Here is a 114,856-nt window from a genome sequence, read left to right on the forward strand (position 1 = left end):
TGCCACCTAAGCGATGTACCATACGGCCAAAGGCTTTAAACAGTGCTTCCGATTTGATGGTCTTGGCATTACCGATAATCACTGACTTGCCGCCACCCAGGGGTAAACCGGCCATGGCGTTTTTATACGTCATACCGCGTGATAAACGCAGTACGTCCACCAGTGCATCTTCGTCTGATGCATAATCCCACAACCGGCAGCCACCGACAGCTGGCCCTAAACGGGTGCTATGAACGGCGATAATGGCTTTTAAACCGGTTTCCTGATCACTGCAGAACACGACTTGCTCGTGCTGATCAAACTCTGGGTGATTAAATACGGCCACAACGGACTCCCTTGCAAGAATAGCTATTACAGCTGGATAGTTTACGTTTACGTTAACTGCGACTTTCGTCGTAATGGCGCGGAATGTACCATTTTGGCTAACTGAAAGCCAGCCCTGCATACAACTTGAACCTGGTCTGGCCAGTGGCGGCGTTTTGCTAGTCAGTAAAGCTTGATTGTCGGGAACAGCTCACATAAAGTAGCGGCATTGATAACACAGGAAGTCATTTTATGAGTGAGCAGTTAACTCAGCAAACAAACGAATTAACCGACGAGCAGCGTGCTGCCTGGGTAAGAACACAGTTTCAAAAAGCCAACGAATATCTGGCGACCAAAGGCATTATTCCAGACAATGTCGCCGTAAGTGAGAGCCGTTACCTCCCGCCACTCGTAGCGATTTGGAAATTAAATACCCGTGATGCTAAGTCATTCTGGGTGATTAGCGGTGATTTGCCCACTGATCATATGCCGCTCAGTGCCGCTCCGAATGCCCGTGAAGCGATGCGATCTTTTGCCTTACACTGGCAATTAAAAGCCGAGCAAATTGCCCAGGCCGGCTTTAGTGACCAAACGCAGGTCGACTTTGCTAACTTATTGGTTAAGCGTGCGGAAGGCTTGTATGACTTGTTCGATAACGAACAGTTATGGCAGGGGCAGTAACTTAACTGTCAAGTTTTGTTGCCATAAAAAAAGCCGCTACTGCGGCTTTTTTTATGGCTGGCGTCAGGCCTTATTCTTCAAAATACCACAGACCCTGATTAATCAGATCGGTGATTAACAGCAGTCGCTCTTCGCGCGCGGTAAAATGTAAACATTGTTGCTGGTCAATACGTTTACTGTCGCACAATAACTGCGTGGTCGTCAGCTCTTCTGCCGGCAGTACAATGTTATTGCCGTTAATAAACAGTTGGATATCGCTGTTGTCCGTGGCCTGATAATAACAGCAGCGCAGGCCGCCAAGGCGCGCCAGTACAGAGCCTTCTTCCAGATATTCCGCAATTTCTTCTGCCTGATAATGCGGGTCTGGCTCTTGCTGATCCAGCTCATGTTTGGCCTGGGTAATATACTGGCCAAACCATAGCGGTAGTGTGTCGCGGTCACTGACCAGTTGCACCAAAAGCTGCTGCACCTGATCCAGATCCTGCTCACTAATCGCACCGATATTAGCAGTCAGGTTGCGATCAGGATCGCTAAAGCGTTTCCCGCTGATATCATTATCCAATAGATAATCGGCTAAACCGGTCAGTAAGTCTTTTTGTGCCGGCGCCCGGAAACCGACTGAGTAGTTCAGACTGTTCTCCAGTGAAATCCCTTCGTGCGGGCAGCCAGGCGGAATATATAGAATATCACCCGGCTCCATAATCACATCAATACAGGCGGTAAAGGGCGTGACTTGAAGCAGGCGCGGGTGCGGGCAGAATTGCTTTAGCGACGCATCTGGCATGCCAACCCGCCAGTGTCTTTTACCTTCGCCCTGGATAATAAACACATCATATTGATCCAGATGCGGACCAACACCGCCACCCGGCGTGGAAAAGCTGACCATCAGATCATCAATCCGCCAGTTTGGAATAAAGCGAAATGGCTCAATCAACTCCGCCGCAGGTGGATGCCAGTGGTCAACCGCCTGCACCAGGATAGTCCAGTCCTTGTCGCCATAGCGGTTAAAGTCTTCAAAGGGGCCGGTTTCCAGCTGCCAGTTACCGTCGCGACATTCGACCAACCGTGATTCGACGTCGTCTTCCAACGCCAGACCTGCCAGCTCATCCGCTGACAGCGGATCCTGAAAGTTCTTAAAGCCTTGTTTAATCAACAGCGGCTGCTTTTGCCAGTACTGCTGCATAAAATCGGCCAGGCTTAATTCACCCAGATTTAACTGATACATTTTAGGATCCCAAGTAAAGCAGCTGAATTTACGATTACAGAGCAAGAACCAGATTGCTTACGCCAAGACGCCGTAAATACATCCCTGTAGGCTTCATTCAGGCATCCATGCCTTCAAGACTTGGCTTAAAGCAATCCGGTTCCCTGCTAATAAAGTTACTGGATTAGTCCAGTAACTCTACCAGGCGAATGGCATCACCGATATAGCCGGCAGGTGACAGCTGCTTCATCTCGGCTTTTACCGCATCCGGCAGTGCCAGACCATCAATAAAGACGGCCAGATCGGCGGCGCTGATCCGCTTACCACGGGTCAGTTCTTTTAACTTCTCGTACGGCTTTTCAATGCCATATTTACGCATTACCGTCTGCACCGGCTCGGCCAGTAATTCCCAGTTGGCGTCCAGCTCGGCCAGCAGGTTGGCTTCGTTCACTTCCAGCTTGCTAATCCCTTTTAACGTGGCTTGATAGGCAATCAGCGTATAGCCAAAGCCGACACCGAGATTACGCAGCACGGTAGAGTCGGTCAGATCACGCTGCCAGCGTGATACCGGTAACTTGGCGGATAAGTGGTTAAACAGCGCATTGGCGATGCCGAGGTTACCTTCTGAGTTTTCAAAGTCGATCGGGTTAACCTTATGCGGCATGGTTGAAGAGCCGATTTCGCCGGCCACGGTTTTTTGCTTAAAGTGACCCAGTGCAATATAGCCCCAGACATCGCGGTCAAAATCCAGCAGAATGGTATTAAAACGGGCGATGGCATCAAACAGCTCGGCAATATAATCATGCGGCTCAATTTGCGTGGTGTAGGGGTTCCAGCTGATACCCAGCGAGCTGACAAAACGCTCGGCAAAGGCATGCCAGTCCAACGTCGGGTAGGCTGATAAGTGCGCGTTGTAGTTACCGACCGCGCCGTTGATTTTACCCAGCAGGCTGACCGCAGCAATTTGCTCACGCTGGCGCTTTAAACGCACATAGACGTTTGCCAGCTCTTTGCCCATCGTCGTTGGGGACGCCGGTTGGCCGTGAGTACGTGCCATCATCGGCACCGCTTTTAACTCCAGTGCCAGCTTTTTAATTGCTGTTAGCAATGCATCACACTCAGGCAGTAACACGCTGTCACGCGCTTCGCGCAGCATCAGCGCATGCGACAGGTTATTGATATCTTCGGAGGTACAGGCAAAGTGGATAAATTCACTGATGGCCGCAAGTTCGCTGTTGCCGGCGACTTTTTCTTTTAACAGGTATTCAACGGCTTTCACGTCGTGGTTAGTGGTGCGCTCGATATCTTTCACCCGCTGCGCATCGGCCAGACTAAAGTTATCGACGATTTGATTTAACAGCGCATTGGCCTCTGCGGATAACGCTGGCACTTCGCAGATTGCTGGCTCAGCGGCTAATTGCTGTAACCAACGCACTTCGACCAAAACCCGGTACTTGATTAAACCAAACTCACTGAAAATCGGGCGCAGCGCGGCAGCTTTGCTACCGTAGCGGCCGTCGACCGGCGAAATGGCAGTAAGGGCATTAAGTTCCATGAAAACTCCTGATCTTATAGTGCGGGGAGGCTGGCGAGTGCGGCTTTCGCTGCGGCCAGTATTTTCCGTCGTTTAAAAATAAAGTTTAGCCGGCTACCGCCAGCCTGACGCCAGAGTACGGCAGAGCGGATCGCCGCCAGCAGCAGGGCGCGCACTTTTTGCTGCACACTGCTTTGACTGAGTAACTCGGGTTGGCCGTAAATTTGAATGCGGGCACCCAGGCTGCTAATGCAGTCGGTATAGATATCGGCCAGTTTGCCAATAATAGTGTCGTCGGTGACACTAAAATGCTGTAATTGCCGCTCAAGTTGTGACAGCTGTTTACCCAGCTCTGCCATATTGTCACGGTTTTTATTCAGCCGCCGCTCCAGCGCCAATACGCCAACCAGATAGCGCGTCAGTTCGACGTCTTTCTTCGGGGTATCACCCAGTTGCTCGATGATCAACTGCAGACCTTCACGTAAATTCGTCAGGTCGCCACCATAGATATCCAGCGGTGTAGCGGGGTTCAGATTAATAACACTATTGAGGATTATTTCCAGCTGCGCCTGCTGCGAGTCAGTGCTACGTGCCACTTTTTGTACCAGCTTAGCGGCCTGACACAGACCCGCCAGCGCATAAATTTGCGTTTCTAACGATGCTTGCATATTAGTTTAGTGCCTCATCAATAATGCCACCGCCGAGGCAAACCTCATCCAGATAGAATACTGCCGACTGACCCGGGGTCACGGCTTTTTGTCGGCTATCAAAAGTCACTTGCAGCCGGCCATCAGAGCGCGGTGTGACTGTGCAGGGGATATCGTGTTGCCGGTAGCGGGTTTTAACTGTTAAGCGGCAAATTTGCTGTGGCCCATGGCGATCCACCCAGTGCAATTGGCTGGCGATAAGGCCGCTGGATAGCAGCGCCGGGTGATCATGGCCCTGCGCCACCAGTAACCGGTTAAGCGTGAGATCTTTGCCGACCACATACCAGGGATCGTCGCCGCCATCACGTAAACCGCCAATGCCTAAGCCTTTGCGCTGGCCCAGGGTATGATACATCAGACCCTCGTGACGGCCGATAACTTTGCCATCATCAATACTGACAATCTCGCCCGGCTGCGCCGGTAAATACTGCTGCAGAAAATCTTTAAATTTGCGCTCGCCGATAAAGCAGATGCCGGTGGAATCTTTTTTATCATGGGTGACCAGGCCTTGCTGCTCAGCAATGGCGCGTACGGCCGGCTTTTCCAAATCACCGACCGGAAACAGGGTTTGTGCAATATGTTGCTCAGCCAGGGTATAGAGGAAGTAGCTTTGGTCTTTATTATGATCCAGACCACGCAACATTTGCCAGTGACCATCCTGATAACGGCGGCGTACATAGTGGCCGGTAGCAATATAGTCGGCGCCCAGCGCTTCGGCAGCAAATTCCAGAAAGGCTTTAAACTTGATTTCTTTATTGCACATAATGTCCGGGTTAGGGGTGCGCCCGGCTTTATATTCGGCTAAGAAATACTCAAACACATTGTCCCAGTACTCAGCAGCAAAATTGACTCTGTGCAGTTTAATACCCAGTTTATCGCAGACTGCCTGGGCATCGGCCATATCTTCTGCGGCAGCACAGTATTCGTCGTTGTCGTCTTCTTCCCAGTTTTTCATAAACAAGCCTTCCACCTGATAACCCTGTTGTAATAACAGGTAAGCGGAAACGGATGAATCGACGCCGCCGGACATCCCGACGATTACTTTTTTACTGCTGTTCTCTGACATGACACCGCGCTTTAAGAGAGCCCAAAACAAAGGCGCGGATTATAACACCAAAATAGCCGGGCAAAAATGTTCGCCGAGGGAAAAATGCAGAGCAACCTGCGAGTTGCTACTAGCAAAGCGGTTGGATCAACGAAAGTGGCAGTCGGGTGCCAGCTAAACAGAGATCAATGGCATCCAACACCAACTGACTGCGGGGTGGCAGCTTTTGCGCCAGTAACTCGTTTCTACTTAGCCAATGCAGTGCCAGGATATCCGGATCCTGGGGGCGAAACGCTGGCGGCAGGCTGTCGGGTTCAAACAGAAAGTTTACCCGGACATAGGTATGACCATTGCTGGCTTTGAGTTGTGACAAGCCCAGCCAGGCGGTCGGCAGTAAGGTCAGACCGGTCTCCTCGTAAACTTCGCGGCAGACGGCGCTAAGCAAATCCTCATCTTCTTCCATATGGCCGGCCGGTTGGTTGAGGACTTCCCGACCACTGAGTTTGTCGCGCTCCTGTACCAGCAAAAACCGGCCCTGATAATAAACCACCGCTGCTACTGTCAGATGGAGTCTGTTCCTGCTCATGCTATTCCTTGTTGTCGTCGCTGCCGCGTCAGTGCGGATTACAAATTGATACTACGATACTGCCCCGGCGCCAGAACGTCCAGTTGCCAGTCGCCAATCCTAACCCGCACTAAACGCAGGGTAGGGAAGCCAACTGCGGCTGTCATTCGCCGCACCTGACGGTTACGACCTTCGTGAATAGTCAGGGCCAGCCAACTGGTCGGAATATTGGCCCGATAGCGAACCGGCGGCTGCCGCGGCCAGAGTTCGGGTTCCGCCAAAAGCTCAGCCTGGGCCGGTAGCGTCATGCCGTCGTTAAGTTGTACACCCTGACGCAGCTGTGCCAGAGCCTGTTCGGTAATTTGCCCCTCGACCTGCACCCAGTAGGTTTTCGGTGCTTTAAATGCCGGGTCAGCAATGCTTTGCTGGGTTTTACCGCAGTTGGTTAACAGCAGCAGGCCTTCACTGTCCCGATCCAGCCGGCCGGCAGCATAGATATCCGGAATGGCTAAAAAATCAGCCAGTGTCTGGCGCGGCGGTGTGCTGTTGTCGGTAAACTGACTTAACACATCATAGGGCTTATTAAAGAGTACCAATAGTGGATTTTCTACCTTAGTCCTATTGTTTTTTGCCGAAAAAGCCTTATGTTTTGGCCGGGACGGCCGTTTTTGATTATTCACGCCTGGTCTCTGCATCTGCTAGTAATAGTAGTATTGACACAGCGCCGCCCGCTGGTGCTGTTTAACCGGTAGTGTGCCGCTGGATGCGCGCTGCCTGTTTTATTCGCCTTGATGCTGATATACTCAGCCGGCTTTGTTTGGCTGCGTTTTAAACAATTTCCATACACGGGTGGCGATGGCCTTGTCATGGCGATCCGGCGCTAACAATACAGGAACTAACATGTCGAAAGAAAGTGCAAAAATTATATACACCATCACTGATGAAGCGCCAGCGCTGGCGACCCAGTCGTTATTGCCGATTATTGAGGCCTTTTCTGCCGCGGCCGGTGTAGCCGTTGAAACCCGTGATATTTCTTTGTCGGGCCGTATTATTGCGAGCTTTCCGGAATTTTTAACTGCTGAACAGCGCATCAACGACGATCTGGCTGAGCTGGGTGAACTGGCGAAACAGCCGGATGCCAACATTATCAAGCTGCCAAATATCAGTGCCTCTATTCCACAAATGAAAGCAGCGATCAAAGAATTGCAAGCCCAGGGCTATGCGCTGCCAGATTATCCGGAAGAGCCGAAAACCGAGCAGGAGCGTGATGCTAAAGCACGCTACGACAAAATCAAAGGCTCGGCGGTTAACCCGGTATTACGGGAAGGTAACTCTGATCGTCGTGCGCCGGCTTCAGTTAAGCAATATGCCCGTAAAAATCCGCACAGCATGGGTGCCTGGAGCAGCAGCTCGAAATCTCATGTTGCCCATATGACGGCTGGCGATTTTTATGGCTCTGAGCAATCCGCTACCATGACTGCTGATGATGTGCTGAAAATCAGCCTGCAGCAGGCCGATGGCAGCGTTAAAGTATTAAAAGAAAAAGTGGCAGTACTAGCCGGTGAAGTGGTTGATGCCACCTTTATGAGCGTAAAAGCGCTGCGTGACTTCTATGCCGCTGAAGTAGAAAGTGCGAAAGCGCAGGGTGTACTGTTCTCGTTGCACTTAAAAGCCACCATGATGAAGGTATCAGACCCCATTATGTTCGGTCATGCGGTAAAGGTGTTCTACAAAGAGATCTTCGCTAAATATGCCGCCACCTTTGACAAGCTGGGCGTGGATGTGAATAACGGTATTGGCGATCTGTATGCCAAGCTGCCACAGCTGCCGCAAGCCGAGCAGGACGCCATAGTGGCCGATATCAAGGCGCTGTATGCCAGCAAGCCGGCGATGGCGATGGTGAACTCCGATAAAGGCATTACCAACCTGCATGTACCAAGCGATGTGATTATCGATGCCTCGATGCCAGCGATGATCCGCAGCTCTGGTCAGATGTGGGGCCCGGATGGTCAGTTACATGATACCAAAGCCGTGATCCCGGATCGTTGCTATGCCGGTGTTTATCAGGAAACGATTGAATTCTGTAAGAAGAACGGTGCTTTTGACCCGCGTACCATGGGTTCAGTACCGAACGTCGGCTTAATGGCGCAAAAAGCGGAAGAGTACGGTTCACACGATAAAACCTTCGAAATCCCGGCCGCCGGTACCGTAGTGGTAACCAACAGCCAAGGCGAAGTAGTATTTAGCCATCAGGTCGAAGCTGGCGATATCTGGCGCATGTGTCAGGTAAAAGATGCCCCTATCCGTGACTGGGTAAAACTGGCCGTTAACCGCGCCCGTTTAAGCAACACGCCAGCAGTATTCTGGCTGGATAGCGCCCGCGCTCATGATGCTGAGTTGATTAAGAAAGTACAAAGCTACTTAAAAGAGCACGATACTACTGGTCTGGATCTGCAGATTATGTCGCCGGTTGATGCTACCCGTCATACTCTGGCGCGGATGAAGCAAGGCTTGGATACGATTTCGGTAACCGGTAACGTGCTGCGTGACTATCTGACTGACCTGTTCCCAATCCTCGAATTGGGTACCAGCGCCAAGATGCTGTCTATCGTGCCACTGATGAACGGCGGCGGCTTGTTCGAAACTGGCGCCGGTGGTTCAGCACCTAAACACGTCGAGCAGTTTGTTGATGAAAACCATCTGCGCTGGGATTCACTCGGTGAGTTCCTGGCGCTAGCAGCATCACTGGAGCATCTGTCTCAGGTTGCCGGTAACAAGGTGGCACAGATCCTGGCCGATACCCTGGATCAGGCGACAGCCTTATTCCTGGACAACGACAAATCACCACGTCGTAAAGCCGGCGAGCTGGACAACCGTGGTAGTCACTTCTATCTAGCGATGTACTGGGCCCGCGCTATGGCAAAACAACAGGCTGACAGCGCACTGGCAGCACGCTTTGCTAAACTGGCGGACACCCTGGAAGCCAGCGAGCAGCAAATTCTGGCGGAGTTAAACGGCGTGCAGGGTAAGGCAGTGGATATCGGCGGTTACTACCGTCCGGATCAGGCCAAGGTGGCTGCAGCGATGCGGCCAAGCGCAACCTTAAACGCGGCGCTGGCAGCACTGTAATAGCGGTGAGCGGCCCGCTATCCGGTCATAACCGGGTCTCGGGCCGGGATAATGTCTTGTTTGTTGTGTTACTAGCGCAGTAATCTTAAGACAACAAAAAAGCAGGCGCCGCCTGCTTTTTTGTTTTCAGGTCCGCTGTGCTATTCATCGACACCGGGCAGTTTGATATTGACAGCGTGTAAGCCTTTGGGGCCCTCAGACAAGTCGAATACCACGTCCTGGCCCGCTTTCAGCGTGCGGTAGCCATCCATGTTAATGGTTGAATAATGTGCGAAGATGTCCTCGTCACGTCCGTCTTCCCGGATAAATCCAAATCCTTTGGCATTATTGAACCATTTCACTTTACCGGTAGCCATACTACTTACTTCCTTCTCTAAGTTAGCTATATTCTGTATGCTAGTGAGGCACATAGCAGGAGCCGCAACAGGCCCCGTTATTTAATGTAGATAATTTGAGCAAACAGTCAAGGTATTTGCAAAAATAAGCTAAAACCTTTACGCAATTTTAATAACACGCGCCTTTGCTGGATGGCGCTCGCATGGCTATAGTTAATTTATGAGCGGTAAGCAGAATCCCAACGTACATTTTGATGATATTGCAGAACTCACCCGGCAGCGGCTGGCACCGCCACCGATGTATAAGGTGATTTTGCATAACGATGACTATACCCCGATGGACTTTGTCATCGATGTACTGAGCCGGTTCTTCAATATGCAGTATGAAAGAGCCACCGAAATTATGCTGAAAGTACATTACGAAGGCAGTGCGGTTTGTGGGGTCTTTACTGCCGAAATTGCCGAAACCAAGGTGCAGCAAGTGATGACCTATGCCAAGGAGCATCAGCATCCGTTGCTTTGTACCATGGAACGCGCTTAAAACCGTTGGCATCCCGGGGCTGTGGCCAAGGATGTCTCTAACTCAGGTGGATTAGGAGTGATGTATGTTAAATAAAGATCTTGAGTTAACGCTGAATATGGCATTCAGGTTTGCGCGCGAACGCCGGCATGAGTTTATGACGGTTGAGCATTTGTTATTAGCTTTGTTGGATAACCCTTCGGCCGGTGCGGCCTTAAAGTCTTGCGGCGCCAATCTGGATAAATTACGTCAGGAGCTGGCCAGCTTTATCGATTCTACCACCCCGGTGCTGCCGGAGGGGGAGCTGGAGCGGGATACGCAGCCGACACTCGGCTTTCAACGCGTATTACAGCGCGCGGTCTTTCATGTGCAATCTTCGGGTAAATCAGAGGTTAACGGCGCTAACGTACTGGTCGCAATCTTCTCTGAGCAGGAATCGCAGGCGGTTTACTTACTGAAGAAAATTGATATCACCCGGCTGGATGTGGTGAATTATATTTCGCACGGCATTACCAAAACTGAAAAGCTGGAACAACATGAAGACAGCCCTCAGGACGAGATTGGCGAGCAGGGCGCCGAAGAGCATCGCTATCTGGAAAACTTTACTGCTAACCTGAATGTGCAGGCAAAAAATGGCCTGATTGATCCGCTGATTGGCCGTGATGCAGAGGTAGAGCGGGCAGTACAAATCCTTTGTCGACGCAAGAAAAATAACCCCTTGCTGGTCGGTGAAGCGGGTGTCGGTAAAACCGCCATTGCCGAAGGTCTGGCCTGGCGTATCATCAAGCAGCAAGTGCCGGATGTGATTGCTGATGCCACCATCTACTCGCTGGATATGGGCGCTTTGCTGGCTGGTACCAAATACCGCGGTGATTTTGAAAAACGCTTAAAATCGCTATTAAAAGAAATTGAGCGCGAGAAAAATGCCATCTTGTTTATTGATGAAATTCATACCGTGATTGGTGCCGGTGCGGCCTCAGGCGGTGTGATGGACGCCTCGAATCTGATTAAGCCCTTGCTGTCGAGCGGCCGCTTACGCTGTATGGGGTCGACCACCTATCAGGAATTTAAAAATATCTTCGAGAAAGATACCGCACTGGTACGGCGCTTTCAAAAAATCGATGTGGTAGAGCCCAGTGTCGAAGATACCACCCGCATACTGCTGGGCTTAAAAGAACGTTACGAGCAACACCATAATGTCAAATACACCCAGAAAGCACTGCGCGCTGCTGCTGAATTGTCGGCAAAATATATCAGCGAGCGGCATTTACCGGATAAAGCTATTGATGTGATTGATGAGGCCGGTGCCTCACAACGGCTGTTACCGGCATCGAAGCGCAAAAAAGTGATTAACGTCGCGGAAATTGAGCAGGTGATTGCTAAGATTGCCCGTATTCCGGAGAAGTCCGTATCGGCCTCGGATAAAGAAGTGTTGGCCAATCTGGATCGCAATCTGAAATTGGTGGTGTTTGGCCAAAACGAACCGATTGAAGCCTTAACCGCAGCAATCCGCTTATCACGTTCCGGCTTGGGTAATGAGGAAAAACCTATTGGTAGCTTCCTGTTCGCCGGGCCTACCGGGGTCGGGAAAACCGAAGTCACCAAACAGTTGGCTAAGGTGATGGGCGTAGAGCTGTTGCGCTTTGATATGTCGGAATATATGGAGCGCCATGCGGTGAGCCGTTTAATTGGTGCGCCACCGGGCTATGTTGGTTTTGAGCAGGGCGGCTTGCTGACTGATGCAGTATCGAAACACCCGTACTCGGTGGTATTGCTGGATGAAATCGAAAAGGCACATTCGGATATCTACAATATTCTGCTGCAGGTTATGGATCACGGCACCCTGACCGATAATAACGGTCGCAAGATTGATTTTCGCAATGTGATCCTGGTGATGACGACCAATGCCGGGGTACAGGAAACGGTGCGTAAGTCGATTGGTTTTAAACAGCAGGATCATAGTCATGATGCGCTCAGTGAAATCAATAAAACCTTTAGTCCGGAGTTCCGTAACCGGCTCGATGGCATTATCTGGTTTCAACATTTGGATCAGGAGATTATTCTGCAAATTGTTGATAAGTTTATTTGTGACTTGCAGGTACAACTGGATAAGAAACAGGTGTCACTGGAGCTCAGTAGCGAAGCGCGGCAGTGGCTGGCGGCTAAGGGCTATGATCATGCGATGGGTGCCCGGCCGATGGCGCGGGTGATCCAGGAGCAACTGAAAAAGCCGTTGGCTAATGAGATCCTGTTTGGGGTGCTAACGGAAGGCGGTGATGTGCGGGTTGAACTGGTGGCGGATAAACTGGAATTTCACTACCAGACGGCTAAAGCCATTGCCACCGAAGCACAGCCGGGCTGATCACCCGGCGACTGCAACAAAAGCCATAATGCGATTACAGTGACAGTATTGGCAGCTAAAACGCAAAAACCCGGCTAAGCCGGGTTTGCCTGGTGCGCTGCCAACATCCTGATATTTGGCGGCGGCTAAGGCTGCTTAACGCTGGCGGAATACGATCCGGCCTTTGGTCAGATCATAAGGCGTCAGTTCTACGGTAACCTTGTCACCGGTTAAAATGCGGATATAGTTTTTGCGCATTTTGCCGGAAATATGTGCGATCACTACGTGACCATTTTCCAGCTCAACTTTGAACATGGTGTTTGGCAGGGTATCCAAAATGGTACCTTGCATTTCAATTACATCTTCTTTCGCCATTCAGCGTACTCGCCTCTAATAAAATTTGGTGCCTTTGGAAAAACAGCGCAGATTGTGCCGAAAAGCAGCCGATAAGTAAAGCAGCAAGCGCTTTTTTAAGCAAATGAGTGCCAGCTACCGTTAAAATAACGCTGATGCGGTAAGAATTGCTGTTTATACGCCATTTTACGACAACCATCGACCTGATAGCCAAGGTAAACATAGTCGGCATCCTGGCTTGTTGCCAGTTGTAGCAGATATAAGATCGCCAGTTTACCGGGCGAGAAGGGCTCACTTTGCTGGCTAAAAAAGGTATACACTGCTGAAAAAGCGCCGGCGAGTTCATCCACCACCATTACAGCCTGTAACACCCCGGCCTGATACAGCTGCAGTAATCTGATCGGCTGCCATGTACTGTCCAGCAGGGAGTCCAGTTGCTCCTGAGTTGCTGGGTGCATTACGCCATCCGAATGTTTAAAGGCAATATAATCGGCAAATAAATGAAATAACGGTTGCCGCTCCGCGGGCGAGGCGGGAACTTTAGTCAGTTGATAATGCCAGCCGCTGCGCGCCGCTTTATTTAACAGGCGGCGCTGACTGGCACTGGCTTTAAAATCGGTTACCGGGATCCGCAATGACTGGCAGGCGTGACAATTGGGACAATGTGGCCGGTACAGTTGATTGCCGCTGCGCCGGAAATTATGTTTGATCAGTAATTGGTATAAACTGGCATCCAGCGGTTCTGGTGTTAACAGCACGGCTAGTTGTTCCTGTTCCGTTGCCAGGTAACTGCACGCTGCGGGCGGTGTTAAACCAAATTGCAGGCTTTGCTCAGTCACTGCGTTACTCCAACACCAAAGGTTGCGGTCGCCAGTGCCCCGGAGGGGCCGCTTGTGAACTTAAGCTAGTCAATAACGGCAGATAATCGTGGCGCGGCAACACGGTCGCCCCCAAGCGCATTAAGAACGAGTTGGGTAACTGGCAGTCAATCCAGCCGGGGGCATAGCGCTGCAAATGCTGTTGCAGCGCTATCAACGCAAATTTGGCACCATTATCGATGCGATTAAACATCGATTCGCCACAAAAAATTTGCCCCAGCTGCACGCCATATAAGCCACCGACCAGTTGCTTGTCGTGCCAGACTTCGACACTGTGCGCCAGTCCCTGTTGGTGCAGCGCCAGATAGGCTTGCTGCATCGGTGGCAGGATCCAGGTTTGTGCCTGACTGGGCCGGGGTTCGGCACACTTGCTGATCACTTCGGCAAACGCCTGATTTAGCGTGACGGTTAACTGCTCACGGCGTAATTGCTTGCGCAAGGTACGGTTTAAGCTGAGCGTATCGGGTGCAAAGACAGCGCGGGTAGCAGGGCTCCACCAGAGTAGAGGGTCGCCTTCAGAAAACCATGGAAAGATGCCGCTTTGATAGGCCAGCTGCAGGCGTGCGACCGAGAGATCACCGCCCATCGCCAGCAAGCCATCGGGCTCCCGCAGCGCCTGTTGCACGGGCGGGAACCAGAGTTCATCTGCTAATAGCTCCGGCAGATAGATAGGCATCAGGCAGGGCGCGGGCAAGCTGAAGCCGCATGTTGCGGCTTCATACGCGGTTATTTACCCAGGGCGTCCAGATAGCGCTCGGCATCCAGCGCTGCCATACAACCGGAGCCGGCTGAGGTAATGGCCTGACGGTAGATATGGTCTGCCACATCACCGGCAGCGAACACCCCGGCAATGCTGGTTTGTGTCGCGTTACCTTCGGTGCCGCTTTGCACTTTCAAATAACCACCATTCATTTCCAGTTGACCGGCAAAAATATCGGTATTGGGTTTGTGGCCGATGGCGATAAAAACGCCTTGCAGTGCCAGCTCTTTTGCCGCTTCGCCTTGAGTCGATTTTAACCGCACACCGGTCACGCCCATCTCATCACCCAGCACTTCATCCAGTTCGCGGTGGGTATGCAGGATAATATTGCCGCTGGCAACTTTAGCCATTAAGCGGTCAATCAGTATTTTTTCCGCTTTAAAGCTGTCACGACGGTGCACCAGATGCACTTCGGCCGCGATATTGGATAAATACAGCGCTTCTTCCACCGCAGTATTACCACCACCGACTACCGCGACTTTCTGATTGCGGTAGAAGAAACCGTCACAGGTGGCACAAGCTGACACACCGCGGCCGCTATACGCCTGCTCCGACGGTAAGCCCAGATATTTGGCGGAAGCGCCGGTGGCGATAATCAGCGCATCACAGCTGTACTGGCCGTTGTCGCCGGTCAGGATAAAGGGCCGCTGTTGCAGGTTAACGGTATGAATATGGTCAAACACGATCTCGGTATTAAAGATTTCCGCATGCTCACGCATCCGATCCATCAGCGCCGGGCCAGTTAAACCGTGCGCATCACCGGGCCAGTTCTCGACTTCGGTGGTGGTGGTCAGCTGACCGCCTTGCTGCATCCCGGTTACCAGTACCGGTTGTAAGTTGGCGCGAGCCGCGTAAACGGCGGCAGTGTAACCGGCAGGGCCAGAGCCCAGAATAAGCAGTTTGCTGTGTTTAACCTCTGACATCAGAGCACTCCATTGGAAAATAATGCAAAAAAGATAGCGGGATTCTACGGAAAGCCAGCACAAAGCGAAACCCCGTTGTCGGGAAATGGCGACGGTATAACTGTAAATAAAGGCGCACGCAGCATTAAAAAATAAGTTGTTGCAGATGAGGATTATCGACGGTTACCTTTAGCTGGCGGATCTGAGACAGTGGTAGCAGCTGTTGCGTGCTCTGCTGCTGCAGCACCAAACATTCCTGTCGCGTCGCGTTATAGCGGGTGTCTATGGCGGTGCCACTTAGCATATCGCCATTGTGCAGTGTCAGCAGCAGCGGATAACGATAGAGGCAGACAATCTCGATATAATCATGTTTGTCACAATCCAGCATAGTCGTGTCATCCCAGGCTCGTTCAGTTCAGCAAGGTATAGCCAAACTCAAGCGGAACTGCAACCTATCAGTCTGTTGTATCTAGCCGCCTGGTCTGCTTGCTATACCCTGCGGCTTTGAACCGCTACAATACGCTCTTTTGTAAGGAGGCCTTATGCCATTACTGGTGGTTATCGGCTATGTCTGGCCTGAGCCGGCGTCTTCCGCGGCGGGCAGCCGGATGCTGAGTTTAGTTCAGCTCTTTCAGGCGCAAGGCTGGCGAGTGTGCTTTGCCAGCGCGGCTGAGCCCGGACCGCATCGGGTGGATTTACCGGCCATTGGTGTCAGCGAGCAGCGCATTGCCCTAAATTGCGATAGCTTTGACCAGTGGCTGAAAGACGTGAACCCGCAGGCGGTGTTATTTGACCGTTTTATGCTGGAAGAACAGTTTGGCTGGCGGGTCGCGGCAAGTTGTCCGGATGCCCTGCGCCTACTGGATATGGAAGATTTACATGCGCTGCGTCAGGCAAGGCACGACGCCGTTAAAGCTGGGGACGCGCTGGTGGCGAAAGAGGTGGCGGTGGAGCGGTTAAATAACGAGCTGGCGCTGCGGGAAATTGCCGCCATCTATCGCTGTGACCTGACACTGGTGATTTCCGATTATGAGATGCAGTTGCTACAGCAGCATTACCGGGTGCCATCTGAGCTGCTCTGTTACTGTCCGTTCTGGCATGCTGCCGTGGTGCCAGCAGTGCCGGCTTTTGCTGAGCGCACACACTTTATCAGTATCGGTAATTTTCGCCATGCCCCGAACTGGCAGGCAGTACTCTGGCTGAAACAACAACTCTGGCCCCAGATCCGTAAGGCCTTACCGCAGGCCGAGTTACATATTTACGGCGCCTATCCGCCGCCTAAAGCCACGGCATTGCATAATGCCCGCGACGGATTTTTGGTGAAAGGCTGGGCTGCGGACGCGGTAGCGGTGATGCAACAGGCGCGGCTTTGCCTGGCGCCGCTGCAGTTTGGCGCCGGGTTAAAAGGTAAATTGCTGGAAGCGATGCAATGCGGCACACCCAGTGTTACCACCTCAATTGGCGCCGAGGGTATGCAGGCTGGCACAGGCTGGGGCGGCGCTATTGCCGATACTGCAGAGGCGTTTTGTCAGGCCGCCGTGGCTTTATATCAGGATGAAACACCCTGGCTGGCAGCACAGCAGCAGGGCTATCAGATCCTGCAGCAGCGCTTTGGCGCTGAGCAGGCAAGCCGGGTTTGGCAACAATTGGCGCCTTTGCTCAATGCCAGTGCCGAGCAAACCAGCGCGCGGCGGCAACGCAATTTTACCGGCCTGATGTTACAATCACACGCTTATCGCAGCAGCCATTATATGGGACTGTGGATCACCGCAAAAAACAAGGTTCTAACATGATTACACGGCAGCAATTCGTCGCTTTTATTGATGAAAAACTCGGCAGTGCCCGCATTAAAGATTATTGCCCGAATGGCTTACAGGTAGAAGGGCGCGACACGATCCGTACCGTAGTAACCGGCGTGACCGCCAGTCAGGCCCTGCTGGAGCAAGCGGTGGCGCTCAACGCCGATGCAGTGCTGGTACACCATGGCTATTTCTGGAAAAACGAAGCAATGCAGGTGGTGGGGATGAAGAAGCAGCGTCTGGCCACCTTACTGAGACACGATATCAATTTACTGGCCTATCATTTGCCACTGGATGTGCATCCACAGCTGGGTAATAACGCTCAGCTTGGTGCACTGCTGGGGATCTCGGCGCCGCAGCCTGTGTTAACCGCTGAACCTGCCGGCGTGCTGCAAATGGGGCAGTTGGCTGCGCCAGCAAAGCTCACACAGCTTGCGGCAACGCTTAGCCAGCAGCTAGAGCGTGAGGTTTTACTCGAAGATGCCGGTATTGGTGAGATCCGCACTGTCGCCTGGTGTACCGGTGGCGGCCAGGGCTATATTGAACAAGCGGCGGCGGCCGGGGCGCAATTATTTGTTACCGGCGAAGTGTCGGAGCAAACCATTCATGTGGCGCGCGAGCTGGGGATCCATTTTATTGCCGCCGGCCATCATGCCACCGAGCGCTATGGTATTAAAGCGCTGGGCGAATACCTGGCGGCTGAACTTGGCCTCAGCGTCCACTTTATCGATATTCCTAATCCGGCCTAGAGCCGGCCTAACCAGATGCTTTAGCAAACGCCACTATGAGCCAATCTAAGCCATTAAAAGATCGTAATTTTGATAACCTGGCCAGCCGCTTTGCCAGCAATATTTACCAGACTACCAAGGGTAAAATTCGCCAGGCGGTATTGCTGCGTGATTTGCTGGAATTACCCGAGCTCGCTACGCCAACCGCCATTCTCGATGTTGGCGGCGGCCAGGGCCAGCTGGCGCTAAAGCTGGCTGCGCTGGGGCATCACGTCCATTTGACTGATATTTCGGCTGAGATGCTGCAACTGGCGGCAGAGGAGGCAAAGCTTCAGGGGCTGAGCGCGCAGTTACAGATCAGTCAGAGTTCACTGCAAGACTTACCGCAGCGGCTTGGCGGGCAAGCTTACCCGCTGGTGCTCTGTCATGCAGTGCTGGAATGGTTAGCCGAGCCAGAAGCCGCAATTGGCCAGCTACGGCAGTTGGTAAAGCCAGGCGGCATAGTATCGCTGATGTTTTATAACCAGGATGCGCATCGTTTAAGTAATATCATTTACGGTAACTTTGCCTATGTGCAGGCCGGGTTAAAAGCGAAAAAACCGGTTCGGTTAAATCCGCAGCAGCCGTTATCGCCCCAGCAGGTATTGCAGTGGTGTCAGCAGTCGGGCTTCGCGCTGCTGGGGAAAACCGGGGTGCGTTGTTTTCATGATTATTTACGCGATCGGAGTCAGCAGCAAAGTCATTATGCTGAGTTAGAAGCGCTGGAGCTGCAGTATAACCGGCAGGAGCCTTATGCGTCGCTTGGCCGTTATATCCATTTGCTGTTACGGGCCTAATCAAACTCAAACTTGTACAACAAGTCGACCGCATTATCCAGACCCGATACCGCTTCCAGATACAAATTACGCAGCAGCCGGTATCGCAGCGTAAATTGACCAATTGGCTGAAAGATGCCAATGCCGTATTTTAGCTGCAGATCCCGGGTTAAATAGCCACTTACCGTTACCTGCGAATTATCACCGGCACCTTCGGTATCCAACATTAAATCACTAACGCCAAAGGCTTCACCGATTTCGCCAACCAGCTTGCCGCTGGAGGAGATACTCATACCAATCAGGCTGGTGGTAACACTGTTAGCATTAAAGCCCGATTCGCTGTCCAGATCCTTGCCCATAATCAGATAGGACAGGGCATTGGCCTGGGGTTTGGCTGGTTCAGAGAAGATGGCGACCACTGGCTCATCGGCCGGGCCTGTGACCCGGATACCGGCAATAACGTCGTCTTCCATATTGGCCGGATTGCGGATTGCTTCGACGTTTAAAAAGGGTTGATCGGCCGGGCCGTTAAAGGTTAGTTTGCCTTGACGAATTAATAAGTCCTGACCATAAGCGCGGAAAGTGCCGTCGACTAATGACACTTCGCCGCGCACTGTTGGATTAAATTGTTGTTGCTGTACCCTGAGTTCACCGGCTAAGCGGCTTTTTAAACCGAAGGCTTCCAGGCGCACCCGCGGTCCCAATTGCACCCGGATATCGGTTTCAATGGCAAACTGTGCGGCCTGAGGATCGCTAACCGGTTGCAGCCGGCGATCCAGCAGAATATGGTCATCGGATAATCCCACCGCATTCTGCGGCAGGCTGTCGACACTGATTGCCGCCCGTGGAATTTGTACTACACCACTCAAACGAGCGCGACCGGGACCCGCATCTAAACGTAAATCGGGCTTGAGATAGAGTTCAGCTTGCGGGATTTGTAGCTTTAACTGATCACCGCTGACTGCCAGGCTGGCATCCCAGGCCGCCAAATCCTGCCAGTTTGCCAGACCCACTAATTCGATCTGACCCTCTGGCGTCTTTACCAAACCCTCCAGCTCGGCACGTTCACCACGGAAACTCAACACCAGATCGGCTTGTTCAATATCGGTAGGAGCCAGTTTACCTTTAACCCGCAAATCAGCCAGCCGGAACTCGCCCTGTACCTGAGGTTCGGCGAGGGAGCCATCGACGCTTAGCCGGCTGGAGACTTGGCCACTGAGTTCACTATACTCGTCTAATAGCGGCTTTAAAAACTCTAAGGTCAGATCTGACAGTGTCAGTTCTGCGCGCAGTGGTCTAGTGCTTTGATCCAAATCGCTGACTAACGCCTGCGCCTGTAATTGACCACTATTACTGAGCTGTACGCTGAGGTGACTGCGCAGCTGATGCGCTGCCAACTCTGCGTTAAATTCCAGTTGTTGCCAGGGCAGGGTAACAGGGACATCCAGTTGTTGCACAAACCGGCCCTGCGGTGCCTGCACCGACAGCACGGCAGTAGGTGCCTGATTGACTTGCCAGCTCAGATCCAGCTTAGCTTGCAGCACGCCGTCAATAGTGCTTTGTAACGGCAATAAGCTGTTGAGTTTCTGGAGGGGATAATCACTCAGTTGCAATGCTGCGTTAACCTGCCCGGCCGAGATATTGGCGGCGTCGATTAAACAGAGACTGGCCGATTCCTGCTGCCAGCAATGCCGGTCCAGGGTCAGCCTTTGTTCGGGTAGCATGGCTACTATCGCCAGTGGTGCAGTCAGGCGCCATTCACCGAGTAAGCTGGTGATGCTGGCCTGATCGAGGCTACCTTGCCATTGCTGTCCGGGTTCCAGGCTACCCGTTGCCGTCAGGGCAGTGTTTAGCTCATCGGCTTGCAATGCCAGCTTTAGCTGATGCTGTTGCTGGTTACCGCTAAGGTTCAGATCCAGCTGCTGTAACCGTTGCTGCTGCCAACGGCCTTGACGCAGCATTAGCGATAACTCAGTTTGCCACTGCCGGGCCAAATCTACACTGGCAGTTAGCTCTGCCGCCCGCAGCCTGGCATCAGCAAAAACCAAACGCTCGGCACTAAGTTGCAGCTCCAGCTTGGGTGTTGCTGCGGCGCCACGCAGACTGGCAGTGCCGTGTAGCTTACCGGCAAGGCCGGGATGACTTTGCGCCAGATCCGGAAAGTTTAAGTTTGAGTCAAGCTGCCAGTCTTCAGCCAACTGACCGCGCAGTGACAGTTGGTTGCTACCATGTTGTAACTGCAACCCCGGAGAGCTGAACTGCCAGCGTGTCAGCGCCTGTTCGCCACTTAATTCAAGTGCCCCCTGTAAACGTAACGGCAGCTGCCGGAGTTCGCCCTGCAGCGCCAACTGCGGCACACTAAGTTGTAGGCCTTGTTCCGGCTGATATTGACCTGCCAGCTCCAGTTCGCCATTTAAGCGCCCGGGAAACTCTGGCCAGTACTGTTCGGGCGCAATCTCACTGAGCGCGAGTTTTAACTGCCAGCTCAGCATAGGGCTCAGCGCCAGCTCACCCTGAGCTTGCACCTCACCTTGCAGGGTTTGCAGGCTGAGGTTTGTAATCAAGGCTTGTTGTTGCCAGTGCCGCCAGTTCGCGGTAAGTGACAGCTTAGCTTCGGGTAGCGCAGTCGCGTTGACGGTAGAGTCAAGTTGCAGCTGCAGATCGCTCAATGAACCGGTGAGCTGTAATGAGGTGTCGCTGAGTTGGTATTGCGGCTCGGTCAGGGGCCAGGACAGTGTCGTGGCACCAACGTTCAGCTGCAGGGGCAGATCCGCGCTTAACAACGCGGCTTCCGCCTGGGCCGTTAGTGTAACCGGGCCACTGCTGTTTAGCGTCAAAAGTAGCCTGGCAAGATCGCCGGACAGCTCGCCTTGTACGCGCTGACCGCTCAGCAGGTTATCGGCCAGCTGCAAATCAAAGCGGGCGTTCAGCGGGAAATGCTGGCTCAACTGCACATTGGCTGCGGCTTGGGCTTGAAATGCACTATGCTCCAGCTGTAAGTCGAGGATACGGATCTGTTGCGGCGTTAGCTGGGCGCTGATATTGGCCCTTTGCAGTTGTTGCTGCACCTCGCCCTGCATAAACTGCAGCTCAGTAAGTTGAAAATCATCCAGATATATTGAAAAAGGCAGTCGGATCTCAGGTAATACTGGCGGGATATAAGCATTAGCCGGTTCACTGGCGCTGGCTTCCGGCAGGATTAGCTTCAGGCCGTGCCAGCGGCCCTGGCTGAGCTGCAAGCGGTTACCCCAGGCATTAACGCCAATACTAAAATGTTGCCAGGCAAGGTGCTGCTCAGCTAAGGCAATCTCAATCTGGTCCAGTATCAGGCGGTCAATCCGCACCGGAACCGGAAAGGCAATACCCAAGCCTGCAGCAGATGCCGGCTCACTGACCAGTTCAGTGCTGTCATTTGGCGCTGCTGGCGGCACGTCATGACGCTGATTTAGCTGTAACCCGACCACTTTTATCTCGGGTATACAAACCCGAAACTGCACCAGACAGCGCTTTTGTAAGCGCAAACTCAGTTCTTGCGCACTCAGCTGAAACTGCGGGTCCTGATAGGTGAGCTGGCGGAAGCTCGCACCGCTTAGCCAGGCACCTTCAACCTCCGCCACTTGTAATGCCGGCAAGGCTTTTTCGGCCACATAGATACTTAGCCGCAAACCCGGTTGGGTAAACAGCAACCCTAGCAGCAACAAAATCAGCGCCAGCAGTGGCAGCAGCAAACCGCGATTAAGCCAGGTTAGCACACGCCTCATAGTTCAGGCCCCAATGAAAAGTGCAGTTGAAACGGCGAGCCTTCAGCATCAAGACCCCAGGCAAAATCGATTCGTACCGCGCCAATCGGCGAGCCCCAGCGTACACCAAAGCCGACACCACGTTTCCAGTCCGGGCTGTCGGTCCAGGCGCTACCGTAGTCGGCAAAGGTTGCCAGCCACCAATTACCCGTTACCCGGTATTGATACTCCAAAGACGCGGTTGCCATATAGCGGCCACCGATTAACTCACCCTGTTGATTCAGCGGGGATACCGACTCATAGGCATAACCACGCAGGTTATTATCACCGCCGGCAAAAAACCGCAGTGAAGGGGGCAGATTCTCGACCGTTTCCATAAGGATGGCGCCGGCGTCCAGCCGGCTGACCATGCGATGGCGATCACCGAAGCTGTCAATATAGCCGGCACGGCCACGCAGTCTTACAAAGCTGGCATCCGAACCCCAGGACGGATCTGACACCTCAATACCGAGTAACAGTCGATCGGCCTGACGCGGCATACCACTGCCACTTTGTCTGGATCGTGAAAAGCTGATGCCGGGCATCAGCAGGCTGCTGCTATCCTCCTGGTCGGCCTGAGTATAGTCTTCATACAACCAGCGGATACTGGCAGTACGATACCAGTCGTTAGCCAGTAGCCAATGGCGCTCCAGTGCCAGGTTTGATTCGATAGCGCGGGTATCCTGATAGTCACGGTTGCGTAAACCGTATTGCAACTGCCAAAAATCGGTGGCGACTGATTGCAACGGCAGCTTATAGGCGGCTTCAACACTCTGCTCTGCGCCGGAAATTGCCAGTTTGGTGTTCAGGCTATGGCCACGCTCGTTGAGCCAGGGCTTTAACCAATTCAGCTTTAAGCGGGCGCCAACATCGTCCGAGTAACCGATACCGGTCTCAATGCTATTACGCTTGCGTGGCGCCAATTCAATATTGATCGGCAACGTATGCTCAGTAATCTCTTCGGTATCAGCGGTAACCAGAATAGAAGAGAACCAATTGGTGTTGGCCAGCGCCTGATTCAATTCACCTAATTGACTGGCCAGATAAGGTGCGCCGGCTTGAAAGGGCACCAGTGATTGTAAGCGGTCGCTGGCAATTTGCTGGCCGCTAAAGCTCACCTGGCCAAAACGGTAGCGGATGCCACTGTCAAAATGTAAGCGGACAAAGGCTTCGCGGCGCGACGGTGCGACCTCCAGCCGCTGTATGCTAAAGCGGGCATCAAAGTAGCCTTTACGCTGTGCCAGACTATTTAGCGAGGCTTTAAAGCTGTCATAGCGACCATGATGCACAATGTCGCCAACTTTCGGTGCTTGCGCCAGTATGGCGAGAAAATCCGCATCGTTTTGCGCATCGCCAAGAATTTGCAGATCAGTTTCTTTGATTCTGGTAGGCTCACCCGGCGTGACACGAATCAGCAGGCGGCTGCCATTGCGGCCATTGCGCTGCAAGCTGATATCAATTTCGCTGTGATAATAACCCAGCGCCTGTAGTGCGGTGCCAATATCCTGCTCTAACCGGGATTGAAAACGCAGCGAGGTTGAGATTTCTGTTGCGGCATAGCGGTCCAGATAACGTTGCACATTGGCTTCAAGCTCACCCGTCAAGCCGCTGAGTCGCAGCGTAGTTTGTGCCTGCGCAGGCACAGTAAACAGCAGCAATGTCAGCAACAAATAACGCATCGGATTCCTGTGCCGTGACTAAACCGGCGGAGCGGCCGGCCGGGTGCAGGCCGCCGTACTCATTCTGTTTTCTGATTACAAAGAGTTTACCTTAAGCTGGGGGAGAGTTCAGTAAAACTGCGGCTAACTGAGGGAATTTTAGGCAGTTATGCCTGGAACATCCGCTTGAAAGCATCACCTCTGACCAGCATTTCAGTTATACTGATTAGCAAAACAGACAAAGGTTCAGTTTCCGATACTGAATTCAGCATAGAACAGGTGGCAGCATGCAGCAGGTGGTGATTAGCGGCTCAGGATTATTTACGCCGCAACATCGCATCAGTAATGAAGAACTGGTGCAAAGTTATAATCAATATGTCGATCAGTTTAACGAAGAACACGCCGCGGCCATTGCCGCCGGTGAGATCGAAGCGCTGGAATACTCCAGTACCGAGTTTATTGAAAAAGCCTCCGGCATTAAGGCCCGTCATGTGTTGTATAAAGACGGTATTTTAGATCCAAAGATTATGCATCCGGTATTTCGCAAGCGCGGTGAGGATGAGTTACCAGAGATGGTTGAAATGGCTGTGCAGGCCGCGACTCAAGCCTTAGCGCAAGCCAACAAAACCGCTGCCGATATTGATTTAATTATCTGTGCGGCATCTAATATGCAGCGCCCTTATCCGGCGTTATCAGTGGAGCTGCAGCAGGCGTTAGGTGCCGGCGGCTATGCCTTTGATATGAATGTGGCCTGTTCTTCCGCCACTTTCGCGATCAGTAATGCCGTTAATGCCATCCGTGGCGGGACCGCGAAAGTGGTGCTGGTGGTCAATCCGGAATTTGCCTCACCCCAGGTGGATTATCGCAGTCGCGATAGCCATTTTATTTTCGGTGATGTTTGTACCGCGACCATTATTGAAGCGGAAAGCAGCTGCAGCAGTCAGCAGGCGTTTCGTATTTTGGGGATGCGCCTGAAAACCACGTTTTCGAATAATATCCGCTGTGATATCGGTTACACCGAGCATTGTTTTACCGAGCAGGATCCGAAAGCGCCATTCTTCAAACAACAGGGCCGTAAAGTTTTCAAAGAGTTATTACCTATTGTGGCTGACGTGATTCAGGATGAGATGGCAGCTCAGAACCTGGCGCCGGACGATCTAAAACGCTTATGGCTGCATCAGGCCAATATCAATATGAATATCTTCGCGGCGAAGAAAATTCTTGGCCGCGATCCCTTACCAGAAGAGGCGCCTTTGGTGCTGGATACCTATGCTAACACTGCGTCGGCCGGCTCCATTATCGCCTTCCATAAGTACCAGCAAGGTCTGGTAAGTGGTGATAAAGCGATACTGTGCTCGTTCGGCGCGGGTTATTCGGTCGGGTGTGTTGTACTGGAAAAGTGCTGATTAACATTAGGTTAGATAAATGAAAGGGGCTTTGCCCCTTTGCTCAGAGTCGGATCACCGAGTTCTCATCGTAAGATACCCGGGAGGGTAGATAAGCATCGGCGTCTTCGTCATTAAGCCAGGTGCCGCCATCGACCAGATAGCGGAACTGATATTCGCTGTTTACCGGCAAGGTGACAGTGGCGCTAAACTCGCCGCTTTTACTTTTCTTCATCGGCAAGGCTGCCGGATCCCAATCGTTAAACTCCCCCAATAAAGCAACCTGTGTCGCGGCTGGTAGCCTGTCGGCAGTCAGTTTAAAGGTCACTTTGCAAGCGGGCTTGGTCTTTAAATACTGCTTACTTATGCTCATAGCTAGCTCCTGTTGCTTTGCATACCGAAAACTGTATTCGGTACCGGTTTAAGCTACCTTAAAGTTTCGGCTTTGCCAATGCGCAAAAAAGCAGCATAGGTATGCAGTCGCTAAAAAAGAACTTTGTAACAAAATATTTTAGTTGTGCCGAATCGCGTATTAGCTGGCTTAGCGTGACCGGCGCTGTATTAGTGCGCCAAAGCAAGCTGTCACAGGCTTTGCTACGTATCTTGGGTTAAGTTGCGCTCAAGCGCAGCGCCAGAGTGGTTTCAGTATTACACTTTGACTTGATACAAAGATTAACATTCCGCCTGCTGCAGCTCGCTGCTAAGCGGGTAAAATGGTTGCCAGTAGAAGAAAAATCACATTGCAGGATACAAAACGCATGGCCTCAAAATTTATTAAAGTCGGCTTACCGGTCATTATTATCATCAGCTCGGTGTTATTAGCAGCGGGGTTGGGCGCCCTGCGCAAGCCGCCAGCCAAAGTCGCTGAGCAGCGCTTACCCTTACTGGTCAATACGGCTGAGCTGCAACCGCAGGATCTGACTTACCGCATAGCCTCACAGGGCACTGTCACACCCAAGTTAGAAACGACGCTGATTTCCGAAGTCAATGGCCGCATCCTGGCGGTGTCTGACAACTTTGTTGCCGGTGGTTTTTTCAAGAAGGGTGATTTGTTGGTGCAGGTTGAGCCGGCCGATTATCTGACGGCCGTTAAGGCTGCTGAAGCCGCACTGGCAGGTGCCAAAGCGCAGCTGGAAGAAGAGCGGGCCCGAGCCCGGGTGGCAGAGACCGAATGGCGCTCCTTTACCGAAGGTAAGGCGCCGGCATTGGGTTTGCGTCAGCCACAATTGGCCAGTGCGCTGGCCAATGTGCAATCAAAAGAAGCCGAGTTAGAGCGCGCGCAGCGTGATTTAGCCCGCACAGAAATTCGCGCGCCCTACGATGGTATGGTGCGCAGTCGTATGGCTAATCTGGGTCAGTTTATCAGCCGCGGCAGCCAGCTAGGAGCCATCCTGGGCACTGAAGTCGCCGAAGTACGCTTACCACTGACGGATACTGACTTTGGCTTTTTACCACAGCAACTGGGTTCAGTTTCCGAAATCCCCGTCACCCTGAGCGCCGTGGTTGCGGGGCAGCCACAACAATGGCAAGCCAGTATTGTTCGAACTGAAGGAGTGTTAGACGAGCGTAGCCGGGTTATCTACGCGGTGGCCGAAGTGCGCGATCCCTATCAATTAGCCGGCAGTCAGCCACCACTGCAATTTGGCCGTTTTGTGCAGGCAGAAATTACCGGGGTTGCTGCATCTCAGGTTACTAAGGTACCACGGCATTTATTACGTCCCGGTAATCAATTGCTGGTAGTCGATGCTGACAATCTGCTGCAATTCCGTGCTGTCGAGCTTAATCGTGCCGATGCCAACTTTGCTTATGTCGGCAGTGGTACGGTGGCGAGCGATCGGTTGGTGGTATCGCCGGTGACGAATCCGCTGGCCGGCACCACGGTGCGGGTAGCGGGTGATGCGCCTGCTGCTCCTGCCGAAGCAGCAGAAACCGCTATCGCCGCTAAAGCCACTGAGCCGCAACAGCTGAACGAGGCGAACTAAGATGGATACCAATAAGGGAATTATTGCCTGGTTTGCCCGCAATAGCGTGGCAGCCAATCTGCTGATGATCATTTTGTTACTGGCTGGCCTGGGTGCAGTACTCACCATTAAAAAACAAGCTTTTCCGGAAATTCAGCTGGAGCAGGTGAATATCCGGGTGCCTTACCTGGGGGCGGCACCGCAAGAAGTTGAAAGTGGTGTGATTGATAAAATAGAAGAGAGCATCCGCGGTGTTAACGGTATTAAACGGATCCGTTCTACCGCGGTGGAAGGGCTGGGTACCGTGGTCGCGGAAATCGCCTCGGGTTACGATATCCAGGAAGTGATGGAGGAGATTAAAACCCAGGTTAACTCCATCTCTACCTTGCCGGAGCAAACTGAACGCCCCGTTGTTTATCGCATTCGCTTCCAGAGTAATGTGCTCTGGTTATCGTTGTTTGGTGATGCTACTGAGCAAACGCTGAAAGAGCTGGCGAAGCAAATACGTGATGAAATTAAAAAACAACCCGGCGTCAGTAAGGTCGATGTCGTCGCTGCCCGTAACTATGAAGTGGCAGTGGAAATCCCGGAGCATAGGTTACGTGAGTACGGTTTAACCTTTGAGCAAGTGGTCAGCGCCATCCGCGGCAGTTCAGTAGACTTACCCGGCGGCTCGATCCGCTCAGAGAGCGGCAATATTCTGCTGCGTACTAAAGGCCAGGCCTACTACCAGAACGATTTTGATAACATCGTGTTGGTAAAAAATGCCGATGGTACCCGCTTGCTGTTAAGTGATATTGCTACGGTGACCGACGGCTTTATCGAGCGGGCACGACTGGCCACCTTTAACGGTCAGAACAGCGTATCCATTCGCATTGACGCCGTAGGTGAAGACGATACCTTACGCATTGCCGAAACGGTGAAGCAGTATGTTGAGAAAAAACGCACTGAGCTGCCACCTTCGGTGTCGCTCGACTATTGGGGCGACTCCAGTTATTACCTGCAAGGCCGCCTGGATCTGATGACCGACAACCTGTTGATGGGGGTGTTACTGGTCCTGATTGCGTTAACGCTGTTCCTGGAGTTTCGCATTGCATTCTGGGTTATGGTGGGGATCCCGGTCTGTTTTCTCGGTGCCCTGGCCATGTTGCCACTGCCGTTTTTTGACGTCTCTATCAATATGATTAGCTTGTTCGGCTTTATCCTGGTACTGGGGATAGTGGTCGACGATGCGATTATTATTGGTGAAAGTGCCTACAGCGAAATAGAAAAGCGCGGTAAATCTACCGATGCGGTTATCGCTGGCGCGAAAAAAGTTGCTATGCCGGCCACCTTCGGCGTGTTAACTACTATTGCCGCCTTTGTACCGATGCTGATGGTCGGCGGCGCGCAATCAGCGATCTGGGGTTCGATTGCCTGGGTAGTGGTGTTGTGTCTAACGTTCTCCATTATTGAATCCAAACTGATTTTGCCGGCGCACATTGCCAATATGGATACCAAACCCTGGGATCCGGATAAGGGCGGGATCTACGCGCTCGGTCGTTTTGGCAGTAACAGCCTGAAAAAAATTCGTGGCGCAGTATCGCGCGGTCTGAACAACTTTATTGAACAGCGCTATCGGCCACTGATTGAAAAATGTATTGAGTTCCGTTATGTCACCATGGCTGCGTTCTTTGCCATGTTGATCCTGATGTTTGGCGTGATGTCGGCTGGCTTTGTGCGCTGGGTGTTCTTCCCGGATGTGCCGAACGACTTTATGCAGGCGACGGTACAGATGGAAGAGGGCGCCTCGAACGAAGCAACGGTGCTGGCAATTAAGGAAATTGAAGCGGCACTGATGCGGGTCGACCAGCAGTTGTTGAGCGAGGGCGAGGATATGGTGGTAAAACACCGCCTGGTATTCCTGAACAGCGATACCGCCGGTCAAATCGTGGTGGAACTGGATAAGAGCGAAGGCCGCGAGGTGGATAGTTTTGAGATCGGCCGGCGCTGGCGTGAACAGATCCCGGAAATTCCCGGTCTGAAAGCCTTTAAACTCAGTAACTCTGGTTTTGGCGGTGGGGCCGATATTGCGCTGCAACTCAGAGGCACCAACCTGGATAATCTGCAAAAAGCCACGGCAGAGCTAAAGCTGGCATTAGCCGCCTATGAAGGTGTATTTGATATCGAAGATAACTTGCTCGGTGGTAATGACGAGATTGTGTTGGCGTTAAAACCCGAGGCCGATCTGATGGGCATTACGCTGGCTGATTTGGCACGGCAGGTTCGCTACGGTTTTTATGGCGCTGAAGCGCAGCGTATTCAGCGTAACGGCGAAGAAATCAAAGTGATGGTGCGTTATCCGCGGGAAGAACGCCGCTCTATTGGTGATTTGGAGAATATGCGGATCCGCACGGCTAATGGTGGCGAAGTGCCATTCTCACAAATTGCTACCTACACCTTGCAACCGAGCTTTAGTGCCATTAACAGGGTTAACGGCGAGCGCGCGGTCACTATAACTGCCGCGGCAGACAAAGCCCGGATTGAACCAGGCAAAGTCGTAGCAGAAGTGCGCCGCACCGTGATAAAAGAGCTGGAGCAGAAATATCCTGGTGTCACCGGTGAGCTGGATGGTGCCAGTCAGGATGAAATGGACGCCCAGCGTGACTTAATGAAAGCCGCTGTGTTTGCGCTATTTTGTATCTATGCGTTAATGGCGGTGCCATTAAAATCCTATGCTCAGCCGCTGATTATAATGAGCGTGATTCCTTTTGGCCTGATTGGTGCGGTGATTGGCCATATGGTGCTGGGCTTGTCAATGAGCATTATGTCGGTGTTTGGCTTAGTGGCTCTGGCCGGGGTGGTGGTAAACGACAGTCTGATTATGGTGGACTTTGTTAACCGGGCCCGAGCCGAAGGCGTGGCGATCAAGCAAGCTGTGGTTCAGGCCGGTACCCAGCGGTTTCGGGCAATTTTACTGACGTCATTAACGACCTTCGTCGGTTTGGCACCTATTGTGCTGGAGCGTAGTTTGCAGGCAAAAATCGTGATCCCGATGGCGGTATCGCTGGCATTCGGTATCTTGTTTGCAACCGTGATTACCCTGGTGCTGATCCCGGCATTGTATGTGATGCTGGAAGACGTGAAGAAGTTTATGCCCCGCGCCATCCAGAGTTTTAGCTTTGTGCTGAAAAATTATTTACAGTACAAAGGCCGTGATAATCAGGCACGGTTTTGGACCTTTTGGACCCTGAAAGTGCTGGTATTGTTTGGCCTGGTAATGGTGTTTACTGCTTTACCATGGGCAAGCTGGTTGGGTTACTCCTGGTTGAGCGTATTAAAGTTTGTGCCGCTGGCTTATGCGATTGCTATCAGTATTCCGACGATCGCTGCCATGAGTCGTCGTTTACATGATGCGAACTTATCTGGCTGGTGGTTGCTGCTGTTAGCGATCCCGCTGCTGGGTTATCTGATAGTGTTATGCCTGGCGATGTTGCCGACGAGTAGTAAAGCAGAGCGTTTTGGCGTAGCCGATGAGTTTGCGCTGAAACCAACGCTGCCAACAAGCGATAGCCCCGGAGCGGAGATGGCGGAACTAAATCCGATCAACGTAAAATAATGACCTTGTTACAACTGCTGACAGCGGCAATGCCGCTGTTCAGCGTTTTTATCCTACTGGTTTTATTGCGCTTGCCAGCCCGGCAGGCGATGCCATTGAGTTTACTGTTATCTGCGCTATTAGCTCTGCTGGTATGGCAGGTACCGCTATTACACTTAACGGCCGCCACCCTGGAAGGCCTGGTGATCGCTGCCACTATTCTGTGGATTATCTTCGGCGCTTTGGTGCTGTTAAAGGTCTTGCTGTTATCCGGCGCCATGGAGGTGATTAAACAAGGCTTTGCCCGGCTTTCTGCTGACAAAAGAGTCCAGCTGTTGATTATCGGTTGGCTCTTTGTTGGCTTTCTGGAGGGCGCGGCCGGTTTTGGTACCCCGGCGGCGATCGTGGCGCCTTTGTTGGTGGCGCTGGGCTTTACTCCGCTCTCGGCTGTAGTGCTGGCACTGGTCGCGGATTCGGCGGCAGTGTCCTTTGGTGCTGTCGGTACTCCGGTGTTGGTGGGGCTGGCACAGGGTGTACCTGGGATCAGCGCGGCAGAGCTGCAACAAACGGCACTGCTGGCAATCAGTATTGATCTCTTTGTCGCCAGTTTTTTACCTCTGCTGATGGTGCTGCTGTACAGCCGTTATTTTAGCACTCAGGCCAACTGGCGTTATGGCCTGGCTGCCACGCCCTTTGCGTTACTCGCCGGCTTTGCCTTTACCCTACCGGCCTGGTTGGTCACCTGGTTGCTTGGTCCGGAGTTTCCCTCTGTCCTGGGTGCCTTATTGGGGCTGGTGCTGACCGCGACAGCAGCAAGGCGGGGCTGGTTAGTGCCAAAGCCTGTGGCAGCTGAAAATAATCTGCCAGCTACAGAACACAAGCCCGAGATTACAACGAAAAGCACTGGGATACCGCTTTGGCAAGCCTGGTTGCCCTATGCGTTGGTTGCTGCATTACTGGTGTTAACCCGGGTGCCGGAGCTACCTTTCAAAGCTGCGTTACAGGGACTAAATTGGCACTGGCAGCAGATCTTAGGCTCTGAGCTCAGTGTTAGCGTGGCGCCGCTATATTTACCCGGTAGCGTCTTTCTGCTGACGGCCTTACTGGCACTGTGGCTGTTTAGGGCTAAGTTCAGTGTGTTGCAGCAGGCGTTAACCCAGAGTAGCAAGATGCTGTTACCTTCCTGTATTGCGCTTGGGGCGGCGGTGCCGATGGTACGGATTTTCTTACATTCCGATGTTAACAACGCAGGATTACCGGCGATGCCGCTGGCGTTGGCTGAATTGGCGGCCAGCTACCTGTCAGACTATTGGTTGGCCTTGGCCGGTCTGGTGGGTGCGCTGGGGTCTTTTATTGCCGGCTCCGCCACCTTCTCTAATCTGATGTTTGGCAGTTTTCAGCAGCAGATGGCACTGCAGGCGGAACTGCCGCAGTCTCTGGTGCTGGCACTGCAAATGCTCGGTGCCAATGCCGGTAATATGATTTGTGTGGTCAATGTGGTAGCGGCGGCCAGCGTAGTGAATTTACATGGCCGCGAGGGCGAGATTATCCGCTACACCCTGTGGCCGATGCTGTTTTACTGCAGTGCGGCGGCACTGGTGGCTTACTGGTTTTTCAGCTAAGCTGAAAGAAAAAAAGAGTTCCTTATGAAAATTATCTTTCGTGCCAACGATATACTGGAAGCCCACATTATCGCCGGGATGCTAAATAGCCAGGGGATTGAAACCTACGTCGGCGGTCATTATTTGCAGGGGGCAGTAGGGGATTTAGCCGCGCTGGGTTTTGCTAATGTGTTTGTCGCCGACGAACAGGCGGAGCAGGCTGAACAATTATTGCAGGATTATCAGCAAGCGGAACTGGTTGATTTTCCGCTTACTGATGAAGATGGCCTGGCACCGGCCGGCTAGCCGGTACCCATAGTGCTGCAGCACATTAACACTCGATAATATTTACCGCCAGACCACCGCGTGAAGTTTCTTTGTACTTGGTCTGCATATCCTTACCGGTATCCCACATGGTTTTAATCACCTTATCCAGCGATACTTTGTGATCGCCACTGCCACGCAGCGCCAGTCGTGAGGCGTTAATGGCTTTAATTGAACCCATGGCGTTACGTTCAATACAAGGCACCTGCACCAAACCGCCAACCGGATCACAGGTTAGCCCCAGGTTATGCTCCATGCCAATCTCGGCCGCGTTCTCAACATGCTGCGGGCTACCACCAAGAATTTCGGTAAGTGCTGCTGCGGCCATTGAGCAGGCTACGCCAACCTCGCCCTGACAACCGACTTCGGCGCCGGAGATAGAGGCATTTTTCTTATACAAAATACCAATAGCGGCTGCGGTTAACAGATAACGGCTGGCGATTTCCGGGCTGACCGGCTGAATAAATTTGTCGTAGTACATTAATACCGCCGGAATAATACCGGCAGCACCGTTAGTCGGCGCAGTAACGACCCGGCCGCCGGCGGCGTTTTCTTCGTTTACGGCCAGCGCGAACAGGTTAACCCAGTCCATTACCTGTAGTGGATCGGCACTTTTCTCCGCCATCAGCTTTTTATGTAAGGCCGGGGCGCGGCGTTTGACTTTTAAGCCGCCGGGTAAAATGCCCTCGGTGCGAATACCGCGTTCAATACAGGCGCGCATCGTCAGCCAGATATTATTCAGCTCACTTTCAATTTGCGCACTGCTGCGCAGCACTCTTTCGTTTTCATGCATCAAACCCGAAATCGACAGGCCATGCTCTTTACAGAGCGCCAATAACTCTGCGCCGGATTCAAATGGGTAGGGTGGTGGGTTAGCGGCGGCAAACTGACTGGCCGCTTCTTTTTCTTTGGCAAAATCTTCGGCTTTCACGATAAAACCGCCACCAATGGAGAAGTAGACTTCGCTTAGCAGTACGTTTTTCTCGCTGTCATAAGCAATCAGTTCCATGCCATTGGAATGCTCTTTCAGCGTTTTCCGGCGGTGGAACACAATGGCGCCGTCGCGTGGGAAATTCACCGCGTGCTGCTGCGCCAATTGTAACTTTTGGCTGTCATGCACCTGGCGCAGAATACCTTCTACCGCATCCGGGTCGACGCTTTCCGGCAAGTAGCCGGACAAGCCCAGGATCACCGCCTTGCCGGTGCCGTGACCAATACCGGTTTGGCCCAGCGAGCCGAATAATTCCACTTTTACGCTATCACAACGGCTTAACAGTTGCTGTTGTTGCAACTGCTCCGTAAATTTCTTTGCCGCACGCATCGGGCCCACCGTATGGGAGCTGGAGGGGCCAATACCAATACTAAACATATCAAATGCACTGATTATCATAATTATTATACTTTTCTATTGTTCGCTGCTCTGCCAAGCGCTGAAAGCTTCGCTTGGCGAAGACAGTGTAGGGTTAACACCATTCTTAATGGCGCCATTGTAGCGGATAGCCAGCATAACTGTAAGCGCTGCACAGGTCTGTTCAGTACCAGTGGTAGCGGGCTTAAGGGCCAGAAATGGCGGCGCAGGCGTAACGCTTTGTATACAGTTTGCGTTATGAGACGTGCGTGACCAGTTGTTGAATAATGGCCGCCGTGGCACCCCAAATCAGTTTATCCTGATAGGGCATAAAATGGATCTGCCGTGACTTACCGCGTAGTGGCACCGCCAGTTGTAGTCGGTGTTGCGGCGGCAGAAAAAAACTTAATGGTACTTCAAATACTTCACTGACCTCCGCGCTGGACAGCTGGTAATTCTGACCGGCGTGCATTAATCCCAGGTAGGGCTGAATTTGAAAACCGGTCAGCGTATTGTGCGCGGGTAAAGCGCCGAGCAAGCGGATATGCGCCGCGCTAATGCCAATTTCTTCTGCGGTTTCGCGCAGCGCTGCATCAGCAGCGCTCTCGCCGGGTTCCAGCATGCCGCCCGGAAAGCTGATTTGCCCGGGATGATGCGCCAAGGTGAGGGCACGGCGGGTAAACAAGATGTTCAGCTGATTAGCAGAATAGACCAGTGGCACCAGTACCGCGCTTTGCCTGAGGCCCGTTGCAGGCTGCGGGCTCTGCTGTGGCAGCGGTCTGAGGATAAATCGACTGACAAGTTGCTGTAGCTGCATCGGCGCTCCGCTGTCTAATCTGGCTGCATGGCGCTTAACACCGGCAGGATTTTCGCCACCTTATCCAGCGTTTCCTGATACTCGCTGTCCACCTTTGAATCCGCTACCAGACCACCGCCGGCCCAGCAATGAATTTGTCCCTGTTCACAAATCAGAGTACGGATCGCGATATTGGTATCCATCTGACCGGTGCTACTGATATAGCCAATAGCGCCGCAATAGACACTGCGCCGGTGTGGCTCTAACTGTTCAATTAACTGCATGGCGCTGATTTTCGGGGCGCCGGTAATAGAGCCACCCGGAAAGGCTGCCCGCAGCAAATCACAGGCGGTATTCGGTGGCGCCAGAGTGCCGGTAACAGTACTAACCAGATGATGCACGGCCGGAAAGCTTTCAATGGCAAACAAGGCCGGTACCTCAACCGAACCCGGCTGACATACTTTACCCAGATCGTTGCGCAGCAAATCGACAATCATCACATTTTCGGCGCGATCTTTAGTGGAGCTGCGCAGGGTATCGGCTTCGATCTGGTCGGTTTGGGCACAAAGACCGCGTGGTCGGGTGCCTTTAATCGGTTTGGTCTCAATCTGGCCGTCTTTTAGCAGTAAAAATCGCTCCGGCGAGATACTGAGCACTGCCGCTGCCGGAAGCCGGATAAAGGCCGAAAACGGCGCCGCATTTTTCTGGCGCAGTTGCAGGTAGGCCAGCCATTCGTCGCCCTGAAAAGCTGCGCTAAATCGTTGCGCCAGATTAATCTGGTAACAGTTACCGCTTTTTAGCTCTTCCCGCACCCGGGCAAATTTTTGCTGATATTCTTGCGGTGTCATATTGGCTTGCCAGTCGCTTTGCAGGCTAAAGCCCTGTTGCCGAGGTGGCTCCGGGTGTAATTTTTGCTGCAGCTGATGCCAGTGGCGCTCGGCATCTTGCCGGTAATCGGTGTACCAAAGCTGCTTCTGCTGCTGATCATAAATCAGCGCCCAGTGGTATAAACCCAGGGCCATATCGGGTAGTGCTAAATCGGCGCTGGCCTCTGTCGGTAAGCGCTCCAGATAACGGCCCAAATCATAGCTAAAATAGCCCAGGGCACCGCCAACGAAAGGTAAATCACTGTGGCGCTGCTCGGGGAAGTAACGCTTTAGCGCACAGTCTAATACCTTAAAGGGATCCGCTGTGTAATGATGGCTGCCGTGCTCATCGGTCAGAATAGTGGCACCGGCCTGACAATGCAGGGTCGCTACCGGTTCAGCTACCATAATTTGATAGCGGCTGTTCGGGTGACTGGCGTCTGCCGAGTCAAGCAACATCGACCAGGGCTGGCTGGCAAAATGAGCAAACAACTCCAGCAGAGAAAATTCAGGTTCAGATTTGGCGTCGTATATCAGATACTGCTGCATGATTTGGACTAGCCGCTGTTGGGGATGCGCGTTATCATACCAGCACCTACACTAATAGTTAAATGTCTCGCCGCTTGGGCGACAGAGGAAGGGCAAGCATGACGGTTATTCGCCAACAAGATTTTATTGAAAGCATCGAAGATGCGCTGCAGTACATCTCCTATTATCACCCGCTGGATTTTATTCAGGCTCTGGAAGTGGCTTATCACAAAGAGCAAAACCAGGCCGCGAAAGATGCTATTGCACAAATTCTGATTAACTCGCGGATGTCAGCAGAAGGTCATCGTCCAATCTGTCAGGATACCGGTATTGTTACCTGCTTCGTTAAGATTGGCATGGATGTGAAATGGGATAAAACGGATCTGACGGTGCAGCAAATGGTGGATGAAGGCACCCGCCGTGCTTATATGAACCCGGATAACCCGCTGCGGGCCTCTATTGTTGCCGATCCGGCCGGCTTACGTAAAAACACCAAGGATAATACACCAGCGGTAGTGCATATTGATCTGGTGCCTGGCCATCATGTTGAGGTGATGATTGCCGCTAAAGGCGGTGGCTCAGAAAATAAAACCAAGATGGCGATGCTGAACCCGTCAGATTCTATTGTCGATTGGGTGCTGGAAACTCTACCAAAAATGGGTGCTGGCTGGTGTCCGCCTGGGATGCTCGGCATCGGTATTGGCGGTACGGCGGAAAAAGCCGCGGTGCTGGCGAAAGAATCGCTGATGGAGCCGGTGGATATTCAGGAGTTGCTGGCCAGAGGGCCGCAAAACGCGGAAGAAAAACTGCGGTTAGAGTTATATGAAAAAGTGAACAAACTGGGCATTGGCGCCCAGGGCTTGGGTGGCTTAACCACGGTCGTAGATGTCAAAATCAAATCGGTACCCACCCATGCCGCCTCGTTGCCGGTGGTCATGATCCCGAACTGTGCCGCCACCCGCCATGTGCATTTCCATTTAGATGGTTCTGGCCCGGCCGATATTACACCACCAAAACTGGAAGACTGGCCGCAGGTGACCTGGGAGCTGGGTAGCAATGTGCGCCGGGTCAATCTGGATACCGTAACACCAGAGGATGTACAAAGCTGGCAAGCCGGTGAAACTGTGCTGTTAAGCGGTAAGATGTTAACCGGCCGTGATGCGGCGCACAAACGCATTGCTGATATGCTGAATAAAGGCGAAGGTTTACCGCAGGGCGTGGATCTGAAAAATAAATTTATTTACTACGTTGGCCCGGTTGATGCCGTACGTGATGAAGTAGTGGGTCCAGCCGGTCCGACAACCGCGACGCGGATGGATAAATTTACCGAGATGATGTTATCGCAAACTGGTCTGCTGGGTATGATTGGTAAATCTGAGCGCGGTGATAAGACGGTCGAAAGCATTAAACAGCATAAAGCCGTTTATCTGATGGCGGTGGGCGGTGCGGCTTATCTGGTATCAAAAGCCATTAAGAAAGCCCGGGTCGTGGCCTTTGCGGACCTGGGTATGGAAGCGATCTATGAGTTTGAGGTCGAAGATATGCCGGTAACCGTAGCGGTGGATAGCAACGGTAATAACGTGCATAAGCAGGGCCCGGCAATCTGGAAAGCCAATATCGCTGAGCTGGATGCCAAACTGAAAGCCTGATTCTAACAAGGCCGCAGCGATGACTGCGGCTTTTTACTAACTGGGGGAACCATGAAACATTTGAGTTTAGTGGCGTTAGCACTCTTTAGTGCCGGCGTGCTGGCCAAGGGACCACTGACGGTCGAACATCTGAATCAACATAACAAAATCGGTAATCTGGCCTTGTCGCCGGATGGCCGCGCGCTGGTTTACAGTCAGACAAACGGCGGCTTTGCGCCGGCTGATACCAGCCATGATTTATATTTAATGACCTTGGGTGATGAGCGTCAGGTGCGGCGGTTAACCGAGAACAGTAGCCGCGAAAGCGCGGTGCAGTGGCATCCGGATGGCAAGAGTATTTTCTTTTTAGCCAACCGCACTGGCAGCACCCAGCTGTGGCAACTGGCACTGGACGGGGGCGAAGCCCGGCAGGTGACCCGGCTACCTTTACCAATTAACGGCTTTAAACTGGCTAGCGATGGCAAAACCCTGGCGCTGAGTTTAACGGTGAAACCCGGTTGTCAGACGCTGCAATGTACGCTGGATGCTAAAGCCAAAGAAGCTGAGCGCAAAGATACGGCGCTGGCCTATGACCAGTTGATGGTACGGCACTGGGATCACTGGCTGGATCAGTATCGTGAACATCTGCACGTAGCGGTGCTGGGTGATGCCCCTGTTACCGATGCGAAAAACCTGATGGCTGATTGGAATACCAATATCGCTGGTATCAGTGAAGTGGCCTTTACGCCGGATAATCAACAGCTGGTATTCAGTGCCAAGATCCCGGCGAACGATCAAGCCTGGCACACTAACTTTGATTTGTTTCAGGTATCGATTAATGGTGGTGAGAAGGTCAATCTGACGGCCGATAATCCGGCCTGGGATGCCAAGCCCAAGTTCTCCAATGATGGCCGTTTTCTGGCCTATCTGGCGATGAAAAAGCCGGGTGCTGAAGCCGATCGCTTTGGCCTGATGTTGCTGGATCTGATTACCGGCGAGAAAAAAGAAGTGGCGCCAAACTGGGACCGTTCGATTTCTGATTTCTACTTTGGGCTGGATAACCGCACTATCTATGCCACCACCCAGGATGTTGGTCAGTACAGTATCTATGCCATTAACACCAGCTTTGGCGATCAGATTAAGTTATACGGCGATGGCTATGCCGGAAACCTGCAGGTTGGCGCCGATAAACTGGTGTTTACCAATCACCGGCTGAATATGCCGGCCGAGGTTTTCCAGACTAATGCGGATGGCTCGCAGCCGCAGCAATTAACTCAGGTAAATGCTAAGTGGGCCGAAGGCATTCAGTTTGGCGACTTTGAGCAATTCAGCTTTAAAGGCGCTGAGGATGCCACCGTCTATGGTTATCTGGTAAAACCCTGGAACTTTGAGCCAAACAAAAAATACCCGATGGCGTTTTTAGTGCATGGCGGCCCGCAGGGTAGCTTTGGCAATATGTTTAACGAGCGTTGGAATGCCCAGCTGTATGCTGCCAAAGGCTATGCCGTGGTGATGGTCGATTTCCATGGCTCTACCGGCTATGGTCAGGCCTTTACCGACTCGATTAGCCGTGATTGGGGTGGCAAGCCGCTGGTTGATTTACAAAAAGGCTTTGCGCATGTGGTGCAAGCTTATCCGTGGATTGACGGCAACCGTGCCTGTGCGCTCGGCGCCTCTTATGGCGGCTTTATGATGAACTGGATTGCTGGTAACTGGCCGGATGGCTTTAAGTGTCTGGTCAATCATGCCGGTTTATATGATATGCCAAGCTTCTACGGCAGCACCGAAGAGCTTTGGTTCCCGGAGTTTGACTTAGGTGGCCCGGCCTGGAATCCGGAGTCGGATTATCAGAAGTTTAATCCGGCGGGGCATGCCGATAAATGGCAAACGCCGATGCTGGTGATCCATGGGCTGAAAGACTATCGGGTACCTTATGCGCAAGGCTTAGGCGCCTTTACCAACTTGCAGCGCAAGGGTATTGACTCGCGTCTGGTCATTTTCCCGGATGAGAATCACTGGATCCTGAAGCCGGATAACCGGGTGCGCTGGTATAACGAAGTGTTCCAGTGGCTGGACAAATATACCCGTTAAGTAGCGACTAAAAGCAGCAAACCCCGCTCTGCGTTAGCGGGGTTTTTAATACTCCGCAAAGGGCTTTTCATTGCGTGACAACTGACGTTTCGGCGCCGCAACGCCGAAGCGTAACCTGAGTCGCTCAGCAAAGCCCTCGCGCTCCAGCTGATATAACATCGCGGTTAATTCCGGGATTAACGCCTGGTGGCTTTGATGTAACAGATGATAATCCGGCAGGCTTTGTAAGCGTTGTTCAGCAATCGGAAAACCGGTGCTGGCGTCTAACTGATAGGCTGCGAAGACCACGCCATCAACCTTACCGGTTAAAAACAAATTCTTCGTGGCCTCCAAACTGCCAGTACTGATCACCTGACGCGACGCCGGTAAGGTCCGCAAAATATCTTCCACCACCATGGCACCGCGGACATAGGCCAGACTTTGCACTTGCTGTAACTGACAGCCGGCGCAGCGCTGCTGATTGACATATAAAAAGACATCGGTATCAAACAGCACATAGGGCACCGGCAGCAGCGCCGGATAGCGTTCCGTTACTCGGAGAACCCGCGCCAGCTCGCCAGCCAGCTCACCTTTATTTGATTCAAGCAGGCTACGACCAAAAGGAACCTCGATAAACTCTACCCTGATACCTAAGCGATGATACGCTTCACTCAGCAGCGCCTGACTATACAACGAGGCTGGGGACCCCAGCGCTTGTCTGAATTGCAAAGGGGATTCCTGCCAGCGTTGGGGTTGCGGGTAAGTGGTGACACTGAGTAAGGAGAGTAATACCAACAGCCATTTCATCCTGAATTCTAGTATCCTTATTGGGGCGCAGCCAGGCGCGCCGTTAAATGAATAAGTCTGTCGTCGGCAGGCCGGTTCCGGGTTGTTTATCCGCGACCACCACGCAGCAGGCGATGCCAGTCTGCCAACGCCAGCAATAACAGCCGCACATTTTCCTGGATTTTGCCGTCAATCAAATCACCGTCATGATCAAAGGCACCACTAAAAGCGTTAGCGAACACCTCAGGCTTATTTAATGGGTGTAAGTCCAGATACACGCAGACTTGCCGCAGGTGATATTGGGCCCGCGAGCTACCCATACCGCCGGCGGCCCCCATGATGGCAACGGCTTTACCGCGTAGCAGATGATTATCCGGCTCTCTGGATGCCCAATCCAAGGCATTTTTTAAGGCGGGTGCTAAGGAGTAATTATACTCAGGACAGGCCAGCAGCAGCGCATCAGCCGCGGCAAATTCCTGCAGCAAGGTGTCGACGGCAGCGGGTTTAGCCGCTAAGTCGGCATTATAAAACGGTACATCCAGTAAATCTGCGACATGAATTTTCATGCCTGCTGGTGCATGCGCCTGCGCATAGCGTACTAAACCACGGTTAGTTGATTTGGCGCGCAAGCTACCGCATAGCGCTAACACTCTGATTGTCATAAGCGGCTCCTCGATAACGGACAATTTTAGCTTAGCCGAAGCTGAACTTTTTGCCGCATTTTATTAACAGCCTAAACTGGTTGTTATCGCCCCGAGCTGTTAGAATGCGACCTGCTCTGGTGAGCAAGATGCTTGAAAAGGGAATCAGGTGTAAAACCTGAACTGTACCCGCAACTGTGAAACGCGCTGCAGCTAATACCACTGTATCAGTCTTGATTACGGGAAGGTGGTTGTGGGTTATCGCGTTAAGTCAGGAGACCTGCCAGACACTGAACGCTCTTTTGCGAAAGAGTGAAAACGCCCGTGCGGGAAGACACGGTAGCGCCTGTTACTCTGCCAGTCGGTGGAGGCTTGGCTGCTGCCATTAATATTGCATCTGGACAGCAGCGTGAGCGCAATTTTTACCCTTGATCAGGTTAGTCTCAGTTACCCGTCGTCCAGCCATGGTGCGGCGAGCCTGGTGCTGCAGGGTATCAGCTGTAGTCTGCCTGCCGGGGAATTAATTGGCATTATCGGTCCTAACGGCGCGGGTAAAAGCTCCTTGTTGTCGCTGTTAAGTGGTTGTCCGGCGCCCAGTCACGGCAAAGTGCAGTTCGCGGGTAAGCCACTGCACAGCTATCCACCGCGGCAACTCGCACAGCAATTAGCCTTCTTACCGCAACATAATCCGCCCTTACCCGGACTCAGCTGCTATCAGGTGGCGGCCATGGGGTTGCTGCCGCACAAGCACTGGTTTGAAGCAGATAATGATCATGACAGACAGCAGGTAGAACTGGCGCTGCAACACACCGGTTTGTTGGCTAAACAACAACAACGCTCAGATACGCTATCGGGTGGCGAGTGGCAGCGGCTGACACTGGCGCGGGCTTTGGTGCAGCAAGCCAGAGTGTTATTGCTGGACGAGCCGACCAACCATCTGGATGTTAAATATCAACATCAGTTATTACAGTTGTTGTTGAGTCTCAACAAAACCGTGATCTGTGCGCTGCATGATCTCAACCTGGCTGCCCGTTACTGCCATAAACTGCTGCTGTTGCAGCAAGGGCAACTGAAAGCCTTCGGCAGTGCGGAGCAGGTGTTGCAACCGGCGCTGCTAAGTGAAGTGTTTGAATTGCCGGTCGAGGTCAGTCGCCATCCACAGTATGGCTGGTGGCAGGTCAACTTTATCAGCCCACAGGTGGCAAAGTGAGTCGCTGGGCGGGCCAATATCCATTGGCACTGGCTGTGCTGGCAAGTTTGCTGCTGGGTAGTGTGCTCGTCAGCTTGTTACTGGGTAGTGCTGACTTAAGCTGGCCTGTACTCTTTGCTGCATTGCAGCTTAATGGTGAACAGCCGCTGGCTGAAACCATTATCTGGCAATTACGTTTGCCGCGGATTTTGACTGCCTTGTTGGTCGGGGCCGGGTTGGCAGTGAGCGGTGCCGTGTTACAAAATGCCAGCCGTAATCCCTTGGCGGATCCCTACTTATTTGGTTTGATGGCCGGTGCCGCGCTTGGTGCAACCATTGTCAGTATTGTGCTGCCTGAGCAGCAACTGAGTATGGCGCTGGGGGCTTTTGCCGGTGCCATGTTGGCCATTGCTTTAGTTTTAGCCGTCGCGTTTGGGCAGGGCCGGCAACGGATTGAAGTCACGTTGCTGGCCGGTGTTGCCGTGTCCTTTATGCTCAGTGCCATTAGCAGTTTTATTTTGTATTTTGCCGAGCCCTTTGCTGCCAATAAGGTGATTTTTTGGCTAATGGGCAGTTTAAGCCGCAGTAGCTGGCAAAGCCTGACGTTGATTGCCCCGCCGGTGATGGCGCTCTTGCTGCTGGCCGTGGCATTACGCCGGCAGCTGGATGCCTTGTTACTGTCGGATACCAGCGCCCGCAGTTTGGGGATCCGGCCGCAGCGTCTGCGTCTGCTATTGCTGATTAGCACCGCTCTGGTTAGCGCCGTGATCGTGTCACAGTGCGGTGGTATTGCCTTTGTAGGCTTATTGGTACCCCATATGGTGCGGGCGTTATTTGGGGTGACCGCGTTGCCGCTGCTGCTCGGTTCAGCGTTACTCGGTGCCTGTTTTATGCTGTGGGTGGATAATCTGGCGCGAAGTGTGCTGGCGCAACAGGAAATTCCGCTGGGGGTTATCACCTCTGTCATTGGCAGTATCTTTTTCTTAATGTTGCTGCGGCGACGGCTTTAAGTGCTACGGCAATGGGTTTAACAGAGGATGGAGTCATGTCCGAACAATTAAAACAACAGCAACATCAGGCCAGACAACAACGCTTAAAAGCGCAGGTTGATGCGGCTGTCGCGAGAGCCACCATTGAAAAAGGCCTGATTCTGGTGTTAACCGGGAATGGCAAAGGCAAGTCGACCGCAGGTTTTGGTACCGTCGCCCGGGCCGTCGGTCATGGTTTAACCGCGGCGGTGGTGCAATTTATTAAAGGGAGCTGGGATTGCGGTGAGCGTAATTTGCTGCAGCAACATGGGGTTGAATTTGCGGTGATGGCCACCGGCTTTACCTGGGATACCCAGGATCGGGCCGCAGATATGGCTGCTGCCGAGCGCGCCTGGCTGGAGGCAGAACGTTTTTTGGCCGATGACAGTATCGACCTGGTGTTGTTAGACGAACTCACCTATATGCTGACCTTCCATTATTTGCCATTAGAGCGCATTGAGCAGGCGCTATTACAGCGGCCCGCGAAACAGCACATTGTGATCACCGGGCGGGCTTGTCACCGACGGTTAATTGAACTGGCCGACACGGTAAGCGAAGTGCAGGTGGTTAAGCATGCGTTTGACAATGGCGTCAAAGCGCAGCGCGGCCTGGATTGGTAAGATGCGAAAGCTGATTATTGTCGCCCTGGTATTGCTGAGTGCTTGCGCCGCCGCAGCCACACCTCAGCGAGTAATCACCCTGACCCCGCATCTGACGGAGTGGGTATTTTTACTCGGTGCCGGCGATCGTTTGGTGGCGGTCAGTGATTACTCCGATTACCCGGAAGATGCACAACATCTGCCATCCTTTAATACGTTCGGGGCACTGAATGTTGAAGCGATCCTGGCGCTGCAGCCCGACTTGGTGTTAGCCTGGCGCGGGGGCAACCCGGAAGCAGATTTGCAACGCTTGCAGCAGTTTGGCATTACGATTTTCTATTCTGAGCCGGTGTTACTGGACGATATTGCCAGCGAGTTACAGCAGTTAGCGGTGGTATTGGGTGTACCAGAGCAGGGCGCACAACAGGCCAGGCTGTTCCGGCAGCGTTATCAGCAATTACAGCAAATCTATCAGCAGGCACCACCGCTAGCGGCGTTCTTTGCTATGGGCACAGAGCCGTTGTTAACGGTGGCCAATCATGCCTGGCCAGCACAGGTGATGCAGCTTTGCGCGGCCGCTAACATCTTTGCAGATGCGAAAACTGATTATCCACAGGTGGCATTAGAACAAGTACTGGCTCGGCAACCGACGGTAATTATTCAGGCCAGCCGCGATGCGGTGGCGCCGTCATCGGCTTTCTGGCTGCGTTATCAGAGCCTGCCAGCCGTGCGGCAGCAGGCCTTTATTACCCTGGATGCCAATCAATTATATCGGGCGACACCACGGATCCTGGACGCCGCCGAGCAGTTATGCCGTCAGCTACAAGCCTATCGCGAGCGGGGTTAATGTAGTAAGTCGTCCTCAGCATTAGCGACTTGGCGACACTCGGTAATATTATTTCTTTTACGGCAAATTTCTTGCGGTTTGTCCGGCTTGGCGCCGACGACTTTTTTGATGCCGGACACAACGGTCGCATCCACTGCCATGCCGAGTTCCGTCAAGATCATTGGATTACTCTCTCGTTGTAATGGTTTTGCCGGATCGACAGTCTGGTTTTGATGCTCACCTAACTGGCTATCAGCCAACATTCCGATTGCAGTACAGCCGCCAAGCGGCAATAGTAGCGCGCTAAGCATGAAGACGCGGATTAACATCGGCATAGCTACACTTTCCTTGTTCGTTCTAGAGTAACTCTAGCTGATAATTCCCACTGGCAAAAGCGCTGGCCAGCTCATGTGAGCGTTGCAGTACTTCCTGCCAATAGGCAATGCGCTGCGCATCCGGTAGTTTAAAGTCTTTGCGATCCGGAATTTTGCCATACGGCAAACTGCGAACCCAGCTGTCGCTTGGGCACAAAATAATCACATTATGCAGTAGTTCGGGTTTTACCCGGCGCCAGGGTAGGGCTTTATCAAACCAGCCAGGTGTCAGGTTGGGATAGAAATGTGGATATAATACCAGGCCGTCTTCACTAAAGCGTTGATTAAAATGATAATCGGTAATGCCGCCATCAAAATAGCGACCGGGTTTAGCATCGCAGATATTTTCAATAGGCTCTAAAACCATTGGAATGGATCCGCTGGCTAAAATGGCTGCCCGCAGATTATCACTGGTCAGGGCGACATGTTCTGTCGGCAGCTCGGCACTGTGCATAAAGGGCGCACAGGCACCCGGGGCATAAAAGTGTACCCGTTGATAAAAAAACTGGAGTAAGGAACGATGCAGCAGGTTGGCGGTGGCCGTTAGCCCCAGCGCCGCGCCTTGCAACAGACTATTACTGACTTTGGTTAAACCGCGGGCGCGATCAACAATCAGATGCAGTTTCATCACCGGATTTGTCAGTACTTCGGCACAGTGTTGTGCGGTAGGTAACACCTGATCAATCACCGTATGTGAAATGCGGGTGACTAAGCTTACGTCAGCCCCTGCCGGATAACAGATTTCAGAATAAGCTTTGGCAAAGCGAGCTGACGCTGCCACCGCATCTTGCTGCGCATAACAACTAAAGCGCCAGGCACCGGCGGAGCTGCCGAGTAAATGTAAAGGTTTACTGCGGCCCGCAAAAAATTGCCCCAATAAATATTGATCCAGGCCGTACAGGCAAAACCATTTCGGGCCGCCGCTGGCGCCCACCATGACTTCGATATCGTCAGCTTTTAAACCTGATTGCTGGATTTTACGCCAGGCGGTTGCACCGGCGAGCACCCTCAGTGGTGACTGCACTGCCTCTCCTTAATTCGTCAACACGGCCAGGCACCTTACTAATTACCGAATAAGGTCTGGTGCATCCGCTCGGCATAATCATCGGTCATACCGGAAATATAATCACAGATCACTCTTAGCTGGGCAGTACAGTCTGCTGCAGCTTGCCAGCGGGCCTGAGTATTTAACGGCAGCAGGCGCTGTGGATCTGAATGAAAGGCATCAAACAGCTTTAATAACATATTCTGGCAACGAAAACGTGACTGTTGAATTTCCGGTAACTGAATGACACAGCGGTAAACCAGATTTTTCAGCGTCTGCAGAATATGCTGCTCATCGTCAGCCAGCCTGGCATTGTAGCGGATCAATGGTTCCTGACAAGCCGGTAAACTCTGATACAGACTAACCGAGGTAATCAGCTGATTAACCAGGGAGCCGATAGCATCTTTACGCAAATGGTGTTTTGGACTGAACAGTTTGCTACCCAGCTGGCTTAGCTGTTGTTGCAAAGCGGGATCAAGCTGGCTAAAGGGTTCAGCGGTGAAGTCCAGCCACTGCTGATAACGGAGATTCCCCAGCACAATCGCATCTTCCAGATCGTGCACACCATAGGCAATATCATCCGCCAGCTCCATAATGGACGCATCCAGCGCTTTATAGCGGGATTTTTGCCAGGGTGATTTTGGCAGCAATTCTAACTGTTGAAAGTGTTGCCGATCTTGGTCACTTAAGGGTGCCAGTACCCAATCCAGAATATCGCTGTCGGCGGCAAAGATGGCTTTAGCTGGTTTCCATGCTGAGAGACTAAGCGGGTTGTTGATCTCAGGTAGCGCCGGAATCAGCGGCTGCAGTACCGGGTATTTTAACAAGCCGAGCAAGGTGCGGCGCGTCAGATCCATACCGTGGTGTTCAGTATAAGGCTCAAGCTTGGCGACGATGCGTAACGTCTGGCCGTTGCCCTCAAAGCCGCCGGCGCCGAGCATTTTAAAATTGAGCGCGGTTTCGCCGCCATGACCGAAAGGCGGATGGCCAAGATCATGTGCCAAACATAGCGCTTCCATCAGGCTGTCATCCGGCAGTAAGGCCCGTAATTCCGGCGAGCTGTTAAGCCGCAGCTGATTAACTAAACCGGTGCCGATCTGCGCCGCCTCTAACGAATGGGTGAGCCGGGTGCGATAGAAGTCATTCTGGCCAATGCCGAGGATCTGTGTTTTCGATTGCAGGCGGCGAAAAGCCGCTGAGTGTAATACCCGCGCCCGGTCGCGTTGCCAGGGGCTACGGTGATCTTTGGGCCGGTTATCCGGAATGGCGGAGCGTCTTGCTTCCCAGATCGCAGTCATCTTCTTCACCCAACTATGCATTATTCAATGACTTATCATAAAGTAAAGCGCCAACAGAAGCGATGCTGGACAGCGGGTATTTTATACTGTATAAATAACCAGTCTAATCGCTAAGGAGTCGAAAATGGCTGTTATTACCAAATATGTCGTGGAACGCAGTGGAGTCGAGAAAATGACCTTTACCAGTAAAGCAGAAGCAGATGCCTACGATAAAATGCTGGATACTGCCGATGCGCTGCAAGTATTACTGAGCCATGCCAATATCCTGACAGAGGAAAACCAGGCCGAAGCACTGGCATTATATCTGGCACAGCAAAAAGACGAGCTATTGGTTGCACTTGGGGTGAAAAAGGCAGCCAAAGTGGTAGATAAATCAACCAGCGAGGCCGCAGAGCCGGCGGCAGCTAAAGCGAAAAAACTGCAAGCCGTGGTCGCGGAACAGGTGGCTTAACAGTTGAGCAGCGACGCTGTTGCTGTCGTCGCCTTGCCCTTTGTGTCAGCTAAGGTTGAGGCTGATCTAAGCTTGCTTAGTCGGCCGCACGGCTGCGCAGTGCCAGGACTTTTTGTTGCCAGTAGCGCTGCAAGTCGGCTTTGACTTCCGGCAATAATAAGTACAGTGCCAGAATATTCGGGATCGCCATGAGGAAAATCATCGAATCAATAAAGTCGAATACTGCCATAATGCTGGGTACCGCGCCCATCGACACCATGCCGCAGAACAATATTTTGTAAAGCGTGGTCAGCTTAGGGTGGGGGCCGACAATATAGCGCCAGCCGGTTAAACCATAGTAAGACCAGCTGAGCACGGTAGAAAAGCCGAACAGCAGCAAAGCCACCATCAGTACCAGCGGGAACCAGTCAAACACTGAAGCAAAAGCGCTGGAGGTAATCTGTACACCATCCAGGCCCTGCATTTGGTAAGCGCCGGTCAGAATAATCACCAGCGCGGTAATAGTGCAGATCACCACCGTATCGATAAAGGGTTCCAGCAAACCAACAAAGCCCTGTGATACCGGGTCCTTGGTTTTTGCCGCGGCATGGGCGATGGGCGAGGAGCCAATACCAGCCTCATTCGAGTATGCCGCCCGGCGAAAGCCCTGAATTAACACCCCGATAAAGCCGCCATAGGCCGCATCAGGTGCAAAGGCACTTTGTATAATCAGCCATAATGCCGCCGGCACTGCAGTAAGGTGGCTGCCAATCACCACCAGCGCGGCCAGCAAGTATATCGCGCACATCAAGGGCACCAGCTTACTGGTAACATTGGCAATACTCTTAATGCCGCCAATGATGACGGCGCCGATTAACGCCGCATAGATCACACCGAATAACCAGGCATTATCAAAGCCCGTGACGCTTTGTACCTGCACAAACCCCTGATTGACATGCACAAAACCGGCTGAGCCGAAAATAACCGCGACCGAGAAGAACAGCGCCAGTGCGGTACCGAGTTTCGGTAGCTGATACTTATCCAGCGCGGCCTTGATATAGTACATCGGGCCACCGGAGACAGTACCATCAGCATTCACCTGGCGGTATTTTACCGCCAGCGTACATTCGACAAATTTGGTCGACATGCCAAGCAAACCGGCCATAATCATCCAGAAAGTGGCGCCAGGCCCGCCCAGGCTAATGGCGACCGCGACCCCGGCAATATTACCGGTACCAACAGTACCGGACAGTGCGGTAGTTAACGCCTTATAGGGCGAGATTTCTCCGCTGCTGCCGGGCTCTGGTTTAGCAAACAGCCGCCGAATAGCATAGCCGAAACCTCTGATATTGATAAAACCCAGATAGCAGGTAAAGATGATAGCGCCGCTGATCAACCAAATCATTACCAGCGGAATATCAACGCCATTAAAGGAAAAGGCATAAAACACCACTGAGGCAAGTTGGTTGGTAAAGGCTTCAAAACTGGCCTGAAATGAAAATTCAGCAGACATATTGCTATCCGGATGGCTGTAATCTGGCAGAGCATACCTGCTCAGACCAGAACTGACAACCATTGCTCAGTTGGACAGCGATGATTTGCGATTAACCGCGGATTCAGATAGTTGGGCTAAGCTTAATCCGTTCAGGGTCAAGCAGACCGCGTTAAAGGAGAACTGTAATGTGGATTCGAACTAGTTTGATGGTGTTATTGCTGGGGGTATTGCAAGGCTGTGCTGCCGGCATTAATGCCACCCCGGCAGAACAGCGTGCTGCCATCACTGAGATGCGCCAGCAGGTACTCAACGACCTATACCGCGAAAAAACCAGTGCCCGGGCGGAAGTGGCGGCGGCTCCCGGTTATGCGGTATTTAGCAATGCTAATGTCAATCTGATTCTGGCGAGTTTTGGCGGCGGCTATGGCGTGGTTCGCAATAATCGCAGCGGTGCCGATACCTATATGAAAATGGGCGAGGTTGGCGTCGGTCTGGGAGCGGGTGTCAAAGACTTCCGGCTGGTACTGGTGTTTCATACTGAGCGGGCGCTACAACGCTTTATTGAACAGGGCTGGGCTTTCGGCGCTCAGGCCGATGCTGCCGCCAAAGCCGGCGATAAAGGCGCCGCGGTTGGCGCCGAAGCCAGTGTCGATGAGGTGACTATTTATCAGTTTACCGAAACGGGGCTGGCATTGCAGGCCACCATTAAAGGCACCAAGTTCTGGGTCGATGATAAACTAAATTAGATGTCCGGGGTGACAGAGGCGGCCGCTAACGCGGCCGCGATTTGCAACAACAGTTAATATTGAATGTAGCTCTGTAAAAACTGGCCGAGGCGGCTAATCGCCTGGGTCAGTTGTTCTTTATGCGGTAGCGTGACAATACGGAAATGATCCGGCTCTGGCCAGTTAAAAGCCCGGCCATGCACCAGTAGTACCTTATGCTGGCGCAGAAAATCCAGTACAAAGAGCTCATCGTCCTGAATCCGGTATTTTTTAAGATCGATCTTCGGAAACAGATACATTGCCCCTTTGGGGCGCATACAGCTGATGCCATCAATTTCGGTCACCAGCTTGTGCGCCAGATCCATCTGATCGTATAAGCGTCCACCCGGTACCACCAGCTCATTAATACTCTGATAGCCACCCAGTGCCGTTTGCACCGCATGTTGACAGGGTACATTGGCACAAAGCCGCATCGATGCCAAAATATTCAAACCTTCGATATACTGCCGTGCCGCCTGCTTGGCGCCGGAGATAAATAACCAACCGATGCGAAAGCCGGCGATGCGGTAATTCTTCGATAAGCCACCAAAGGTCAGCATCACCAGGTCATCGGCCAAGGCCGCCGTGCTAACGTGCTCAGTACCGTCATACAGCACCTTGTCGTATATCTCGTCACTTAGCACCACCAGTTTATGTTCACGGGCGATTTGCAGTAATTGCCGTAAAAATGCCGCGTCATAGACTGCACCGGTCGGATTATTCGGATTGATTAGTACTAGGGCGCGGGTTTTTTTGCTGATCTTTGCCTTGATATCATCCAGTGCCGGCAACCAATCCTGTTGTTCATCACAGAGGTAATGGACTGCCTTACCACCCGCCAGATTCACTGCCGCCGTCCACAGTGGGTAATCCGGCATTGGCACCAGTACCTCATCACCGTTGTTCAGCAGTGCCTGTAATGACATCAGGATCAGCTCAGAGACGCCGTTACCGATATAGACATCATCCGCATCGGCACCCAGAATGCCACGCTGCTGGTAATACTGTGCAACGGCGACCCGCGCCGGGTAAATACCCTGCGAGTCGGAATAACCCTGGGCGGTTGGCAGGTTATGGATCACATGCTTGAGAATTTCATCCGGCGCTTCAAAGCCAAAGGGCGCCGGATTGCCAATATTTAATTTCAGAATGCGGTGGCCTTCCTCTTCCATGCGTTTTGCTTCGCGTGCCACCGGGCCACGAATATCGTAACAAACTCCATCCAGTTTATTTGACCGTTCTACCGCTTTCATTTTGTTCGCCTGACTCTTCAATTTGGGGTTGTTTATCCATCCAGACCGCTAAAGCTGCCCAGTGCAGTGTTTATCAGTAAACAAATATTTGCAATATTTTCAGGCAATAAAATACAAAAAAAGCCGACTGCGAACTTTTTGTTCGAATCTAAGCCTCATAGGCGGTAGAATATGCGGCTATTTTGGGTTTAACTGAAACGATCTGTTGCTTTAAAAGGTGGTGAATGCTCTTAATCCGTAACCTGATTCTGGTGCTGTTTTGGCTGTTAGTGGCGGTGGCTACCTTTAGTCCTTTTAGTGAACTGGAACCAGTAAAAGAGCCTGAAGCACTGGAGGAATGGCAAATTCCAAGCCGGCTAACCGCTTTATCTGATGCCGACCAAAAGAAGTTGTTGCAGCGGCTCGCTTATCCGAAGGCAGCGATCCCAAAGCAGCCGTTACCTGATTTCAATACCATCGCGAATGTCGATCGCAAGAAACAAGCGTTTTTTGACTATCTGAGGCCGCATGTCAAACGCGAAAATCAGCGTTTATTGTGGTTACGTGAACAGCTGCTGGAGATTGCCGAGAAAAAGCAGAAAAACTTAAGACTCAGCATTGAGGAATATGCGTTTCTGTATAGCCTGTATGACGAGTTTAAGTTAGACGTGGCAGAGACGGATCAGGAAACCCTGGCTGAGCTATTACTGCGGGTAGATGTGATCCCGGAAAGTTTAGTCTTAATGCAGGCAGCAAATGAGTCTGCCTGGGGCACCAGCCGTTTTGCCATAGAGGGTTATAATTTCTTCGGCCAGTGGTGTTTTCGCGAGGGCTGTGGCCTGATCCCGCTAAACCGGGCCGAAGATCAGTTTCACGAGGTCGCGAAATTCGACAGTCCGGCAGCCAGTATCCGCAGTTATTTTTATAATCTGAATACCTTTCATACTTACGAGCAGTTGCGGCAGATCCGCGCACAACACCGTGCTGAAAACCGGCCTCTGCGTGGTGAAGCCCTGGCACATGGTTTGAGTGCCTACTCTGAGCGCGGTCATGAATATATCGAAGAAATTACCGCGATGATTCGTTTTAACCGTCGTCTACTGGAAGATTAAGCGATAAAAAAGCCTGCTCAACTGAGCAGGCCTGGTGTTGCTGCCGTAGCCTGTTACGCTCAGCTTAATTCCACTGCCTGATGCACAACTAACTCGTCATCTTCCTGCTCGAAACCTACTGGTACGCTAGGTACTGCAACCTTATCAAAGGCGGTATCACCATCGCTGAGCAGAGCGCTTTCTTTGCTAATCGCCGCAAAATCAAACAGCGTTTTATCCGCCAGATGGGACGGCACAATGTTCTGCATTGCCTGAAACATGGTTTCAATCCGGCCCGGGAAACGTTTATCCCAGTCCTGCAGCATTTCTTTTACCACCTGCCGCTGCAACCCGTCCTGTGAGCCACAGAGGTTACACGGGATAATCGGGAAAGCCTTGGCTTGCGAATATTTTTCGATATCCTTTTCTTTGCAGTAAGCCAGAGGCCGGATCACGATATGTTCGCCGTTATCACTGATCAGTTTGGGCGGCATCGATTTCATCTTGCCGCCATAAAACATATTTAAAAACAAGGTTTCCAGCATATCATCGCGGTGGTGGCCGAGGGCGATTTTAGTTGCGCCCAGTTCTTTGGCAGTGCGGTACAAAATACCACGGCGCAGGCGTGAACACAGCGAGCAGGTCGTTTTGCCCTCCGGGATCTTTTCCTTGACGATGGCATAGGTATCTTCAGTAACAATTTTAAAGTCGACACCAATGGCTGTCAGATACTCTGGCAGCACATGCGCCGGGAACCCCGGTTGTTTCTGATCAAGATTCACCGCCACAATACTGAAATTAATTGGCGCCGATTGTTGCAGATTCAGCAGAATATCCAGCAGGGTATAAGAGTCTTTACCGCCGGATAAACACACCATCACCTTGTCGCCTTCACTGATCATGCCAAAATCAGCAATGGCCTGGCCAACGTTACGGCGCAGCCGTTTGTGCAGTTTATTCAGATTGTATTGGGCTTTCGCTTGCGCGGCGTGAGACATCATTAACTACCAGACAGAAAAAAGGCGCACATTATACCCAAGGGTGCGCCTACGCAAAAGAGGAATAGGATCCTGCTCTAGGATTTCTCCAGCGGACAGACAAAGTTTTCCGGTTTTAACGCCAAGACATCGCAGTCTAGTCGGTCAATCACATGCTCGGCGGTATTGCCGATAATGGCGGCCGATAAACCGGTTCGGCCGATGGTACCAATTAATACCATTTCCGCATCCAGCTGCCGCGCCAGTTTCGGGATCACATCTTCTGGCATACCCTCCAGCACATGACACTGTTCCGCCGGAATCGCATAGTCGTCGGCGAGCAGCTTGACGGCATCTTTATGGTGGCGCTGCATAGTGCTGTTATATTCCTGCGGATTAAACTCCGGGATTTCGATGGCGATATTAACCGGCGTACCCGGATAGGCATTGACCAGATGTACCTTGGCGTGCAGCAATTCAGCCATTTGTAACGCTTTAGTAATTACGCGTTTATTTAATGATTTATGATGTTCTTGTTCGCTGCCGGCATTAACTGCGGCGATAATATTTCCTTGCTCCGGCCAGGCGTGTTCTTTTACCAGCAATACCGGGCAGGGACACTTGCGTAAAATATGCCAGTCAGTTGGGGTAAAAATCATCGATTTCAGTACGTCATGATCATGAGTACCTTTAATGACTAAGTCGAAGTTATGCTCCAGTACCGCCTTGACCACGGCTTCGAAAGGTCTGTTGTGCCAAACCACCTGTATCGCAATGTCGAGCCCGGCGGCCGTTGCCGGTGCTAATAAACCGCTAAGCCAGATTTCACGATCCTTAATCACCGCTTGTTTCATGGCTTCGCGCTCATCACCGGACAACATGGTGGTCATCTCATAGGAGAATTCATACACCGACAGAAATGCCGTCAGTTTACCGCCTTGTTTGCGGGTTAGTTCCAGCGCACGATCCAGCGCTTTTTGCTGTTCCGTAGTTGGATCCAGTACCACTAAAACATTGTTGTAAATCGACATAATATCTCCGGCTATCCATTCTAACTCACCTAAGTGTAGTCAAAATAACCGGAGTTGGTAGCGGGGCTTTTGTGTTAAATCAATAAACAAGCAACAAAGTTAAAGCGGCGTTGCGGCGCAATAGGCGTTGTTGCTTTACTGAAATCAATATGGGGGGTTAGCAATTCCCTGCCAGATTATTTAGTGCCAACGCATCAAGAATGGTAATCAGTTTACCGTCGACATCAATAATCTGATCTTTATGCAGTTTACTCAGCAAACGGCTGATGGTTTCCACGGTTAAGCCCAGATAATTACCGATATCACTGCGGGTCATCGTCAGACGGAAAGCCTTAGACGAAAAGCCCCGGTTACCGTAGCGTGATGCCAGATGATTGAGGAAGGTCGCCAGTTTTTGCTCGGCAGTTTTCCGGTTTAACAACAGCAACATTTGCTGATCTGCCTGAATGTCCTGGCTCATCAGCCGCATCATTTGCTGCCGTAATTTGGGCAGTTGATCTAATAACAGTTCGAGATTATTGAACGGGATTTCACAAATCATTCCGGTTTCCAGCGCTTCAGCGTAACTTACGTGTTGCTGGGTGTTGATCGCATCAAAACCGATAATATCGCCGGGCAAATGGAAGCCGGTAATTTGTTGCTCACCCTGTTCGGTCAGGGTAAAGGTTTTAAAGGATCCGGTACGCACGGCGAACAGCGATTTTAGTGCGGTGCCACTTTCAAACAGAATATCGCCTTTATGCAGCGGGCGTTTACGCTGGATAATGTCATCCAGCTTGGTCATTTCCTGATCGTTAAGTGAAAATGGCAGGCACAGCTGGCTAAAACCACAATCCTGACAATTAATCGCCGAGCGTTGCATCGAATGGATCCTAAAGTCCCTAATATGGCTGCTAGCTTAAAAAACTAACCTCTGCAAAGCAAGCCATATCGTATAAAAGCCATAGATAGCCAGTATAGCCGCAGTCGCATAACGAAACAGCATATTTGCTTTGAGCTGACGTAAGGCGTTGGCTGCGCTGCCAACGGCGAGAAGAGCGGGCAGGGTACCGATGCCAAAGCCAAGCATCAGGGCGGCACCTTTTAGCGCACTGCCGCTGGCCAGACTCCAGCTTAAAGTGGAGTAAACCAGGCCACAGGGCAGAAAGCCCCATAACAGGCCATAGCGGTAAGCTTTGTTGGCTGAATCCAGCGGTAACAGCGCTTTGCTCAGTGGCTGTAGCCGCTGCCATAGGCCCTGACCAACCTTTTCTAATAGGGTTAAACCAAACCAGAGCCGGCTAATGTACAGCGCCATGGCAATCAGCAGCAAGCCGGCAAGCAAACGCAGCCATAGCATGGATGCCCCGGTCACTTGCATCGCCGTAATACCAAAATAGCCAACCAGGGCGCCGAACAAGGCGTAAGTCGTTAAGCGTCCGGCACTGAGTAACAACGGAAAGTACCAGCCGTGACGGCGTTGTTCTGCCGGTACACTCAGTTGTAAGGCACTGGCGATACCGCCGCACATCACCAGGCAATGACTGCTCCCCAACAAACCAATCAGTATGGCGGCGAGAAAATCAGGGCTCATCTTGGCGCGACGTGTTGTCGTGGTTTGGCTGCTGGCGTTGTTTGTCAGACTGCACCTGCTGCTTATCCTCATCAAACAGGATGCTTAAGCCTTCTTTTTCCAAATCTTCAAACTGTTTTGAGCGTACCGCCCAAAAGAAAATCCAGATACCGATGGCGACAAATAAAATGGCAATCGGGATCAGTACATAAATAATGCTCATTTCTTCAGTAACCTTAACGAGTTAGATACCACCAGCAAGGAGCTGAAGGACATACCAATCACGGCAATATAAGGTGATACAAAGCCTGCTACCGCCAATGGAATAATAATCAGATTATAGCCTACCGACCAGCCAAGGTTTTGTTTGATGGTACGGGCGCTTTGTTTACCACCGGCAACTAAATCTAATACCAGGCTGACATCTGGCTTTAACAGCACCACATCGGCCTGGTTTTTTGATAAATCCGCGCCTGAGTGCACGGCGACAGAGATATGGGCGGCATTAAAACCAGGGCTGTCATTAATGCCATCGCCAAGCATTAAGACTTTATGGCCATCGGCAATCAGTTGCTGGATCTGCGCGACTTTTTGCTCTGGCGAGCAGCCCTTTACCATAAAATCTAACTGCAGCTGCTGGCTGATCTGCTCTGCCTGCTCCGAGCTGTCGCCGGTCAACATGCCTAAACGATAACCCTGTTGCTGCAGTTTGGCGACCAGTGCCGGCACTTCCGCCCGGATCTGATCACTCAGTTCTACCGCAGCAATCGGCTCGCCGTCGATCACCAGATATACCATCGCATTGCTGACTTCGCTCAATTGACAAAACGCCGCACTGCCGACTTTAAGCTGTCGTTGTTGCCAGCTGCCACTGATCCCAGCGCCAACGGCAACGCTCACCTGCTGCAGTTGCAATGGTTCGGTCAGATACGGAGCAAAGGCCCGGGCGATGGGATGCTCGGAATAGCGCTCCAGATTGGCAATGAAATTCAGCACCTCAGCTTCACCGTATTGCGTGCTGAGTAAGCTGACCTGGCTGACACTAAACTGGCCTTCGGTAAGGGTACCGGTTTTATCGAACACGATATGGCTGATTTCTGGCAAAGTTTCCAGTGCCTGAGAATTTTTAATCAGGATCCCCTGACGGTTTAAGCGTGCTAAGGCACAGGTAATAGCGGTGGGGGTTGCCAGGCTGAGTGCACAAGGGCAGGTGGCAACTAAGACCGACAAGGTAACCCAGAATGCCCGGTCCGGGTTCCACCAGAAATACCACAAACCAAAGGTCAATACCGCTATTACCAGTAAGCGTTCGACAAAGTATTTTGCCAGCTGGTCAGTTTTTTCCACCAACCGCGGTTTTTGATTTAGCGTCTGCTGCTGCAACTGGATAATCTGGCCCAGGCGGGAGTGCGCCAAGGCCTCGCTAACGCGAATTTTCAGTAAACCATCATGATTGATACTGCCTGCCAGTACCGTATCGCCGGGCCCTTTACTAATTGGCCGGTACTCACCGGTTAGCATCGATTCATCAACCGAGCTTTGCCCCTCTGTGACGATACCATCAGCTGGCAGGGTTTCGCCGGCTTTGACCAGGATCAGATCGTCAGGTTGCAACCGGCGCGCCGAGGCACTGGTTGGGCCCTGCTCAGTTAATAAAGTGGCGGTGACCGGCATAATCTTTAGCAGGTTGCTGGTGGCCTCTCGTGCCTGGGCCCGGGCGCGGTATTCAAAAAACTTACCCAGCTGCAGCAGAAAGGTAAACATACAGACCGATTCAAAATAGACTTCACCGGTATGAAACAGCGTTGCATAAGACGAGGCGAAAAAGGTATACCAGAGCGCCAGGCTAACCGGCACATCCATATTCATCTGCCTGGCTTTAATGCTGCGCCAGGCACTGAGAGTGAAAGGTTTGGCGGCATAGAGCAGCACCGGTATGGTCAGCAGCATACTGATCCAACGCAGATAGCCTTCATGCGAGGCTTCGATACCCGTGTATTCGCCAAAGTACAGTGCGAAGGCCAGCATCATCACTTGCATGGTGAGAATGCCCGATACCGCCAATCGTTTCAGATAGCGGTTTAATTCCTGTTTAAAGGTCTGTTCTTCCTGATCGGCAACAAAAGGACTGGCCTGATAACCCAGCTCAGAGATTTGCCGTAAAATGCCGCTTAATGGCAGCTTATTGCTGTCCCAACTGACCGACGCACGTTGGGTAGAGGCGTTAACCGTAACCTTGGCAATGTCTGGCAGTTTTTTCAGTTGCTTTTCAATTAACCAGGCGCAGGCAGCGCAGCTCATGCCGGATAGTGACAATTCCAGTTCAGTTAAATCGCCATGCTGGCGGCTGATATCGGCCAGTACGTCTGGCTGATCAAAGTTGGCTAACTGGTTGGCAAGCTCGTCGGGCAGGGCGGTAACTTTAGCCGCGGCTTCGGTACGGAAGCGGTAATAGTCTGCCAGGCCGTTATTAATAATGGTATCGGCAACCGCCTGGCAACCGGCGCAGCAAAAAAACTGCCGGTTACCATCGATATACAGGGTAAAACGCTCGCCGGTAGCTACCGGCTCATGGCAATGGAAACACTGCAGGTCGCCCAAGACGCCTCTTCCTTAATCAATACAGATAACAGTGATTATTTATAACCCAGTTTAATTTCCTGCTCAGCCGGCAGCACCAGATTGGCTTTGAGTCGCCATTCATTGGACGCATCCGATACGGTTAAGCGCCAACGACCATCTGGTGTCAGGGGTAGGGTGGCAACATAAAGTAGTTCACCACTGCGTTCGGCATCGACAGCAAAATCCCGGGCGCCGAGGGTTGGATGATAAAAGTCTAAATGAATGCTGTCGCCCAGCACCGCATTTTCGGCAAAGCGCACTACGGCTCTATTGCCGGCGACCAGGATGCTGGCATCCAGATTACGCAACGCCGCTTCACGGTACTTGGCAAGTTGCAAGTTGATACTTTTACCCGCCGCATAATAATCATCAATGACGACTTCCGGTTTGTGTTGTTGCATCACTACCACGGTATGCACCGCTTTTAGCGCCGTCAAAACCGGTATCGCAATTAATACCCAGGGCCAGACATATTTATACCAGGGTTTGGTATCCTGTTGCATTCGTAACCTCATTATAAAACTAAGCCCCTGTACGGGGCTTAGATTCTATCAGAACATCCTGCCTGGTGTTAGCGCAGGTCTTCCGGATTCGCTAAGCGATAAACATAGGCTGTCAGGATATGTACCTTGTCTTCACCCAGTGTTTCTTTAAAGGCAGGCATCACACCGTAACGGCCATTGCGCAGCGTTTCTTCGATATCCCGGGCAGAGCCGCCATATAACCAGATATTATCAGTCAGGTTCGGCGCACCGAATGGCAGGTTGTGAGCAACGCTACCGCGGCCATCCACGCCGTGACAGGCAGCACACATACCAAACTTGGCTTTACCGGCTTCAGCGTCTTTTTCATTGACAGCACGGCCAGACAGTTGCAATACATAGGCAGTCATTTCCTTGATGCCCTGGTCGCCCAGTGCGGCTTCCCAGCCCGGCATTGCAGCTTTACGGCCGTATAACAGCGTTTCTTTGATCTTGTCTGGCGTACCACCATATAGCCAATCGTTATCAGTCAGGTTAGGGAAACCACGCTGACCGCGGGCATCTGAGCCGTGACATAACGCACAGTTTTGCAGGAATAAACGCTGACCAATTTTCAACGCTTCTGCATCATAGGCCAGATCCAGCACATCGCGTTTAGCGAAGGCCTGGAAAACCGGGCCGTATACTTCATCTGCTTTAGCGTTTTCAACGTCTAATTCAACATAACGACCTTCAGCACGAGCCAGCTCAACGGCCTGCCGTGACTCTTCCAGTGACTTAATGCCCTGATTGGAGCTGGTCCAACCGAGGAAACCTTTGTAATTTCCCAGACCCGGATAAGCAGCCAGATAGAACACTGACCAAATCAGGGTGGCAAAGAACATATAGGTCCACCATTTTGGCAGTGGGTTGTTGTACTCTTTTAAGCCATCAACTTCGTGATCAGTAGTCTGATCTTCAGGTACGCCCACGAAGTTTTTCAGGTTCCACAATAACAGCACTAAACACAATACCAGTACCGGTATGGTCAGTACCCAAATCCAAAGATTCCAGAAGCTACTCATGCTCCTTCTCCCGTTTCGAATGTTGTTTTCCGGATTCCGGTTCGTCGTCAAATACTAAGTTAGCGGCTTCTTCGAAGTCAGACTTACGTTTTTTGCTGTAAGCCCAAATCACAAACGCCACAAAGCCAACGAACAGGATCACTGTCAGAATGCTGTGAACTGTTGCAAATTCCATAACCGTTACTTCAGCGCTGTGCCCAGTGATTGCAGGTAGGCAATCAGGGCTTCCATTTCGGTTTTACCTTTAACTGCTTCTGCAGCACCGGCGATATCTTCATCGGTGTAAGGTACGCCGAAACTCCGGAAAATCTCCAGCTTACGGGCCGTGTACTTGCCGTCCAGAATGTTGGTATCTAACCACGGGTAAGCCGGCATATTCGACTGTGGCACCACCGAGCGTGGATCCATCAGGTGCGCATAATGCCAGTCATCACTGTAACGACCACCCACACGGGCCAGATCCGGACCAGTACGCTTTGAGCCCCACAGAAACGGATGTTCCCATACGCTCTCACCGGCAACCGAGTAGTGACCGTAACGTTCTACTTCAGCGCGGAACGGCCGAATCATTTGGCTGTGACAGTTGGTGCAGCCCTCACGGATAAACACATCCCGGCCTTCCATCTGCAGGGCAGTGTATGGCTTCAGGCCGTCAATTGGCTGGGTGGTTTCATCGAGAAACATCAGCGGAGTAATTTGAACCAGCGTACCAAAGCTGATGGCGATAATGGTGAAAATGCCCAGTAAACCAACGCTTTTTTCAATTTTTTCGTGATGATTTTTTGACATTTGGCTCTCCTTAGGCGGCGGCTGCAGCAGGTTGGGCTGCTGGTGTTTTACTGCTTACTGTCTTGTAGACGTTGTAAGCCATCAGCAACATACCGGCGACCACGAAGGCACCACCAATAAAGCGCATCAGATAGAACGGCATCGAGGCTTCCAGGCTTTGGACAAAGCTGTAAGTCAAAGTACCGTCAGTGTTAACTGCGCGCCACATCATGCCTTGCATAATACCGCTGATCCACATTGCTACGATGTACAGCACCACACCAATAGTGTGCAGCCAGAAGTGGGTGTTAATCAGTTTTAAGCTATACATTCCGTCTTTGTTATATACCGCCGGGATCAGGTGGTACATAGCACCGATAGAGATCATCGCAACCCAGCCCAGCGCACCTGAGTGCACGTGACCTACGGTCCAGTCAGTGTAGTGTGACAGTGCATTCACGGATTTGATCGCCATCATCGGGCCTTCGAAGGTCGACATACCGTAGAATGACAGCGATACAATTAAGAAGCGTAAGATGGGGTCGGTTTTCAGCTTATGCCAAGCGCCTGACAGCGTCATAATACCGTTGATCATGCCGCCCCAGCTTGGTACGAACAGCACCACAGACATCACCATACCTAAAGACTGGGTCCAGTCAGGCAGGGCAGTGTAGTGCAGGTGGTGTGGACCGGCCCAGATATACAGTGCAATCAGCGCCCAGAAGTGGACGATTGACAGCCGGTAAGAATACACCGGACGACCTGATTGTTTCGGTACGAAGTAGTACATCATACCCAGGAAGCCAGCGGTTAACAGGAAACCTACCGCGTTGTGGCCGTACCACCACTGCACCATGGCATCTACCGCACCGGCGTAAATTGAGTAAGACTTACCCAAATTCAGCGGGATCACCATGCTGTTGACGATATGCAGCGCGGCAACGGTAATAATAAAGCCGCCATAGAACCAGTTCGCGACATAGATATGGCTGGTTTTACGTTTAGCCAGAGTACCGAAGAACACGATAGCAAAACTGACCCAAACGATGGTAATCAGCACGTCAATTGGCCACTCCAGCTCGGCATATTCTTTGCTCTGGCTCAGGCCCATTGGCAGGGTAATCACGGCAGCGATAATAACCGCTTGCCAGCCCCAGAAAGTAAACATGGCGAGCTTTTCTGCAAATAACCGAACCTGACAGGTTCGTTGCACCACATAATAACAGGTGGCGAATAAGGCACTGGTACCAAAGGCGAAGATAACGGCATTGGTATGGAGAGGACGAAGACGGCTGTAGGTCAGCCAAGGCGTATCAAAGTTAAGCGCCGGCCAGTATAACTGGGCTGCAATTAACACTCCCACCGCCATGCCGACAATACCCCATAATACGGTAGTGATGGCAAAGAGGCGGACAACGCTATAGTTGTATTCAACATTTAACGGTTTGGTCTGGCTCATGTTGAGTTCCGCTGCAGTTTTGCTGGTTACTAAAATACCACCTGAAGGTGGCCCTTCTTGTTATAAATGGATACGTCCGCTGGATGAGGCCATCGCAGTTGGTTGTACCCACTTTATTTGGCCCGAATGATAAGGCCTTTACCCCATAAAAGATAGGCAAAGCCGCCTATTTTATGATGTAGAACAAAGTCGCTGTTCAATTTTCAGGCAATTAGGCCTGTTGCTGGTTTTTTGCCTGTTGTTAGCGCTAAGATAGCCACTTCTACGAGTTTAGCAGGCATTACCCTGAGATGAAGTTTGCAGTGAAGTTAGTGTTGTGTTTCATTTTTTTATTTGTACTGCAGGCTTGTACACCCGCTGCTAATGATAACAGCCAGCTGACCCTGCTGCAAACCGCTGACCTGAGTGTACAAATCAGTCCGGCAACAATACCGGTAGAAAGCCCGCTGACGCTAACGGTGAAAACAAACCTTGATATTCAGCAACTTAGTGGTGAAATTCGCGGCATTTCGATGTATATGGGGCGGATCCCGTTACACTGGCGTAAGGTCAGCGACACAGAGGGCACCGTCTGGCAAGCGGAGTTTTTGCTCGGCGCCTGTACCGATCCGCAAATGCGTTGGCAGTTGACGCTGACTATGGCAACCGTCAGCGGGCAGCAGCAACTGCAGCTGATCGATTTTACCTCAAGCTGGTAAGTCGTTGACTCAGTTGTAAGGCAGCTGGTTGGTTTAAATCCAGTTTTGCGGTTTCAACACAAACAAACTGCTGATAACTGTTTTCCGCTAAATCCGGCAGCGCTTTGTTGCGCTCCCGCCATGGATTCCAGACCACAGTAGCATCCTGGCCCAGTTGGCTGATGTTTAACTGCTGTGCGCCACTTTGTAACAACAGCTCTGCCGCAGGCTCCGGATAAACCCTATCAATTTCCCGCTCAAAGCGAAGCGGCGCAGTGCTTTCTACCCGTTCGCCGCCCAGCGTTTTATCCAGATAGGCGCCGGGTAAAGGACTGACACTGGTGTCTGACAGTGACGGTACCGCAAAATAACTGTGTAACGCAGCTTGTTGCAGCATCGGCTCGGCACAGTCCAGCTGTAAAGTCAGAGCCTCCGCGGTCAGCTTCAGCGTCAGGTTTAGCGTTACGCTGTTATGCAGTGTCGGGATATCATCGACATCGATGCTTAACGTAACCAAAGCGAGCTGTGTCGACGGCTCCGCCTGCACCTGACGCCACAGTCGGTTACGCACTAAGCCATGGTTGGGTAGTTTAGCCGCGCTGATATTAAACGGCTTGCCCGCCGGGCCAAACCAGGGCCAGCATACCGGCACGCCGCCGCGGATCGCTTGTTGCTGTTGCCAGACCGCTTTCGGGGATAGCCACAGCAGCTCCCGTCCGGGCGCTGGCTGATAGGATAACAACTGAGCGCCATACAGCGAGATCACGGCCGAAGCTTCGCCACAGACTAATTTCAGGCAGGGCAGGTCAGTTAAATGGGCAAAGCCGGTCTGAGTACTGATTTGCGATAGTGTCTGCGACATCCTGATTCCTTATTACTCGCTCAAGGCGTGGTAAAATAATGTGCTAAATCTACTGCCTTAAAATGCACACAGCCAGCAAAAGCTGGCTGTAGTGATTAGCAGGAGACAATTAGAACTTCATTAGCTCTACCGTGTTATCCAGCATACGGTTACTAAAGCCCCACTCATTATCGTACCAGCTCATCACTTTGACCAGCCTGCCCAGTACCCGGGTTTCCGTGGCATCAAATACCGACGACATTGGGTTGTGGTTAAAGTCGATTGACACCAGCGGCAGATCGTTCACCGCCAGCACTTCGCTCATTGGGCCGCTGCTGGCGGCCTTACGGATAATATCGTTCACTTCTTCAGCAGTGGTATCGCGGCCAGCAATAAAGGTCAGGTCGACTAAAGATACGTTAATCGTTGGCACCCGTACCGCCAGGCCATCAAATTTGCCTTTTAGCTCTGGTACCACTAAACCGACAGCAGCAGCGGCGCCGGTCTTGGTCGGGATCATCGACATTGCCGCGGCGCGGGCACGGCGCACATCAGTATGATAAACATCACTTAAGCGCTGATCGTTAGTGTAGGCGTGGATAGTGGTCATTAAACCGGATTCAATACCCAAAGCTTCATATAGTGGCTTGGCAACCGGCGCCAGGCAGTTAGTGGTGCAGGACGCATTAGAGATAATGTTCATTTCTGGCGTCAGGATCTGATGGTTCACGCCGTAGACCACAGTGGCGTCGACATCTTTACCCGGTGCTGAGATGATGACTTTCTTCGCACCGGCCGTTAAATGGGCGCCTGCGGTTTTACGATCGGTGAACAGGCCGGTACATTCCAGTACCACATCGACTTTCAGCTCGGCCCACGGCAGCTCGGCCGGATTACGCACGCTGAGGGTACGGATTTCGTCATTGTTCACATAGATGGCTTTGTCATCGTGGCTGACGTTGGCAGCAAAAATACCGTGCGCGGTGTCGTATTTTAACAGGTGGGCGTTAATCGCCGCATCGCCGAGATCGTTGATGGCTACGATCTTAATGTCATAGCTTTTGCTGCTTTCATACAGTGCCCGCAGCACATTACGGCCAATCCGGCCAAAACCATTAATCGCAACACGAATAGTCATAAGAACCCCGCTGTTAAAGTGTTAAACTGTTTGAAAACGTATTCATCAGGTATTTTGTAGTAAAATTACATTATTCATGGCAATTTTCAAGCTTAAAAGCATTTTTGTTGCTGATTTTGTAATTTAATGACATAAATGACCATGACAAGCAGCAAACCGCTCCTTACAATAGACTGCTGAGTCGCATGAGTATGATACACACCATAGGCACATTTAATTAAGGATTTCCAATGGACGCCGCCTTACTCGCCGAACTGATTGCCTTTAACGGCATTGAAACCACCTTTAATGATGCCTGGGGGCAGCCGTGTCAGGTCAGTGAGCCGGATCAGTTAGCGCTGCTCAGTGCCATGGGATATCCGGTACAAGATGAAGCCTCCTGCCGCCAGGAGCTGTTACAGCGGCAACTGGATTATTGGCAACAACTGATCGCGCCGGTATCGGTGCAGCAGCAAGATGAGCAGGGCTGGCAGCTGGAAGTGATGGTGCCACTGGCGCTGGCGAATACCGATTTTACGCTGACGCTGACTACTGAGCAGGGCGCAACACAGCAGTGGCCACTGCTGCCGGTAGATGGCGAGCTGACACAGGTGGTGGTGTTAGAGGGCGAAGAGTATCAGCAGTATCTGCATCATATCGCCTACCCATTAACAGTCGGTTACCATCAGCTGGAGCTGCGCTGCAGTGGTACCGATTTATTGGTTAACCAGCAACTGATTATCAGCCCTGGTCATTGTTATCAACCGGCAGCGTTTAGCCAGCGCAAACAGTGGGGTAGCGCGATCCAGCTTTATGCGCTGCGCTCGGAGCGCAACTGGGGGATCGGTGATTTTAGCGATCTGCAAACGCTGATCCGCTATCTGGCGAAGCAGGGGGCAGATTTTATTGGCCTTAACCCCATTCATGCGCTCTATCCGGCCTTAGCGGATAATGCCAGCCCTTATAGCCCGTCGTCGCGACGCTGGCTCAATATTATTTACCTTGATGTGACCGCTACACCTGGCTTTAACGAAAATGCGGCGCTACAGGCTCATCTAAAGCAGCCTGCGGTGCAACAGGCAATAGTTGCAGCGCGGCAGCAGGACTGGGTCGATTACCCGGCCGTGATGGCGCTAAAGCTGCCAGCATTGAAGCTGTGTTATCAGTGGTTTATCGACAACAAGGCTTCGCAGCCTGAACTGGCTGCCGCCTTTGATGCCTTTAAAGCCGCGGGCGGCAACAGTTTAGCGCAGCTGGCGCTGTATGATGCGCTGCATGCCTGGCTGTATCAGCAAGACAGCCAATACTGGGGCTGGCCAAACTGGCCTGAGCAATACCGGGATCCGGACAGCGACGCCGTGCAGCAATTTGCCGCTGAGCACGCAGCTGAGCTGGATTTTTATGTTTATCTGCAATTCCTGGCGCAGCAGCAGCTGGCAGAGGCCCAGCAACTGGCAACAGCGCAGGGCATGTTATTAGGTTTGTATCGTGATTTAGCGGTTGGCGTCAGTGAAGCCTCGACCGAGATCTGGGGGAATCCTGAGCTGTATTGCCGTGACGCCAGTGTCGGTGCGCCGCCGGATCCACTGGGGCCGACCGGCCAAAACTGGGGTTTGCCGCCAATGAAGCCGTTTCAGCTGTACCAGCAGAGTTATCAACCTTTTATTGAGCTGTTGCGTGCCAATATGCAGCATGCCGGTGCGCTGCGGATTGACCATGTAATGGCGCTGCTGCGACTATGGTGGGTACCCAAAACGGCGGCTAATGCCGGTTCGGGTGCCTATGTTTATTACCCTATTATGGATCTGCTGGGCATTCTGGCGCTGGAAAGCCAGCGCCAGCAGGTGGTGGTTATTGGCGAGGATCTGGGCACAGTACCAGAGGGCATCCGTGAGTTACTGCAGCAATTCGGTATCTATTCCTACCGGGTCTTCTTCTTTGAAACCGCGCCGGATGGCGGCTATATTTCGCCGGCACATTATCCGCTGCAGGCGATGGCGACCTTAAGTACCCACGATTTGCCAACCTTAATCGGTTTCTGGCATTGTGAAGACTTAAAACTGGGCCAGCAACTGGGCTTGTATCGCGACGAAGGCCAACTGCAACAGCTTTATCAGCAGCGCCATGCCAATAAACAGCGAATTTTAGATTCGCTGCACGGTCATGGCCGCTTACCGGCTGATTACCCGCGTAGTGTCGATCAGCTTGCTATGGACCGCACTATGAATTTCGCTATGCAGCAGCATCTGGCCGCCGGCGCCCAGCAGCTGTTATGCCTGCAAATTGAAGACTGGCTGGAAATGACTCAGCCGGTGAATGTGCCCGGCACCAGCAATGAATATCCAAACTGGCGGCGCAAATTGAGTCAGCCGCTGGAGCAGTGGACGCAAGAGCCGCATATTGCCGCCTTATTGCAGCAATTAACGGCGCTGCGCCGCCAATAAATAAGCCGCTGTAAGGCCCGTTCAGGTAACTCTCAGACATTTTATTAAGGACAGAATCATGACTGCACAGCTGTTAACCGAAGCCCGTTTAAATCAGCCGTTTGGCTTTTTAGGTTGGCAGCCGCGAATGCAGGATGGGAAAGCGCGTGGTTTGTTGCTGCGCTGCTATCTGCCGCATGCCAGCGCGGTCAGTGCTTTCGATAGCAAAACCAATAAACTGTTAGGTGAGTTAACGCCCGATAGTAGTTGTCCCGGTTTATTTGTGCTGGAGCTACCGACCAAGCGTAAGGCGGTGCCCTATCGGTTACAGGTTACCCAGGGCCGCTATCAGCACCAGTTGTTTGACCCTTATCAGTTTACCGAGCAAGCTTATTATGCGGTGCACTTTGTACAGCATCAGCCGGAAAATCTGTACCGGCAGCTTGGCGCCCAGCTGATTGAGCTGGACCATGCCGGCAAACGGCTGCCGGCAACCCGTTTTGCCGTCTATGCACCCAATGCCAGCAGTGTCAGTCTGGTCGGTGACTTTAACCAGTGGGATGGCCGCTGCCATCCGATGCAACGCACCGACTGTGGCCATTTCGTGTTGGTGCTGCCGGAAGTTGCCGCCGGCGTGCGTTATAAATTTGAAATTAAAGATCAGCATGGTCATCTGTTACCACACAAGGCTGATCCGCTGGCCTTTTATGATGAGCAATATCCGTCGCATGCCTCGTTGGTTTACGATCATCAGCAGTATCAGTGGCAGGATCAGGCCTGGCAAAACCGCACTGCGCCCAATCCGTATCAGAGCCCGATGAGTATTTATGAAGTGCATCTGGGCTCCTGGCGCCGCGGGCCGGACAATCAACCGCTTAATTACCGTGAGCTGGCGGCGCAGCTGATCCCTTATGTACTGGATCTGGGCTATACCCATATCGAACTGTTACCGGTGATGGAGCATCCGTTTGATGGTTCCTGGGGCTATCAGCCACTGGGGCTATTTGCCCCCACCTCGCGTTTTGGCCATCCGGATGATTTTAAAGCCTTTGTCGATGCCTGCCATCAGGCCGGTATCGGCGTTATTCTGGACTGGGTACCGGCGCATTTTCCGGAAGATGGCCATGGTTTAGCCCGTTTTGACGGCTCGCATCTTTATGAATATGCCGATCCGCGCCGTGGCTGGCACCCGGACTGGAATTCCTGCATCTATGATTTTGGTAAGGATTATGTGCGCCAGTTCCTGGTGGCCAGTGCGCTGTACTGGCTGGAGCACTTTCATATCGACGGCATCCGCGTTGATGCGGTAGCCTCGATGCTGTATTGGGACTACTCGCGTAAAGCCGGGGAATGGATCCCGAATATCGACGGCGGCAATCATAACTATGAAGCCATTAGTCTGTTTCGCTGGCTTAACCGCGAAGTGTATAGCAAGTTCCCTAATGCCATGACCATTGCCGAAGAGTCGACGTCTTTCCCGATGGTGTCACGACCGACCGACGGTGGTGGCCTCGGTTTTGGCTTTAAATGGAATATGGGCTGGATGAACGATAGTCTGCGCTATATCAGTAAGGACCCGGCTTACCGGCAGTACCATCATAATGATCTGACGTTTTCGATGGTGTATGCCTACAACGAGAATTTTATTTTGCCGTTATCGCACGACGAAGTGGTACATGGTAAAGGCAGCTTACTGCAAAAAATGCCGGGCGATGAGTGGCAGCAGGCGGCGAACTTACGTGCCTATATTGCTTTTATGTACGCGCACCCGGGTAAGAAAATGAATTTTATGGGGAATGAGCTGGCGCAAAGCCGCGAATGGAATCATACCCAGAGTCTGGACTGGCAGCTCTTAAGCTATGATAAGCACCGTGGGGTACAGCAGCTGTTCCGCGATCTGAACCTGACTTATCGGCGCTGCGCACCGCTGTATCAGCTAGACTATGAGCCAGCGGGCTTTGGCTGGCTGGAGCATCAGGATGCAAGCCATAGTACGGTGAGCTTTTTCCGGCAGGATGCGGCCGGCCAGCGTATTTACGTGGTCAGTAATTTTACGCCGGTGCCGCGCCAGCATTTTGCGCTCGGCGTGGCGGAAGAGGGCGAGTTTGAAGTGATCCTCAATACCGATAGTAAGTATTTCTGGGGCAGTAATTATCCGGTGCAGCAGCAGGCACTGGTCAGTATTGCTGAAGCCTGGCAGGGCCAACCACGGCGGCTGAGCTTGAATTTACCGCCGCTGGCAACCCTCTATCTACGAGTCAAATCTTAGGATTAGCGCGATGGCCGATCAGATAGCACTGTTAAAAATGAGTCCTGGCAAGCCGGCGCCATTGGGGCCAACGCAACTGAGTGCCGGCTGCTGGAACTTCGCCGTCTATGCCCCGGATGCGACCGGACTGCAACTGTGTTTGTTCCGCCCGGATACGGAAGAGCTGCTGGCGGAAATTGCTTTTAGTGGCCGCACCGGGGAGATCTGGCATTTGCAGGTGCAGGGCGTCGCTGAGGGCACCCTCTATGCACTAAAAGCCGCAGGCCCGAATCAGCCGGATCGCGGTTTATTGTTTGACAGTAACAGGTTGTTACTGGACCCGTATTGCCGGCAGTTAAACCGGCCACAATATTGGCATGAACAGCAATATTTAAGCCGTAGTCACTATTCATTGGCCAAAGGCGTACTCAGCAGCACTGAGTTTGACTGGCAGGGCGCCACTAAGCCACAGATCCCACGCGAAAAAACCGTACTGTACGAGGCGCATATCAAGGGCCTGACCATGCAGCATCCGGCGGTACCGGAAGCATTGCGCGGTACCTACCTTGGTCTGTGTCAGCCAGAGGTGATCGCGCATTTAAAAGCACTGGGTATTACTACGGTGCAGTTACTGCCGGTGGCGGCCTTTATGGCAGAGCCACGCTTAAGTAGTCTGAAGCTCACCAACTACTGGGGTTATAACCCGCTGGCATTTTTTGCACCCGAGCCACGCTATCAGGTAGAAGATGCGGTGCAGGAGTTTAAAACCCTGGTTCGCACCCTGCATCAGCATGGGCTGGAAGTGATTCTGGATGTCGTTTTTAACCACACCGCTGAAGCGGGCGAAGATGGCCCGGTGCTCAGTTTCCGCGGTTTGGCCAACCGCCAGTATTATCTGTTTCACAGCCATGGTGAAATGATTGATTATCAGAATTACTGCAACTTTACCGGCTGTGGTAATACGTTAAACCTGTCACACCCAGCGCTGCAAAAAATGGTACTGGATGCGCTGCGGTACTGGCTGACTGAGATGCAGGTTGATGGCTTCCGCTTTGATTTGGCGGTAACGCTGGGCCGTGAGCATAAACGCTTTAATCCCTATGCCGCCTTTTTCCAAATCATCGCCCAGGATCCGGTGCTGTCGCAGGCCAAGCTGATTGCCGAGCCCTGGGATGTCGGGCCCTTTGGCTACCATCTGGGGCAGTTCCCGGCGCATTGGTCTGAGCTTAACGACAAGTTCCGCGATACCTGCCGCGCGTTCTGGCGCGGTGACAGTGGCACCTTGCCAGATTTTGCCACCCGCTTACTGGGCTCACGCGATATTTTCCAAAAGCACCATAAGCCGGCCAGTTGTAGTGTCAATTATCTGTGCTATCACGATGGTTTTACGCTGCAGGATCTGGTCAGTTACCAGCATAAACATAACTGGCTGAACGGTGAAGAAAACCGGGACGGCCATAGTCATAACCTGAGTAGCAATCATGGCGTCGAAGGCCCAAGCTCAGATCCGGCAATCGTCGCCGCCCGGTATCAGCATAAGCGTAATCTGGTGGCGACCTTGCTGCTGAGTCAGGGCATTATCCACTGGCTGGGCGGTGACGAACTCAGCCATAGCCAACACGGTAATAATAATGCGTATTGTCAGGATAATCCGATTTCCTGGCTTAACTGGCAATTGGATGGCCATAGTACGAAGTTTTTGCAGTTTGTACGCCAGATGATAGCACTGCGTAGCCAGTTTAGTTGCCTGCAGCAGCTGAGTTTACTGGACGATCAGTATCAGCTGCATGGTGACAAACATCAGGTGCACTGGTATTTACTCGATGCCACGCCGATGCAGGAACAACACTGGCATCAGGCCGAACTTAACTGCTGTATGCTGGAGATTATCAATACCAACAGTCAGCAAAGCCTGCTGGTACTGATTAATGGTTCGGCCCGTAACGAAGCCGTGTTATTTCCGGGCAACAGCCGGCAACTGGTGTTTGATACCGCGCTGGATGATGGTTTACAACCGGTTAAACCGCTGCAAGCCAGCCAATGGCTGCAAACGGCGCACAGCCTGTCAGTCTGGCAGTAGGCTTATGCCGGTTATTCGGCTATAATGCCGGCCATTTTTCGAGCCGCGCCAAGGCGCATTTCTCTGCTGTTTAAAGGATCGTCAAATGACAGACAACACACCACTGTGTGATATCGGCTTCGTTGGAGCCGGCGTAATGGGCAAAAACCTGATCTTAAACCTGGCAGATCATGGTTACCGGGTGGCGGCCTTTGACCTCGATCTGCAAAAGCTCGAAGCCGTGCTGGCGCAGGATACCGCAGAGCGCGGTGACCAGCCGCCGCGGGTAATTGGCTGTAGCTCCTACACCGAATTATTATCCCGCCTTTCTGCCCCCCATCTGATTGTTCTCTCTGTTCCCGCCGGTAAAGCCGTAGATGATGTCTGCCACAAGTTGATTGATGCCGGCATTCAGGCCGATGATATCGTGGTCGATACCGGTAACAGCCTGTGGACCGACACTGTCGCGCGGGAAAAAAGCTTTGAAGGTAAGTTTATCTTTTTCTCAACCGCCGTTTCCGGCGGTGAAGTCGGTGCCCGTTTTGGCCCCTCCTTGATGCCAAGTGGCGATCCCTATGCCTGGACCCGGATTAAACCCTTATGGCAGGCCATTGCGGCCAAGGTTGATCCGGCCACCGGCAAAGCTATCGAACGCTTTGAGCCGGGTAATCCGGTTACCGAAGGTGAGCCATGCGCCAGCTATATTGGCCCCAGCGGCTCAGGCCACTATGTGAAGATGGTGCATAACGGCATTGAATATGCCGATATGCAGTTGATTTGCGAAGTGTATCAGGTGATGCGCGATGTGCTGGGCATGTCGGCGCTGGCGATTGCTGACATTTTCCGGCGCTGGAATGAAGGCCCGCTACATAGCTATTTAATCGGCATCAGTGCCGAGGTACTGGCGACGAAAGACAGTGAAACCGGCTTGCCGCTGGTCGATGTGATTGTCGATAAAGCCGGCCAAAAGGGCACCGGCCTGTGGACTGCGGTCAGTAGCCTGCAGCTGGGTAGCCCGGCGCCAACCATAGCTGAAGCGGTGTACGCCCGTTCTATCTCTGCTCTTAAAACCGAGCGGGTCAAGGCCGCGACAGTGCTGGCGGGTCCGGCGCAAAACCTGTATAGCGAAGCGCAGCAGGCGGAGCTGATTCAGATGCTGCATGATGCGCTGTACTGCGCCAAGATCTGTGTCTATGCCCAGGGCTTTCATTTAATGAAAACGGCAGCGGAAGAGCAGGGCTGGCAGCTGAATTTCGCCGAAATTGCCAAGATCTGGCGCGCCGGCTGTATTATCCGCGCGGTATTCCTGCAGTCGATCAGTGAAGCTTATGAGCGCAACGACGAGCTGGAGAATCTGCTGCTGGATCCGTTTTTCTCCAAGCAAATTTCGGTCTATCAGAAAAACTGGCGTAAAGCGGTTGCCAATGCCTCGCTGGCCGGTATTCCGGTTGCGGCACTAAGTTCAGCGCTGAGTTACTACGATGCGTACCGCACTGCAGTGTTGCCAGCCAACCTGCTGCAAGGGCAGCGCGATTATTTTGGTGCCCATACCTTTGAACGGACCGACAAGGCCAAAGGTAAGACTTATCACGTAGATTGGAGCCACCCAGAGCGGCCAATGGTGAAAATTAAATGACGACAATAATCGGAACCCCGGGTACCAGCAGTAGCACCAAGGTGCTGTTATTAGGTGCCGGTGAGCTTGGTAAAGAGCTGTGTATTGAATTAAAGCGCTACGGCTGTGAAGTAATTGCGGTTGACCGCTATCCGAATGCGCCGGCGATGCAGGTGGCTGATAAAGCCGTGGTGATCTCGATGCTGGATAACGCCGCACTGCGCCAGCTGGTGATCAGCGAAAAGCCAAGCCTGATAGTGCCGGAGCTGGAAGCCATCGCCACCTCGGTATTGCTCGAGCTGGAGCAGGCCGGATTTAACGTGGTACCCAGTGCCAAAGCCGTTAATCTGACGATGAACCGCGAGGGGATTCGCCGTTTAGCCGCCGAGCAGCTGCAATTACCGACTTCACCCTATCAGTTTGCGGAAGATAAAGCCGGCTTTCTGGCCGCAGTCGCGGCTATTGGTTATCCCTGTGTGGTTAAACCTATTATGTCCTCCTCAGGGAAAGGCCAGAGCGTGCTGCGCTCGGATGCCGATCTGGAGCAGGCCTGGGCCTATGCGCAGGAAGGTGGCCGTGCCGGTAAGGGCCGGATCATCGTGGAAGGCTTTATCGATTTTGACTATGAAATTACTTTGTTAACAGTGAATTCGGTGTCCGGGATCCAATTTTGTGCGCCCATTGGGCATCGCCAGGAAAAAGGCGATTACCGCGAAAGCTGGCAGCCACAACAGATGTCAGCTATGGCACGGCAAAAAGCGGAAGCCTATGCGACTGCTGTAGTAGAGGCACTGGGCGGTAAAGGCTTATTCGGTGTTGAGCTCTTTATCAAAGGCGACGAGGTTTGGTTTAGTGAAGTCTCACCCCGGCCGCATGATACCGGTATGGTGACGCTGATCTCGCAGCAACTGAGCGAGTTTGCGCTGCATGCACGCGCCATTTTGGGTTTACCTATTCCACAGATCAGGCAGTACGGCCCGGCTGCATCAGCCGTGTTGCTGGTACCGGGACAGAGCCAGAATATTCAGTATGCCGGTTTAGCCGATGCGCTGCGTGAACCTGATACAGAGCTGCGGCTCTTTGGTAAGCCGGAAGTGCAGGGCGAGCGGCGAATGGGTGTGGCGCTGGCGCTGGCCCAGAGCACTGAGGCTGCAACAGCTAAAGCCTTGGCGGTTGTGCGGCAGCTAACGGTAACGCTTAAGTAATCAGTCTGTGGTGTCGGTCAGCAGATCGGCACCACGACGAGAGTATTGGTCTGGCGCCGGTGCAGATTAATGTTCCTTATTTAGTAATAAACTCTTGTTGTATAAAATCTTTTGGTGTTTCTTCTCCTGACAGCTATGCTTGAAGCACAGAAGTCTGCAGGAAGAATAATGATGAGTTTTTGGTCTAGTGCCGCTGGCCGGCTATTGTTCTTACCCATCCTGGCGCTCGCCGGTTTCTTATTAGTTGCTGCCGTTGCGATGCATTCCCTCCAGCAAAAATTGATTGAAGGACGCGAACAGCGTGTCGTGGCTGTCATTGATGTTGGAATGTCGTTAGTTAAACATTATCAGCAGCTGGCTAAAAGCGGTGTGATGAGTCGTGAGCAAGCACAGCAGGCGGCACTGGGGGCAATTAAAGCACTGCGCTACGACAAAGTGGAATATATTTGGATTAACGATTTAGGTAAACCTTTTCCTAAAATGGTGATGCATCCCACGGTACCGGCACTTGAAGGCACGGTATTGGACCGCCCCAGCTTCAATTATGCCACCCTGATGCGCAGCGCCGATGGTCGTCAACAGCACAAACTGAATAACCAGAACTTGTTTGTAACCTTTGTCGATACCATCGAACGCTATGGCAGTGGCTTCGTCGAATATCAATGGACTAAACCCTTAGCCGGTGGCGGGGTAACTGAAGAGCGTTACACTAAGCTTTCCTATGTCATTGCAGATCAGGAATGGGGCTGGGTGCTGGGATCCGGCATCTATATTGATGATGTCCGCAAGACATTCTGGCAAACCGCTTTGCAGCTGGCGCTGGTCATAGTACTGGTCATGCTGTTAACGATAGCGGTCTCTCTGTATATCCGGCGCTGGTTATTGCGGCAACTCGGCGGCGAAGTGGCCTACACCCGGCAGTTAGTACAACAGGTTGCGGCCGGCGATTTTAGCGCGGCTATCAGTCTGCGAGCCGGCGATAAGGATAGTTTGTTGGCGGCAGTCGCCGCCCTGGTTGAGCGGTTGCGCGACCTGGTTAGTCAACAGCGGGCGCTGGTTAGTGGTCTTAATCAGCAATCTGAGGCGCTGGACAGTTCCAGCCAGCAAAGTCAGGCGTTATTGCAGCAGGTAATGGAGCAAACCACTCAGGTTGCGACGGCAGTGCATGAAATGAGTACCACCTGCGATGATATGGCGCGTAATGCCACTACGGCGGCACATTCGGCGCGGGATGCCGATCGGGAAGCGGTAGCGGGCACGGCTGCGGTGAGTCAAACTCTGGAGGCGATTAATCAGTTACAACACAAGGTGGAACAGGTGGCCTCGGTGTTGTCGGAGTTATCTGACAGCAGTCAGCAAATCGGTGCGGTGACCGAGGTGATTGGCAGCATTGCAGAGCAAACTAACTTGTTAGCCTTAAATGCCGCCATTGAGGCCGCCAGGGCCGGTGAACAGGGGCGGGGCTTTGCCGTAGTGGCTGATGAAGTCCGAACCCTGGCCAGTCGTTCGGCCAGTTCCACTCAGGATATTAATAACAGAGTACAAGGTATTCAGCAGGATGCTGCCCGGGCGGTGAATTCCATGCAACAAAGCCAGCAGGAAGCCAGCCTGACTATAGCCCGTTCTTCTGAAGCCAGTAGCGCCTTACAGCGGATCAATAGTGCTGTTGCCCAAATCACCGATGTTAACGATCAACTGGCCAGTGCGACCGAAGAGCTCGCCATGGTCGCCGGTGGCATTAATCAAAATATGGAGCAAATTGCTCAGGCGGTGCAACAAACCCATGAGCAGGCGGCACAGTTGGCAGGTGCCAGCAGCCAGTTAAGGCAGATGGCACGGGAATTAAATAATCTGTTGGCTGGCTTCCGCGTATAATAACTCAAGTGAGAAACTCTGTGACGTGCTGAGGTACAGATGAAATTAACTGAACAACAATGGCGGGAGCGCCTGACCGATGAGCAATATCGGGTCACCCGCTTAAAAGGCACTGAGTATCCCTTTAGCGGTGAACTGCTGCACCATACCGCCGATGGGACCTATCATTGTGTTTGTTGTGGCACGGTGCTGTTCGACTCCGCAACCAAATTTGATGCTGGCTGTGGTTGGCCCAGCTTTTACCAGGCCATTGAGAACAAGGTAAAATACCAACCTGATCACAGCCATGGTATGCAACGCATTGAAATTCTCTGTGCCACTTGTGATTGTCACCTGGGTCATGTTTTTGACGATGGTCCGGCTCCGACGGGGCAGCGCTACTGCGTTAATTCCGTGTCTTTAAGCTTTAAACATACGACTAAAGCCTAAAAAAACCTGTAATTGTTGTGGTAGGGTTTCATAATCCATTACAATAGGCCGCCTTTCATGACCGCTGTACCCTACAAGAAAGCGGCGAGGGCAACTCCGATTAATTCATCTTATTGAAGTAAAAGGCCTGAAAATGACCCTATCACACGCAGAGCAGTACCAGAAGAGCTGGCAGGAGCGCCAGGAATACGCCGAAAATATGTTGCCAATTATTGGCCGTCTGTACCGTAATAAAGGCATTGAAGTGGTGATTTATGGTCGTCCGCTGGTCAGCGCGACTACAATCGATATTATTAAAGCCCATAAAACCGTACAACGTTTTGAAGGTCAAAAGCTGCGTCTGCGGGAAAGCTTTCCGGTATTAGAAGCCGTTAGTAAGATGAATCTGGCGCCGGGCCGGGTTGATATCGGTAAACTGGCTTATGCGTTTCTGTATAAAAATGTCGCTGAGGGGTTAACGCTGGAACAATATCTAGCGCGTGAGCTGGCGGATATTCTGGACCATGAAGATCAGGTTAAACCGGTTGATGTGGTGTTGTACGGTTTCGGTCGTATTGGTCGCTTACTGGCCCGGTTGATGTTAGAGCGCTCTGGCCCAAGCGTTAAATTACGTTTAAAAGCTATTGTTGTCCGTGGTGGTAAGCAGGGTGACTTGGAAAAGCGCGCCAGCTTATTGCGTCGTGACTCGATCCATGGCCCCTTTAATGGCAGCATCACAGTAGATGAAGAGAATCAGGGTATTAAAGCCAATGGTACCTTTATCAAAGTGATTTATGCCAATTCACCGGAAGAAGTGGATTACACTGCTTACGGTATCGATAACGCGCTGATCGTCGATAACACCGGTATCTTTAAAGATGACGTCGGCCTGTCGGTGCATCTGAAGAGCAAAGGGGCAGCCAAAGTATTACTGACGGCACCGGCCAAAGGGGATGTGCCAAACGTGGTGTATGGTGTCAACCAGCATATGATCACGGCCGAGCATAAAATTGTCTCAGCAGCCAGCTGTACCACTAATGCCATTACGCCAGTATTAAAGGCGTTGAACGATGAGTTTGGTATTCGTAACGGTCACGTTGAAACGGTACACTCTTATACCAACGATCAGAATTTGATCGATAACTTCCACAAAGCTGAACGTCGCGGCCGGGCGGCACCATTAAATATGGTACTGACCTCAACGGGCGCTGCCAGTGCCGTAGCTAAGGCGTTGCCTGAGCTAAAAGGCAAGTTAACCGGTAATGCGATCCGGGTGCCGACGCCAAACGTGTCAATGGCTATTCTGTCGCTGAACCTGAACCGTGAAACCAGCAAAGACGAGCTAAACCAGTTCTTACAAAATACCTCTTTATTCTCAGAGCTGCAGGATCAGATCGACTTTACCAGCTCAACTGAAATCGTATCGTCAGATCTGGTTGGCTCACGCTACGCCGGCGTGGTTGACTCTCAGGCGACCATTGTTGATGGCGACCGCTGCGTGTTATACGTTTGGTATGATAACGAGTTCGGTTACAGTGTACAGGTAACCCGCGTGATGAACGAAATGGCCGGCATCAAATACCCAACGCTGCCAGTTGCCAAATAAGCGTAATCCGCTACTAAAAAACCCGCCTCGCAGCGGGTTTTTTTATCCACAGCACTCCGGTACCGGCCTGACCTCTGAGCTCGTACCGGTACCGGAGTGCTGTGGATAAGTGCAGTGGATAGCAGCCATAAAAAAAGCCAGCACTAGGCTGGCTTCTTGCAATTCGGTATCGAATTAGCCGATAACAGTTACGTTAGCAGCTTGTGGGCCTTTTTGGCCTTGTTCGATTTCGAAAGCCACTTTTTGGCCTTCGTTCAGGGTTTTGTAACCATCAGTTTGGATAGCACGGAAGTGAACGAAAGCGTCAGCGCCGCCGTTGTCTTGAGTGATAAAACCGAAACCTTTGTCAGCGTTGAACCACTTAACTACACCAGTTACTTTAGCCATGAGAGACTCCTAAAAATTTTGATAAATGTAATAACGCAAAATGCGCTTTTAGCCTGACTGTTACTTATGTGGCCAAACGTGCGTGAATCTTCAGGACATGACTTACAAGCGAAGCTGTGTAGCGAAGTTTTCAAAAACAAGTTGTTACATAGGTCTGTACTACAGGCCGGACATCACTATAACAGGTATTGCAGGAATGTATAGCTTTATCGGTGAATAATTTAGCGAAATAGCAAACTACTGCCATAATGCCGCTGTCAGTATAAGTTTGCAGCAGGTTTATAAGCGCTGCGCGGGGTAATGGACGCTGCCAGTCACAAACTTCACTCATAAAAAAAGGCCGGAGAACCGGCCTTGGGTAACACAGGATTAACTTAGCCGGCAATAGCTTCGGCTGGCGCGACGAATGGCAGGTTCAGCGCCTGAGCAACACCCTCGTTGGTCACTTTACCACGATACACGTTCAAACCGGCCAGCAAGTGCTGGTCATCCAACAGCGCTTGTTTGTAGCCTTTATTGGCTAAACGCAGAATAAATGGCAGCGTCGCGTTATTCAGGGCGAAAGTTGACGTGCGTGGTACCGCGCCAGGCATGTTAGCAACACAGTAGTGGACGACGTCATCAACGATATAAGTTGGATCAGCGTGCGTGGTCGCCTTAGAGGTCTCAACACAGCCACCCTGATCGATAGCCACGTCAACAATAGCTGAACCTGGTTTCATGCGTTTGATATGCTCTTTGGTCACCAGCTTAGGTGCTGCTGCGCCTGGTACCAGCACGCCACCGATCACTAAGTCAGCTGCCAACACTTCCTGCTCCAGGGCGTCCGCAGTAGAGTATACCGCTTTAACGGCACCGTTAAACTGCGCATTGATGCGACGCAGCACGTCTACGCTACGATCCAGAACGGTCACATCGGCACCTAAACCTACCGCCATTTGCGCGGCGTTAGTACCGACCATGCCGCCACCGATCACCACAACTTTTGCTGGCGCTACGCCTGGTACACCACCTAACAGCATACCGCGGCCACCACAAGATTTCTCCAGCGCTCGGGCACCGGCCTGAATTGACATCCGGCCGGCCACTTCTGACATCGGTGCTAACAGAGGTAAACCGCCTTTGCTGTCGGTTACCGTTTCATAAGCGATACAGACCGCGCCTGATTTGATCAGATCGGCAGTTTGCTCTGGATCCGGCGCTAAGTGCAGATAAGTAAACAGAATTTGACCGTCACGCAGCATGGCGCGCTCAACGGCTTGTGGCTCTTTTACCTTAACAATCATCTCGGCTTTGGCGAAGACTTCAGCTGCCGTGCTCAGCACAGTGGCACCGGCCGCCTGATAATCTTCATCGGTAAAACCGATGCCAATACCGGCATTGTGTTCAACAAAGACGCTGTGGCCGTGGCCAATGACTTCACGGACGCTGGCAGGCGTCATGCCGACACGGTATTCATGGTTTTTTATTTCTTTTGGTACACCGATGATCATAAGTTTCACCTTGGTTGGGTTTGGGTAAAATTTTTGCGCAGTATAGCGATAAAAAACCAGAATTAATGCTTGTTTTAAAACGCCAAAATAGTAGAAAATCCTGTTTACGTGCTCGTGTTGGAATTTTATGCTGCTATGTACTCTTTAAATAAGAGCGTCAAGAAGTTAGATCGGATTGACCGCAAAATTCTGGTGGAATTACAAAAGGATGGCCGCTTAGCCAATGTCGAGCTGGCCAGAAGGGTCGGGCTAAGTCCCACACCTTGTCTGGAGCGGGTGCGCAAGCTGGAAGCGGAAGGTTTTATCCTCGGTTATAACGCCCAGGTTGACCCGCATAAAGTGGGGGCTGCCTTGTTAGTCTTTGTAGAAATTACCCTGAGTAAAACCTCACCGGAAGATTTCGATGAATTTAGTAAAGCGGTGCAGAAGTTAACCGAGATTCAGGAATGCCATCTGGTGTCGGGCAGTTTTGATTTCTTATTAAAAACCCGGGTTGCCAATATGGCGGCGTATCGGGAACTGTTGGGAGAAACCCTGCTGCGGCTGCCCAGTGTGCGCGAGAGCCGAACTTATGTGGTGATGGAAGAAGTCAAACAAAGCAGTTTTGTGGCGATACCCTGAGCAACAGCACAAAGTGCCGGACGTCGCGTCTAAGCTGGCGTTCAGCTTCGGTTAGCTAGACTGGCCGCAATCATGCCAGAAAGATGCACTTTTCAGACGGCTCTGGTAACCTAAGCACAGCACTCCGCACAGCGGTTCGTTCGCGCCTGATTGGCGCCAGTTAGTTTAAGGAGCGGAGCAAAAAATGAAATTAGAGGCCTTTCATTTGCAAAGCAAAGTATTTTTTTCGTTAAATGGTGTCCAGCGTTTGCTCGAAGTAGGGTTAATCCTATGCTCTGCGCTTGCCATTTTTATGTTACTGGCACTGATCTCTTTTGACCCTGCCGATCCGAGCTGGTCACAAACCGGCTATCAACAACAAGTTAATAACTATGCCGGCCGCACTGGCGCCTGGCTGGCTGATGTGCTGTTATTCAGCTTTGGTTGGATTGCCTATCTGTTGCCTTTTTTTGTGGCGCTTTGTGGCTATCTGCTATTTAAGCGCTTTAAAGATCTGATCAGTCTCGATTATCTGATTTTAGGCTTGCGTATTTTCGGGTTGATCCTGACGTTATGCGCTGCTACTGCAATCAGCAGTATGAATTTTAACGATATTTACTACTTCTCTTCCGGTGGTGTGCTGGGCGATATGCTGAGCAGCAGCCTGTTACCCTACTTTAATTTTATCGGCACCAGTTTGTTATTACTGTGCGCCTTTGCCACCGGCTTAACGCTGCTAACCGGCATCTCCTGGTTAACGGTTGCGGATCACTTAGGGGCCGGCTGTTTTTATCTGTTTAGTAAACTGGCGCAGCACTTTTCGGCCAAACCTTTACCAGAGCCGGTGTTTACCGAAACAGACGCCGATGCCTTACCCGCGCCAAAAGCCCGCCGGGTTAAACGCGAGGTTACGGAGCAGGATACCAGCTGGGCGGATTCAGAGCAGGAGCTGGAGCCACAATTTAGCTGGCCACCTGTTGCTGAGCCTGAGCTGAAACGCAAAGAGCCGTTACCGATCCGGCCGCTGGATGAGCGCACCGAAGGCAGAGCTTATTACAGCGTCGATACCCTGGCCGATGAACAGTTATCCTTCAGTGCTGTGGATGATCCGGTCGACGCTGCCCATATCAGCCGCACCTTCCGCGAGATTGAAACCGAGGAAGAATTGCACCCGCTACTGCGCTATCCGGAAGACGACAATGTGGCGCAGCCGGAAGAAGACGATAGCCAGGAAGTGACCCATTCGCTGGAAGAGTTACCCTCATTAGCCTTACTGGATCGTCCTGACAAAGCCACCAACCCCATCGATCCTGCTGATTTAGAACGGGTATCAAGGTTGGTCGAGGCCAAGTTACTGGACTTTAACGTCGAAGCCAGGGTCGTTGGCGTACACCCTGGGCCGGTAGTCACCCGCTTTGAACTGGATCTGGCCCCCGGTGTCAAAGTCAGTAAAATTACCGGCCTGGCTAAAGATCTCGCCCGCTCGTTATCGGCCATTAGTGTACGGGTGGTCGAGGTGATTCCGGGTAAAAGTTTTATCGGCTTAGAGCTGCCAAACCAGCACCGCGAAATTGTGCGTTTGTCAGAAGTGATTGGCGATGAGGTGTTTAACGAATCAAAATCAGCGCTGACGATGGTGCTCGGTAAAGATATCGCCGGTAAATCGGTGGTGGCCGATCTGGCAAAAATGCCACACTTACTGGTTGCCGGTACCACCGGCTCGGGTAAGTCGGTTGGCGTTAACGTGATGATTTGTAGCTTACTGTATAAATCCACGCCGGATGATGTGCGCTTTATTATGATCGACCCGAAGATGCTGGAGCTGTCGATTTATGAGGGCATCCCGCATCTGCTGACCGAAGTGGTGACCGATATGAAAGATGCGGCCAATGCGCTGCGCTGGTGTGTCGGTGAGATGGAACGGCGTTACAAGCTGATGTCAGCGATGGGCGTGCGTAACCTGAAGGGCTATAACGCCAAGATTAAAGAGGCGATTGTCGAAGGGCAGCCACTAAAAGATCCGCTGTGGAAACCCTCTGATGATATGCGCGACAGCGCGCCTTACCTGGAAAAACTACCGGCCATTGTCGTAGTGATCGACGAATTTGCCGACATGATGATGATTGTCGGTAAGAAAGTCGAAGAGCTGATTGCCCGCATCGCTCAAAAAGCCCGGGCAGCAGGTATTCACTTAATCCTTGCCACGCAGCGGCCGTCAGTGGATGTCATCACCGGTTTAATTAAGGCCAATATTCCGACCCGGATCGCCTTTCAGGTATCGTCGAAAATTGACTCGCGCACTATTCTTGATCAACAGGGTGCCGAGAGCCTGCTTGGCCAGGGTGATATGTTATATCTGCCGCCGGGCTCCGGTGTGCCGACCCGGGTGCACGGCGCCTTTGTTGATGACCACGAAGTGCATGCGGTGGTTGCCGACTGGAAAAAACGCGGCAAACCGCAGTACTTACCCGAAATCTTAAGTGGCGAAACCACCGAAGAGAACTTATTGCCCGGTGAAGTTATCGTAGGCGAAGAGGGTGAAGCCGATCCGCTGTACGATCAGGCAGTGGCTTTTGTCATTGAATCACGCCGGGCCTCGGTTTCTGGTGTGCAACGGAAATTCCGGATCGGCTATAATCGCGCTGCCCGTCTGGTCGAGCAGATGGAGCATAGCGGGTTAGTCAGCCCACCGGGCCACAATGGTAACCGCGAAGTTTTGGTTCCTAACAGAGGTAATTAATGCGTAAATTGGCAACAGCTCTGGTTTATTCAGCAGTAGTATTAACAGCGGCGTTAAGTGCGCCCCTGACTGCACAAACTGTGGAAGTGGTACCACGGCCAGATTTTGCGCCTCATATGCAAGCGCTGCGGCAACAACGTCTGAGCGCTGAGGATGCCAGTGCTGAACTGATGCAACAGCTGGCGCGCATTAGCAGCTATACCGCGAATTATCAGCAGAAAGTTTATGATATTCAGCAGCAAGTGCTGCAGGAAGGTAAAGGGCAGTTGGCCTTAAAACAAGGCGCGCGCTTTCGTTTCGAAAGTACAGAGCCGGAGCCGTCTTTATTAGTCAGTGATGGTAAAACGCTGTGGGTTTACAATGAGCTGCTGGAGCAGGTCAGTATTTACGATGCACAAAGCGAAGTCGGGCAAACCCCTTTTGCTTTGCTGACCTCAACCGATGAAGCGTTATGGCAGCAGTATCAGGTCACTAAGCAGGAACAGAGCTTTTTTATCCACCCGTTAAACAGCGATAATCCGGTACAACAATTACTGTTAACCTTTAGCCAGGACAAGCTAATTGAAATGCAGGTGATTGATATTAACCAGCAACAAAGCGTATTTTTGTTTAGCGATATTAAACTGAATCCGCAGATTGCCGAGCGGCAGTTTAGCTTTAAGGTCACGTCTAACCTGGACGTCGATGATCAACGGCAGCGTTAATGGCCAGTTTATCGCTGGATTTTGGTGCCGACTTCCGGCCATTAGCCGCCCGCCTCAGACCGGCGCAACTTAAAGACTATGTGGGTCAGCAACACCTGCTGGCCGACGGCTCGCCATTGCAGCAGGCGATTTTGGCCGGCCGGGTGCATTCGTTAATCCTGTGGGGACCACCGGGTACCGGTAAAACCACATTGGCCGAGCTGATTGCTGGCCATGCCAAAGCCCAAATGCAGCGGTTGTCGGCGGTCACGGCCGGCATTAAAGAAATCCGTGACAGTATTCAGCAAGCCAAACTGCACCAGCAGCAGTATCAGCAACGCACCTTACTGTTTGTCGATGAAGTGCATCGTTTTAATAAAGCGCAGCAGGATGCCTTTTTACCGCATATCGAAGATGGCACCATTATCTTTATTGGCGCCACCACCGAAAACCCGGCTTTTGCCCTTAACAACGCTATTTTATCCCGCGCCCGGGTCTGTGTGCTGAAGCCACTGACCGAAGCAGACTTACAACAGGTGCTGGCGCGTGCGCTGTCTGACGCTGAACTTGGCTTAGGCGCACAACAATTAACGCTAGAGCCGGCAGCTGAGCAGCTATTACTGCGCTTAGCTAATGGCGATGCCCGGCGCTTACTGAATTTACTGGAACAACTGGCAGAGCTCTCACCGGCACAGTCTGAACTGACGGTGGCGCAGGTGCAGCAAATTGTGCCGCAGCAACTGCCAGGCTTTGACCGTGATGGCGATCTGTTTTACGACCTGATTTCTGCCTTACATAAATCGGTACGCGGCTCAGATCCGGATGCCGCCTTGTACTGGTTTGCCCGTATTCTGGCCGGTGGCGGCGATCCGCTTTATGTGGCGCGGCGCTTACTGGCGATTGCCAGTGAAGATATTGGCAATGCCGATCCGCGCGCTTTAACGCTGGCACTCAATGCCTGGGATACCTTTAGCCGGGTCGGCCCGGCGGAGGGGGAGCGCGCTATTGCCCAGGCGCTGGTGTATTTAGCGCTGGCACCAAAAAGTAATGCCGTCTATCTGGCCTTTAACCAGGCGAAAGCGCTGGTCGCAGAGCGTCCGGATTATCCGGTGCCACTGCATCTGCGCAATGCGCCCACCGCATTGCAGCAACAGCTTGGGCATGGCGCTGGTTATCGCTATGCCCATGATGAGCCGGGAGCCTATGCCGCCGGTGAGCGCTATTTACCGCCTGAGCTATGGCAACAGCAGCTGTATCAGCCGAGCGAGCGCGGCATGGAAAAGCAATTGGCGGAAAAGTTGCGTTATCTGCGCCAACTGGATGCACAAAGCCCATTACAGCGCAGTAACGAACCGAAAGCCTGAACTGGCTTAGCCAGGCTCGGCGAGTCTTAACCGAGTGAGCCGGGCGCGCTGGCGGCGGTGACTGATAAAAGCCCGCAAGGACACAGAAAATCTGCGTTAGGCATTTCAATTTTAGTGGCAGCTTAGTAATATTCAGCCCTGTTATGATCACCCGCCAGCAAGCAGCTGGCCTAATTTAGCGAACTGAAGCGAATTCTATGTTAGATCCGAAATTTTTACGCGCAGAACTGGCGCAAACTGCCGAGCGACTGGCGACCCGTGGTATGACGCTGGACGTCGCGGCTATCAGTGCACTGGAAGAGCAACGCCGGGTACTGCAGGTTGAAACCCAGGAGCTGCAGAATCAGCGTAATACTAAATCCAAAGCCATTGGTCAGGCAAAAGGCCGCGGTGAAGATATCGCGCCTTTGTTAGCCGAAGTCGATGGTTTAGGCGCTCAGCTGGATGCCGCCAAGATCCGCCTGGATGCGGTACTGGCCGAGCTGGATAAAATTGCACTGAGCATTCCTAATTTACCGGATCTGTCAGTACCGGTCGGTAAAGACGAAACCGAAAATCTGGAAGTGCGTCGCGTCGGCGAGCCACGCCAGTTTGATTTCCCGGTTAAAGATCATGTTGCGCTTGGCGAAGCCTATGCCGAAGGGCTGGATTTTGAAAGTGCGGTAAAACTATCCGGTTCACGCTTTGTGGTGATGAAGGGCCAGATGGCGCGGCTGCACCGGGCGTTAACCCAGTTTATGCTGGATGTCCATACCCAGCAGCATGGCTATACCGAAGTTTATGTGCCTTATCTGGTTAACCATGCCAGCTTATACGGTACCGGCCAGCTGCCAAAATTCAGTGCCGATTTATTCCATACCCAGCCGGCGACTGAAGAGGGGCAAGGTATGGCGCTGATCCCAACAGCAGAAGTGCCGGTAACCAACCTGGCGCGTGACAGTATTTTTGAAGCCAGTGAGTTGCCGTTTAAATATACCGCCCATACGCCGTGTTTTCGCAGTGAAGCCGGCTCTTATGGCCGTGACACCCGGGGTCTGATCCGCCAGCATCAGTTTGATAAAGTGGAGCTGGTGCAGTTGGTGAATCCGGCACTGTCAATGCAGGCACTGGAAGAGCTGACCGGCCATGCTGAGAAAATTCTGCAGTTATTAGGCCTGCCATACCGGGTAATGCTGCTCTGTACCGGCGATATGGGCTTTGGCTCGTGCAAGACGTACGATCTGGAAGTCTGGTTACCGGGGCAAAATGCCTACCGTGAAATCTCTTCTTGCTCCAATATGGGCGATTTCCAGGCGCGCCGGATGCAAGCGCGGTTCCGGCCGGAAGAGGGCAAAAAGCCAGAGTTGCTGCATACGCTAAATGGCTCTGGCCTGGCAGTGGGCCGTACCCTGGTCGCGATTCTGGAGAACTACCAGCAAGCCGATGGTTCAGTGGCCATTCCAGAGGTATTACAGCCTTATATGGGCGGTCAAACTAAGTTAGCTTAAGCTATATGTCTTTGCTCTTTGCGGTTTAGACCGCAAAGAGCAAACTGCAGTTACATCTTTATTTAAAACACGTTTTACTGCTCAACACTCAACACTCAAAGACACTTCGCCGGTTTTGGTAATCCCGCCAGCCGCGTGGCCTGTTTTGCCGGGCCTTCCGGAAATAATAAAAACAAATATTTGCTGTTGCCCTTTTCCGGCCCCAGTTTTTCTGCCATCGCTTTAACCAGCAGCCGAATTGCCGGTGAGGTATTAAACTGCTGATAAAACTCGCGTACAAAATAAATCACTTCCCAGTGCGCGTCGCTCAGTGTTAGCTGCTCTAATTGGGCAAAGGCCTCCGCCACTGCAGGCGTCCAGTCTGTCAGCTGCTGCAAATAGCCATGTTTATCCAGTGGTAGCGACTTACCGGCTACTTCTAAAAACGCCTGTGTCATCGAGTTAATTCCATAATAAATTCTGGTTGGCGCTAGCGCATAATTCTACCCAGCGGGCATCGTCAATCAGCTCAACTTTGGTCTGTGGTACGATATTACGCCACTGCACATCAGAGGCCAGCGCCAGCACCGGAACCGGTAGTGTCAAACCGGGTTGTAAACACAGGTACACCGCATCCTGGCGCAGCAGGATAGCGTCACCCGGTGCGCAGATAGCGCTTAACGCTGTCGTATCCAGCAGGGGCTTGGTTAACGTAATCAGTTTCATCGTCGCCTTCCTCGTTGGTTCGCTGACTAACAGCGGATCAGCTGATCAGCCTGCTGCATAGCGGCTTGGATCGCGGCACTATCAGCCTGCACAAAACCATCTGGTAACGACAGCTGCGCCAGCCCGCGTGCGGCTAACGACTGCTGACAGACCAGGCAGGGGCCAATATCGTATAGCGCAAATAGGCCAAAGCTTTTTTGAAAGGCTTTTAGCGGGGCAGTTGTTTGTTCGAAATCTGGCGCTAACAGTTGATAAACGGCATCATCCTGAAACAGCATCGATACCTGATGTTCGATCGCAGCCAGTGCCAATGCCAGATCCAGCGCCTCACGCGCTTTGGCCTGGTTAAAAGGCGAGGCAGTTTGGATTAACAAAATCGCTTGCATCAGAACTGTACCACCTTAGTGCCGGTTAACCGCATTGCAAACTCTGCCAAACCCGCGGCAATAAAAGGGGGGGGAGCGTTGGCACTTTTGTCGGCTTTCGCATCAGCATTTATGTCGGAAAAGACGCCACGCTTCTCGGCTGCGGTCACACAATATAATAACGGGATTTGTTGTTGTTGACAGAAGCGGGCTAATTGCGCCGCCAGATCCGGCTCATCGGCCGGTAAATCAATACCCGGCTGCACGGCTAAAACGGCATCTTCATACAAAAATATTTGTTCCAGCAGATAACCCTTCGCCAGTGCCGCGCGGGCAAACTGCAGCGCACTGGCAAAACTCTGGCCGGCAAAGGGGCTTTGTTGCAACAACAAGCTAAAGCGGGTGGTCATCTTAGATTCCCTGCAGTTGGAAAGGGCCAATAAAAAAGCCCCGCACAGGCGGGGCATTTTAGCGAACTCAACCGTTGCCGGCTAGTTTAGGTTGCGATCTTAGTCATCGCCACCAAAAATGCCTAACAGCTGCAGCAGGTGTACGAACAGGTTAAAGATGTTCAGATACAGGGCAACAGTGGCACGGATATAGTTTGTTTCACCGCCGTGTACAATACGGCTGGTGTCAAACAGAATTAAACCAGACATCACCAGCACGGCTACTGCGCTGATAGTCAGGCTTAACGCTGGAATCGACAGAAAGATATTGGCAATAGCCGCCACCACGATAACCAGCAAACCAATCATCAGGAAGCCACCCATAAAGGAGAAATCTTTACGGCTGGTCAGGGCATAGGCTGATAAGCCAAAGAAAATCAGCGCGGTACCGGCCAGAGCTTGCATGATTAATGACGGACCATTCGGTAAACCGGCATAGGCCAGCAGCATTGGGCCTAAAGAGGCACCCATTAAACCGGCAAAACCAAATACCCAGAAAATACCGCTGGCGCTGTCAGCTTTCTTGTGAACCACAAATAGCATAACAATACCGGCGATCATGCAGACGATGGCGCCGATCGCTGGCATACCCATTGCCATTGAAATGCCGGCTGCCACAGCGCTGAACGCCAGGGTTAAACCAAGCAGAAAGTAAGTATTGCGCAGGACCTTGTTGATTTCGACGCCCTGACTGAGGGTGCCGATATTACTGGTTTCTCTGTATGACATAGTGCTGTCTCCTCTGGACCAAGTTTGATTTGTATGACCGCATCATACTGTTAAAGTTCCACTATCTCCAGTCTTAGCCGCTTGAAAATACAGCAACTAAAAAATTTTTCATGGTTTTACTTTCTTTTCCGTAACGATCTGATTAATATACGCAGCGCTGGAGGGATGGCAGAGCGGTTTAATGCACCGGTCTTGAAAACCGGCGTAGGTTAGTAGCCTACCGAGAGTTCGAATCTCTCTCCCTCCGCCACTTATTTTGAAAAACCACCTTAACCGGTGGTTTTTTGTTTTTAGCGCTACGCTAACAGGGCGTAGCAGAAAAACAGCAGAAAATAGCAGCTTGTTGCTGAAAATCTCAGCAAACAGATAAAACTGCGAAACTTTGCACTTTACAAAAACCGGCGGCCTTTTTAATATGCCGGCCAGCGCGGAGGGATGGCAGAGCGGTTTAATGCACCGGTCTTGAAAACCGGCGTAGGTTAGTAGCCTACCGAGAGTTCGAATCTCTCTCCCTCCGCCACTTCTAAGCACAGTCAGCCATCCTGATTCCTACACTTTACCACTCAAAATGATTTTTAACTTAACGTTAAAATTAGCATTTAATTTCATTAATTTAAATTATAACTTTATTGTTTTTCAGCAAAATCGGTGCCGGGCGCCATCCTATGTTTATTACGAATAAGTATTAGGAAAAAACGGTGCGCTGGGCTATGCTAGACAGCAGAATAATTCTATACCTGAATCGCTTGTATTTAGGGTGAGCAACAGGTAAGCCAGTATAACGGAGAGCCAAGTTGATTAACGTGCTGTTAGTTGATGATCACGAGCTGGTAAGAACTGGGATCAGTCGCATACTAATGGATGAGCGCGGTATCAAGGTGATAGGCGAGGCCAGTACCGGCGAAGAAGCCCTGCAATTTTGCCGGCAATATGAACCTGATGTGGTATTGATGGACATGAATATGCCGGGTATGGGCGGGATGACCGCCACCAAGCGTATTTTGCATTACTGCCCGGAAATTAAAATTATCGGTTTGTCGATCTCCTGTGAAGAGCCCGTGCCCACTAAAGTGATGCAACTTGGTGCCGCAGGTTTTATTTCGAAAAACACCCCGCCGAAAGAAATGATTATGGCCATTAAAAAGGTCTACTCCGGCGCGCGGCATATTTCCGACGAAGTGGCACAAAAAATGGCACTGGCCAAGGTGAATAACCAGCAGGCTAACCCCTTTGAAGGCTTATCCGATCGTGAACTGCAAATTATGCTGATGATTACCCAAGGCCAGAAAGTCACAGACATTGCCGAGCAACTTAACGTTAGCGCTAAGACGGTGAATTCTTATCGTTACCGGATGTTTGAAAAACTGGCGATCAGTGGCGATGTTGAATTAACTCACCTGGCACTGCGCCATGGCATGATTGATATCGCGAAAATTGCGCACTAATACCCGAAATATCCATGTTTGACGCCAAAGCCTTTCTGGCGACCGTACCACAGCAGCCCGGTGTTTATCGGATGATAAACGCCGCCGGCACAGTGATCTATGTTGGTAAAGCCAAAGATCTGAAAAAACGCCTCAGCAGCTATTTTCGTAAAGAAGTCGACAGCATTAAAACCCGGGCGCTGGTAAGTCAGATCCAGCAGGTTGAATTTACGCTGACCCACAGCGAAACCGAAGCGCTGATCCTGGAAAATAACCTGATTAAAGAATACCTGCCAAAGTACAACGTATTGCTGCGGGACGATAAATCTTACCCTTATATTCTGTTATCCGCGCATAAACATCCGCGGATCAGCTCACACCGCGGCCCGCGCAAGGTGCCGGGGCAGTATTTTGGCCCTTACCCTAATGCCGGTGCGGTGTGGCATAGCCTCAAAACTCTGCAGAAGATTTTCCCGATCCGCCAGTGTGAAGATGGTTTTTACCGCGCCCGTACCCGGCCGTGTTTGCAGTATCAGTTAAAGCTGTGTAGCGCGCCCTGTGTCGGTAAAATTTCCGACCAGGATTACAGCGAGCAAGTACGCTTAGCCACCTTATTCTTAAGCGGTAAAAACCAGCAGGTAATTGATGATCTGGTGCAAAAGATGAACAGCGCTAGCGAACAATTACAATTTGAAGCGGCGGCTGCGTATCGCGATCAGATCAGTGCACTGCGCCGGGTGCAGGAGCAGCAGCATGTCAGCGGCGAGCATGAAGAGCTGGATGCGATTGGCTTTAGCCTGCAAGGGCAAACGGCAGTAGTACATGTACTCTTTATCCGCGATCGGAAAATTCTGGGCAGTAAATCCTATTATCCGAAAGTGCCGGCCGATACCGAAGCCGCCGAAGTGCTGTCGGCCTTTTTGCTGCAGTTTTATTTAAGTGGCCACAGCGAACAGCAAATTCCAAAAGAAATTGTGCTGCCGCTGGAAATACCCGATACCGAAGCCTTGGCTGACGCCATCAGCAAGCTGGCCGAGCATAAGGTGCGCTTAACCTATGCCAAGCGTGGCGAGAAAGCGCAGTATCTGGCGTTGGCACAAAAGAACGCAGCGATAGCGCTGGATAGCCGGCAATCGTTAACACAAAAGATGCGCGCCCGTTATCTGGCACTGCAGCAACAGCTGGCACTGGATACCCCTATTGGCCGCATGGAGTGTTTTGATATCAGCCATACCATGGGGCAGGCAACCATTGCCTCCTGTGTAGTATTTGATGGTGAAGGCCCATATAAGCAGGAATACCGTCGTTATAACGTCACCGGGGTAACGGCGGGCGATGATTATGGTGCTATGCGCTTTGCGCTGGACAAACGTTACGGCAAGCTAAGCGATGAAAGCAAAATTCCGGATATTGTGTTTATCGACGGCGGCCAGGGCCAGCTTAATATCGCTTTAGAACAATTTGCCAACTGGCCCTTTGCCAAAAAGCCGCTGTTAATAGGTGTGGCAAAAGGTGTTAGCCGTAAAGCCGGCCTGGAAACGCTGATTTTATGGGATAGCGGCCGTAGCATTCATTTACCCGAGGATTCACTGGCACTACATTTAATTCAGCAGATCCGCGATGAAGCGCACCGTTTTGCGATAACCGGACATCGTAATAAACGCGGTAAAGCACTGCTGAAAAGTCCACTGGAAAATATTGCCGGTATCGGCGAAAAACGCCGCCAGGCTTTGTTGCAATATTTAGGTGGTTTGCAAGGCGTATTAAACGCCAGTGTTGCCGAACTGTGCAAAGTGCCGGGGATTTCTAAGCAACAGGCTGAAAAGATTTACCAGGCCTGCCAGAACAAGTAGCATGACAATCAGGACTGATGTGAGAACTAAAATGTGGAATATTCCTAACCTGTTAACCCTTTTTCGCTTGCTGCTGATCCCGGTATTTATTTTCTGCTTCTATTCTGGCTTAGAGCACGCCCGCTTCTGGTCGGCGTTGGTGTTCTGTTTAGCTGCGGTAACCGATGCGCTGGATGGCTATCTGGCCCGCCGTTTACAGCAGTCCACACCCTTTGGTGCCTTTCTTGACCCGGTAGCCGATAAGGTGATGGTTGCCACGGCGCTGGTGCTGATTGCTGCCGATATTCATAACCTCTGGGCGGTCGTGCCGGCGATTATTATTATCAGCCGCGAAATCTTTATTTCAGCCCTGCGCGAATGGATGGCCGGCCTTGGCAAACGTGCCAATGTAGCGGTCTCTAATCTGGGCAAATACAAAACCATCGCTCAGATGCTGGCGTTAATTGGCCTGATCTGGCAACCCCAGCTGCCCTTATTTGCCTGGTTTACTCCGGCTGGCTGGATTTTGCTGTATATCGCCACCATTTTAACCGTGTGGTCGATGTACGAATATCTGCGCGCGGCCTGGGCCGATTTAGCCGCAAACTAGTGCTACTGAAACCGGGCCTGGACAGCGCGTGTTTCGACTGTCGCAGCGGCCGGTTTTGAAACAGGATGCCGCCGCAGGGGGCCAGAACAAAGCAAGTTGCTGTTTTTACCGCCGATGCTGCTACTTTTTAAGCAAACGGTCATAAAACTAAAAATTTGTTATTGACGACTCAGTATAAAACAGTAGAATGCGTCTCGTGTTAAGGCAGATGGCCATAGCAACGCGAGTTTAGCTCAGCTGGTAGAGCGCGACCTTGCCAAGGTCGAGGTCACGAGTTCGAACCTCGTAACTCGCTCCAACTCTCAGAGTCGGAAAGCTTAGTGGCGGGTTGGCAGAGTGGCCATGCAGCGGATTGCAAATCCGTCCACCTCGGTTCGACTCCGGGACCCGCCTCCATTAACACCCTGACTGACAGGTTAAACAGGTGTCTGCCCGGGTGGTGAAATCGGTAGACACAAGGGATTTAAAATCCCTCGGGGGAAACCCCGTGCCGGTTCAAGTCCGGCCCCGGGCACCATTTTATACTGACCAGCAGTATAAAAGCTTCAAAATGCGAGTTTAGCTCAGCTGGTAGAGCGCGACCTTGCCAAGGTCGAGGTCACGAGTTCGAACCTCGTAACTCGCTCCAAATTCCAAAAAAGCCGCTGCCAAAGCGGCTTTTTGCATTTTAGGCTCAATCCCAACACTACACCGTTCTGCTCCCCGTCTCCGGTACGCATGCGTACCGGAGACGCCACCTGCGATACCAAAAAGAACACCTAAACCCAACGCTAAACCGGCCTACGTCTCCGGTATGCTTGCCGTACCGGAGACGCCACCTGCGATATCAAAGTGCACAACTATCTCAACCAAGCCATATTTCTAGATCAGCACAAAGCTGCACAAACTGTTCAAAAAAACAGTAGCTGTAAGCACACTGTAAATTTGTGAATCGCAAGGTTTTAACCCGCTTTCCACAGGCTAAAAAAATACCTAGGATCAAAACGATTGATTAAATGCAAGTTATTCGTTAGCGTAGTGTCATAATTGAAAATAGAAGGGCGCTTACACTGCGTGAAAGCAGGTGCGTTCCAAACTATAAAGATGTTATGCAGGGGTAAGAAATGAAGCATCGAGATATTCAACCTGCACATGAAATTGCTGTTCTGGAAAGTTTTAAAATCTTTCTATCAAAGGAAGGCTGCGATCTTAAAGTTTTGAGTAGACCAGATCCTCCAGATGCAATCGTTGATATTGATGGAAATACAACTTGGATCGAAATTTCTGACGCCTTTCAAAACAGCGAATGGGCAAGAAGTATTACTACTTATGCCGCTGACGATAAAGTACATATTCCTGGTGGGAATGGATTAACTTTAAACCCTGATGAGGCTTCAATAAACATTGTCACTAAAGTCATACTCAACAAATATGACAAAAAAACCATGAATAGCATTATGGCTCAACATGGCCCTGGTATTTTGTTGGTTGGCATGTATACGCCGATGACTTTCCCTGAAGATGTAATTGAGCAAGCCGGTCATGAGATACTTGAAGTAATATCATCAAGAAAACAGATTTTCGGTGCTATTTATTTATATAGGAATTCGTTTGGTAGCCACTTGTTTTATAAGCTTTTATAGTTCTAGCTTGGTGCAAATGCATAACAAGCGCCAGCACAAACGCGCCCGTTGGGCGCTCGACTCGCAACAAGTTGCTCGCGTGTGTGGCGAGCGTTAGCAGGTTTTCGGGTTTTAACGGTTTTAGTCATTAGTTTTGTACCGGCATTGCTCGCGTTTGGTTTTCTTAGCGGCAGTGCCAAAAGGTTAAGCTCGCCAGTTTGCGGGTTTTGCTGCAAACGGTGATGGCGGTAGCGTTGTTCTTTTTGGCTTCGCTCAATAGTTTTTTAGGTTCCGGTTGGCTCGCCGTATCGCAGCTGGCCGGTGTAGTTTTTAATAAAAGCAGCCGTGCCGTTGTTCGGGTTTGCCAGGGCGGCAAGCCGCGCAAGTTCGGTGTGGGCTGCTAACAAGCAAAGCCAGCCGACGCTTACCGCGCAGCTGCTTTGAGCGTTAGCTGGTGACTTAGAAAATGGACTTAGTATGAAATTCTGGTGGTTATTGTTTGCGGTGAGTCTGATATTGCCGAATTACTGCAATGCAGTTGTAAAGCGACACGATATTCCGCCAAAAAAATATTTGGTCGATAATGCACCAGCGTTTCTGATTGATATGCCTCACGAGGGGCATGGTGTGCTGATTGCACCTCAATGGATTATTACAGTAGCACATGTCATTTTTTATGATTACAAAGGTAAAAGCATAAAAATTGGTGGTGAAAGCTACAAAATTGAATCAGTAACAAAACATCCCGATTATATTGAGCCTGATGAATCTTTGTTTAAGGGAGATGCAACACGATTAATGGCGTTCTTTGCTTCAAGGAGTGATATCGCGTTAATCAAACTGTCATCACCTGTCAGTGGCATCGCTCCGGTGAAAATTTATCAGGAAGATAATGAAGTGGGTCAAATTGTCACTGTGTTCGGTCGGGGAGCTACAGGGAACGGCTTAATTGGTGAGGATTTGAGCACTAAACCTCTACGTAAAATGCATTCCTTTAATAACAAAATTGATGGTGCAAAGGGTAGTTGGCTGACTTATAAGTTTGATTCGCCGCCTAATTCATTGCCGCTTGAAGGCATTCACGGATCTGGTGATAGCGGAGGCCCATCCGTTATTTTCCTTGAGGGTGAACCTTATCTTGCTGGGTTATCAAGTTGGCAGTATTGGCAAGGTGATCTTTCTACATTCAAAGGTGGTCTGTATGGTGCTACTGCATACCAAGTACGGCTATCAGTCTACAAAGATTGGATTTTAAGTGTGTTGGCTAGCTAACAAGCGCCAGCACAACGCGCCTATGGCGCTCGACTCGCAACAAGTTGCTCGCGTGTGTGGCGGGCGTTAGCAGGTTTTCGGGTTTTAACGGTTTTAGTCAGTAGTTTTATTTCGGCCTGGCTCGCGTTTAGTTTTCTTAGCGGCAGCGCCAAAAGGTTAAGTTCGCCAGTTTGTAGGTTTGCTGCAAACGGTTGTAGCGGTAGCGTTGTTCTTCCTGGCTTCGCTAAAACAGGTTTACAGGTTCCGGTTGGCTCGCTGTGTCGCAGTTAACGGGTTTAGTTTTTAATTAAAAGCAGCCGTGCCGTTGTTCGGGTTTGCCAGTGCGGCAAGCCGCGCAAGTCCGGTGTGGGCTGCTAACAAGCAAAGCCAGCCGACGCGTACCGCGCAGCTGCTTTAAGCGTTATGTGCTCGCAAGGAACCAAGTATGGCTTTAAATTTGAAAGAGGTTGATGGCGTTCCAATCCAAGCTAAACACAAAGCTACCTGCCATTGTGGTTCTGTTGAGTTTGAGCTTGATTTGCCGGATGGTTTGGTTGAATTACGTCGCTGTGATTGTTCGCTTTGCCGGCGGCGTGGAGCAATAGCGGCTTCAATTCCTCTGTCGGGTATAAAAATTATAAAAGGTGAGAGCTTTTTAAAGCTTTATCAGTTTAATACAAAGACAGCCAAGCATTATTTTTGCAGTAACTGCGGTATTTATACCCACCATCAACGCAGGTCAAATCCAACGCAGTACGGTTTTAATGTTGCTTGCCTTGAGGGAATTAACCCATTGAAAATACCAAATGTACCAACCAACGATGGTGTAAACCACCCGGCCGATCGCAAATAATGGCACATAACAAGCAAATTTTATCGCCAGCAAAAAGCGCTGGCTGCGACGTCAACCCGCTGCGCGGCTTTCCGCGCTAAATTTGGGCGTTATGTGGCATGGAGCATGTAGTGGGATTAGTTGAAGTCGAAATTTTAGGGGTTGAGAGCGAGGACTTCCCCATCTGGATTGAGTGCAGACTAACAGAGTTTGATGGAAGTGAACACCGAATTATCGAGAAGTTACCAGTTCTCACTGAGCAAGAATTGAACACTGATAAGCTTCCTACGACATTACAAATTGAGTGCACTGTTCTAAGTATTGAGCAGGAGAAAGTATTAATCGATCTATCTATGCCTCATGGTATTCAATCCACCGAAGGAGTTCAAAAATTTGTCGTGCACAGCAGTCTCTATCATGCCACATAACAAGGCGCATCACTCGCAGCCTGCGGCTGCTGGGACACCAACCCGCTGCGCGGCTCGTCGCCCGTGTGCTTTGCGTTATGAGGTGAAGGCCATTGCGTAAACACAACCTCCTGTTGTTAATAGCAGGATTAGCCATTCCCGTTTTGTTGCTTTTACTTAAAGTTGATATGTCTTCGTACACATTGTTTTTATGGCCTACTTGGATTTTTTTGCTGGTTCTAGGAGGGCAGTTTAATGGTGTTGGAGACTATGTTTTTGTTGGAGTAAGCATTTTGCTAAATGGTGGTGTTTATCTTGTTTTCGGTAATATGTTGAGGTTGCTGTATGTCAGGCTTTTTAAAACAAAATCAGTGTAATGTGGCACCTCATAACAATGCGCATCACTCGCTCCCGTTGGTCGCTGGGACGCCAAACCCGCTATCGCGTTTTTGTCGCCCGTGTGCTTTGCGTTAAATTTCACGGAGGTACAGGTGCATCTTCAAAGGACTGTTGGAATACTGCTAGCTAGTTATTCTCTTTACCTTGCCATCCGCTTAATTACGCAGATTGATATGCTGTGGGTGACGACTGAGGACTTCGCCTATCCAAGTGACCCTTTTTGGTATTTCTTAGGGTTGTTAAGTTTTAATGTGGTAACCATAGCGGCAGTTTTGTCTTTAGGCATTTATCTCGTTCGAAGCTCGGATTTGGCGTTAAAAATTCTGGTGCCTTTATCAGTTTTGTCAGTGTTGTCAGGCGGCATTGTTGGCTTGCTGTTAGTTGTGTCAGTTTTTGTAGTCATTTACTACCAGCGTTGTAAAGTCAGTGAAATTTAACAAGGCCAGTCAGCAACGGCCACTGCGTGGCCTGGACCTCAAACCCGCTGCGCGGCTTTTCGGCCGCTGCTGGCTGCGTTAGGCATTCAAGGAGGAAAGATGCACACTTCAAGTAACAAGTATCTTCTGGCTGCGGCAATATGTTGTTTTGCTGCCGCACTTGCTCATCTGGGCTGTATTGTATTCGGGGGCGATTGGTATCGTTTCTTCGGTGCAGGTGAACAGATGGCCCTGATGGCAGAGCAAGGGCTGTGGTATCCAACAGTTGTAACCTCTGTCATTGTTATAGTGCTTTTGGTTTGGGCGCTTTATGGCCTGTCGGGCGCGGGCGCAATTAAACGTTTACCTCTGACAAAACTAGCGCTAATCCTCATTACTGGTATATTTTTACTTCGGGGCGTTTCCTTCGTCGGGTTAATGCCAATGTTCCCAGAAAACAGTCTGACGTTTTGGTTAATTAGTTCTGGTATCTGTTTGTTTATTGGCGGCTTGTTTGCTTTAGGTTCTTGGCAGCAGTGGTCATTTTTAGGTGCAAAAAATGCCTAACAAAACGCAGCACTCGCTCCCGTTGGTCGCTGGGACGCCAACCCGCTGCGCGGCTCGTCGCCAGTGTGCTATGCGTTAGGCAAAGCAGGAGTAAGTCTTAATCTCGTGACCAAGAAGCGATCCCCACGGAAGAAAAAAGCTTTGCCTCCGGTATCCTTGGGAGGGGTCTGCGTTGAAGAAGGCTTACCTTACCCTATTGTTCATTACCCGAACCACTATGGCGCTTTTTTTGCGTTTTCAGAATCAGAGGAAGCTGAAGCATGCCTTTGTGACTGTAGCCGTTCGGCATTCGAGAACCTTATAGAGCTCAACAAGAATTTTCGTTCTCAACGTAATTCAAACCCTCTCCGTGAAACTGTAGTTGATAGCTTTAATGCCCCAGATGTGTTGGCAAAAATCAGTTTAGAAGTTGGCGGGGATATCAGCTGCCAAAACTTTCGCTTCAAGCCAAAGCTATGCCACAGATGCAACTTAACACCGCCCACGCAGAGGTTCTGTCATGAGATGTACGGCGGGCAGTTTAAACAAAGCTTTGGGTGGTACATTCAACAAACCTATTTACGCCTCGGTATCAGCACGACCAGCCTGGAGTATTTGGAAGATATATGTCCACCGGAATACAAAGAGCTCATTCACGAAATTGAGCAAGCGCAGATAAAGTACCAGGTGGAGCATTCTCGAATAAATGAGATTGTATACGGCCCTGACCGCGAAGACATTGCTAGCGATGAAGTAACATATTGGCATAATGTCAGAAAAGAAGAAGCTGAGCCGCTATTGAAACTGAGAAGAGAGCATCAGAGACTTAGAACAAAGCTGAAGAACAATGTTGAAAATATTGTTCGCCAAGAGTTTGGCTTTAAAAAAATCGGCGAAGGCTGGGTGAGTGAAACTCTACTGTATCAAATCATTGCACGCATTTTTCCTGATCTCGAAATTAGTAGGCACCACAGGCCAGACTGGCTTGAAGGGCTAGAACTTGATATCTACATCCCAAGTCTAAAATTAGGTATCGAATATCAGGGCCAGCAACATTACCAGCCCATATCAATTTGGGGCGGAAAAGGCGCTTTAATCGCATTGCAAGAGCGCGATGAAAGGAAAAGAAAACTATGCAAGGCGCTAGAAATTTCCCTGATGGAGGTGGACTTTACCGAGCCACTCACTAACGAACACATAAGAAATCGCCTCAATGAGCTTAAAATTTTGTAGCATAACCAAGAAATTGCCTAACAAACACAGGCACGGCGACGGTTACTGCATTGCGGCTTCGCCTCCATTCTGTAACCGCGCGTGCTGTTGGCGTTATGTTTTTTAGTAATGAGCGATATTAATGTTGAAAAAAGACATTCTTCTAAATGGAGTTGTGGTGGGTTCTTATGAAGCAACCGGCAATACCTTAGAGGATCTGAAAGCTGCTGAAAAAATACTTAAAGATAAAGGTCTTCATGCAGAGGCTACGGTTAATGACGCGATTTATTACCAAGCTAATTCATTCGCGATAATTGCTAAAGAAATTTACGAAAAGGATCTAAGAAAATCACCTTTCAAAGGAAGTAGTGTTTCTCCATTTGTCGTAAATGCAACATTTAGCATCGAACTTTATTTAAAAGCCATACATGATGCCTATGGTAAGATTAGAGGGCATAATTTGTTGGCCCTTTACAAAGGGATGCCAAAAAAAGGAAAAGACTTCTTTTTGACTTCAGCGTCTGTTGTTCGCGGTTTTTACAATTTGCATGAAGGTGAAGATATTCTTACTTGCTTAGACTCACTAAGTCAGGCGTTCGAGAAGTGGCGTTATGTTTGGGAAAATAATGGAATTGGTACGGAAATTCAGTCAATTCGATACACAATGCATGTTGCTCATGAAGCATGTTGTAGAGTAAGAGATAGTATAAAAACATAACAAACCGCGTCATTCAGGGCCTTCGGCCCTTGCGACGCTCACAAGTTCGCGCGCATGCGCGGGGCGTTAGATTTTTAGGAGAATCGTGGATTCATGGAAAAAAAGTATCAAGTGTTCGTCAGCTCCACTTACATTGATCTTTTGGATGAACGTAAAGAGGTTACTCAAGCTCTATTAGAACTTGACTGCATACCTATTGGAATGGAGCTTTTTCCAGCATCCGATGAAGATCAATGGAGTTTCATCAAGTCTGTCATAGATGACTGTGACTACTATTTACTAATTTTAGCTGGGCGCTATGGTTCCTGCTCTGAAAGTGGATTGAGTTACACTGAAATGGAATACCGCTACGCAATAGACACTGGGAAGCCGGTAATTGCTTTCTTGCATCAAGAGCCAGAATTAATTCCTGCAAAGTTTTCTGAATCAGATAAGGAAATGCAAGAAAAGCTTGCAAGCTTCAGATCTCTTGCTCAAAAGAAATTATGTAAGTTTTGGAAAACGCCCACTGAGTTATCAGCTGTAGTAGGAAGAAGTATTGTTCAGCTTAAAAAAAGATCTCCTGCTATTGGCTGGGTAAAAGCGGATCTTGTCCCAGACGAAGGAGCATCGCAGGAGATATTGAAGTTAAAAAACGAAATCGAAAAACTTAAGGCCGAACTTTCTAAGCAATCAAATACTGGAGTTGACCCAAGCGACTTAGCTCAGGGAGAGGAAATATTTTCATTTCCATATACCGCAAAAGCGAAACATGGTTGGAATGATTATGTTGAAGTGCAGCTAAGAACTGAAATATCTTGGAACTCTTTATTTGCTTCATTAGCGCCTTCGATGGCGAATGAGTCAGATGAACGTAATCTGCAAAGTAAACTTAACCAAACCATATCAAAATTAGAAGAAAAAGTTATCAGCAAACAAAAAAATTTCTCTGGTTATGAATCGTACGCGGTAGTAGAGAGCGATATTTTAGAAACGATAATTGTGCAATTTCGAGCTTTAGGATTAATACAAAAAAGCACAAAAAATAGAAGTGTCAAAGATAAACATACATACTGGAGTCTAACCGAGAAGGGGGATTCACTTTTAGTTGGCCTCCGAGCAATAAAAAAAATCTAACAAGCAAAGGCAGCCGACGCGTACCGCGCAGCTGCTTTGGGCGTTATGTGACTCTCAGCATCAAGCTGATCTTTAAAAAAGGGTATCTAAATGGATTTATATTTTAATAGTTTGAACTCAGGCCAAGTAATGGCGTTTGGCTTTATGTGGAATATATTGCCAATTATAGGTGCCATCTTAGTTCATCTTGCTTTCAGTGCTGCAGTATTTAACGACGCCAACAAATTACAAAGAGAGCATGGATCTCTAGCATTTGTAAATTCTTGGTTGTGGTCTTTGGCTGTTTTAGTTGGTGGTGTATTTGTTGCTTTAGCTTATTGGGTTATGCACCATTCAACAATTGCTAAACATTAAATGTCACATAACAAATTACTAAATTGCGTTCCGGCCACAAAAAGCATGGCCTCCACGGGACTGCCTACGCTGCGCTACGGCAGCCCATTAGTAACGCGTTATGCAACTTTACGGTAAAAAGCGTGAACAAGATCAAAGAGCAGCTGTTGGCAACGGATCTGGCTGATTGGCGGAAGAAGGGCATATTTACAGTTGTTATTTTATTAAGTGTTTTTCCCTTCTTTATTACGTACAAGACATCTCTGCCAGACTTAGAGGATAATTTGTGGCAGTTGCGTCACTTCGTGGGTATCGCAGCTATACAGGCTGTAGCTCAAATTTCGCTTGCATGGTATATCCTGAAAAACAAGGTGCCCAATTACGTAATAGGTAGTTTCATCATTATCGCAATGTTTTTTCAGGTCACATATGGGATATCGGTCATTTTTGTGTCCAATGCATAACAAACGGCTGCACCGGACAAATTTCCGCTGTCATCTTTTGTGCAAAGGGCCGCACAAAAGCCGCCATCAAAAATTTGCTCGGTGAGCCGGGCGTTATACATTTCACAGAGGCTCATATGAACATTCAATTTAAGTGGTCAAATGCAAACTACCTTGAGGCGGGTAAACAAGCTGAGTTTGAAGAAGCAGTTAGAGACGATATAAATTTGGAATCTGATGATAGAGCAAAGCCATGTCATGCAGGAGACTTGCTTGTTGAGCTTGGTGTTGCAGGTCCATTGTTGAATAAAGTGGTTGGTAACGTTAAATGTAGTTGTGGAACCAGCTATTTAATTATTGACGGTACAGTAAACCAAAATATTAGTTATAGCAGAGTTTGACACCGCATGTATAACAAGCGCCATCAAAAACGCGCCCGTTGGTCGCTCGACTCGCAACAAGTTGCTCGCGTTTGTGGCGGGCGTTATGCATTTTGAGGTAATCACATAGTGATTCGGGCAATTAAAAGTCAGTTAAACTTAAAACCTCATTTCTACGCTGAATCAGCGAGAGTCGGCGGTTTCGGTTGCATACTGGGTGGAGTATTAGCGTTTTACCTTTTCCAATATATTTCATCGTTCTTTGGTATAGCCACTGATATTCCTATCCGGCAGTATGATCAAACGATAGTTATGTTTATGTTCGCAAGCTGCCTTTTAACGCTTATTTTCTGTTTGTACATATTTTGTGTTTTATCAGCTTTTATTTACTACGGAATTAAGTGCCAAAAAGGACTCATTAGTAAAGACGAATTTATAAATATCGCTTTTAAAGGTATTTACCCAAAGCGCTGGCAGAAAGGCTACCGAGAAAATGCATAACAAACGCCATCAAAACGCCGCTTTGCGGCTCGACTCGCAACAAGTTGCTCGCGTTTGTGGCGGGCGTTAGCACTAATACAGGGAGTTAAGATGACTACCAAGAAAATGGTTGATTATGCAGCACTTTTACATTTCATATTTTATGGTGTTGTGTTTATTGTCGAGTTACTGAGCAAAAGTACTATACCAGCCAACTATATTCAGTTTGTTATTGTTGCTCTGGGGTTAGGTTTTGTTGCACTAACTAAAGACAGAAGCCATCTCGTTAATTGTTTAGCCTTTTCAGCCATAGTAAGCAGCTTTCTTTTGTATATGGCATCCCTTTTAGGCGCGGTAATAACTGATGACATCTTTATGGTATTTACTGGCTATTTCGTCATTTGTTGGTGCGTTGCGCTAGTTAATGCCATTCGGGTGAAGGTGTTTAATTCCCGTGCTAACAATCAAATATTATCGCCAGCAAAAAGCGCTGGCTGCGACGTCAACCCGCTGCGCGGCTTTCCGAGCTAAATTTGGGCGTTAGGCTTTGGAGAAGACATTGAGATCGTACTCAAAAACAGTCGTCATCGTAATTTGGATTATTGCAACACTACAGTTTGCATATGCTAAAGATAAGGAATATAAAGCTTTATCGGATTTTAGGGTTGCAGTTGGAGAGATCTTTCCATTAAACAGCCTTGAGGATCCAAACAGCAAAGCACTTCTTGCAGATAGAATTCTCGGCAAGGCCGTTCTTATCAATTTCTACACGCAGTATTGCCCTCCATGTATCAGAGAGGTTCCGAAGCTAAACCAAGTAATGGAGAATCGTAATGACATTAACGTGCTAGCGATTACACCTGATAACCATGATGAGGCTGCGAGGTATGTGAAACGTTACGGTCTTAAATGGCCTGTCGCATCTAATGCAAATGAGCTTTTGTCCGAGCAGTTAAACGTTGATGCGTATCCGGCGTTTGCGCTTCTAGATTCAAAAGGTCGGCTGTTGGCGACTGTGTATGCTAACCAACTCGGCGGCGAAGACGGGCATGCTACGGTAGAAGGTATCGAAGCTTGGCTCAACTTTCACGTCGGTACGGCTTCTGAGTGAGCGCAGACATGCCTAACAAACAAATTTTATCGCCAGCAAAAAGCGCTGGCTGCGACGTCAACCCGCTGCGCGGCTTTCCGCGCTAAATTTGGGCGTTATATAGCCTAAGAAACTTATGAGAAATCTACTAATTGGGTTAACAACTGTCCTTGCCTGGGTGCCATCAACTTTGCTGGTTGTACTCGCATGCTTCGCTTTAATTGGCGCGGTAGGTAGCATTTTTGATTTACCTATTACATTTAGCCTTAAATGGATTTTGACTTCACTATTTGGGATTGCTGGCTATATTGCTTTAACTTCGGTAAGTTGGGGTTTAAAGCTTAATCATAAGACACGGTTGGTATTTCTTATTTTAGGCTTCTTGGCTCTGGGATTTACCTATTGGTCAGGTGTTAAATTCGACGGTGAAATGTTTAAACTTGGTAGTGGCTGGTTTGAGGTTTATTTGTTTTTATGCCCAGCTTTATTTTTACTAATTCATATAGTTTTGCACCTGCTTTGGTTACGCAAGGCTATATAAAAAATTGCTTAATTTCGTTCCGGCCTCAAAAAAACGTGGCCTCCACTGGACTGCCTACGCTGCGCTGCGGCAGCCAATTAGCAAAGCGTTAGGAGACTAGAGCGGTGGTTACATTTGAACCGGCTAAGGATTTAGCAAAAGTAGCACATTTTACTCTGTCGAATATGCGAACATACTATGAACAATATTCTGTAGATTGGGATGAAGAACAGATTGAGAAAATGACGCAAGAGCTTGTGAATTATGACATTTTGGTTCAGGGAATACTTGTTGGTGTCATGAGGTTGTCTTTCGATACAGAAGAATGCTGGTTACGTGATTTGCAAGTTGATCAGAGTTATCAGAATCAAGGTATTGGCTCAATCGCTCTTGCAGAGGCGGAGCGACTCGCGAGAGAGCACTGTGCTGGAACTTTAAAGCTTAGAGTGTTTAAAAACAGCCCTGCTGTTCATTTGTATAAGCGGCAAGGGTTCGGTTTAACGAGTGAAGACGAGCGGTTTTACTACATGAGCCGTACCGTCTCCTAACAAGCAAATTTTATCGCCAGCAAAAAGCGCTGGCTGCGACGTCAACCCGCTGCGCGGCTTTCCGCGCTAAATTTGGGCGTTAGGCATTAGGAGTATAAATTCATGACTCTGTATTTAAGTATTGCGGCAATTATATTTGCATTTGTGTCGGCGGTATTTTGGTTTTTATCTTCGAGGGTTAATTTCCGTTTTGGTTTTGATATGGATAAAGAGTTAAGCAATGCCATGAAAAGGGCATCTAAGCTTAATGCATGGGCTGCTGTATTTACGGCGCTGGCAGTCATAAGCCAAGCTCTTTCTATGATTATAGATATTTGCAATAAAATGTGATTGCACCAAATGCCTAACAATCGCCATCAAAAACGCGCCCGTTGGGCGCTCGACTCGCAACACGTTGCTCGCGTTTGTGGCGGGCGTTATATTTTTTAAGGATAGTTAAGTGGTAAAGGTCGCCATTATTTTTCACTCGGCATCAGGTACAACAAAAAAACTTGCTGAAGCAGTAGCTTCGGGCATTCGTTCTGTCTCTGAGGTTGATGTTGTTTTTGCTGAAATTGTGGGTACGGATATTGTTGATGGACGTTTTAAAAACTTAGCCCTGATAGAGCAACTTAACAATGTCGATGCAATGGTTTTCGGTTCACCTACATTTATGGGTTGTGTATCGGCACAATTCAAAGCTTTTGCTGATGCAACGGGTGATCTTTGGGCTGAGAAAGCTTGGTCTAATAAAATTGCTAGTGGTTTTACCATTGGCTCAAATCTGAATGGTGATCAGTTAAACACCATTCAATACATGCAAATTTTCGCAAACCAACATGGCATGTTATGGGCAAGTTTAGATATACCAGGTAATTGTGATGCGGAAGGGCGTAACAGGCTTGGCGCTCAATCTGGCTTAATTGCACACTCCGCAGATGGCGAACTAAATACAATCGATGTAGTAACAGCAAAGTATCTAGGGCAGCGTGTTGCTAACGTAGCCAAGAGATTTGCAGCATAAAAAATATAACAATCCGCGTCATTCAGGGCCTTCGGCCCTTGCGACGCTCACAAGTTCGCGCGCATGCGCGGGGCGTTATATGCCTAAAGGAAAACGTAGCGTGAAGAATATCGCTTTAATAATATCAATACTTGCGGCTGCAAGCTGCGCCTCAAATTCAGTATCGCGCAAACCCGGTGATGCCCTATTAATTGGGGAAAATAGTTCAACCTTGAAAGTCATGATTCGAACCATTGATGATGGAGAGATATTGTGGGTTGGGAATTACACTCTAGGTACAAGGGCTGTCGTTGCTCCCGGCGAGCACAAAGTTAACGTCATGTGCGAATTTAAATTTTCTTGGGGTATCAAAATGGTTCCAGGAAACATTCAGATTAATGCGCAATCGAGCACTGATTATAAAATTACAGGTCGCTTATCAAGTGATGAAAAGTCCTGCAACCTATCAGCGAGCATATAACAAATCGGTCAGCCGGACCCAAAACCGCGCGTGCTATGGCGCATGCGCTCCGCGCATTTTATGCGCCCTATCGCCCGCGGCTTTGGCCCGGCTACCTCAGCGTTAGCTTTCGCCGGAGTCCAAACATGGTTTCCAAAGAAGAAATTACAGAGTTCTTAAAAACGGAGTTTCCTCAAACAAAGTGTACGGTCGAGGAGATCGGTTCGCGTGGCGCTACGGTTAGGCATCGTATCGGTTTTGAAGAACTCCGTCCTGGCGGTACGGTCTCCGGTCCCGTATTGATGGCAGTTGCCGATGTGGCACTCTACGTAGCTATCCTGGGTGAAATAGGTTTGGTGCCGCTTGCGGTAACGACCAGTCTCAACATTAATTTCCTGCGTAAGCCGTCTTCCGATCGGGATATTATCGGGCGTTGCTCATTATTAAAGATAGGAAAGAGCCTTGTGGTCGGAGAGGTATTTTTATATTCGGAAGGTCTTGCTGAACCGGTGGCGCACGTTGTTGCTACTTATTCGGTACCGGTATCAAAAAGCTAACAAGTAAAGGCAGCGGAAAACCAAAAGCTCCGCTACACTTTTGTTTTCCGCTGCTTTAAGCGTTATGTGCCTTGATGGAGCCAATCGATAGATGTATCGTAATACCAAATCGCTATCGTTGGGTGTCGCTATGACTGCAGTAACAGTTTCTCCGAAATATCAGATTGTAATTCCTAAAGAAATTCGAGAATCCATGGGGATAGTGCCTGGGCAAAAAGTTCAGATCATGTCCTATCAAGGTAGAATAGAGGTAATCCCTCTGAAACCGATGAAAGAAATGAAAGGCTTTCTTAAGGGCATAGATACCACTGTTGTCAGGGAAGAAGACCGGATATGAATGTCGTCGACTCGTCAGCGTGGTTGTCATACTTCGCTGGTGACGCTAATGCAGCCGTTTTTTCCAAGCCAATCGAACAATTGTCTGAATTGCTGATACCAAGTATCACGATCACAGAAGTCTTCAAGAATGTGCTGCGCCAACGTGGTGAAGAAGCTGCTCTGATTGTCACAGCTCATATGAAACAAGGCAAGGTCATCCCTCTGGATTCAGAGCTTGCAATGGATGCTGCCAAATTTGGGCTGATTCATAAACTACCTCTAGCTGATAGCATCATCTTTGCCACAGCTTAAAAGTACACCGCTGTTCTCTGGACTCAGGATAATGATTTCGATGGATTAGAGAATGTCAGATATATTTCAAAGAAAAGCACATAATAATCTCATGCAGTTCGCGCCTTCGGCTGCCGGCCTGGCGCAAGTCGGGCTTTTCTTTTCGGTAAATTTATGGTTAAGTAAAAAGGCAAGACCAAGATACAAACTTGTCGGAGTGCATTAGGGCGATATTGCCCTGAAGCTGAGACCGCATTGCGGGATCCGTTGAACCTGATCAGGCTAATACCTGCGAAGGGAACAAGTAGTGATTATGTACCAGCTGACCAGCTACGAATACCGAGGCTTACAAATCTCTATTCTGAGTTGTGTTATCTGATAAGTAAGGCAAGAGCTGCTGAATAGCAGTTTGATTTTGCTGTTGCTGACATTTAATCCTATCCAACACTCCTGACAAGCATTTTCCCTTAACTTTTTGGTGAGATTGCTATGTCAACCACAGAATTATTTACCCCAGAATCACAAACAGCCCCAACTCAGGCGACATCTAAGCTTGTTGAGTCCAGCATATCGTCACGTCGGGCACAGCGCCAGGCAGCACGCGATTTTATTGCCCAGCTGCAAGGCGAGGCCTATCCCAATTCGAAGCGTCTTTATTTACCGGGCAGCCGGCCAGATATTCAGGTGGCAATGCGCCAGGTTATGCTGGCTGATACGGTGGTTGGTGGCACGCCCGAAGCGCCCATTACTGAGCCGAATGAAGCGGTGCCGGTATATGATACCTCAGGCCCTTATGGCGATCCGGGCGCCAGTATCAATGTTGAAGATGGCTTAGCACCGCTGCGGCTGCCGTGGATTTTAGAGCGGCAGGATACCGAGCAGTTGTCCAGATTAAGCTCACGTTTTAGCCAGCAGCAACAGCTGGAAGCACCAGTGCCGCATCGGTTAAACCGGCAACCTTTGAAAGCCAAGCCGGGTAAAAGGGTTACGCAATTGCATTATGCCCGCGCCGGTATTATCACCCCGGAGATGGAATATATCGCCATTCGCGAGAATATGGGCCGCGATCAGGTTAAAAGTGCCTTGTTAACGCGTCAACATCCGGGGCAGCCCTATGCCGCGGCCTTGCCTGCGCAAATCACAGCGGAGTTTGTCCGCGCCGAAGTGGCCGCTGGCAGGGCCATTATTCCGGCCAATATTAACCACCCTGAAGCCGAACCAATGATTATCGGCTGCAACTTTCTGGTAAAAGTGAACGCCAATATCGGTAACTCGGCAGTGACCTCCAGTATCGAGGAAGAGGTGGAAAAGCTGGTGTGGGCCACGCGCTGGGGCGCCGATACGGTGATGGATCTGTCTACCGGGCGCGATATTCATCAAACCCGCAGCTGGATCATCCGCAATAGCCCGGTACCTATTGGCACAGTGCCAATTTATCAGGCGCTGGAAAAAGTCAAAGGCGTGGCCGAAGATCTGACCTGGCCTATTTTTCGCGATACCTTGTTAGAGCAAGCCGAACAGGGCGTTGATTACTTTACTATCCATGCCGGGGTGTTATTGGCTTATGTGCCCATGACCGCTAAGCGTCTCACCGGCATTGTATCGCGTGGTGGCTCAATCATGGCTAAGTGGTGCTTAACGCATCAGCGCGAAAATTTCTTATATGAGCATTTTCGGGAAATTTGCGAAATTTGTGCGGCTTATGATGTGTCGCTGTCGTTAGGCGATGGTCTGCGCCCGGGTTCGATTTATGATGCCAATGACCAGGCTCAATTTGCTGAGCTGGCAACCCTGGGAGAGCTGACCAAAATCGCCTGGGAGTACGATGTACAGGTGATGATCGAAGGCCCGGGCCATGTGCCGATGCATCTAATTAAGCAAAATATGGATGAGCAGCTGAAACAGTGCCACGAGGCGCCATTCTACACCCTGGGACCACTGACGACCGATATTGCACCGGGTTATGATCATTTTACATCTGGTATCGGTGCGGCTTTTATCGGTTGGTTTGGTTGCGCCATGCTGTGTTATGTCACACCGAAAGAGCATTTAGGCCTGCCAAATAAAGAAGACGTGAAACAGGGGCTGATTGCCTACAAAATAGCCGCCCATGCTGCGGATCTGGCCAAAGGACATCCGGGTGCACAAATTCGTGATAATGCGATGTCGAAGGCGCGCTTTGAGTTTCGCTGGGAAGATCAGTTTAATCTGGCGCTGGATCCGGCAACTGCCCGTCAGTATCACGATGAAACCTTACCGCAAGCGTCGAATAAGAGCGCACATTTTTGCTCAATGTGTGGCCCGAAGTTCTGCTCAATGAAAATTACTCAGGATGTACGTGATTATGCAGCCACACTCTGAGTTGATGCCGCAGGCAGCTGAGGTGAGGGGCAATAAAACTGAGGCTACCAAAGCGATTGTGTGGTCTATTGCTGGCTCTGACTCGGGTGGCGGTGCCGGTATTCAGGCAGATTTACTGACTATGCGCGCCTTTGGCGTGCATGGCTGTAGCCTTATCACTGCAATCACGGCACAAAGCTCGGTAGCAGTGGCGCGGGTGGAGCTGGTATCTGAACAGATGCTGGCCGCGCAGTGGCAAACGTTACTGGCCGATTTACCGCCAGTCGCCATAAAAATTGGCTTAGTGGCTAGCCGCGCGCAACAGCAGCAGCTCACAACCTTACTCGCCACCTTGCCGACAACGATACCGGTAATAATCGATCCGGTGTTAATTGCCAGCTGCGGTGATACGCTAACGCTAGATTCAGGCTTGGATGCCTTGCCTGAGCTGCCGGAGCTGTATCGCTTTGCCAGTTTGCTGACGCCCAACCTGCCGGAATTAGCCGCTTTAACCGGCTTAGCGGTAACAACCCCTGAACAGATCATCACAGCGACAGAGTGCTTGCTGAAAAAAGGGGTGCGAGCGGTATTGGTAAAAGGCGGTCATGCCAGTGGTTGTAAACAGCTGGCGCTGGATTATCTGGCATCGACTAGGCAGCAATACTGGTTAGCCAGCCCCAGAATTGATACCGAACACAATCACGGTACAGGATGTAGTTTAGCGAGTGCTATTGCCAGTGGTCTGGCGCTAGGTTATCCGTTAGATGATGCCGTTGTTCTAGCCAAAGCCTATCTTAACCGCGGTTTAAGTGCGGCCTATGCCACGGGGCAGGGAGCAGGCACTTTAAGTCACTTGCCATTGCCTGTTGCCGCCGAACATTTTCCGCTTTGGCTTAATACGGCACAGGTGCAGGCGCTCTATCAGGGCGCGACTTTGGCAGATTTACAGCCATCATCTGCCGCTTTTTCGCCTTTAGCGCAAGCGGAAATGGGGCTGTACCCGGTGGTTGATTCGGTAGCCTGGTTAAAGCGGTTATTACCGCTTGGGATTAACACCATCCAGCTGCGGATTAAAACGGCTCATCAGCAATTGCTTAGCGCTGAAATTGCAGCAGCCATTGCGCTAGGTAAGCAGTATCAAGCACAAGTGTTTATTAACGATCATTGGCAATTGGCCTTACAGCTTGGTGCCTATGGCGTGCATTTGGGGCAAGAAGATTTAGCGACAGCCGATCTTGCTGCTTTACAGCAAGCCGGTATTCGCTTGGGGGTTTCGAGCCATGGCTTTGCTGAGTTGCTTCGCGCCAAAGCGCTGCAGCCGTCTTATATTGCGCTTGGGCATATTTTTCCAACTAAAACCAAGCAAATGCCCTCGCAGCCACAAGGTGTGGCCAGACTGGCGCAGTATGTACCCTTGGTAGCACCTTATCCAACGGTAGCGATTGGCGGCATTAATGCTGAGCGTTTAGCGGCGGTGGCGGCTACCGGGGTAAAGAGTATTGCGGTGGTAACAGCCATTACCGAAGCAGCCGATCCTGAACAGGCAACCCTGCTGCTGATGGCGTGTCTGGCGCAAGCTAAAAGTGGTATGCAAGCTCAGCAAGTGATGCCTGCGTCAGCCTTGACGGTAAGCAAAGCGCCGGCCGATGTAAAAGATGAGGTAGACGCCTATGTCTGAACTAACGCCAGCCCAGCAGTTGCGCTATAGCGCCCAACTGCTGCTGCCTGAAATGGATGAGAGCCAGCAATTGCGATTGTTGCATAGCAAGGTGTTGATTATTGGTTTAGGCGGTTTAGGCTGCGTGGTCGCGTCCTATTTAGCCGGAGCTGGCGTGGGGCATTTACTGCTGGCCGATGATGATCGCGTTAGCTTAAGCAATTTACCCCGGCAATTACTCTATAGCAGTGCCGAGGTTGGCCAGTTAAAGGTCGATGCGGCCAAAGCGCGGTTACAGGCGCAAAACCCGGAGCTGGTCATTACACCTCTGGCAGCGCGTTTAACCTTGCCTGATCTGCTGGTGCTGTTACCTGGGGTTAATCTGGTGCTGGATTCTACTGATAACGCCAGCAGTCGCTTAGCGATTAATCAGGCCTGTTATTTACGGCAGGTACCGCTGATTAGCGGCGCGGCCAGTGGCTGGCAAGGGCAGCTATTAGCGCTTAAGCCTTGGCTGGGGCAGGGCTGCTATCAGTGCTTATACCCCGATTGGCAGGATAGCCCCAGCTGTTTACAAAGCGGCATCTTGGGGCCATTAGTTGGCATGGTGGCCTGCCAGCAAGCGCTACTGGCGCTTAAACACCTCTTGCAAATAGGCGATGTGTCCTTTGGCCGCTTGCACTGTTTTGATGGTCTGCACGGCCAGAGTAGTCAGTTAAAGCTGCAACAGGATCCGGCATGTCCGATCTGTGCTGCCAGCGACAGCTAACCTTTTTCGCCCTAATTCGATTAAAGAGAGCAAACACGATGCTGATTTATTTTAATCAACAACCTATTGCATTAACGCAACCTTGCACGGTGGCAGAGTTTTTGGCCGGTCAACAACAACTACGCCCCGGTATCGCGCTTGCCATTAACCAGCAAGTGATCCCGCGTAGTTGCTGGGATACTCAGCCGCTGAGCGATGGCGATACGATTATGCTGTTTACTGCCATAGCTGGAGGGTAAATATGGCCTATCAAATAGCAGGACACACTTTTCAATCACGTTTACTAACCGGCACCGGTAAATTTCAAAGTGCTGGTTTAATGCAGCAAAGTTTAGCAGCCAGTGGCACCGAGCTGGTCACCATGGCGCTTAGGCGGGTCGATTTGATGACACGTCAGGATGAAATTTTACCGGTGCTTAGCGCACTGGGCGTTAAGCTACTGCCAAATACCTCTGGTGCTCGCACCGCCGAAGAAGCAGTGTTTGTGGCTGAGCTGGCGCGTGAAGCACTGCAAACGCACTGGCTAAAATTAGAAATTCACCCTGATCCGCGCTATTTATTGCCCGATCCCATTGAAACGCTTAAAGCCGCTGAATTGTTGGTGGCCAAAGGCTTTGTGGTGTTGCCGTATTGCGGCGCCGATCCGGTGCTGTGTAAACGTTTAGAAGAAGTCGGCTGCGCAGCGGTGATGCCGCTGGGCGCGCCCATTGGCTCGAATCAGGGCCTGCAAACCCGCGATTTTTTACGCATTATTGTGGAGCAAAGCCGGGTGCCGGTGATAGTTGATGCTGGTATTGGTGCGCCAAGTCATGCCAGCGAGGCGCTGGAGTTAGGCGCTACTGCGGTATTAGTTAATACCGCCATTGCCAGTGCCGCTGATCCTATTGCGATGGCGCAAGCCTTTAAACTGGCGTGCCAGGCCGGGGAGTTAGCCCAGCAAGCTGGTTTAGCTGCCCGTCAGCAGCATGCAGTGGCCAGCAGCCCGTTAACGGCTTTTTTGGAGAGCCTATGATAAGCAATGCCTTAGCCAGTGGGCGCATGGCGAATGATGCGCAAGCGCTGCAGCTTGAGCCCAGCGGTTTTAGTTTGCTGCTGGCCAGGCAAGATAGCCAGCAGTGGCAGCAAAAAATTATGCAGGCCGATACGGCTGCGGTGCAGCGCGCTTTAGCAAAAAAGCGCCGTGATCTGGATGATTTCGCAGCGTTAATTTCACCGGCGGCCGCGCCTTTTTTAGCGCAAATGGCCAGCCAGGCGCAGCTGCTTACCCGCCAGCGTTTTGGCCATGCGCTGCAGTTTTATATTCCGCTGTATTTATCCAACTTATGCGCGAATGATTGCAGTTATTGCGGTTTCTCGATGAGCAATGCGCTAAAA

At 51.0% G+C, this 114,856-nt stretch carries 114 protein-coding genes, 6 tRNA genes and 2 riboswitches (2 of these 122 running past the window's edge); of the genes, 74 read left to right on the forward strand and 46 right to left on the reverse strand.

What is annotated here, in order from left to right:
• A protein-coding gene (locus tag AGRI_RS01345) for a Leu/Phe/Val dehydrogenase (protein ID WP_008983232.1) crosses the window boundary here: on the reverse strand, positions 1-325 show its start. The gene continues 719 nt to the left of window position 1, outside the view; the window shows 325 of its 1,044 coding nt (coding positions 1-325); it begins with the start codon at positions 323-325; its stop codon lies beyond the left edge, outside the window.
• 230 nt (positions 326-555) lie between these two features.
• Between AGRI_RS01345 and AGRI_RS01350 the strand changes: the two genes are divergently transcribed.
• On the forward strand, positions 556-984 hold the full coding sequence (locus AGRI_RS01350; RefSeq protein WP_008983233.1) for a DUF4826 family protein: 429 nt from the start codon (positions 556-558) through the stop codon (positions 982-984).
• A gap of 70 nt (positions 985-1,054) precedes the next feature.
• Here the strand turns inward: AGRI_RS01350 and AGRI_RS01355 are convergent, their stop codons facing one another.
• From AGRI_RS01355 to AGRI_RS01380, 6 genes are all read right to left on the reverse strand, one after another.
• Positions 1,055-2,209, reverse strand: a complete 1,155-nt coding sequence (locus AGRI_RS01355; protein ID WP_008983234.1) for a ribosomal protein uL16 3-hydroxylase — start codon at positions 2,207-2,209, stop codon at positions 1,055-1,057.
• 163 nt (positions 2,210-2,372) lie between these two features.
• Positions 2,373-3,743, reverse strand: coding sequence for an adenylosuccinate lyase (purB, locus tag AGRI_RS01360; protein ID WP_008983235.1), 1,371 nt, complete (start codon positions 3,741-3,743; stop codon positions 2,373-2,375).
• Positions 3,744-3,757: 14 nt separating this feature from the next.
• A complete protein-coding gene (gene hflD, locus AGRI_RS01365) occupies positions 3,758-4,390 on the reverse strand; it encodes a high frequency lysogenization protein HflD (protein WP_008983236.1) in 633 nt (210 codons plus the stop codon).
• A 1-nt stretch (position 4,391) separates the two neighbouring features.
• Positions 4,392-5,495, reverse strand: coding sequence for a tRNA 2-thiouridine(34) synthase MnmA (gene mnmA / locus AGRI_RS01370; RefSeq protein ID WP_008983237.1), 1,104 nt, complete (start codon positions 5,493-5,495; stop codon positions 4,392-4,394).
• Between the two features lie 109 nt (positions 5,496-5,604).
• Positions 5,605-6,060 carry an NUDIX hydrolase gene (locus AGRI_RS01375; protein ID WP_008983238.1) on the reverse strand — a complete coding sequence of 152 codons (456 nt, stop codon included), beginning with the start codon at positions 6,058-6,060 and terminating at the stop codon, positions 5,605-5,607.
• A 38-nt stretch (positions 6,061-6,098) separates the two neighbouring features.
• Entirely contained in the window at positions 6,099-6,719 is a 621-nt protein-coding gene (locus tag AGRI_RS01380; protein WP_008983239.1) for a pseudouridine synthase, read from the reverse strand.
• Between the two features lie 220 nt (positions 6,720-6,939).
• Between AGRI_RS01380 and AGRI_RS01385 the strand changes: the two genes are divergently transcribed.
• Positions 6,940-9,168: an NADP-dependent isocitrate dehydrogenase gene (locus AGRI_RS01385; RefSeq protein ID WP_008983240.1), complete on the forward strand. Its 2,229-nt coding sequence runs from the start codon at positions 6,940-6,942 to the stop codon at positions 9,166-9,168.
• 140 nt (positions 9,169-9,308) lie between these two features.
• On the opposite strand, the gene cspD is transcribed toward AGRI_RS01385, so the two are convergent.
• Positions 9,309-9,524, reverse strand: a complete 216-nt coding sequence (cspD, locus tag AGRI_RS01390) for a cold shock domain-containing protein CspD (protein ID WP_008610211.1) — start codon at positions 9,522-9,524, stop codon at positions 9,309-9,311.
• 199 nt (positions 9,525-9,723) lie between these two features.
• On the opposite strand from cspD, the gene clpS reads away from it, so the two are divergent.
• Positions 9,724-10,044, forward strand: a complete 321-nt coding sequence (clpS, locus tag AGRI_RS01395; protein WP_008610212.1) for an ATP-dependent Clp protease adapter ClpS — start codon at positions 9,724-9,726, stop codon at positions 10,042-10,044.
• A 64-nt stretch (positions 10,045-10,108) separates the two neighbouring features.
• The gene (clpA, locus tag AGRI_RS01400) at positions 10,109-12,385 is read left to right on the forward strand and encodes an ATP-dependent Clp protease ATP-binding subunit ClpA (protein WP_008983241.1); all 2,277 of its coding nucleotides are present in this window, start codon (positions 10,109-10,111) and stop codon (positions 12,383-12,385) included.
• Positions 12,386-12,520: 135 nt separating this feature from the next.
• Here clpA and infA read toward each other — a convergent pair whose 3' ends face one another.
• The 5 genes from infA to AGRI_RS01425 form a co-directional block, all read right to left on the reverse strand.
• Positions 12,521-12,739 carry a translation initiation factor IF-1 gene (gene infA / locus AGRI_RS01405; protein WP_008610216.1) on the reverse strand — a complete coding sequence of 73 codons (219 nt, stop codon included), beginning with the start codon at positions 12,737-12,739 and terminating at the stop codon, positions 12,521-12,523.
• Between the two features lie 95 nt (positions 12,740-12,834).
• Positions 12,835-13,557 carry an arginyltransferase gene (locus AGRI_RS01410; RefSeq protein ID WP_008983242.1) on the reverse strand — a complete coding sequence of 241 codons (723 nt, stop codon included), beginning with the start codon at positions 13,555-13,557 and terminating at the stop codon, positions 12,835-12,837.
• 4 nt (positions 13,558-13,561) lie between these two features.
• Positions 13,562-14,272 carry a leucyl/phenylalanyl-tRNA--protein transferase gene (gene aat / locus AGRI_RS01415; protein WP_008983243.1) on the reverse strand — a complete coding sequence of 237 codons (711 nt, stop codon included), beginning with the start codon at positions 14,270-14,272 and terminating at the stop codon, positions 13,562-13,564.
• Positions 14,273-14,322: 50 nt separating this feature from the next.
• Positions 14,323-15,279, reverse strand: a complete 957-nt coding sequence (trxB, locus tag AGRI_RS01420) for a thioredoxin-disulfide reductase (RefSeq protein ID WP_008983244.1) — start codon at positions 15,277-15,279, stop codon at positions 14,323-14,325.
• A 124-nt stretch (positions 15,280-15,403) separates the two neighbouring features.
• Positions 15,404-15,646, reverse strand: coding sequence for a Rho-binding antiterminator (locus AGRI_RS01425; protein WP_008983245.1), 243 nt, complete (start codon positions 15,644-15,646; stop codon positions 15,404-15,406).
• A 154-nt stretch (positions 15,647-15,800) separates the two neighbouring features.
• On the opposite strand from AGRI_RS01425, the gene AGRI_RS01430 reads away from it, so the two are divergent.
• From AGRI_RS01430 to AGRI_RS01440, 3 genes are read left to right on the forward strand one after another with little or no spacing between them, the layout of a single operon-like run.
• Positions 15,801-17,051, forward strand: a complete 1,251-nt coding sequence (locus AGRI_RS01430) for a glycosyltransferase (RefSeq protein WP_008983246.1) — start codon at positions 15,801-15,803, stop codon at positions 17,049-17,051.
• Positions 17,048-17,806: a Nif3-like dinuclear metal center hexameric protein gene (locus AGRI_RS01435; RefSeq protein ID WP_008983247.1), complete on the forward strand. Its 759-nt coding sequence runs from the start codon at positions 17,048-17,050 to the stop codon at positions 17,804-17,806. The genes AGRI_RS01430 and AGRI_RS01435 overlap by 4 nt, the downstream gene beginning before the upstream one ends.
• A gap of 35 nt (positions 17,807-17,841) precedes the next feature.
• The gene (locus AGRI_RS01440) at positions 17,842-18,621 is read left to right on the forward strand and encodes a methyltransferase (RefSeq protein ID WP_008983248.1); all 780 of its coding nucleotides are present in this window, start codon (positions 17,842-17,844) and stop codon (positions 18,619-18,621) included.
• On the opposite strand, the gene tamB is transcribed toward AGRI_RS01440, so the two are convergent.
• Positions 18,618-22,361 carry an autotransporter assembly complex protein TamB gene (gene tamB / locus AGRI_RS01445; protein ID WP_008983249.1) on the reverse strand — a complete coding sequence of 1,248 codons (3,744 nt, stop codon included), beginning with the start codon at positions 22,359-22,361 and terminating at the stop codon, positions 18,618-18,620. The genes AGRI_RS01440 and tamB overlap by 4 nt on opposite strands.
• Positions 22,358-24,058 (reverse strand): autotransporter assembly complex protein TamA, encoded by a 1,701-nt coding sequence (gene tamA, locus AGRI_RS01450; RefSeq protein ID WP_008983250.1) that lies wholly within the window; start codon positions 24,056-24,058, stop codon positions 22,358-22,360. Before tamA ends, tamB begins: the two co-directional genes overlap by 4 nt.
• Before the next feature lie 266 nt (positions 24,059-24,324).
• Between tamA and AGRI_RS01455 the strand changes: the two genes are divergently transcribed.
• Positions 24,325-25,443: a beta-ketoacyl-ACP synthase III gene (locus tag AGRI_RS01455; protein ID WP_008983251.1), complete on the forward strand. Its 1,119-nt coding sequence runs from the start codon at positions 24,325-24,327 to the stop codon at positions 25,441-25,443.
• Positions 25,444-25,486: 43 nt separating this feature from the next.
• On the opposite strand, the gene AGRI_RS01460 is transcribed toward AGRI_RS01455, so the two are convergent.
• A complete protein-coding gene (locus tag AGRI_RS01460; RefSeq protein WP_008949411.1) occupies positions 25,487-25,795 on the reverse strand; it encodes an isoamylase early set domain-containing protein in 309 nt (102 codons plus the stop codon).
• A gap of 385 nt (positions 25,796-26,180) precedes the next feature.
• On the opposite strand from AGRI_RS01460, the gene AGRI_RS01465 reads away from it, so the two are divergent.
• Genes AGRI_RS01465 through AGRI_RS01480 form a run of 4 tightly spaced genes read left to right on the forward strand, consistent with a single transcriptional unit; the run spans position 26,181 to position 32,867 of the window.
• A complete protein-coding gene (locus tag AGRI_RS01465) occupies positions 26,181-27,404 on the forward strand; it encodes an efflux RND transporter periplasmic adaptor subunit (protein ID WP_008983252.1) in 1,224 nt (407 codons plus the stop codon).
• A gap of 1 nt (position 27,405) precedes the next feature.
• Complete coding sequence (locus tag AGRI_RS01470; protein ID WP_008983253.1) at positions 27,406-30,981, forward strand: efflux RND transporter permease subunit; 3,576 nt, start codon at positions 27,406-27,408, stop codon at positions 30,979-30,981.
• Entirely contained in the window at positions 30,981-32,582 is a 1,602-nt protein-coding gene (locus AGRI_RS01475; RefSeq protein WP_008983254.1) for an L-lactate permease, read from the forward strand. Before AGRI_RS01470 ends, AGRI_RS01475 begins: the two co-directional genes overlap by 1 nt.
• A 24-nt stretch (positions 32,583-32,606) precedes the next feature.
• A complete protein-coding gene (locus AGRI_RS01480) occupies positions 32,607-32,867 on the forward strand; it encodes a putative signal transducing protein (protein ID WP_008983255.1) in 261 nt (86 codons plus the stop codon).
• A 25-nt stretch (positions 32,868-32,892) separates the two neighbouring features.
• On the opposite strand, the gene AGRI_RS01485 is transcribed toward AGRI_RS01480, so the two are convergent.
• The 3 genes from AGRI_RS01485 to pabB all read right to left on the reverse strand — a co-directional run bounded on the left by AGRI_RS01485 (position 32,893) and on the right by pabB (position 36,444).
• Positions 32,893-34,272, reverse strand: a complete 1,380-nt coding sequence (locus AGRI_RS01485; protein ID WP_040291230.1) for an L-serine ammonia-lyase — start codon at positions 34,270-34,272, stop codon at positions 32,893-32,895.
• Between the two features lie 217 nt (positions 34,273-34,489).
• On the reverse strand, positions 34,490-35,050 hold the full coding sequence (locus AGRI_RS01490) for a CoA pyrophosphatase (protein WP_008983257.1): 561 nt from the start codon (positions 35,048-35,050) through the stop codon (positions 34,490-34,492).
• A gap of 14 nt (positions 35,051-35,064) precedes the next feature.
• Positions 35,065-36,444 (reverse strand): aminodeoxychorismate synthase component I, encoded by a 1,380-nt coding sequence (gene pabB, locus AGRI_RS01495; protein ID WP_008983258.1) that lies wholly within the window; start codon positions 36,442-36,444, stop codon positions 35,065-35,067.
• Positions 36,445-36,542: 98 nt separating this feature from the next.
• Here pabB and AGRI_RS01500 point away from each other — a divergent pair, with 98 nt between their 5' ends.
• Together AGRI_RS01500 and AGRI_RS01505 are read left to right on the forward strand one after the other, a co-directional pair.
• Positions 36,543-38,072, forward strand: coding sequence for a fumarate hydratase (locus AGRI_RS01500; RefSeq protein ID WP_008983259.1), 1,530 nt, complete (start codon positions 36,543-36,545; stop codon positions 38,070-38,072).
• Between the two features lie 51 nt (positions 38,073-38,123).
• The gene (locus tag AGRI_RS01505) at positions 38,124-40,142 is read left to right on the forward strand and encodes a S9 family peptidase (protein WP_008983260.1); all 2,019 of its coding nucleotides are present in this window, start codon (positions 38,124-38,126) and stop codon (positions 40,140-40,142) included.
• A 45-nt stretch (positions 40,143-40,187) separates the two neighbouring features.
• Here the strand turns inward: AGRI_RS01505 and AGRI_RS01510 are convergent, their stop codons facing one another.
• A complete protein-coding gene (locus AGRI_RS01510; RefSeq protein ID WP_008983261.1) occupies positions 40,188-40,928 on the reverse strand; it encodes a hypothetical protein in 741 nt (246 codons plus the stop codon).
• Between the two features lie 86 nt (positions 40,929-41,014).
• Positions 41,015-41,569, reverse strand: a complete 555-nt coding sequence (locus AGRI_RS01515; protein WP_008983262.1) for an NADPH-dependent FMN reductase — start codon at positions 41,567-41,569, stop codon at positions 41,015-41,017.
• 100 nt (positions 41,570-41,669) lie between these two features.
• Positions 41,670-41,850, forward strand: a riboswitch (cobalamin riboswitch).
• Between the two features lie 107 nt (positions 41,851-41,957).
• On the opposite strand from AGRI_RS01515, the gene AGRI_RS01520 reads away from it, so the two are divergent.
• The 4 genes from AGRI_RS01520 to btuF are packed head-to-tail and all read left to right on the forward strand — an operon-like array spanning position 41,958 to position 45,211.
• Positions 41,958-42,758: an ABC transporter ATP-binding protein gene (locus AGRI_RS01520; protein ID WP_040291232.1), complete on the forward strand. Its 801-nt coding sequence runs from the start codon at positions 41,958-41,960 to the stop codon at positions 42,756-42,758.
• On the forward strand, positions 42,755-43,747 hold the full coding sequence (locus tag AGRI_RS01525) for a FecCD family ABC transporter permease (RefSeq protein ID WP_008983264.1): 993 nt from the start codon (positions 42,755-42,757) through the stop codon (positions 43,745-43,747). The genes AGRI_RS01520 and AGRI_RS01525 overlap by 4 nt, the downstream gene beginning before the upstream one ends.
• Before the next feature lie 35 nt (positions 43,748-43,782).
• On the forward strand, positions 43,783-44,385 hold the full coding sequence (gene cobO, locus AGRI_RS01530) for a cob(I)yrinic acid a,c-diamide adenosyltransferase (protein WP_008983265.1): 603 nt from the start codon (positions 43,783-43,785) through the stop codon (positions 44,383-44,385).
• Positions 44,339-45,211: a vitamin B12 ABC transporter substrate-binding protein BtuF gene (btuF, locus tag AGRI_RS01535; protein ID WP_237712998.1), complete on the forward strand. Its 873-nt coding sequence runs from the start codon at positions 44,339-44,341 to the stop codon at positions 45,209-45,211. The genes cobO and btuF overlap by 47 nt, the downstream gene beginning before the upstream one ends.
• Here the strand turns inward: btuF and AGRI_RS01540 are convergent.
• From AGRI_RS01540 to AGRI_RS01550, 3 genes are read right to left on the reverse strand one after another with little or no spacing between them, the layout of a single operon-like run.
• A complete protein-coding gene (locus AGRI_RS01540; RefSeq protein ID WP_008983267.1) occupies positions 45,208-45,525 on the reverse strand; it encodes a hypothetical protein in 318 nt (105 codons plus the stop codon). The two genes, btuF and AGRI_RS01540, sit on opposite strands and share 4 nt — an antisense overlap.
• 22 nt (positions 45,526-45,547) lie before the next feature.
• Positions 45,548-46,588, reverse strand: coding sequence for a patatin-like phospholipase domain-containing protein (locus AGRI_RS01545; RefSeq protein ID WP_008983268.1), 1,041 nt, complete (start codon positions 46,586-46,588; stop codon positions 45,548-45,550).
• A 38-nt stretch (positions 46,589-46,626) separates the two neighbouring features.
• Positions 46,627-47,907 (reverse strand): anti-phage deoxyguanosine triphosphatase, encoded by a 1,281-nt coding sequence (locus AGRI_RS01550; protein ID WP_008983269.1) that lies wholly within the window; start codon positions 47,905-47,907, stop codon positions 46,627-46,629.
• A gap of 124 nt (positions 47,908-48,031) precedes the next feature.
• Between AGRI_RS01550 and AGRI_RS01555 the strand changes: the two genes are divergently transcribed.
• Positions 48,032-48,358 carry a YebG family protein gene (locus AGRI_RS01555; protein ID WP_008983270.1) on the forward strand — a complete coding sequence of 109 codons (327 nt, stop codon included), beginning with the start codon at positions 48,032-48,034 and terminating at the stop codon, positions 48,356-48,358.
• A gap of 76 nt (positions 48,359-48,434) precedes the next feature.
• Here AGRI_RS01555 and AGRI_RS01560 read toward each other — a convergent pair whose 3' ends face one another.
• A complete protein-coding gene (locus AGRI_RS01560) occupies positions 48,435-49,850 on the reverse strand; it encodes an alanine/glycine:cation symporter family protein (protein WP_008983271.1) in 1,416 nt (471 codons plus the stop codon).
• 167 nt (positions 49,851-50,017) lie between these two features.
• Between AGRI_RS01560 and AGRI_RS01565 the strand changes: the two genes are divergently transcribed.
• Positions 50,018-50,578, forward strand: a complete 561-nt coding sequence (locus tag AGRI_RS01565) for a lipid-binding SYLF domain-containing protein (protein WP_008983272.1) — start codon at positions 50,018-50,020, stop codon at positions 50,576-50,578.
• A 53-nt stretch (positions 50,579-50,631) separates the two neighbouring features.
• Here AGRI_RS01565 and AGRI_RS01570 read toward each other — a convergent pair whose 3' ends face one another.
• Positions 50,632-51,849: a pyridoxal phosphate-dependent aminotransferase gene (locus AGRI_RS01570; RefSeq protein ID WP_008983273.1), complete on the reverse strand. Its 1,218-nt coding sequence runs from the start codon at positions 51,847-51,849 to the stop codon at positions 50,632-50,634.
• Between the two features lie 224 nt (positions 51,850-52,073).
• Here AGRI_RS01570 and AGRI_RS01575 point away from each other — a divergent pair, with 224 nt between their 5' ends.
• Complete coding sequence (locus tag AGRI_RS01575) at positions 52,074-52,940, forward strand: glucosaminidase domain-containing protein (RefSeq protein WP_008983274.1); 867 nt, start codon at positions 52,074-52,076, stop codon at positions 52,938-52,940.
• Between the two features lie 59 nt (positions 52,941-52,999).
• Here AGRI_RS01575 and ttcA read toward each other — a convergent pair whose 3' ends face one another.
• The 11 genes from ttcA to ccoN form a co-directional block, all read right to left on the reverse strand.
• Positions 53,000-53,917 (reverse strand): tRNA 2-thiocytidine(32) synthetase TtcA, encoded by a 918-nt coding sequence (gene ttcA / locus AGRI_RS01580; RefSeq protein WP_008983275.1) that lies wholly within the window; start codon positions 53,915-53,917, stop codon positions 53,000-53,002.
• Positions 53,918-53,994: 77 nt separating this feature from the next.
• The gene (uspE, locus tag AGRI_RS01585) at positions 53,995-54,927 is read right to left on the reverse strand and encodes a universal stress protein UspE (protein ID WP_008983276.1); all 933 of its coding nucleotides are present in this window, start codon (positions 54,925-54,927) and stop codon (positions 53,995-53,997) included.
• A gap of 157 nt (positions 54,928-55,084) precedes the next feature.
• Entirely contained in the window at positions 55,085-55,789 is a 705-nt protein-coding gene (fnr, locus tag AGRI_RS01590) for a fumarate/nitrate reduction transcriptional regulator Fnr (RefSeq protein ID WP_008983277.1), read from the reverse strand.
• Positions 55,790-55,825: 36 nt separating this feature from the next.
• Positions 55,826-56,500 (reverse strand): sulfite exporter TauE/SafE family protein, encoded by a 675-nt coding sequence (locus AGRI_RS01595; RefSeq protein WP_040291163.1) that lies wholly within the window; start codon positions 56,498-56,500, stop codon positions 55,826-55,828.
• Positions 56,490-56,702 carry a cbb3-type cytochrome oxidase assembly protein CcoS gene (ccoS, locus tag AGRI_RS01600; protein ID WP_008983279.1) on the reverse strand — a complete coding sequence of 71 codons (213 nt, stop codon included), beginning with the start codon at positions 56,700-56,702 and terminating at the stop codon, positions 56,490-56,492. The genes AGRI_RS01595 and ccoS overlap by 11 nt, the downstream gene beginning before the upstream one ends.
• Positions 56,699-59,080, reverse strand: a complete 2,382-nt coding sequence (locus tag AGRI_RS01605; RefSeq protein ID WP_008983280.1) for a heavy metal translocating P-type ATPase — start codon at positions 59,078-59,080, stop codon at positions 56,699-56,701. The genes ccoS and AGRI_RS01605 overlap by 4 nt, the downstream gene beginning before the upstream one ends.
• 35 nt (positions 59,081-59,115) lie before the next feature.
• Complete coding sequence (locus AGRI_RS01610) at positions 59,116-59,616, reverse strand: FixH family protein (protein ID WP_237712999.1); 501 nt, start codon at positions 59,614-59,616, stop codon at positions 59,116-59,118.
• Between the two features lie 56 nt (positions 59,617-59,672).
• Entirely contained in the window at positions 59,673-60,647 is a 975-nt protein-coding gene (gene ccoP / locus AGRI_RS01615) for a cytochrome-c oxidase, cbb3-type subunit III (RefSeq protein ID WP_008983282.1), read from the reverse strand.
• Positions 60,640-60,822, reverse strand: coding sequence for a cbb3-type cytochrome oxidase subunit 3 (locus AGRI_RS01620; RefSeq protein ID WP_008983283.1), 183 nt, complete (start codon positions 60,820-60,822; stop codon positions 60,640-60,642). The genes ccoP and AGRI_RS01620 overlap by 8 nt, the downstream gene beginning before the upstream one ends.
• Before the next feature lie 5 nt (positions 60,823-60,827).
• A complete protein-coding gene (gene ccoO / locus AGRI_RS01625) occupies positions 60,828-61,436 on the reverse strand; it encodes a cytochrome-c oxidase, cbb3-type subunit II (protein ID WP_008983284.1) in 609 nt (202 codons plus the stop codon).
• A gap of 10 nt (positions 61,437-61,446) precedes the next feature.
• Entirely contained in the window at positions 61,447-62,874 is a 1,428-nt protein-coding gene (gene ccoN, locus AGRI_RS01630; protein ID WP_008983285.1) for a cytochrome-c oxidase, cbb3-type subunit I, read from the reverse strand.
• Between the two features lie 290 nt (positions 62,875-63,164).
• On the opposite strand from ccoN, the gene AGRI_RS01635 reads away from it, so the two are divergent.
• Positions 63,165-63,572 (forward strand): hypothetical protein, encoded by a 408-nt coding sequence (locus tag AGRI_RS01635; protein ID WP_008983286.1) that lies wholly within the window; start codon positions 63,165-63,167, stop codon positions 63,570-63,572.
• Here the strand turns inward: AGRI_RS01635 and AGRI_RS01640 are convergent.
• Both AGRI_RS01640 and gap read right to left on the reverse strand, forming a co-directional pair.
• The gene (locus tag AGRI_RS01640; RefSeq protein ID WP_008983287.1) at positions 63,556-64,413 is read right to left on the reverse strand and encodes a D-hexose-6-phosphate mutarotase; all 858 of its coding nucleotides are present in this window, start codon (positions 64,411-64,413) and stop codon (positions 63,556-63,558) included. The genes AGRI_RS01635 and AGRI_RS01640 overlap by 17 nt on opposite strands.
• A 109-nt stretch (positions 64,414-64,522) precedes the next feature.
• On the reverse strand, positions 64,523-65,530 hold the full coding sequence (gap, locus tag AGRI_RS01645; RefSeq protein ID WP_008610273.1) for a type I glyceraldehyde-3-phosphate dehydrogenase: 1,008 nt from the start codon (positions 65,528-65,530) through the stop codon (positions 64,523-64,525).
• Positions 65,531-65,760: 230 nt separating this feature from the next.
• On the opposite strand from gap, the gene malQ reads away from it, so the two are divergent.
• The 8 genes from malQ (at position 65,761) to AGRI_RS01685 (ending at position 78,948) form a co-directional block, all read left to right on the forward strand.
• Positions 65,761-67,953: a 4-alpha-glucanotransferase gene (malQ, locus tag AGRI_RS01650; RefSeq protein ID WP_008983288.1), complete on the forward strand. Its 2,193-nt coding sequence runs from the start codon at positions 65,761-65,763 to the stop codon at positions 67,951-67,953.
• Between the two features lie 55 nt (positions 67,954-68,008).
• Positions 68,009-70,201 carry a 1,4-alpha-glucan branching protein GlgB gene (glgB, locus tag AGRI_RS01655; protein ID WP_420169859.1) on the forward strand — a complete coding sequence of 731 codons (2,193 nt, stop codon included), beginning with the start codon at positions 68,009-68,011 and terminating at the stop codon, positions 70,199-70,201.
• A gap of 10 nt (positions 70,202-70,211) precedes the next feature.
• A complete protein-coding gene (glgX, locus tag AGRI_RS01660; protein ID WP_008983290.1) occupies positions 70,212-72,260 on the forward strand; it encodes a glycogen debranching protein GlgX in 2,049 nt (682 codons plus the stop codon).
• 85 nt (positions 72,261-72,345) lie between these two features.
• Positions 72,346-73,875: an NADP-dependent phosphogluconate dehydrogenase gene (gndA, locus tag AGRI_RS01665; RefSeq protein ID WP_008983291.1), complete on the forward strand. Its 1,530-nt coding sequence runs from the start codon at positions 72,346-72,348 to the stop codon at positions 73,873-73,875.
• Positions 73,876-73,880: 5 nt separating this feature from the next.
• A complete protein-coding gene (purT, locus tag AGRI_RS01670) occupies positions 73,881-75,059 on the forward strand; it encodes a formate-dependent phosphoribosylglycinamide formyltransferase (protein WP_231728867.1) in 1,179 nt (392 codons plus the stop codon).
• A 168-nt stretch (positions 75,060-75,227) separates the two neighbouring features.
• The gene (locus tag AGRI_RS01675) at positions 75,228-76,934 is read left to right on the forward strand and encodes a methyl-accepting chemotaxis protein (RefSeq protein WP_237713000.1); all 1,707 of its coding nucleotides are present in this window, start codon (positions 75,228-75,230) and stop codon (positions 76,932-76,934) included.
• 39 nt (positions 76,935-76,973) lie between these two features.
• Complete coding sequence (msrB, locus tag AGRI_RS01680) at positions 76,974-77,363, forward strand: peptide-methionine (R)-S-oxide reductase MsrB (RefSeq protein WP_008983294.1); 390 nt, start codon at positions 76,974-76,976, stop codon at positions 77,361-77,363.
• 133 nt (positions 77,364-77,496) lie between these two features.
• On the forward strand, positions 77,497-78,948 hold the full coding sequence (locus AGRI_RS01685) for a glyceraldehyde-3-phosphate dehydrogenase (RefSeq protein ID WP_008983295.1): 1,452 nt from the start codon (positions 77,497-77,499) through the stop codon (positions 78,946-78,948).
• Positions 78,949-79,122: 174 nt separating this feature from the next.
• Here the strand turns inward: AGRI_RS01685 and cspE are convergent, their stop codons facing one another.
• Positions 79,123-79,335: a transcription antiterminator/RNA stability regulator CspE gene (gene cspE / locus AGRI_RS01690; protein WP_008983296.1), complete on the reverse strand. Its 213-nt coding sequence runs from the start codon at positions 79,333-79,335 to the stop codon at positions 79,123-79,125.
• 374 nt (positions 79,336-79,709) lie between these two features.
• Positions 79,710-80,828 carry an alanine dehydrogenase gene (gene ald, locus AGRI_RS01700; protein ID WP_008983297.1) on the reverse strand — a complete coding sequence of 373 codons (1,119 nt, stop codon included), beginning with the start codon at positions 80,826-80,828 and terminating at the stop codon, positions 79,710-79,712.
• 135 nt (positions 80,829-80,963) lie between these two features.
• Here ald and lrp point away from each other — a divergent pair, with 135 nt between their 5' ends.
• From lrp to serS, 5 genes are all read left to right on the forward strand, one after another.
• Positions 80,964-81,449: a leucine-responsive transcriptional regulator Lrp gene (gene lrp / locus AGRI_RS01705; protein WP_008983298.1), complete on the forward strand. Its 486-nt coding sequence runs from the start codon at positions 80,964-80,966 to the stop codon at positions 81,447-81,449.
• 184 nt (positions 81,450-81,633) lie between these two features.
• Positions 81,634-84,168, forward strand: a complete 2,535-nt coding sequence (locus AGRI_RS01710) for a DNA translocase FtsK (RefSeq protein WP_008983299.1) — start codon at positions 81,634-81,636, stop codon at positions 84,166-84,168.
• Positions 84,168-84,872 (forward strand): outer membrane lipoprotein periplasmic chaperone LolA, encoded by a 705-nt coding sequence (gene lolA, locus AGRI_RS01715; RefSeq protein WP_008983300.1) that lies wholly within the window; start codon positions 84,168-84,170, stop codon positions 84,870-84,872. The genes AGRI_RS01710 and lolA overlap by 1 nt, the downstream gene beginning before the upstream one ends.
• The gene (locus AGRI_RS01720; RefSeq protein ID WP_008983301.1) at positions 84,872-86,215 is read left to right on the forward strand and encodes a replication-associated recombination protein A; all 1,344 of its coding nucleotides are present in this window, start codon (positions 84,872-84,874) and stop codon (positions 86,213-86,215) included. Before lolA ends, AGRI_RS01720 begins: the two co-directional genes overlap by 1 nt.
• A gap of 197 nt (positions 86,216-86,412) precedes the next feature.
• Positions 86,413-87,702: a serine--tRNA ligase gene (gene serS, locus AGRI_RS01725; protein WP_008983302.1), complete on the forward strand. Its 1,290-nt coding sequence runs from the start codon at positions 86,413-86,415 to the stop codon at positions 87,700-87,702.
• Positions 87,703-87,797: 95 nt separating this feature from the next.
• Here the strand turns inward: serS and AGRI_RS01730 are convergent, their stop codons facing one another.
• The 5 genes from AGRI_RS01730 to AGRI_RS01750 all read right to left on the reverse strand — a co-directional run bounded on the left by AGRI_RS01730 (position 87,798) and on the right by AGRI_RS01750 (position 89,950).
• Positions 87,798-88,139, reverse strand: a complete 342-nt coding sequence (locus AGRI_RS01730) for a TusE/DsrC/DsvC family sulfur relay protein (RefSeq protein WP_008983303.1) — start codon at positions 88,137-88,139, stop codon at positions 87,798-87,800.
• A 4-nt stretch (positions 88,140-88,143) separates the two neighbouring features.
• Positions 88,144-88,407, reverse strand: a complete 264-nt coding sequence (locus AGRI_RS01735; RefSeq protein WP_008983304.1) for a DsrH/TusB family sulfur metabolism protein — start codon at positions 88,405-88,407, stop codon at positions 88,144-88,146.
• A 26-nt stretch (positions 88,408-88,433) separates the two neighbouring features.
• Entirely contained in the window at positions 88,434-88,793 is a 360-nt protein-coding gene (tusC, locus tag AGRI_RS01740) for a sulfurtransferase complex subunit TusC (protein ID WP_008983305.1), read from the reverse strand.
• Positions 88,793-89,182 carry a sulfurtransferase complex subunit TusD gene (tusD, locus tag AGRI_RS01745; RefSeq protein WP_008983306.1) on the reverse strand — a complete coding sequence of 130 codons (390 nt, stop codon included), beginning with the start codon at positions 89,180-89,182 and terminating at the stop codon, positions 88,793-88,795. Before tusD ends, tusC begins: the two co-directional genes overlap by 1 nt.
• Positions 89,183-89,281: 99 nt before the next feature.
• On the reverse strand, positions 89,282-89,950 hold the full coding sequence (locus AGRI_RS01750) for a Bax inhibitor-1/YccA family protein (protein ID WP_008983307.1): 669 nt from the start codon (positions 89,948-89,950) through the stop codon (positions 89,282-89,284).
• A gap of 159 nt (positions 89,951-90,109) precedes the next feature.
• On the opposite strand from AGRI_RS01750, the gene AGRI_RS01755 reads away from it, so the two are divergent.
• The 39 genes from AGRI_RS01755 to thiH all read left to right on the forward strand — a co-directional run.
• Positions 90,110-90,200, forward strand: a tRNA-Ser gene (locus tag AGRI_RS01755).
• Positions 90,201-90,379: 179 nt separating this feature from the next.
• Positions 90,380-90,470, forward strand: a tRNA-Ser gene (locus AGRI_RS01760).
• 274 nt (positions 90,471-90,744) lie between these two features.
• Complete coding sequence (uvrY, locus tag AGRI_RS01765; protein WP_008949363.1) at positions 90,745-91,395, forward strand: UvrY/SirA/GacA family response regulator transcription factor; 651 nt, start codon at positions 90,745-90,747, stop codon at positions 91,393-91,395.
• 14 nt (positions 91,396-91,409) lie between these two features.
• The gene (gene uvrC / locus AGRI_RS01770) at positions 91,410-93,227 is read left to right on the forward strand and encodes an excinuclease ABC subunit UvrC (protein WP_008983308.1); all 1,818 of its coding nucleotides are present in this window, start codon (positions 91,410-91,412) and stop codon (positions 93,225-93,227) included.
• Between the two features lie 31 nt (positions 93,228-93,258).
• Positions 93,259-93,816, forward strand: a complete 558-nt coding sequence (gene pgsA, locus AGRI_RS01775; protein ID WP_008983309.1) for a CDP-diacylglycerol--glycerol-3-phosphate 3-phosphatidyltransferase — start codon at positions 93,259-93,261, stop codon at positions 93,814-93,816.
• Positions 93,817-94,038: 222 nt separating this feature from the next.
• Positions 94,039-94,114 (forward strand) — tRNA-Gly (locus AGRI_RS01780).
• Positions 94,115-94,138: 24 nt separating this feature from the next.
• Positions 94,139-94,212, forward strand: a tRNA-Cys gene (locus AGRI_RS01785).
• Between the two features lie 34 nt (positions 94,213-94,246).
• Positions 94,247-94,333, forward strand: a tRNA-Leu gene (locus tag AGRI_RS01790).
• 35 nt (positions 94,334-94,368) lie between these two features.
• Positions 94,369-94,444, forward strand: a tRNA-Gly gene (locus AGRI_RS01795).
• A gap of 475 nt (positions 94,445-94,919) precedes the next feature.
• Positions 94,920-95,438 carry a hypothetical protein gene (locus AGRI_RS01800; protein WP_008983310.1) on the forward strand — a complete coding sequence of 173 codons (519 nt, stop codon included), beginning with the start codon at positions 94,920-94,922 and terminating at the stop codon, positions 95,436-95,438.
• Between the two features lie 221 nt (positions 95,439-95,659).
• Positions 95,660-95,821 carry a hypothetical protein gene (locus AGRI_RS01805; protein ID WP_237713001.1) on the forward strand — a complete coding sequence of 54 codons (162 nt, stop codon included), beginning with the start codon at positions 95,660-95,662 and terminating at the stop codon, positions 95,819-95,821.
• 73 nt (positions 95,822-95,894) lie between these two features.
• On the forward strand, positions 95,895-96,689 hold the full coding sequence (locus tag AGRI_RS01810; RefSeq protein WP_008983312.1) for a S1 family peptidase: 795 nt from the start codon (positions 95,895-95,897) through the stop codon (positions 96,687-96,689).
• Positions 96,690-97,113: 424 nt separating this feature from the next.
• Complete coding sequence (locus AGRI_RS01820; protein WP_008983313.1) at positions 97,114-97,521, forward strand: GFA family protein; 408 nt, start codon at positions 97,114-97,116, stop codon at positions 97,519-97,521.
• Positions 97,522-97,631: 110 nt separating this feature from the next.
• Positions 97,632-97,928: a hypothetical protein gene (locus AGRI_RS01825; RefSeq protein ID WP_008983314.1), complete on the forward strand. Its 297-nt coding sequence runs from the start codon at positions 97,632-97,634 to the stop codon at positions 97,926-97,928.
• A 92-nt stretch (positions 97,929-98,020) separates the two neighbouring features.
• A complete protein-coding gene (locus tag AGRI_RS16470; RefSeq protein WP_156808345.1) occupies positions 98,021-98,284 on the forward strand; it encodes a hypothetical protein in 264 nt (87 codons plus the stop codon).
• Positions 98,285-98,398: 114 nt separating this feature from the next.
• Positions 98,399-98,743, forward strand: coding sequence for a hypothetical protein (locus AGRI_RS01830; protein ID WP_237713002.1), 345 nt, complete (start codon positions 98,399-98,401; stop codon positions 98,741-98,743).
• Between the two features lie 99 nt (positions 98,744-98,842).
• On the forward strand, positions 98,843-99,289 hold the full coding sequence (locus AGRI_RS01835) for a hypothetical protein (protein ID WP_008983316.1): 447 nt from the start codon (positions 98,843-98,845) through the stop codon (positions 99,287-99,289).
• Positions 99,290-99,394: 105 nt separating this feature from the next.
• Positions 99,395-100,501 (forward strand): PDDEXK family nuclease, encoded by a 1,107-nt coding sequence (locus AGRI_RS01840; RefSeq protein WP_008983317.1) that lies wholly within the window; start codon positions 99,395-99,397, stop codon positions 100,499-100,501.
• Positions 100,502-100,622: 121 nt separating this feature from the next.
• On the forward strand, positions 100,623-101,198 hold the full coding sequence (locus tag AGRI_RS01845; RefSeq protein WP_008983318.1) for a hypothetical protein: 576 nt from the start codon (positions 100,623-100,625) through the stop codon (positions 101,196-101,198).
• A gap of 93 nt (positions 101,199-101,291) precedes the next feature.
• Positions 101,292-102,314, forward strand: a complete 1,023-nt coding sequence (locus AGRI_RS01850) for a DUF4062 domain-containing protein (protein ID WP_008983319.1) — start codon at positions 101,292-101,294, stop codon at positions 102,312-102,314.
• Positions 102,315-102,404: 90 nt separating this feature from the next.
• Positions 102,405-102,668 (forward strand): hypothetical protein, encoded by a 264-nt coding sequence (locus AGRI_RS01855; RefSeq protein WP_008983320.1) that lies wholly within the window; start codon positions 102,405-102,407, stop codon positions 102,666-102,668.
• 122 nt (positions 102,669-102,790) lie between these two features.
• Entirely contained in the window at positions 102,791-103,111 is a 321-nt protein-coding gene (locus AGRI_RS01860) for a hypothetical protein (RefSeq protein ID WP_008983321.1), read from the forward strand.
• 116 nt (positions 103,112-103,227) lie between these two features.
• Positions 103,228-103,491 (forward strand): hypothetical protein, encoded by a 264-nt coding sequence (locus AGRI_RS01865; RefSeq protein WP_008983322.1) that lies wholly within the window; start codon positions 103,228-103,230, stop codon positions 103,489-103,491.
• A gap of 570 nt (positions 103,492-104,061) precedes the next feature.
• The gene (locus AGRI_RS01875; protein ID WP_008983323.1) at positions 104,062-104,481 is read left to right on the forward strand and encodes a hypothetical protein; all 420 of its coding nucleotides are present in this window, start codon (positions 104,062-104,064) and stop codon (positions 104,479-104,481) included.
• Positions 104,482-104,497: 16 nt separating this feature from the next.
• Positions 104,498-105,061, forward strand: a complete 564-nt coding sequence (locus AGRI_RS01880) for a TlpA family protein disulfide reductase (RefSeq protein ID WP_040291175.1) — start codon at positions 104,498-104,500, stop codon at positions 105,059-105,061.
• Between the two features lie 115 nt (positions 105,062-105,176).
• A complete protein-coding gene (locus tag AGRI_RS01885; RefSeq protein WP_008983325.1) occupies positions 105,177-105,581 on the forward strand; it encodes a hypothetical protein in 405 nt (134 codons plus the stop codon).
• A gap of 104 nt (positions 105,582-105,685) precedes the next feature.
• Complete coding sequence (locus AGRI_RS01890) at positions 105,686-106,108, forward strand: GNAT family N-acetyltransferase (RefSeq protein ID WP_008983326.1); 423 nt, start codon at positions 105,686-105,688, stop codon at positions 106,106-106,108.
• Between the two features lie 102 nt (positions 106,109-106,210).
• Positions 106,211-106,438, forward strand: coding sequence for a hypothetical protein (locus AGRI_RS01895; RefSeq protein WP_008983327.1), 228 nt, complete (start codon positions 106,211-106,213; stop codon positions 106,436-106,438).
• Between the two features lie 109 nt (positions 106,439-106,547).
• Complete coding sequence (locus AGRI_RS01900; protein ID WP_008983328.1) at positions 106,548-107,111, forward strand: flavodoxin family protein; 564 nt, start codon at positions 106,548-106,550, stop codon at positions 107,109-107,111.
• A gap of 79 nt (positions 107,112-107,190) precedes the next feature.
• Positions 107,191-107,571, forward strand: a complete 381-nt coding sequence (locus AGRI_RS01905) for a hypothetical protein (RefSeq protein WP_156808346.1) — start codon at positions 107,191-107,193, stop codon at positions 107,569-107,571.
• A 125-nt stretch (positions 107,572-107,696) separates the two neighbouring features.
• Entirely contained in the window at positions 107,697-108,107 is a 411-nt protein-coding gene (locus tag AGRI_RS01910; protein ID WP_008983330.1) for a PaaI family thioesterase, read from the forward strand.
• Between the two features lie 91 nt (positions 108,108-108,198).
• A complete protein-coding gene (locus AGRI_RS01915; protein ID WP_008983331.1) occupies positions 108,199-108,444 on the forward strand; it encodes an AbrB/MazE/SpoVT family DNA-binding domain-containing protein in 246 nt (81 codons plus the stop codon).
• Positions 108,441-108,737 carry a type II toxin-antitoxin system VapC family toxin gene (locus AGRI_RS01920; protein WP_008983332.1) on the forward strand — a complete coding sequence of 99 codons (297 nt, stop codon included), beginning with the start codon at positions 108,441-108,443 and terminating at the stop codon, positions 108,735-108,737. The genes AGRI_RS01915 and AGRI_RS01920 overlap by 4 nt, the downstream gene beginning before the upstream one ends.
• Positions 108,738-108,919: 182 nt before the next feature.
• Positions 108,920-109,033, forward strand: a riboswitch (TPP riboswitch).
• Positions 109,034-109,205: 172 nt separating this feature from the next.
• Positions 109,206-111,077, forward strand: coding sequence for a phosphomethylpyrimidine synthase ThiC (gene thiC, locus AGRI_RS01925; protein WP_008983333.1), 1,872 nt, complete (start codon positions 109,206-109,208; stop codon positions 111,075-111,077).
• On the forward strand, positions 111,061-112,734 hold the full coding sequence (thiE, locus tag AGRI_RS01930; RefSeq protein ID WP_008983334.1) for a thiamine phosphate synthase: 1,674 nt from the start codon (positions 111,061-111,063) through the stop codon (positions 112,732-112,734). Before thiC ends, thiE begins: the two co-directional genes overlap by 17 nt.
• On the forward strand, positions 112,727-113,482 hold the full coding sequence (locus AGRI_RS01935) for a HesA/MoeB/ThiF family protein (protein WP_008983335.1): 756 nt from the start codon (positions 112,727-112,729) through the stop codon (positions 113,480-113,482). Before thiE ends, AGRI_RS01935 begins: the two co-directional genes overlap by 8 nt.
• 38 nt (positions 113,483-113,520) lie before the next feature.
• Entirely contained in the window at positions 113,521-113,721 is a 201-nt protein-coding gene (gene thiS, locus AGRI_RS01940; RefSeq protein ID WP_008983336.1) for a sulfur carrier protein ThiS, read from the forward strand.
• A 2-nt stretch (positions 113,722-113,723) separates the two neighbouring features.
• The gene (locus AGRI_RS01945; RefSeq protein ID WP_008983337.1) at positions 113,724-114,494 is read left to right on the forward strand and encodes a thiazole synthase; all 771 of its coding nucleotides are present in this window, start codon (positions 113,724-113,726) and stop codon (positions 114,492-114,494) included.
• On the forward strand, positions 114,491-114,856 hold the beginning of the coding sequence (gene thiH, locus AGRI_RS01950) for a 2-iminoacetate synthase ThiH (protein ID WP_008983338.1). The gene runs 840 nt beyond the window's last position; only the first 366 of its 1,206 coding nucleotides appear in the window; it begins with the start codon at positions 114,491-114,493; the stop codon falls past the right edge of the window. The genes AGRI_RS01945 and thiH overlap by 4 nt, the downstream gene beginning before the upstream one ends.

Source organism: Alishewanella agri BL06 (assembly GCF_000272005.1).
GTDB classification, from domain to species: Bacteria; Pseudomonadota; Gammaproteobacteria; order Enterobacterales; family Alteromonadaceae; genus Alishewanella; species Alishewanella agri.

Bases quoted from the DNA above. Each gene is read 5' to 3' on its own strand.
- AGRI_RS01475 (WP_008983254.1), top strand. From the start codon at position 30,981: ATGACCTTGTTACAACTGCTGACAGCGGCAATGCCGCTGTTCAGCGTT.
- AGRI_RS01635 (WP_008983286.1), top strand. From the start codon at position 63,165: ATGAAGTTTGCAGTGAAGTTAGTGTTGTGTTTCATTTTTTTATTTGTA.
- AGRI_RS01845 (WP_008983318.1), top strand. From the start codon at position 100,623: ATGTTGAAAAAAGACATTCTTCTAAATGGAGTTGTGGTGGGTTCTTAT.
- AGRI_RS01835 (WP_008983316.1), top strand. From the start codon at position 98,843: ATGCACACTTCAAGTAACAAGTATCTTCTGGCTGCGGCAATATGTTGT.
- AGRI_RS01490 (WP_008983257.1), bottom strand. From the start codon at position 35,050: ATGCAGCTACAGCAACTTGTCAGTCGATTTATCCTCAGACCGCTGCCA.
- lolA (WP_008983300.1), top strand. From the start codon at position 84,168: ATGCGTAAATTGGCAACAGCTCTGGTTTATTCAGCAGTAGTATTAACA.
- AGRI_RS01575 (WP_008983274.1), top strand. From the start codon at position 52,074: ATGCTCTTAATCCGTAACCTGATTCTGGTGCTGTTTTGGCTGTTAGTG.
- AGRI_RS01440 (WP_008983248.1), top strand. From the start codon at position 17,842: ATGAGCCAATCTAAGCCATTAAAAGATCGTAATTTTGATAACCTGGCC.
- ttcA (WP_008983275.1), bottom strand. From the start codon at position 53,917: ATGTCTCACGCCGCGCAAGCGAAAGCCCAATACAATCTGAATAAACTG.
- thiS (WP_008983336.1), top strand. From the start codon at position 113,521: ATGCTGATTTATTTTAATCAACAACCTATTGCATTAACGCAACCTTGC.
- AGRI_RS01685 (WP_008983295.1), top strand. From the start codon at position 77,497: ATGACCCTATCACACGCAGAGCAGTACCAGAAGAGCTGGCAGGAGCGC.
- AGRI_RS01675 (WP_237713000.1), top strand. From the start codon at position 75,228: ATGATGAGTTTTTGGTCTAGTGCCGCTGGCCGGCTATTGTTCTTACCC.
- AGRI_RS01750 (WP_008983307.1), bottom strand. From the start codon at position 89,950: ATGTCATACAGAGAAACCAGTAATATCGGCACCCTCAGTCAGGGCGTC.
- ccoN (WP_008983285.1), bottom strand. From the start codon at position 62,874: ATGAGCCAGACCAAACCGTTAAATGTTGAATACAACTATAGCGTTGTC.
- tusD (WP_008983306.1), bottom strand. From the start codon at position 89,182: ATGACCACCCGCTTTAGCTTGTTGTTGCAACAAAGCCCCTTTGCCGGC.
- ccoS (WP_008983279.1), bottom strand. From the start codon at position 56,702: ATGAGCATTATTTATGTACTGATCCCGATTGCCATTTTATTTGTCGCC.
- AGRI_RS01875 (WP_008983323.1), top strand. From the start codon at position 104,062: ATGACTACCAAGAAAATGGTTGATTATGCAGCACTTTTACATTTCATA.
- pabB (WP_008983258.1), bottom strand. From the start codon at position 36,444: ATGCAGCAGTATCTGATATACGACGCCAAATCTGAACCTGAATTTTCT.
- clpA (WP_008983241.1), top strand. From the start codon at position 10,109: ATGTTAAATAAAGATCTTGAGTTAACGCTGAATATGGCATTCAGGTTT.
- AGRI_RS01730 (WP_008983303.1), bottom strand. From the start codon at position 88,139: ATGACACAGGCGTTTTTAGAAGTAGCCGGTAAGTCGCTACCACTGGAT.
- tamA (WP_008983250.1), bottom strand. From the start codon at position 24,058: ATGCGTTATTTGTTGCTGACATTGCTGCTGTTTACTGTGCCTGCGCAG.
- AGRI_RS01430 (WP_008983246.1), top strand. From the start codon at position 15,801: ATGCCATTACTGGTGGTTATCGGCTATGTCTGGCCTGAGCCGGCGTCT.
- AGRI_RS01865 (WP_008983322.1), top strand. From the start codon at position 103,228: ATGAACATTCAATTTAAGTGGTCAAATGCAAACTACCTTGAGGCGGGT.
- thiE (WP_008983334.1), top strand. From the start codon at position 111,061: ATGCAGCCACACTCTGAGTTGATGCCGCAGGCAGCTGAGGTGAGGGGC.
- cspD (WP_008610211.1), bottom strand. From the start codon at position 9,524: ATGGCTACCGGTAAAGTGAAATGGTTCAATAATGCCAAAGGATTTGGA.
- AGRI_RS01820 (WP_008983313.1), top strand. From the start codon at position 97,114: ATGGCTTTAAATTTGAAAGAGGTTGATGGCGTTCCAATCCAAGCTAAA.
- AGRI_RS01480 (WP_008983255.1), top strand. From the start codon at position 32,607: ATGAAAATTATCTTTCGTGCCAACGATATACTGGAAGCCCACATTATC.
- AGRI_RS01425 (WP_008983245.1), bottom strand. From the start codon at position 15,646: ATGCTGGATTGTGACAAACATGATTATATCGAGATTGTCTGCCTCTAT.
- tusC (WP_008983305.1), bottom strand. From the start codon at position 88,793: ATGCAAGCGATTTTGTTAATCCAAACTGCCTCGCCTTTTAACCAGGCC.
- AGRI_RS01850 (WP_008983319.1), top strand. From the start codon at position 101,292: ATGGAAAAAAAGTATCAAGTGTTCGTCAGCTCCACTTACATTGATCTT.
- lrp (WP_008983298.1), top strand. From the start codon at position 80,964: ATGTACTCTTTAAATAAGAGCGTCAAGAAGTTAGATCGGATTGACCGC.
- AGRI_RS01855 (WP_008983320.1), top strand. From the start codon at position 102,405: ATGGATTTATATTTTAATAGTTTGAACTCAGGCCAAGTAATGGCGTTT.
- AGRI_RS01505 (WP_008983260.1), top strand. From the start codon at position 38,124: ATGAAACATTTGAGTTTAGTGGCGTTAGCACTCTTTAGTGCCGGCGTG.
- AGRI_RS01540 (WP_008983267.1), bottom strand. From the start codon at position 45,525: ATGCCGATGTTAATCCGCGTCTTCATGCTTAGCGCGCTACTATTGCCG.
- cspE (WP_008983296.1), bottom strand. From the start codon at position 79,335: ATGGCTAAAGTAACTGGTGTAGTTAAGTGGTTCAACGCTGACAAAGGT.
- AGRI_RS01640 (WP_008983287.1), bottom strand. From the start codon at position 64,413: ATGTCGCAGACACTATCGCAAATCAGTACTCAGACCGGCTTTGCCCAT.
- AGRI_RS01375 (WP_008983238.1), bottom strand. From the start codon at position 6,060: ATGAGCAGGAACAGACTCCATCTGACAGTAGCAGCGGTGGTTTATTAT.
- cobO (WP_008983265.1), top strand. From the start codon at position 43,783: ATGTCCGAACAATTAAAACAACAGCAACATCAGGCCAGACAACAACGC.
- AGRI_RS01550 (WP_008983269.1), bottom strand. From the start codon at position 47,907: ATGACTGCGATCTGGGAAGCAAGACGCTCCGCCATTCCGGATAACCGG.
- AGRI_RS01570 (WP_008983273.1), bottom strand. From the start codon at position 51,849: ATGAAAGCGGTAGAACGGTCAAATAAACTGGATGGAGTTTGTTACGAT.
- ald (WP_008983297.1), bottom strand. From the start codon at position 80,828: ATGATCATCGGTGTACCAAAAGAAATAAAAAACCATGAATACCGTGTC.
- AGRI_RS01560 (WP_008983271.1), bottom strand. From the start codon at position 49,850: ATGTCTGCTGAATTTTCATTTCAGGCCAGTTTTGAAGCCTTTACCAAC.
- btuF (WP_237712998.1), top strand. From the start codon at position 44,339: ATGCGTTTGACAATGGCGTCAAAGCGCAGCGCGGCCTGGATTGGTAAG.
- mnmA (WP_008983237.1), bottom strand. From the start codon at position 5,495: ATGTCAGAGAACAGCAGTAAAAAAGTAATCGTCGGGATGTCCGGCGGC.
- AGRI_RS01810 (WP_008983312.1), top strand. From the start codon at position 95,895: ATGAAATTCTGGTGGTTATTGTTTGCGGTGAGTCTGATATTGCCGAAT.
- AGRI_RS01920 (WP_008983332.1), top strand. From the start codon at position 108,441: ATGAATGTCGTCGACTCGTCAGCGTGGTTGTCATACTTCGCTGGTGAC.
- ccoO (WP_008983284.1), bottom strand. From the start codon at position 61,436: ATGTCAAAAAATCATCACGAAAAAATTGAAAAAAGCGTTGGTTTACTG.
- AGRI_RS01385 (WP_008983240.1), top strand. From the start codon at position 6,940: ATGTCGAAAGAAAGTGCAAAAATTATATACACCATCACTGATGAAGCG.
- uspE (WP_008983276.1), bottom strand. From the start codon at position 54,927: ATGTCGATTTACAACAATGTTTTAGTGGTACTGGATCCAACTACGGAA.
- clpS (WP_008610212.1), top strand. From the start codon at position 9,724: ATGAGCGGTAAGCAGAATCCCAACGTACATTTTGATGATATTGCAGAA.
- serS (WP_008983302.1), top strand. From the start codon at position 86,413: ATGTTAGATCCGAAATTTTTACGCGCAGAACTGGCGCAAACTGCCGAG.
- aat (WP_008983243.1), bottom strand. From the start codon at position 14,272: ATGCCTATCTATCTGCCGGAGCTATTAGCAGATGAACTCTGGTTCCCG.
- hflD (WP_008983236.1), bottom strand. From the start codon at position 4,390: ATGCAAGCATCGTTAGAAACGCAAATTTATGCGCTGGCGGGTCTGTGT.
- AGRI_RS01435 (WP_008983247.1), top strand. From the start codon at position 17,048: ATGATTACACGGCAGCAATTCGTCGCTTTTATTGATGAAAAACTCGGC.
- AGRI_RS01905 (WP_156808346.1), top strand. From the start codon at position 107,191: ATGCCTAAAGGAAAACGTAGCGTGAAGAATATCGCTTTAATAATATCA.
- fnr (WP_008983277.1), bottom strand. From the start codon at position 55,789: ATGCAACGCTCGGCGATTAATTGTCAGGATTGTGGTTTTAGCCAGCTG.
- AGRI_RS01355 (WP_008983234.1), bottom strand. From the start codon at position 2,209: ATGTATCAGTTAAATCTGGGTGAATTAAGCCTGGCCGATTTTATGCAG.
- AGRI_RS01555 (WP_008983270.1), top strand. From the start codon at position 48,032: ATGGCTGTTATTACCAAATATGTCGTGGAACGCAGTGGAGTCGAGAAA.
- AGRI_RS01915 (WP_008983331.1), top strand. From the start codon at position 108,199: ATGTATCGTAATACCAAATCGCTATCGTTGGGTGTCGCTATGACTGCA.
- uvrC (WP_008983308.1), top strand. From the start codon at position 91,410: ATGTTTGACGCCAAAGCCTTTCTGGCGACCGTACCACAGCAGCCCGGT.
- AGRI_RS01465 (WP_008983252.1), top strand. From the start codon at position 26,181: ATGGCCTCAAAATTTATTAAAGTCGGCTTACCGGTCATTATTATCATC.
- AGRI_RS01515 (WP_008983262.1), bottom strand. From the start codon at position 41,569: ATGACAATCAGAGTGTTAGCGCTATGCGGTAGCTTGCGCGCCAAATCA.
- purB (WP_008983235.1), bottom strand. From the start codon at position 3,743: ATGGAACTTAATGCCCTTACTGCCATTTCGCCGGTCGACGGCCGCTAC.
- AGRI_RS01455 (WP_008983251.1), top strand. From the start codon at position 24,325: ATGCAGCAGGTGGTGATTAGCGGCTCAGGATTATTTACGCCGCAACAT.
- AGRI_RS01620 (WP_008983283.1), bottom strand. From the start codon at position 60,822: ATGGAATTTGCAACAGTTCACAGCATTCTGACAGTGATCCTGTTCGTT.
- infA (WP_008610216.1), bottom strand. From the start codon at position 12,739: ATGGCGAAAGAAGATGTAATTGAAATGCAAGGTACCATTTTGGATACC.
- AGRI_RS01470 (WP_008983253.1), top strand. From the start codon at position 27,406: ATGGATACCAATAAGGGAATTATTGCCTGGTTTGCCCGCAATAGCGTG.
- ccoP (WP_008983282.1), bottom strand. From the start codon at position 60,647: ATGAGTAGCTTCTGGAATCTTTGGATTTGGGTACTGACCATACCGGTA.
- AGRI_RS01735 (WP_008983304.1), bottom strand. From the start codon at position 88,407: ATGAAACTGATTACGTTAACCAAGCCCCTGCTGGATACGACAGCGTTA.
- thiC (WP_008983333.1), top strand. From the start codon at position 109,206: ATGTCAACCACAGAATTATTTACCCCAGAATCACAAACAGCCCCAACT.
- tamB (WP_008983249.1), bottom strand. From the start codon at position 22,361: ATGAGGCGTGTGCTAACCTGGCTTAATCGCGGTTTGCTGCTGCCACTG.
- glgX (WP_008983290.1), top strand. From the start codon at position 70,212: ATGGCCGATCAGATAGCACTGTTAAAAATGAGTCCTGGCAAGCCGGCG.
- AGRI_RS01895 (WP_008983327.1), top strand. From the start codon at position 106,211: ATGACTCTGTATTTAAGTATTGCGGCAATTATATTTGCATTTGTGTCG.
- AGRI_RS01610 (WP_237712999.1), bottom strand. From the start codon at position 59,616: ATGAGGTTACGAATGCAACAGGATACCAAACCCTGGTATAAATATGTC.
- AGRI_RS01510 (WP_008983261.1), bottom strand. From the start codon at position 40,928: ATGAAATGGCTGTTGGTATTACTCTCCTTACTCAGTGTCACCACTTAC.
- AGRI_RS01910 (WP_008983330.1), top strand. From the start codon at position 107,697: ATGGTTTCCAAAGAAGAAATTACAGAGTTCTTAAAAACGGAGTTTCCT.
- AGRI_RS01500 (WP_008983259.1), top strand. From the start codon at position 36,543: ATGACGGTTATTCGCCAACAAGATTTTATTGAAAGCATCGAAGATGCG.
- msrB (WP_008983294.1), top strand. From the start codon at position 76,974: ATGAAATTAACTGAACAACAATGGCGGGAGCGCCTGACCGATGAGCAA.
- AGRI_RS01885 (WP_008983325.1), top strand. From the start codon at position 105,177: ATGAGAAATCTACTAATTGGGTTAACAACTGTCCTTGCCTGGGTGCCA.
- AGRI_RS01800 (WP_008983310.1), top strand. From the start codon at position 94,920: ATGAAGCATCGAGATATTCAACCTGCACATGAAATTGCTGTTCTGGAA.
- AGRI_RS01935 (WP_008983335.1), top strand. From the start codon at position 112,727: ATGTCTGAACTAACGCCAGCCCAGCAGTTGCGCTATAGCGCCCAACTG.
- AGRI_RS01595 (WP_040291163.1), bottom strand. From the start codon at position 56,500: ATGAGCCCTGATTTTCTCGCCGCCATACTGATTGGTTTGTTGGGGAGC.
- AGRI_RS01565 (WP_008983272.1), top strand. From the start codon at position 50,018: ATGTGGATTCGAACTAGTTTGATGGTGTTATTGCTGGGGGTATTGCAA.
- AGRI_RS01805 (WP_237713001.1), top strand. From the start codon at position 95,660: ATGGCGGTAGCGTTGTTCTTTTTGGCTTCGCTCAATAGTTTTTTAGGT.
- AGRI_RS01710 (WP_008983299.1), top strand. From the start codon at position 81,634: ATGAAATTAGAGGCCTTTCATTTGCAAAGCAAAGTATTTTTTTCGTTA.
- malQ (WP_008983288.1), top strand. From the start codon at position 65,761: ATGGACGCCGCCTTACTCGCCGAACTGATTGCCTTTAACGGCATTGAA.
- AGRI_RS01460 (WP_008949411.1), bottom strand. From the start codon at position 25,795: ATGAGCATAAGTAAGCAGTATTTAAAGACCAAGCCCGCTTGCAAAGTG.
- AGRI_RS01350 (WP_008983233.1), top strand. From the start codon at position 556: ATGAGTGAGCAGTTAACTCAGCAAACAAACGAATTAACCGACGAGCAG.
- AGRI_RS01720 (WP_008983301.1), top strand. From the start codon at position 84,872: ATGGCCAGTTTATCGCTGGATTTTGGTGCCGACTTCCGGCCATTAGCC.
- pgsA (WP_008983309.1), top strand. From the start codon at position 93,259: ATGTGGAATATTCCTAACCTGTTAACCCTTTTTCGCTTGCTGCTGATC.
- gap (WP_008610273.1), bottom strand. From the start codon at position 65,530: ATGACTATTCGTGTTGCGATTAATGGTTTTGGCCGGATTGGCCGTAAT.
- gndA (WP_008983291.1), top strand. From the start codon at position 72,346: ATGACAGACAACACACCACTGTGTGATATCGGCTTCGTTGGAGCCGGC.
- trxB (WP_008983244.1), bottom strand. From the start codon at position 15,279: ATGTCAGAGGTTAAACACAGCAAACTGCTTATTCTGGGCTCTGGCCCT.
- AGRI_RS01945 (WP_008983337.1), top strand. From the start codon at position 113,724: ATGGCCTATCAAATAGCAGGACACACTTTTCAATCACGTTTACTAACC.